Source organism: Paenibacillus polygoni (assembly GCF_030263935.1).
Classification (GTDB): Bacteria; Bacillota; Bacilli; order Paenibacillales; family Paenibacillaceae; genus Paenibacillus; species Paenibacillus polygoni.
Map to the genome: position 1 here is coordinate 3,818,506 of NZ_CP127162.1, position 115,343 is coordinate 3,933,848.

The window sequence follows — 115,343 nt, forward strand, 5'->3', positions numbered from 1 at the left end:
TCGTACTTCCGTTAAAGCTGCTGACCAAGCTCTGGCTACTAACGAAGTTGAAACAGCTAAAGCTGCGATTCAAGCTGCTTCCAGAAGCCTGGACAAAGCTGTAACTAAAGGTCTTGTTCATAAAAATGCTGCAGCTCGTAAGAAATCCCGCTTGGCCAAAAAATTGAACGCTCTTACTAACGCGTAAGCAGCGCTTTCCATAACGACTAGGCAAAAAACCTGAACAGCTCTGCTGATCAGGTTTTTTTAGTATGTCCTCCACCCGCGATAAATACTTATATGTTTTTCTCTCTCCTTACACTAATCCGAATCCGAATCAGGCATGATCATCAAAAAAACAGCGCCAAAGAGACGCTGTTTCGATCTTTCTACTTATTTCCAAGCTAAAAAGAATAGGTATTGAAATGAATACTACTCAGGTGAGTTACGAATGACTTCCAAGCCTTAGTAAAAATAACTCTAAGCCAAGCACTTTATCGATAGCCCCTGTTTTCATCTGATAATCAAGATCAGCAAGGGACTTCAAAATGAACCGAAGCCGGTCGGCTGGGAATTTTTTCGACTGTTCGCCTGCTATTTTGACCGCATAAGGATGCAGCCCGAGCTGACTTGCAATTTGCTGTTGTGAATAGCTTTGTGCCCCCAGCTCTTTCACTTGCAAAATAATCCGGAATTGCCTTGAGATCAGGGCAGCAATTTTGATGGGTTCTTCTTTTTGCTTCAGAAGTTCATAGAAGATATCCAGTGCTTTTCCTAATCTTAGATTTGCAATATCTTCGACCATAGCAAAAATATTCTGTTCCGTATTTCGAGCGACCAGATCCTCCACGTTTACCTTAGATAAAGTTCCACCCTCACCTGCATACAAACAAAGTTTATCTACTTCAGCCGACAAAGTCTGCAGGCTTGTACCTGCACGCGAAATCAGCGTCTCTGCTGCTTCTTGTCCCATCGTTACCTTACGGCTGGCTGCTTGCTTCACTAGCCAACTTGTCAGTTCTTCTCCATGTATCGGTCCAAAAGAGAGTACGGTCGCTTTACTCTTCGTTGTTTTCACGATTTTTTTACGTTCGTCAAGCTTCTCTCCCTGTACTAGGAAAACAAGAATACTATAATCCACAGGATTATCAAGATAGGTAATTAATGTCTCTATCTTATGCTCTATTTTTGTATCTTTCCCCGCTGTAAATAAATTCTGATCTCGAACAAAGATTAACTTGCGGGGAACAAGAAAGGGAACCGTCTCTGCTTCTTCAATGATCTGTTCAATCGGGGTCTCTGCCGTATCATAAGAGGCCATCGCAAAATCTCGATGCTCTTCTTCAATAAGCTGTTCCTTAAGTATATCGGTAAACTGTTTAATGCTATATTTTTCAGTTCCGTACAACAAGTATACGCTAGCCGGCTCTCCCTTTCGAATCGCTTTAACGGCCGTCTTTACGTCCATTCACGTACACACCTCCATCCCTTCTATCCTATCAGAAATCAAGAAAACAACAAAGGGACCTGTTCTGCTAATTTCAAGCAGAACCAGGTCCCCATGTCAACGCATCTATATAAACGAAGGTCCGAATAATGGCTCTAGAAACCATCCGGCCCGCGGTCATACGACGCTTTCCCTTAAAAACTCCATATAAGGAGTTACCCTATACATATTCATACCAGGTGCTTATGGTGCCTGAATGATGACTGTATTTTCATCATTCTTATCATTTGTGCTATTGTCTATTTCTATTTCGTTCATTCAGAAGCTACCTTTTGTTATCGGTGGATTGTGTTTCAGTTTGCGAAGAAGAATGGGTGGTGCTGTTGTCTTCTATCTTTTCAGCTGTTTTTGGGTCTTCCTTTGTAACGGTATAACTATATTTCGTTGTTTTTCCATCCTGCTCTACTTCATAATAATAGGTCAAGCTATCATCTGACCAGCTGCCTTTTACAAAGGTAGATTGGATCTCAATCTCTTGCAAAAGTACTCTTTGGTCCTTCTTAGTCCCGTCCAGACGATAAATACTCAGCTTCTTGTCTTTATAACCTGTTAAGTAAAGTCCATCCGGGGAAAGCCATTTTGGTGAGACCGAAGTTGCTAGACTTGAAATACTGTCATCCAAAGAAAACATACTTATGCTTGAGGTATCTTCACTGCCAAGCGGCTCTTCACTCTCCGTATTAGAAACACTTGTGTCTGGCACTAGAGACTTTTCTGATTCTGGCCCTGTTATTTGTAATTCAGGATCTTCTTTAGATCGGGTTCCTTTGCTGTCCGTTTTTGGATTTTCCATCTTCTTGTTAGGAGTACCTGAAGAAACCGAATTGTTTGGAGAAGTTACCGATTTATCATTATTTTTATCTAATGAAGAATTCGGTACGGTTTTCTGATCAGCAGATGGATTCTCTTTTGGCACAGCCGGATCAGAAGAAACAGACTTGGATTTATCAGGATCCGCAGTGATTGATCTGGATCCATCCCGATCTGCAGGCTCACTAGCGGGTGCCGGCTGCGCTGCGTCTACATTTGGCTTTGCTTGTGAATTATCCTCAGAAGACACCTCGGAATCAGGTTCCTCTATTCCCGGCTTCTCATCAATAGGTTGCGGAGAAATCTCATTATCTTCTTCCTGAACTCCCCCGCCACTTCCCGTTACTGAGCTCGGTCCAAGTTCATTTAAGCTATAGTTCTTATCGATTTCCGCCTGATTTAATTCTTGCGGCTGATGCTGATATACAGCAACACCAAGAACTACAGCTGCCGCTGCTGTACCCATAAGTATTCGTCCCAATCGGGTCTTCCTAAAGCTTCTTAACGTATTTCCTGTATGCACAGACAGAGGAATCATATTATCTTCTTTTTTCATTTCTTGAATAGTGCTGCCTTGCTCTTTACGACCTCGATCTATCTCATCAAGCTGTGGCATAATTCGATCTACCAAGCTGAACGGAGGAGATACATCCGGCAATTTCTCGAGATCGTGAGATAGTTTTTGAAGAATTTGAAACTTTTCAGAGCAGCTTTCACATGTTTTTATATGTGCTAGTAACTCTTCTTTCTCTTTATCATTCAGATCATGGTCAATATATCGGTGCATACGCTCTACCACCTCTTGGCATTTCATCTAGGTTACACCACCTTTCTGATACTCCTGTAATAGACTTTGCAATTGTTGTCTTGCCCTAAACAAATAAGATTTCACCGTATTCAGCGGCAGATCCAAACAGTCTGCAATTTCATTGTAAGAGAGTTCTTGCAAATACCTGAGCACAATGACCGTTCGATGATGCTCGGGGAGTTGACTAATCGCCTCTTGTACATCTTGTGAAACATAAGTAAGCATCACTTCATGTTCTACATCTTGACGTCCCTCAAATACCATCTCATGTTCATCAATCGATACCGTAGGCTTTGTTCTTCTGAATTTATCAATACAAATATTTGTTACTATACGCTGTACCCACGTTTTAAACTGTGCTTTTTCTTCGTACGAGTTGATCTTGGTATATATTCGAATAAGTGCTTCTTGTGCAGCGTCTAGTGCATCTTGTTCATTATTTAAAATATAATAAGCAGTTTTGTAGACGTGCTGTTCTATGTCTCTCAATAGGGTAATTAATGCGTCGCGATCGCCTGATTGAGCGGCTCTGATGAGTCCCTGCTCTACCACAAAGGATCCCCCTCTCCTTGTATCTTTACTGACGTGCCATAATATAAAATTGTTGCAACATTATGCCAAATTTAAACGTTTTATTATCACACGAAGGATCTTATGTAATTTTAACCAAAAATAAGGTAATTGAAGTAAAAGCTTCCTATAGAATATCAAATATATAGGACTTCGTCATTATTATTTCCAGTTAACCATTTGTATTACTGGTTGTAAATTTATTAATAACCAATTATTAGTTTGTTTATAAAAGACACAAAAAAAGCCGACTTCTTTTACAGAGAAGAGAAACCAATGTAAAAGTAGGTCCGCATGTTAGAGTATTTTCTTAAATCTATAAAATGAAAATCAGTATAAATCGATACTTCTTTATATCGGCAGATTACCGCTTAATTTGAAGAGAGAAGTCATTATTTTTTCGCAAAATAAAAAAGCCTCCTGAGAAACAGATCTTCTCCAAGGCTGAATCTATGAAAATTAGATAATATTCACTTGAACCAATAGTGTAAGTCGTTATTTTAATGTACGTTACTGTTCTCACGTAGGAGGCCATATACCTCCAAATCGCTATACTCCGCTATATAATGTATGTAAATATCAATAGGGATTTTGTCTCGATAAACGGTATACTCATAACACTCTTAGTCAAAATAAAAAAGATTATCCCCACATTATGGGAATAATCTTTTTGTATAAGTAAATTAGGATTCATCGTGGCCATGCTTTGACTCTTTAGAATGAACACCGTCATGATTATAAAAATCAATAATAGATCTTGCCACCTGAATTATTTGTTCTTTTAGCTGGAGAGGCTGTATAACTCGAATCTGATTACCAAATCCTAAAATAAATGACTTTGCTTCCTCTTCGGTATCGAAGTTTAGCTTAACCGAAATCCATGATCCCTCTTGTTTCTTCAGATCTTCTATTTTTACAAACCGCCCTGTAAACTTGAGTCTTGCTAGAATGTCAGGAGAAACTTCCACTTGAGCTTCATAACTCGGCAAACTACGAATAAATTGCTGTTTTGATTCTTGCCAGTAACTAGCTAACTCAAAATCATCTGGTCTTTCAAACGGCTCGTCCAGCTTTTCAGCAGTAATGACCCTGGATGCTTTATAGTTTCTTATTTCTCCTTCGACAGCGGCAACTACATACCAAGTATTTCCTTTGGCTACTAGACCCAAGGGTTCCACAATGCGTGTAACCACTGTTCCATCAGCCCGTTCATATTTGATCTTTAGTTTATGTTGATCCCAAACCGCTTGATGCAGTAACTCAAACATTTGAATCACTTCAGTAGATGGACGCCAAGCACTAGAATCAATATGCAGCCGATTCGTAACATCTTTCACCTCACTGTGCAGATTCTTTGGAATGCTGGCGATAAGTTTTTCCCTGGCTTCTGTCCATTCTTGTAAATAGCCGAGGTCCTTTAGAAGCTGCTGGGAAGGAGATAGAAATAAAGACATGATTTCTTCTTTTTTCAATCCCGTAAGACGAGTTCGATAATTCTCCATTAACTGCCAGCCCCCATACTTTCCCCGCCTAGCTACAACAGGAATCCCTGCCACACTTAAAGCTTCCATATCCCGATGTATTGTCCGTTCTGTCACTTCCAATTGTTGTGCCAATTCCTTGGTAGTCAATCTCTCTTGGTTCTGTAATAACAAAAGAATTCGAATCAATCGATCTGCCCGCACCGTATATCACCCTTACTTTTTATATAAAAGAAATGATTTCTTCACTTCTTAATATGACAATAGATGTCTACATTCATGAGTATACTATACTCAATACCGAATAGGAGCTGAAGCTATATGAAACCATTAGAGGGAAAAGTTGCACTCGTTGCAGGCGGAACCCGCGGAGCAGGTCGAGGAATTGCCATGGAATTAGGTGCGGCGGGCGCAACCGTATATGTAACGGGTCGAACAACCAGAAAGCAGATTTCAGAATATGGACGTCCGGAAACAATTGAAGAAACGGCGGAATTAGTAACTGAACTTGGGGGGATTGGTATTCCGGTTCAAGTGGATCATTTAGTCCCCGAACAAGTAGCATCTTTAATAGAGAAAATAGAAAAAGAACAAGGAAAACTTGATATCCTGGTAAACGATATATGGGGCGGAGAATACTTGACGGAGTGGGATACACCGGTGTGGCAGCACTCGCTGGATAAAGGCTTACGCATGCTTCGTCTAGGGGTGGAAACACACTTAATTACAAGCCACTATGCCTTGAAGCTGCTTATTCAAAATAAAGGCGGGCTTGTGGTAGAAATCACCGATGGGACGGCCGATTATAATGCGGATCGCTATCGTTTGTCCCTATTTTATGATCTGACAAAGCAATCTGTCATTCGACTGGCCAAATCGCTTGCTCACGAACTCGCACCTCATGAATGTACAGCTCTTGCTATTACACCAGGCTGGATGCGGTCTGAAATTATGCTTGAAGTCTTCGGTGTCACCGAAGAGAACTGGAGGGATGGCGCGAAAAAAGACCCGCACTTTATCATCTCTGAATCTCCGCGTTATATTGGACGTGCGGTGGCCGCGGTAGCGATGGATGAAAAGAAACATGAACTAAACGGCAGCTCCTGTTCCAGCGGAGAGCTAGCAAAGAGATATCATTTTACAGATATAGATGGTTCACAGCCAGACTGCTTCCGCTATCTAAAAGAAGTACAAGAAGCAGGAAAACCGGCAAACGCTGAAGGATATCGTTAATCATAAATACATTTCTATTCATACTTAGGACATGGAACCCCGGCCGAAAAAGGACCCCGTACCGGGGCTTCCGAATAATTGCCCTATTTCTCACTACCTAAAATACTTCTCGTCTGGATCTTCCCATCCCGAACTCGAATTTGGATTTCTCCCATCGTATCTGTCCTGAAGACTTCACTTTCGTGTTCCTCCAGTCTCTCGGTGACAATCGGATGAGGATGACCATATGTATTATTTACTCCTGCCGAAATAACAGAGAGACGAGGCTGAAAGTAGTTCAGCCACTCTTCCGTCGTAGAAGATTTGCTCCCATGATGAGCAACTTTTAGTACATCGATCGGAAACATTTTACTTTTACCATCGTTATTACTGCCGTTGACACTGTTAGTATGGCTAATCTCGCTAGTAGATTGTTTTTTATCAGCTGAGTTTTTTATCCTATCCAAAATATCCAGCTCTCCAGCACTGTCTACATCGCCCGAAAACAAAAAAGATACTTCCTCCATCTCCATCAGAAATACAACAGATGCATGATTCTGCTCTTCAAGAACAGGCAGTGGTGATATCGCCTCCGCATTATCAGCCGATGTATGAAGAAGATTCTCCTCAGGAGCAATAAAAGAAAGAATGGTCTCTGAATCAGGACGATACTCCATTCCGTCAGAAACTTCATACATGGTCACTTTTTGTTCCAATACCGTCTGTATGAGTTCTTGATAAAAAGGTTTCTCCGTTATCGTTCCATTACTTATGAACTTGGACACAGGTATATTTTCAAATACGGCTTTCAGTCCTCCGGCATGATCTTGATCGGCATGGCTTAGAATGACCGCATCGAGTTTATGAACCCCCCGCTTTTTCAGCAGTGGAACGAGTAGTGATTTCCCTACTTCATATGGATCTCTTCGCTGTTTCCAGCTCGCCTGTTGTCCAAACTGAATAGTGCCTCCACCATCCACGAGAATATGTTTACCTGTAGGCGTAGTGATCAGTATACTATCCCCTTGCCCCACATCAATAAATGCAACCGTTCCTTCCCCCTTGCGATAGGGTCCTTGATAACTAATCGATAGACCTGCTAACAAAACAATAGCCAAGATAATCAGGGTGATTCTCTTTTCAAAAGTAAAAGGTTTCCGTGCAAAATATCCTGCACCTTGGACTGAAAAAAGACTTTCCAGCTCAGGCCAAGCGGATGAAATCTGTACAGCTTGAAACACCTGTTGCAGGCGGGTGCCGCCGCTAAGTAAACCTTGTTTTTTCTCGTTAGTTCGAAATGGATCGAATCCACTCGCAAAAGAAAAAGTGTGACTTTTCCTCCTTACATCCGGCTGTACGGATTGCAACAGCGGCGTGAGCGGAACCGTATCTTCTGAACTCAAAGGAAGCGGCTGTTTGCTTATTTTCCATTCCTTAAGCAGTTGAAAGAGGTAATACAGCAATAAATAATATATAAGGACGATGATAAAGTGCGGTTTAGCCCAAATAAGCACGAACTGATCAAAGGTATTTAGCCAGTTCACAAAATCAAAAGTCCATTGATTCAGCCAAGAGACGAACCATACGATCGGTTTCACGGCAGGTTCCCATATGTAAACAAGCAGCAGCACAAGTGCGCCGAGCGGGAGAATAAGAAAACTAATAAAACTGACAAGCAGGAAATTAGCACCAAATGATAAAAGCGAAAACTGATTGAAATAAAACACGGTCATCGGAAAAGATAGTAACTGAGCCGCAATAGTAATGACCGCTGTTCCTGACAACCACTTGGGCCAAGCATCAAAGTGAGGCTGAAGCAGCGGAACAAAAATCATGAGACCTGCTGTCACCAAAAAGGAGAGCTGAAAACTCACATTTACCAGCATATACGGATCTACCCACAACATAATAAGCGCCGTGAGGCAAAGAATATTGAGCCCATCTTTCATCAGACCCTGCCTCGTCATATACAGTCCCATCATCGACATTATACCTGCTCTCACGACAGAGGGAGATGAGCCCGACAACAACACATAGAACGGGATCAGCAGAAAAGTCACAACAAGTGCCGTCTCCTTACTAAGCCGAAGAAGAGATAATAAGAAAAGTAGACCCGAAACATAAATTGCGACATGCATTCCAGATATTGCGAGAATATGGGTAAGCCCGAGTTTAGAAAAATCCCCGTAGGTATCTGCATCAATCTCATCACCAATACCGATTACAAGACCTTTCATGTATCCCGCATGAGGTTCCTCAAACACAGCTTCCATTTGGCTTCCTAGTTCTTTTCGCGCTGAGTCACTCAGCCTGAATACGATATATTTACTAAACCACGTTTCAAGAGGCTCATGGGCAATTCCTTCTGCCCCTTTTCCTTTGAGCAGCCAGTGAATATGGAGACGGTGTAAATACTGTCCATAATCAAAACTCCCAAAATTCCTCGCTCCCCCCGGGATCTCCAAGGTACCTGTAAACTGGATCTGATCTCCTCGTTTCCATCCCTCTGCTGTCTCTTGTTCTCCTTCTTCCAGCAGCTTAATCTGAACCTGTACCTTTTCCTTAATGTCAGAGAATTCACCTTTTCTTTCCTTTTCCTCATCATCTGAGCCGAGCGGGCGGACACCCTGAAGTGAAAGGACAAACTGTGCCCGGTCTCCGTCAACTTTGACCTTAGATGCAATCGTTCCTTCCACCTCAACGGCCATCCCGGATACTTCAGCAGGTATCACGTTAAGCGTAGTCGGAAGTTTACTCACATTACGTACATCTGTCCACTCCATATAACAAGAAGACACGAGAACAGCCATCAGCAAAACTAGCGAATATACTCTTTGTACTTGTTGCAAATAGAGGAATATACCCAGCAGCAATAAGACACCGAGGAGGATCCTGATCAGGGACCATCCATTATAGAGATAAGCTGCCGAACTCCCCATAATCCAGCATACACAAAATAAAGCAATCGGCCTCCCTTTCAAAGTCCTTTTCCTCCTCAAAAAGAAAAGAAGAACCCTATAAAGAGCCAGCTTTAACACTGTTCTTCATAAGGTTCTTCCTTATTATTTTCAATCCTTATATTCTATTGTTGATCTTATATCTCTAATTAAGCACCGTCATTATAGTCTCTTTTGGAGGTTCATAGGTGCTCAGTGAACGGAAGGTAATCCCTTTTTGCTCCATCATTTGACGCACTTTCGATGTATCTTTCGGATAGGGACGGTGGTATATAATCTCGACGATTCCACTGTTCGCAAGCATATTAGCACAAGTCCAGCAAGGTTCATCTGTTACATAAACACTTGAACCTTCCCGGTCCGCACGATCAGTAAACAACAGCAAATTTTGCTCTGCATGAATCGTACGCACACAGCGCTGTTTCTTGATCATTTCTTCTTTTCCGTCTTTAACGATTAATTCGTACTCTTCCGAAATCATACATCCTGCTTCCAAACAGTCCGGCACACCCATAGGCGCTCCATTATATGCGGTTCCAAGCAGCTTCTTCCCCTGAACGAGAACTGCACCTACATGTCTGCGCGAACACCGGGAACGAGTAGATACCATATAAGCAATATCCATGAAGTACGTATCCCAGTCTTTTCTTACCCCCGTATTCATCCTTTTCCACTTCTCCTTACCTCTAAGTTTAAATGTTTGCAATGTAAGCATTCAGAAAGTCTCGATAAAATAATACTTTAATTTATTACGACATAGGGTGACATTTTCTCAAGCATCTTCATCCCGATCCCCTTAACCTTGGTCAGGTCACTCGGTTTGGTAAAGGAGCCGTGTTCTGTACGATAATCAATAATTGCTTGTGCTTTCTTCTCACCAATACCAGGTAGATTCATCAATTCTTCACGTGATGCTGTATTTACGGCTATTCTGCCATCTGTATTGGCTGAAGATGGAGCGTTCTGACTCTGAGTACCTTGTTCTTCTATAGAAGTAGTCTCGGCAGGCTTTACTGTTTCCTCTTGCGTCGGTTTTGCAACAACTTCAGTAGGTCCTGTCTTATCAATTTCTACTTTTTCTATCTCTTTCTCTACAGTAGGAACTGACGGCTGTATTTCCGGTAAAGTAGTTTTATCCGAAACTGCTGGGCTCTCCTCCTGCTGTGTCTCTGCTGCCGTATCACTCACCGATATAGCTGCCCTGTCATTAATAGCAGTCCATTCCGCAGGCGCCGGGTCACTCTTTCCTCCAAACAAGATTAAACCACTCCCAAGAAAAGCCCCAATCGTTAACAGCACTGTCGCTTTCTTCACCGTATTCAAAACCTCCCAAACGATTATCATTCCTAGGTAAAACTTATCGTCATGTCGTCCAAGTCTTGATGCATACATTAAGAAGAACGTACCCGCGCCAGTACCGTAAAGCAAGAAAGGGGGAACCTCAAGATGTTGAAGGTCGGATTTATAGGAACCGGCAGCATGGGAAGTTTACTCATTAACACCTTCCTTGCTTCCGGAGCACTTGACGCGTATCAAATTACTGCAAGTAATCGAACCCGTGAAAAAGTCGTAAACCTAGCTTCGCTGCATCCAGGTCTTTATCCAGCAAAAACCAATCGTGAGACTGCCGAAAGAAGCAACATTGTATTTCTTTGTATCAAACCGCATGAATTTAAAGAAGTCATCGAATATATTAAACCCGTCGTAACTCCTGATCAGATCATTATTTCGATTACGAGTCCTGTTCAAATTAGACACTTGGAATCCGCCCTACCATGTAAAATCACAAAAATCATTCCGAGTATTACTCACTTAACCGGCAGCGGCGCTTCCTTATGTATTCATGGAAATCGAATGAACGATGAAGACAAACAACGGGTTGAGATGCTGTTCAGCTACATTAGCAGACCGATACGCGTAGAAGAAACCTATACCCGAATCAGCTCTGATTTTAGCAGCTGTGGACCTGCCTTTGTTGCCTTTTTTCTGGAACAATGGGTGGAAGCAGCTGTTCGCAAGACGGGAATCACTTCAGATGAAGCGACTCGTCTTGCGAGTGAAATGCTGCTTGGTACAGGTAAATTACTAGCAGAAGGAGCTGTGACTCCGTCACAGCTCCAAGAACGTGTTGCCGTACCCGGCGGTATAACCGCCAAGGCCTTGAACCTGCTTGATTCAAGCCTCGCGGGTGTATTTGATCAGCTCATTCAGGTCACGCACGCGAAGTACGAAAAAGACCTGGAAGCGCTAGATGCTGAATTTGGTGCAGGTGAGATTAACCGGCAACAATATTAACCAGTTTACCTAGTACTGCAATCACCTTACGGATGGTTTTGCCTTCTAATGCTTCCTTGATTGCAGGAATCTCTAAGCTGAACGCTTCTAGACCTTTTGCATCAAGATCAGCTGCAACGCTTGCGCGCTGTACGATTTTACCGTTAATTTGAATTACGATTTCTACTTCTGCATCAACAGTTAGTGCCTCATCATACTGCGGCCAGGATACATAGCTGATGCTCTCTTCATGACCAAGACGCGACCACAACTCTTCTGCGATATGCGGAGCAAGAGGAGCAAGCATTTGTACAAAGTTCTCCATTGCTTCGCGCGGCAGACGGTCTGCTTTGTACGCATCATTAGTGAAGATCATCAGCTGACTGATCGCTGTATTAAAGCGTAGATGCTCGAGATCATCGGTAACTTTCTTAATTGTTTTATGCCATGTGCGTTTGAAATCGTCATCTCCGCCATCGCCAATTTTCTCATTAAGTGTACCATCTTCATTAATAAACAAACGCCATACACGTGCTAGGAAACGATAAGCTCCTTCTACACCATTCTCGTTCCAAGGTTTGGTTGCCTCAAGCGGCCCCATGAACATTTCGTAAATCCGAAGCGTATCTGCACCGTATTTTTCCACAATTTCATCTGGATTGATTACGTTGCCGCGGGACTTACTCATCTTCTCATTGTTCGTTCCAAGAATCATTCCTTGGTTTACGAGTTTATGGAATGGCTCTTTTGTATCTACGATGCCTAGATCATACAGAACTTTATGCCAGAAACGTGCATAGAGCAAGTGAAGTACGGCATGTTCTGCTCCGCCAATGTACAAGTCAACTGGCAGCCATTCACGTTGTTTTTCTTTGGATACCAGTTCCTTATCATTATGCGGATCAATAAAGCGCAGGTAATACCAGCAGCTTCCAGCCCATTGCGGCATGGTATTGGTCTCACGGCGTGCCTTCATTCCTGTCTCTGGATCGATAGTGTTTACCCAGTCTGTTGCATTAGCAAGCGGAGATTCCCCTGTACCAGACGGCTTAATCTCATCCATCTCTGGAAGCACAAGCGGAAGTTCACTTTCAGGTACAGTTTTCATCGTACCGTCTTCCAGATGCAGAATTGGAATAGGTTCACCCCAATAACGCTGACGGCTGAAGAGCCAGTCACGAAGTCTGTACGTTACTTTTCCTTCGCCTTTTCCATTATCCTCAAGCCAAGCAATTGCTTTGGCAATAGCTTCTTCATTCTCAAGTCCATCCAGCATACCGGAGTTTACGTGAGGGCCATCACCTGTGTAGGCTTCTTTTTCCACATCTCCACCCGATACCACTTCAATGATTTCAAGACCGAATTGTTTTGCAAATTCCCAGTCACGTGAATCATGTGCAGGCACTGCCATAATCGCACCTGTTCCATAACCAGCAAGAACATAATCAGCAATCCATACCGGCAATTTTGCACCACTGATCGGATTAATTGCATATGCGCCAGTAAACACCCCTGTTTTTTCTTTTGCAAGATCTGTACGCTCAAGGTCACTCTTACGTGCCGCTTGATCTTGATATGCTTTTACCGCAGCCTGCTGCTCCGGTTTTGTGATCTTCTCCACCAATTCGTGTTCCGGAGCAAGAACGGCATAAGTTGCGCCAAACAAAGTATCTGGACGTGTCGTAAATACTTTCAGCTGTTCTTCATGTCCTTCCAGCTCAAATGTCACTTCCGCACCTTTGGAGCGTCCAATCCAGTTACGCTGCATATCTTTAATGCTTTCCGCCCAGTCCAGTTCATCCAGATCATCAAGAAGACGGTCTGCATATTCAGTAATCTTTAGTACCCATTGACGCATTGGTTTACGTACGACAGGGAAGCCTCCACGCTCACTTTTCCCATCAATTACTTCTTCGTTTGCAAGAACCGTTCCAAGCTCTTCACACCAGTTCACCGGAACTTCAGATACATAAGCAAGACCACGTTTGTATAGCTGGATAAAGATCCACTGTGTCCACTTATAGTAGTCAGGATCTGTCGTGCTGATCTCACGATCCCAGTCATATGAAAATCCAAGTGATTTAATCTGACGGCGGAAGTTATTAACATTCTTCACCGTTATATCACGCGGATGTTCTCCTGTATCGATTGCATGCTGTTCTGCCGGAAGACCAAAAGCATCCCAACCCATCGGATGCAGAACATTATATCCGCGCATTCTTTTGTAGCGAGATACGATATCAGTCGCTGTATATCCTTCTGGATGTCCTACATGGAGACCCGCTCCAGAAGGATAAGGGAACATATCAAGGGCATAAAACTTTGGTTTATCTGCCTCTTCCCCTGTTTTAAATGTTTTGTTAGCATCCCAATATTGTTGCCATTTCGGCTCAATGGATTGCGGTTGATAGCCGTGCTTCGGCAGTTCTTTCTGACTCAATGTCCATCCTCCTCGTCATATGAAAACGTTAGAACCGGATTACGCCTTGAACGTCATACCATGCCAAAACGTATCACGGACCAACAAAAAAACCTCCGCATCCCATAGCGTATCATCGCTAGGGACGAGAGGTTAGATTCCCGTGGTACCACCCTAGTTAGCGGACATACGTGCTTCGCTGTCCACTCCCTTAAGCACCCTGTAACGGCGGTGAACCGATGAGGCTTCCCCTATAAAATATAGCCTGACCTCATATCTCCAAGGCGAGTTCATACAACCATGGCAACCAGCTTGCACCACCCGCTGGCTCTCTGTTATGCATTGGTTCTATTACTACTCCTCTTCATCGAAAACATGTTAAGTTTAATCGCAATCATTATACAAGACTGTAACAGATAAAGTCAAATAACTCTGTAAACCCCTGGCCCCCGTTCTAATTAAACTAAGAATATATTTAGCTGAAGACTAAACAGGGCAGGGCCAATAGAAAGTGATTCTGCTGATCTCTTATTTTATAGAGCTTTGTCGTCTATAGAATTAAGATAATCTTCAATACTCGTAATTACAGAAGTTACACACCCGTCTTTGAAAGGTGAAATAAGACCTGCCTCTTCCACCAGTTTGGTAAAGGATAAACTTCCTCCTAATTTGCACAAGTGCAAATAATTCGTCCAAGCTGCTTGATAATCCTCTCTAGACTGCTTCCAGAACTGGAATGCACAGATTTGAGCCAGTGTGTAGTCGATATAATAGAATGGAGATTGGTAAATGTGAGCTTGTTTTTGCCAGAAACCGCCTTGATCGAAATAGAGGTTGCTCTCGTAATTCCGATGCGGCAGATATTTACGCTCGATTTCACGCCAAGCTTGTTTACGCTCTGCCGGAGTTGCATCTGGATTACTGTAGACATAATGCTGGAATTCATCCACGGAAACACCATAAGGAATAAATAGAAGAGCACTCGACAAATGATCAAATTTATACTTTTCCACTTCATTTTCAAAGAAGAGATTCATCCACGGCCAGGTTAAGAACTCCATACTCATGGAATGAATTTCAGCCGCTTCATATGTAGGAAATAAATATTCAGGCACTTCGTAATTTCGGCTTTGGTACACCTGAAGTGCATGGCCTGCTTCGTGCGTGAGGACATCAATATCATCTGAAGTCCCATTGAAATTGGAGAAAATAAAAGGAGACTTGTAATCATAAATAAAGGTACAGTAGCCTCCGCTTTGTTTCCCCTTTTTGCTAACCAGATCCATCAGTTCATGGTCCAGCATGTAATTGAAAAACTCGCTCATTTCTGGAGCTAGTTCGTCGTACATTTTTTTACCGTTTTGCAAAATCCATTCGGGATCCCCTTTGGGCGCTGCATTTCCTGATGGGAATACGATATTCTCGTCGTAATAATACAGCTCATCTACCCCGATGCGCTCGCGTTGACGCTCTTTCAGCTTCGTAGCTACCGGAACAATCTCCTCCAGCACTTGTTTACGGAAGCTCGACACCATATCAGCGTTATAGTCCGTTCGATTCATTCTGGCATAACCCATCTCCACAAAGCTCGGAAATCCAAGTTTCTTCGCCATCTTGGTTCTGACTTTCACCAGTTCATCGTAAATCCGGTCAAGCTCTTCTTCATGTTCACTCAAAAAAGCAGTCCGTGCTTCTTCCGCACGTTTACGCATGTTCCGATCGGTAGACCGCATGAAAGGAGCAAGCTGCGATAAGGTACGCTCTTCCCCTTCAAAGAAAATCTTAGCCGAAGCAATCAGTTTTGAATATTCTGTCGTCAGTTTATTCTCTTGTTGCAAGTCACCGATAATGTCCGGACTAAATGTTTTGATGGTAAGCTCTGCGATCTGAAATAACTGCTTACCCCATTTTTTCTCCAGCTCAGCTCTAAAAGGAGAACTCACAAGCGCCTCGTAAAATTCAGTCGTATATTTCTGGAACATCGGCGATGTTTCATCGAAAAAGTCTTGCTCCGCCTTATAGAATTCATCATTGGTATCTACGGAATGGCGAATCGAAACCAGCGTCTCCTGTGTGGATAAAGCCCCGCGCAGTTTGTTGATGGCCGACATAGCCGCTTCCTGTTCATCTGCATTTTTTGCTTCACGGAATGTGGCGAGCAGCCCGTTAAACTCTTGTTCAAAACGTGCCACATCCGGCCGTTCATATGCATATTCACTAAATTTCACTTCCTAAACACCTGCTCTCTATCTCATTTTCTATCCATTATATCCCAAATGGTTTCTTGGTTCTATGTGTAGTTCTCCTATAATTGAATTATGGTTAAAAAAAAGCATCCTTCTCAATAAATCATCGAAAGGATGCTATATAAGCTACTTTTTAACGGCTACAAAAAATAAACGTGATGAATTCTCATTCGCCGGTTCCCACTCAAAATCGGCATAAATATTCACATCATGAAAACCTGCTTTAAGCAGCTGGCCTTTCATCCATTCCGGATCATAAGCTCTCTGATTATGAACTTCTTCAAAACGGTGATATACATCGGGTCCGCTGCCCTCTGCCCGCGTAAAAATGCTTAAATGATGTTCAATCTCATAACTGGCACGGTCTAAATCACAAGTCCAAATATAGGAGATTGATTTTTCATCCAATACAAAAGGCTGCTCTTCCTCATAACGAATAAAAGTGCTCGGGTGATGTACATCAAATAGGAACGTACCGCCTGACTTGAGACCTTGATACGTTTTTTGGAACGTGCGGATAATATCTTCTTCTTTTAGCAAATAATTAATACTGTCACAAAAAGAAATAACGGTATCCACGGGTTCCGGCAGTTCCCAGTTTCTCATATCCTGGTGAATCCAGCGGATCGTTCCTTCACGAAAGAAACGGTTACCCTGCGGAGTTTCTTCTAGCTTTTGCCGTGCTACGGACAGCATATCAGCAGAAAGATCAATCCCCGTTACTTCAAATCCTGATTTAACCAAAGGAATGGTCAGAGAACCGGTACCACAGCCGAGTTCTACCACACTTTTAGGTATTCCATGCTTCTCCCAAGCAATTCTAGCAAATCGAATCCATTCAGGGTAAGGCATGTCTTCCATCAGTTCATCATATACGTAAGCAAATTTGCGATAGGACATAGAAAGCACCACCTTAATGTCAAAAATAAAGTTGAAAATGGAGTGGAAGCGTGGGCAGGATTCTGCTGTTCGCGCGATTCCTGCTTTATGGCTCCAGTGGATGGATGGTTCTTACGAGCGCTGTTGTTTTCGGATTTCTAGGGTTGTATAAAACCAGCCAAGGTAGAAATCCGATAACAAAGGCGCCCGCTTCGCTTCGATAGAACCATTCCATCCACTTCCGCTCTGCTTCCACTTTGTTTTCAAAAATATGGTTGCCCCTAAGTTTAGAGGGGCAACTGGGTGAGTTCCTGCAGTATTACTGGCAGGAACTGTTAGTCAAGGGAAAAACCAAGCATGATTTGAACGCTACGCCTCTCTTCTCTCAAATCATGAACTTTTTTAAAGACAAAACCCTTCATGATTTGGACACTACGCTCCGCTTCTCTCGAATCATGAACTTCTTTCAAAGACAAAACCCTTCATGATTTGGACATTACGCTTTCGCTTCTCTCTAATCATGAACTTCTTTAAAGACAAAACACGTCATGATTTGGACATTATGCTTCGCTTCTCTCGAATCATTAACTTCCTCAAAGACAAAACCTATCATGATTTAGACACTACGCTCGCTTCTCTCCAATCATGAACTTCTTCAAAGATAAAACATCCTTCATGAAAAGCAAAGAGCCCTTAAAGGGCTCGTTACTCTAATTACAACATAAGGTTACTTGCTTATTCTTCAGACGCTTCTTCTTTTTTTACAAGATACGTCCAGTTTTCATCCTGAGTCACGAGGCCGTCTTTCATAAGCTTGCCCATGGCACGCTTGAAAGCAGACTTACTGATTCCGAATTTATTTTTGATAATATCCGGCGGTGTCTGGTCAGAATAAGGCATTGCTCCGTTTGGCCGTTCCTTAATAAATTCAAGGATACGCTCAGCGTCTTCGTTACGTCCGATTTCCTTACGTTGAGTCATAGAAAGATTCACTCTTCCATCCTCACGAACAAGGGTTACACGAACGCTTACTTTCTCTCCAAGTCTCAGCATCCGAGTGCGCTCGGAAGAATGAATCATCCCAATCGCGCCAAAGCCTAGTACCCCGCCGTCTACAAGTACAAAAGTACCCATCTGCAGCGGTTTATACACCGTCGCCTCTACCCACTCATTCATCCAGGTCGTCGGTGCATGGAACGTCAAAGGAGTAAGTTCTCTTTCCCCTGCAAGTTTTGCGCGAAGGCGTCCTTGCCGGTCATGCTCCATAATAACAAAGACCTCATCTCCAACTTGCGGATGAAGTTCTCTCATTTCGGGAAGCTCGCGAATCGGCAGCAACAGCTGACGTCCCAGTCCCATTTCTAAAAAACAACCCAGTCTTGGGTGGACATCAGCTACTTCGAGCTTCGCCATTTCACCCAAGGTAAGATAAGGTTTTTTCATTGTTGCTGCTGGGCGATCATCGGTATCGAAGAAAAGAAAAACTTCCACTTCTTCTCCCACTTTAATGTCACGCGTCAGCTCCGAATAATGCAATAATACATCTTCACTGCCTGTTGATAAAAAATACCCATACGGGGACACTTCCCGGGATACCGGGAGTGTAACTACCGTTCCTGCTACAAAACTCATACTTTATTCACCACTTTAGCATCTGACCAAAGTCTTTCAATATTATAATATTCCCGCTCATCGCGGTGGAACACGTGCACTACCACATCGCCAAGATCCATCAGTACCCAGCGTGCAGAATTCATTCCTTCTAGTCCTTTTATCTGAACTCCGGATTCTTGCACCCGTTTACGGATTTCTGTAGCGATGGCTTGGACCTGTGTATCTGAATTCCCGTGACAAATAACAAAATAATCTGCGACAAGTGAAACCCCTTTAAGATCAAGGGCTACAATGTTCATCGCTTTTTTATCGTCTGCTGCCTCTACTGCAATCTGAAGTAATTCTTTGGATGAGATACTCATGAATCAACCTCCGATTTTATGTGTATTGGATTTATCCATTAGCTTAATTTGCTCAATTAAATCATTACGAGTAAAAATCGTTAAAGGATAGATAATCTTTCTCTGAGAAACCAGGTGAGTAATGGTACCATCAAATCCGGCTAAAAGAGCTTCTTCGAGGCTGTGCTCTGCGAGTTCACGGATCCGGTCCACTCCAGGAAAGTCTCGTCCCGGCTCCATATAATCGGCAAGACACACCACTTTATCCAGAAGACTCATACCTACACGTCCGGAAGTATGCCATTTAATTGCACTCAGAACTTCAGGATCTGTCACTTTATACTCCTGTTCCGCTACAAAAGCACCGACTTCTGAATGCCACAACTGTTTATCATGAAGAAGAAGATCTTGATTCAGATTATTCTCCCGAATGATCTTTTCCATCTCTTTGACAGGCCAGTACTTCGCTACATCATGCAAAATAGCAGCAAGATCCGCTTTGACCGGATCTGCTCCGAATCGTTCAGCAAGCACTACCGCTGTTTGCATGACACCTTCTGTATGTTTCCAGCGCTGAGGTGGCATTTGCTCGGAGACGGCTTTTATTAATTCATCTCGATTTAGACTCATATAATCCGCTCCTTGTTATATACGTAAGGACCGAGTCAGGTACCATGAACCGCACCGATTTGCCGTCTGCTAAACGTCTTCTGATCGCTGTTGATGAAATATCAACTTGCGGCATCTCTGCAAGTAGCACACGGCTTTGCAAAAATTCCGGAAGATCGTCCAAATGCAGTTCAAATCCGGGCCTGCCTACACCGATAAAGGTAATCTGCTGGACAAGCTCTTCAATCCGCTCCCACTTCGGCAAGTAATTCACCATATCTGCACCAATGATAAAATAAAAAGTGGTATTTGGATATTTTTTATGCAAGAGCTGGATCGTATCAATGGTATAGGATACTCCCCCGCGAACGACTTCAATATCAAGCGTTGAATAATCTTGATAATCCTCCGTCGCAAGTTTGGTCATATCCAGCCTTTGCTCGCCTGTTGCTCCTGCTGCTTGTTTATGCGGTGGAATATGAGAAGGCATGAACCATACCTCATCCAGCTTAAAAGCATCCTTCACCGTCTCTGCCGCAAGCAAATGCCCCATATGAATAGGGTCGAACGTACCGCCCATGATACCTACCTTCATACGGCCTACTCCTTTTACATCAAATAATCTATTCTTTGTTTAGTTTCGCGGCAATTCAATCTGCTTATGATCGCGAGACTCTTTATATAGAGTAATCGTGTTTCCTAGAATTTGAACAAGTTCGCTGCCTGTACGCTCTGCCAGTTCAGCTGCTACTTCTTTTTTATCGTCCAGGTTATTGCTTAAGATAGAAACTTTCATAAGTTCACGTTTTTCAATTGCTTCTTCAATATGACGGAATAGATGTTCATTCGTACCGCCTTTACCAATTTGGAACACAGGATCCAAGTGATGTGCTTGTGCACGTAAAAATCTTTTTTGTTTACCCGTTAACATTGTATTAACCCCTTATAATATGCATTTTCTGTCGGAATCTGCATTCCTCTTTATGTTTGTCCATTCGTATGACAGATTATGAGAAATACAGAATAATATAAAATTAAAAACTTTCTAGTACTGCTTTTCTCATGGCGTGAACAGGGGCAGGAATACCAAACCAATGTTCAAAAGCGATCGCTCCTTGGTATATAAACATACCAAGACCACCGTGAATGATACATTTCTTTTCTTTTGCTATAGAAAGCAGCTTTGTCTCCAGTGGATTATATATTAGATCGCTTACGACAACCCCTTCTGGCAAAGCGTCTTGTTCAATCGGAGTTTCATGCAGATTAGGATGCATCCCTACCGAAGTCGTATTAATGATAATATCCGCATGTAATAGTGCATGATGTGCCTCCGAAATAGGCAGTCCTTGAACTTGTCCCATCGCTTTGAAATCGGCAGCCATCTTCTCCGCACGTTCCATGGTTCGGTTAAGGATGGTGACCGATGCCGGGCTTTCCAGAAGCAGTGCATACACAATTCCCCGGGCGGCGCCGCCAGCACCAATCACGACAATAAGTTTTCCCTCTAGTGATGAGATGGCTTCTTCTTTTAACGACCTCACATAACCGGCTCCATCCGTATTATATCCGATCAGCCTGCCTTCTTCATGAACGACGGTATTGACTGCGCCTGTAAGCTTCGCACTGTCATCGAGCTCATCCATATAAGACATGATCTCGACTTTATGAGGAATTGTCACGTTTACACCTCGAAATCCCATTGACTTTATTCCTTTAACAGCTGCATCAAGGCCCTCCGGTTTCACATGCAAAGGGACGTAATCCCCATGGATCCCTGTTTTATAAAGAGCTGCTTGATGCATAGCGGGAGACTTACTGTGTGCAATGGGATCACCCATGACCCCAAGAAGCGTATATCCACTAGGCTTAAGTTCTTGTATTTTGTTTGACATCCTGTCTCCCCCTATGAACTCCCATGTTCAGATAGAGCAAAATCAGATTAAGGAAGGACGAATCATAACACGAACTCCGCGCGGTGCATGCACTGCAACGAGAGCTCCTTCCTGTCCGTTCACTTTGATCCAGCCAAGTCCGGAAATAAAGACATCGTTGCGACTTCCTTTTTTAATGCGGAAATCATGACGTGTCCACTCTGGAAGATCTTCCATATCCTCGCGAGATGGAGGGGACAATAATTCGCCTGCATGATCTTTATAAAGTTCATCTGCACGCTCCAGTTTGGTCCGGTGGATCTTAATTGCATTGTTGATGTAACAAGTGAACGACTGACGTTCTCCTTCGATAAAATCGAATCGTGCAAGTCCCCCAAAGAACAGAGTCTGTCCGCTGTTCAGCTGATAGACAGCTGGTTTCAGCGGCTTATCCGGCATAATGGCAGATAAGTCTTTGCGCGATACAATCTCGCTGTAACGCCATGGATATACGATTCCTGGTGTATCAATGATGGATGCTCCATCATCCAGTGGAATATGGACCATATCAAGCGTAGTACCTGGATATCTAGAAGTGGTAAGCTCTTGATCTAGGTCACTGTAATCACGGATCAATCGGTTAATAAGTGTTGATTTCCCAACATTCGTCGCACCAACAACGTATACATCCCGATCTCCGCGATGTTCATTAACGGATTCAAGAAGTCGATCAAAACCTTGATTCTGTTTCGCACTGCATAGCACGATATCTACCGTTTTCAGTCCTTGCGCTTTGGCTTGCATCTGAACCCAGTTGCGAACCTTGTTCCAATTCGTTACTTTAGGAAGCAAATCAGTTTTGTTTACTGCAAGTAGTACCGGATTGTTCCCGACAAAACGTTGCAGAGCTGAAATCATGCTGCCTTCGAAATCGAATAGATCGACGATATGAATAACGAGTGCATCCTTATCTCCGATTTTACTGAGCAGAGCCAAGAATTCATCCTGATCCACCGTAACGGAAGAAGCCTCGCTATAATTTTTAATACGAAAACAACGCTGGCAAATGACAGGATCGCGATCCAGCGCTTTAATGGGTGTATATCCCGGCAGCTCAGGTTGTTCTGTCTGCAGTAGAATACCGCATCCGCTGCATCTTCCTTTTGTGCCGTCATGCATATGATTCATTTTTTCTTTTCCTCCTCAAGCCATAGGCCTTTCCTGCGTAGACGAGATAACGCAATACGTTCGATCCGTCTGTTAAACTTCGTCATAATCCCTTCGTCTGCAATTGCAATGGGCAGCACCAGAACAGTAAAAAGTCCTAGTCTGTTTCCTCCAAACACATCCGTAAGCATCTGATCTCCGACTACAATCGTCTGCTCTTCTGTTAAGTCCATCATTTTCATTGCTTTGCGAAACGGGGTGTTCGAGGGCTTTCGTGCCTCATGTACATACTCAATCTGTAAGGGAGTAGCAAAAGTAGACACCCGAGTCAACTTGTTGTTGGAAACAATGACCAGTTTAAACCCAGCATCTCTCACCTTCTCGAACCAAGCGATGAGTTCCGGGGTTGCTTCAGGTGCCTTGGCTCCCACAAGTGTGTTATCAAGATCGGTAATAATCCCGCGATATCCACGTTCATATAATGCTTCCAAATCAATATCAAACACGGTTTCCACCTGGAGTTTTGGTATTAGCCTTTTAAACAACATGTTCACCTCAATTTCATACGACAAACTATAACATAATCTGTACAGTTAGTAAAAAGGCAAACGGACACGGGGAAAGCTTACACCCGTGCCGATTTCAGCCTTTTCTTCATTTGTGCAGCTATGTCTTGTACCTCTTGCCAAGCATTCTCCTGCACATGATCCGGGCTATATCTTGCCATTTCAAATTGTCTTAGCAGTTCAGAGAGCTCAGCTGCGACTACAGGAACTTCTTGCCCCCATCTTGTAACCGATTCTCGAAGCGTTTCGTGCTGCTCTCGGCGCAGCCCTTTACGCCGAACCGAACGAATCCACCGCTCTGTTTCTACGACGACTTTTTGATCCGGTGTAAGCGGCTTACCTATTCTTAATCTAAGCACATAGAAATGCAGATTATATCGATTGCGCCATATAATATATCCTGCCCATAGGATGAGTACTGATACAGCCGTCCATCCAATAATCGGACTTACGGTAAAAGCCTCATCCTTTTCATTTGTAATCGGTTCTTTTGTTTCTTCTGGCTGAACCTCATCTTCTTCCTTAGGTGTTTCCTCTGGATCTGCATCTTCTGTACTCGTAAGGAGCGGCATATTGAACCCCGGAGTCGCTTCCACCGGAATCCAGCCGTATTCCTCTCCAAAATACACTTCAGCCCAAGAGTGAGCATCGGCATTTGTTACCACGTATGACATAGAAGACATCTCATCATTATACTGTGAGAACGCAGCATCCTCAGCAAAATCAGCCTGACCAGGAGCATAGCCTTTTACCCATCTGGCCGGAATATCTAAAGAACGTGCCATCATGACAAGTGAAGTCGAGAAATAATCACAATATCCTTCTTTTATTTCAAACAGAAACCCATCTACAAAGTCATTGCTTTGTTTTAACGATAGATCGGGATTGTTTGTGTAACTGAAATTGGTTGTTAAATAGTTTTGCAGTAAACTGACCTTTTCATACGGATATTCTGAAGTTGCTGTAATTTCTTTTGCAAGTTCGGTAACTCGTTTAGGGAAACGATTAGGAATCTGTAAGTAATCCGAATTTATCTCATCTGTTCCGTACAGTTCTTCGTATGTTTTCGCTTTAATTGTGTCCACTGGAATTAGCGGCACTTCCGACTGAATCGTATAGGTTCTAGGAAAAGGCGTGTCACGGCTCCCATCCCAGTGAAGCTCAGCTTGTTCACTTTTCCACAGCAGCGTACTTGCTTCGCTCTCTCCATCAACGGAGACCACTTCATTAATCGCATACGCACCAAATAGAACAGGATACACCTTATCATTAAGCATGGTAACGGATTGGGTTACTTGCTTCGTATTTCCCCGAGCCGCAGCACCGTCGTTATGAAGTTCACTTCCGAGATCCGCATCATCAAAGGATCTCCGAGAATAAGAAGGATCCTGCCAACCTGTACCGGAATACTCATCCCGTGTTTCACCACGCCAGTAACTCCGCTCTGACGTATATATTGTCATAACAGGAGAATAGTCATAATTGAACCCACCGCCGAGCTGATTATCTTCTCTGCTATATCCAGATTCAGAGTTAGTGAAGCTTCCATTCTCCCCAGTAGCAGAAAAATTCGGTTGTGTACTATCCCCTCTATTCTTAACCCATGCCGTGTAAGGATCGGTTAAGATCGGAGGTATAATCGGCATATTAACTCCGACAACGATAATCAGAGAAAAGATAACAATCACGTTGGCAACAATTTTAAAAGGATTACGCCGTAATCTTTTCCAGCCTAGAGGATATTTGATCTGGAATGACCGAAGATGCAGACATACAAGCCAAGCCATTCCTGCAAAGGCAGTCCAAGCTACTTCTTTCCATAGGACAGAAGGTGTGAAAGAATCCAGAATACCTAGCGCAACAATGTTCAAACCAAGAAACATCAGCACTTTTCTTGCATCGGTTATCAGCCGGATGATACACTCCATCATCACCCACGTACAAATTGCAAACCAAACATATGGATTCAGGCTGGCAACAAAGGCAATAAGGTTCTCAGGCAAGGTGCCGTTTGGTATAAAAATACCGTAAAAAGATAATACATAATATAAAATAAATCCGATAAGGATGAATTTCAGAATCATTCGAATACTTGTACGAAAAGGTAGAATCATCTCACAGATCGCTACACTGATTAATGTGACGGCAACAAGTGTGGTCGTCTGCTGAAACCAAATAGGCTCTGTGTAAGAGACCCACTGCATCCCGATGATGACAATCCATAATAATGCGAATGCGTCATACCAAGAACGTTTTTGTCTGCTAGAAAAGATCCTCATGCATTCCCTCCTCCTAGAACTGAGGGCAGCTCTTGCAAATCAGACACCCTATACCCTTTTATTCCTCGAGTACGAAGCAATGAGATCCATTCGCTTTCTGACTTTGGTTCAGATTTGCTGATGATTTGAATATGACACGCTGTCATTCCCCTCGAACCTGCAAAACGGAGTGTTTCCATAATCTCTGAATTATGTTCGGCCGAAATGAGCACAAAAAATGCACCTTGCGGGAAGAAACGAATCGATTCCTGCACGCCCGAAAGTAAATTTCCAGTTCCACTGGAATCCAGATCGACTAGATGGTGCATCATTTTATAACGTTCATTTAAGCTGTCGGTCGGCTGAAAACAAGCAGGTTTCTCGCTAAGGGTACATAGCCCCATGCCCATCCGTTCTCGGCTGCCGTATTCGAGAAGTGAGGCTGCGGCTGAAATGGCAAGTTCATAATGTTCTGAATTTTTATAGCCGAGTGCTCGTGAATCTAAGACAATCATCGTTTTCGGCACAGATTCATGTTCAAATTCCTTCGATTTCCACTGCCCTGTTTTTGCTGTAGCATTCCAGTGAATCCGAGATAAACGGTCTCCATACACGTAATCACGAACCCCATTAATTTGTGTTGTCTCTCGGCGAGATTTCATCATTGCTGTCTGCGGACCCGATAACTTGGAGTTTCGATCATACAGCTGCCAGTACGGGATAAAAATGGTTCTCGGCAGTACTCTGAATGAACCTTGGGCTTGAAATTTCCCTTTATGCTCAATCAGTCCGAAAATATCTTCACTCACACATTCTGTATCTGTAAAATCATATTTTCCCCGTTCAAGCGGCGGAGTTTGAAAAATAAGGGTACCGTTTCCCCGCATATTCGGAATCAGACTTTCTTCAAATGACCAAGATTCTCCATTATGACGTTTTAATACTTCTCTAATCACAACATATGGCAATGGAAGTATGCCGGGAATCTGTAAATCCAGCCGTACTTGAACTTGATCGCCTGCATGAAGCAGATCTGCATGTTCGTTACCCGAAGTTAATTTGCGTACACCCTTCGTTCGGGCAGTTCCGTTAAACTTGCCGAGCACTAAATATATACTCAGTAAGCTGACCATACCAAAAAGCATGATCGATGTTTTGCCGCCTTGAAACAAAACGTAAAACAGACATGTAATCCATACTAGCAGCACCACCCATAGTCTGGATTTCATAGATTGCAACGGTCTAAACCGCGCCGGTCTCAGCATGTAATATCAGCGCTCCATCGAGACAGGAACTTTTTCGTTTCGAAGCACCTGTGCAAGAACGGTTTCCGGACTGACATGATCAAGCCTAGCTTCTGGTTTCAGTACGATCCGGTGCGAGATCACATAAGGAGCTAGAACCTTCACATCATCAGGAATGACGTAATCTCTTTCATGCAAAAAGGCGTAGCTTTTCACTGCGTTCATAAAAGAGATTGCAGCGCGCGGGCTCGCACCAAGCAGTGCTGCCGGATGTTCCCTTGTTCTGCGGACAATCCCAAGTAAATAATCAGTAACTGCTTCATCCATGTATACACTGCGAATTTCATCTTGAATGGATGCGATTTCTTCCATTGTAGTAACCGGAGCAAGATTGTCTGCCGGTTGTCCTAGCTGGTGTTGTTTTAATAGATACTTCTCCGTCTCTGCGTCCGGATAACCGAGGCTAAACTTCAGCATAAACCGGTCCAGCTGTGCTTCTGGAAGTGTATAAGTTCCTTCAAAATCAATTGGGTTCTGGGTGGCACAAAGCATAAATGGTTTAGGAAGGTCATACGTATCCCCGTCTACGGTTACACTGCGTTCTTCCATCACTTCAAGCAAAGCTGACTGAGATTTGGTGGTCGCCCGGTTGATTTCATCTGCAAGAAGGATATTTGTCATCACAGGACCAGGTCTAAAGTAAAAACGTTCATCGCGAGGATGAAATACGGAGACCCCTGTAATGTCACTTGGCAAGATATCAGGATTGCACTGAATTCGGCGGTACTCTCCCTTCATCGAACGAGCGAGCGCTTTAATCATCTGTGTTTTTCCCGTTCCAGGAACGTCCTCTATAAGCACATGCCCTCCGGCTAATAAAGCCGTCAGAAGCAACTTTATTTCAAATGTTTTGCCTAATATAGTAGATTCGAGATTCGATCTGACTCTGGATATAGTATGTACTGATTCCTTAGTCACAGGCATTTATTGTATTACCTCCTAATAGGCAGTAGTTTTTCCTTATATTGTACATGAAATTAGTGCGGAAAGCACAATTTTATAACTAGGATTAAATGATAAAAGAATGAATCCTTATTGACCATTTCATACAAAAATAGGGAAGTGTGGATAGTGTAACTTACATCGGGCAGTGCAAGCAAGCTAGAACTCTATTAACTGAAAGAAAGATAGAGTCTCCACACCATGTATACAAAAAAAGAAACCTCATGATTATTCTCACAAGATTTCTTATTATTCATTTTGTATGCAAATTACCCTTTCGGTCTGACAAACAAAGCGGCGAGGAATGAAAAGATAATCGCTGACGAAATACCGGCGCTTGTTACGTTGAATATCCCTGTGATTACACCTAGCCAGCCGTCTTTCTCAAGTTCAATCAGGGCGCCATGAACAAGGGAGTTCCCAAAACTCGTGATGGGCACAGATGCGCCTGCGCCCGCAAATTTTACAAGCGGATCATATATACCAAAAGCATCAGCGACTGCGCCAGCAACAACCAGTGTACTCATCGTATGTGCTGGAGTTAGTTTAAGTACGTCAAACATCAATTGACCGATGACACAGATCGCTCCGCCTACCAAAAAAGCCCATAGAAACTGCATTTTATTTAGCCTCCTCTTTCTCAATGGCCACTGCATGTGCAATACAAGGAATCGTCTCACCTTGTTGGTATGATAAAGGGGATAAGAGGGCACCCGTCGCTACGACCAATACTTTGTTTAGCTCCCCTTGCTCCATTCTCTTCAGGATATGTCCATACGTTACTACCGCCGAACATCCACATCCGCTGCCTCCGGCAAAGACATACGATTGTTTCTTCAGGTCGTAGATCATTAGTCCGCAATCATTAAAGACCGTTTGCTCCATTTTAATTCCTTCTTTTTTGAGCAAATCCTTAGCAATGGGATGTCCCACTGATGCGAGGTCACCGGTAACCACAAGATCATAGTAGCCGGGTTCAAGTCCTGTATCGCGAAAATGAGCAATGATCGTATCTGCAGCTGCAGGGGCCATAGCAGCACCCATATTAAATGGGTCCCTGATTCCAAGGTCCATAACTCGTCCGATTGTCGCCCGTGTGACAGTGGGTCCTTTGCCAGTACTACTGACTACGGCACATCCAGAGCCGGTCACCGTATTTTGCGCAGTTGGCGGTTTTTGAGAACCATACTCGGTAGGAAAACGAAACTGTTTTTCTACGGTGCAGTTATGACTCGATGTACCGGCTAGGACTTTGTCTCCCCCTCCAGAATCTACAATAAGCGCTGCAAGAGCTAAACTCTCCATCGATGTAGAACATGCCCCGAATAATCCTAAGTATGGAACCCCTAGCTGCCTTGCTGAAAAGGAGCTGCTGATAATCTGGTTCATTAAATCGCCGCCAACAAAAAACTGCAAATCACTTTTCGATATGCCGGCATTTGCAATCGCCATTTGTGCTGCTTGTTCAAAAAGCCTTCTTTCGGCTTTCTCCCATGTCTTCTCACCAAGTTCCAAATTATCGTAAACATAATCGAAATAGTCTTTTAAAGGACCTTCGCCTTCTTCTGGACCTACCACACTAGAGGCTCCAATAATTTTTGGTTTGTTCTCAAATTCCCAGCTCTGCTTTCCAACTCGCTTCATAGATGGTACCCCCCAAACCCGAGACAAGCGTAAATAACTCCGATAATAAAGGCAGCGACCACACCGAAAACGATAACCGATCCGGCCAGCTTAAACATGTTTGCACCTACGCCTAAAACAAGCCCCTCCGACCGATGTTCAAGTGCAGCAGAACACATGGAATTGGCAAAACCGGTAACTGGTACAGCAGAACCTGCACCCGCAAATTGCGCCAGTTTATCATATACTCCAAAACAAGTCAGAATGACAGAAGTCAAAATAAGAACTGCCACCGTAGGACTAGCAGCATCCTTCTGTGTCATGTCAAATCCAGTCATAAAAGCTTGCTGGATACATTGTCCAATCAGGCAAATGGTACCTCCAACAAGAAAAGCGCGAATACAGTTTTTCAAAACAGGCCTTGAAGGCTCGTGTTTTGATGCAATCTTTTTGTATTCCTTCGTATCAATTGATAGCGAAGAAGATTTCGCGCTTGTTTCCGGAGATTTCTTTTGATCCGAAATAGCTGACACCCCCCTCATAACCCTAAGTGATTTCTCTTACACTTTCGTCGTGCCTGAGATATGTTCATTATGGGTTACACTCACCAATCTTATGTTTGGTAAATCATCCTTTTGGATGGATAATAAAGGGGGATGTGTTCATCTATTGTTATAATGCCGCTCTTCCGTGAATTAATGTTTCATTTATAGAAAAGAACAAAAATAGTTAAAATAATTAAAACGCCGAGCATAATTAATCCTTTTCTTACGTGAGGATCCATATCTCGTCCGCTCCCTTCATCAATTTGGCAGTTTTTCAAGGAAATTTTGCATTCCTGATTAGTCTATGCACTAGGCAGTTGTCTTGTGAGCAACTCCTATTCTAAGTTATGTATTATCGTCCTAAGGACCCAGGAGAGGGAGAGATTACAACATAGACAATCAGGATTTCCAAGTTCATAATAGAGGAATTGAACATTGGTACATAAATAATAGATGACAGGAGAGATGACGATGGAACAGAAAACAAAAGAGCTGTTTAAAACGTTAACCGAGTTCCCTTCCGCACCTGGTTTTGAAAGAGAACTTCGTGCCTATGCAAAAAGTTTGATGTCCGAGTATACTAATGAGTTCGTTCAGGACCGTCTTGGCAGCTTATTTGGTGTATTACGCGGGAATGAAGAAGGACCGATAGTTATGGTCGCTGGACATTTTGATGAAGTAGGTTTTATGACTTCGGGTATTACGGAGACAGGTATGGTTACTTTCCGTCCAATCGGCGGATGGTGGAGCCAAGCTGTATTATCACAAAGGCTGCAGATCATTACACCGGATGGCCCGATTACAGGTGTTGTCGGTTCCACTCCGACTCATTTGTTGTCTGAGGCGCAGCGCAGCAAGCCTGTTGAGCTGAGTACCATGTATTTAGATATCGGCGCAGATAACCGTGCGGAAGCAGAATCCTGGGGAATTAAACCGGGTATGCAGATTGTGCCCATTTGTGAGTTCACTCCTCTTAAAAACGAGAAAAAAATCATGGCCAAAGCGTGGGATAATCGTTACGGAGTCGGCTTATCCATCGAACTGCTAGAAGCCTTGCATAAAGAAAAGCTTCCCAACATTTTGTATTCTGGTGCAACGGTTCAGGAAGAACTGGGTCTGCGCGGAGCACGCACGGCAGCTAATCTTATTCAGCCGGATATCTTCTTTGCGCTCGATTGCAGTGCAGCAAATGATATGACAGGAGATAAGAGTCAGTTTGGTCACATCGGCAAAGGTGCGCTTCTACGGATTCTCGATCCAGGTATGCTTACCCATCGCGGTATGGTTGAGTACGTGCAAGATACTGCCGAAACGAATAAAATTAAATACCAATATTTTATTTCTCCAGGCGGTACCGATGCAGGGCAAGTTCATTTGAGCGGCATTGGTGTTCCATCTACGGTCATTGGAATCTGTGCGAGATATATTCATACCTCCTCTTCGATTATTCACACCGATGATTATGATGCAGCCAAAGAGCTGATTATCAAGCTCGTTCGTGGTCTTGATCGTACGACGTTGAATACCATAATTGAGAATTCCTAATCTGTTTGTATAAAACAAAAAAAGGTGTCCTATTAAGCACAAAGCTTAAAAAGGCACCTTTTTTATGGATAAAATTCTTACGAGAGAAAGATACTTATAGAAATAAGGGGGAAAAGGACAGCCAGGCAATAATAAATGTAACCCCGATAAAAAAGATTTCTACCCAAGCCCCTTGCTTCGATCCCGTACTCATCAGTTTAAATTTAATCTTCCACTTGAACGGCGGAAGCGGGCGAATTCCCCGGTTTGTTAAACTATCAGCCAACAAATGAAGGGTGTACGACAATCCTCCGGCAATCCATACGGCATCTCCATAGGACTTGGTGGTCCCGTATAGTAAAAATGTCCAGACTGCAATTGCATACAAGGTATGGGTTAGTCCTCTATGAGGAACAAGGGTGGCCAAAATCAAAAGACTGCCAACAAGCAAATTCCACGGATGGAATGAGTGACCATACACAATGAGCCCAAGTCCAATAAAGAACATAATCCACTGCCTCAGCGACCTGGAAGGCATAAAAGAAACCGTGGCAATCAGCGCAGCAAGGATCCAGTTCCAGGGTGAACGAGCCATCCCATAAATACCAACAGCTAACGCCAAAATAATTAGCGCAATCTGAACAATTCTAAGCAGCCAATTGGGAATTACACGTGTCACAAGCAGCGAGTTCGGTTCATCTATATCCGGCAATATGGAGCTTACGAGAGCAACAGCCACTGCAGGAACCGTGATTGGTATACCGCCCAGCTCTAAGAGGGATAAAGATATCCCTGTTCCAACGATAATATGGGTTCTACCCATCATGGCAATAATACTTCCCTTCTGTAATATGTATAAGTCTGAGGTGTCCGGCGCTTAGAAAGCTAACATTCCATCTGAAATATCTTGACCATTATAGCACGTATGTTCGTATAGGTATACCCAAATTTAACCGACAAATACAAATGCAAACCAAAGTTGTAGGGAGTCACTCTTTTTCCCTCTCATTTCATTTACAACTCTCAAATACAACAAAGAAGAGAGCATGAATGCCCTCTTCTTTGAGATTAATCTTTATATTTATTTATGATAACTCACTAATAGTTATCTATTTACTATAAATTCTGAAAATAATCACAGCTGCTTCTGCTCTAGTGGTTTTTCCCATTGGGTTTATTAACTTACCATTTCCTTTAATAATCCCTTCCTTCACCAAAGCCGCTGCACTCTCAATCGCGTATTGTGCTACCTTGGAAGCATCTGAGTAACTGCTTAAATCTTTTATGCTTCCTGTAGAGGACAATTTATCAACTGCCTTTAATGCTCGGGCAGCAATTACCATCATATCTTGTCTTGTGATTTCCGCTTTTGGATTAAATTTGTTACCATCGTTACCTGTTATAATGCCCAGTTTTTTCGCAACCCCGAGAGCCTCATAATAATAGTCATCTTTACGCACATCTGCAAAATTAGAATCTGCAGTTGCTTCCAGACCTAATGCTTTTACCAGCAACAATACAAAATCAGCTCGGGTTACATTTTTCTCTGGACTAAACTTCGTCTCTGATGTTCCTTGAATAATTCCCTTGGCAAACAGCGTATGAATGGCTTCAGATGCCCAAACAAACTTTTCTCCTACATCCTTAAAGTTAGGTGTCGGCGTTGGTGTTGGTGTTGGTGTTGGTGTCGGTGTCGGTGTCGGTGTCGGTGTCGGTGTCGGTGCTGGTGTCGGTGTCGGTGTCGGTGTCGGTGTCGGCGTTGGTGTTGGTGTTGGTGTCGGCGTTGGTGTCGGTGTTGGTGTCGGCGTTGGTGTCGGTGTTACTTGGAGTGTTTTTACTGTAGTATTGGGACCGTTTGTACTCCAATTTCCTGCCTCATCGCCTGCTTGCACCGTAAACTCATACGTTGTATTTGGCTTTAGTCCAGTAACCTTATAACTATATACCGCGCCTGTTACCGTTTCTGTATAGACAGCATCCGTTACCGTTATTGGACTTGCATCTAGTCCGTTATGGATTTGATAAGCAGCTACACCTTGATCATCGGATGCAGTTGCGGACCATGTTAAATTAAGATCAGTACTGCTTACATTAGAAGCTTCTAGCGAACTTCCTGCTGCCCATGTCGGCGGTGTTGTATCTTTCTCTTCTGAACTGTCCGTATTCTCTGCCACAAACGTCGTTACGCTTTTCGCAGGCAGCTCAGCAGAAAAAGCATTATTTTCTATAGCGATTGACGCACCAGGCTCCAGATTTCTATCGACATCTGTTACCCATGATGACACGTTCTTCACGGACCCATTCTCTACAGCAAATCCTTGATTTACTGCTGAATCTCCCTTGTTAACAGCAACAATGACGGTTTTGTTGTCACCTTTATAAGCAGATACCAACACGTCAGGTACTGGGTTTTTCGTTGCTTCTACCCTTACATATCCAGGACGAACAAATTTCGAAAAATGTGCCATGCTGTATCCACGTTTACTGATGGTATCGTCATCTTTGATCGGGCCATAATGTCTTCGGATGTACCACCAAACATAAGTCTGGAAATTTGCATCGGCCATGGAATGGTGAATATGTTCCGCTACACCTAATGCTTCTGGCCAGCGATCCGCTGAGTTCGTCTCACTATTCGGATAATATACCTCAGTCATCCAGAGTTCTTTACCTGCTCCTTTTTCCTCGAATAGCGGGTAAGGAAAATCGTTATAATTAGTGCCATACGTGTGAGCACCGAGGATATCCATATTCGCAAGCGCTTCCGGATCATTTAAAATGGGATCCGACATATTTTTCACATAAGAAAACGACTCTGGTGCAATTACTTTCGTATTTATAGACCCAGCATTTTCCTTCATAAAACGGAGAATCTCTTCCGGAGTCCACCATGTCCATTCATGTGCATAATCAGGTTCATTTTGAATGGAAATCGCATATAAATCTACTCCATTACTTTTCATAAAAGAAACAAATTCGTTCAAATACTGAGCATACTCCTCATATTTGTCATGTTTCAATCTTTTCGCACCTTTTTGCTCCGTATAGGCAGTAAGATGAATGTTATCAATATTAGGTCCGCCTGTACCCGTGGTTACGAACTTGAGCTTGTTGTTGTTTCCCACGGTCATAGGAATTTGAAAGGACAACTCTTTCCATGTTGACCAGCTTCCCGTTGCCTCAAAAGTAACGTCACTCTTCACTATTTCCCCATTCAAATAGACATCCAGCATTCTTGTTCCGGTTTCCAGTGCATATCGAATTTTTACGTTTTTCGTTCCGTTACTGCCGATAATGACATTATTCCACTGAACAGACGCATCCGTTGATTCCTGAAATTCTATGTAACCACTCCCGATATAGCCTGAATTGGCACTCTCTGATTTGGCATGAATCAAATCTGTACTAACCTCAGCTTCATAAATAGTTCCACTTCCCGAGGTTATCCCCATCGTGAAAGTCTCGACCATTTCATTTGGTGGATTCCATGGGGAAGCGAAGACGATGGCTCCCTTTTCAATTGCTTTTTTGGCAGTTTCGACTTCCCTTTGCCAATTATTTTTATCTTCATGGATGGGAATCCGTAAGATCGATAACCCTAATTGATCTTCTTCATTGCCAAAAGCAATCTCCCTTTGATTTGGTGTTAAATCGCTAATCCACACAGAGTGGTTCATACCTCCAAACCCTCGGATGGTTTGTTTTTCTGAAGAAAGATTAACAATAACTTCATTTCCATTAGAAATGCCTGCGTCCTGCAGGGAAGCAGCTGAAACCTGTACCGGAGCCTGCACGGCTAGGATAAGCGGCATTGCAACTGCCCATGCCAAACTTGTACAAATAAACTTCTTAAGACCTGATTTCAATACTTTCATCTCCTTTTTATGTAGAAATAGAATGAGTCATTTTCCTCCTTTCTACGCCAATTGTATGCGCTATCATTTTGTGTCGGTTGTATTTTATCAGTTTTATTTGTGATTTTATAGGAGAGTAATGCACGATCTATTATAAAATAATACTAATATGATGAGCACCGTACATTTTACATCTTACATTCAGCGTTTCAATCTATAAAAAAGAGCAAACCTTCCATAGTAGAAGATTTGCTAGATAGAGGCGTATATAAAATCAATTTAACTACTTATTTGATTAGTTCAGTAGGGTTCATACCTGTCACTTTCTTAAATAGAGTACTAAAATAAGGGATATTTTTATATCCGACCTGCTCTGCCACTTCATAGACCAGCATATTCCGTTCCAACAGCAACTCGCGTGCCTTTTCAATTCTTACCCGTGTTACATAGTTATTAAAGGTTTCACCGGTCAGATTTTTAAAAATAATAGACAAGTGGTTCCGTGAAATATACACTTTTTCGGAAAGTTCCGCCAAAGTGAGATCTTCGGCATAATGTTCATGGATGTAACTGGTCATATAATCAACAACCTGACGATGTTTACTGCTTCCTTTCCACATTCTGCTAGAGCAAATCGTGGTTATTTTCCCCTTCAACCATCGTTCCAATTGCTCTGGCACGACTAGACTCCCGATCTCCTCAGCTACCTGTTCATCTGTAAATAGTTCATCCAGCAACATACCTGACTCATATAAGGAATAAGTTATAATGCCCCAAAGTTCCCCCGCAAGCATCTGAACATTTGCAGAGGTTGTTCCTTTTTGATTCTTCATTAGAGTCATATATTCATCTACTAAATGATGCGCTTCTGCCTCTTGTGATAACTTCATTGCAGTGGCCAGCTTATACGAAAGTTTGACCGGAAAAAGAGCGATTTTTTCTTGTTCCCATTGATAATCTTCCCGGTAAAAATAAACTTCACTAGCTGTAATGGACCTTCCCGCGCTTCGATCAATGGCCCGGAAAGCCTCTTCTGTTGATTCCGAAATCTCCGTCCATACGTCCCTCAGTCCCCCTATGCCTATTCGTACGATCAGTTTCAGGTAACTGCCGATACTATTCGCCAGCTTGATTCCAAGCTCTTTAAGTCTATTTTCCAGCATCTCTCTGCTATCTTCTTCTGGATGAAGAATTAGAATTGCTCTCGTACTATGAAGCTCAGTGTATTCCATATCAGGGAACAACTTACGTGTAACTTCACAAGCAATGTTACTGACTGCAAAACGGAATAAATTCCAATCCGCTACGGATAAATTGCCTGCCCGCTCATCACGGAGGAAATCGATACCCACGGTCACGTGCCTGCGCGAAAGCCAATAATGATAAGGTTGTGGAAGATAGGCAATGTTCCTGTATGCCTGGTTCAAAGTACCGATTGCTGCGGAACGAATCCATTCCTTCTCAATGAAAGGCTCGTACAGCGACAATTTAAACTCAAGCTCTCCCTGTCTTTTGCGTTCTCCTTCTTCTTCTTCCAGTTCCTTTATAACCTTGCCTAATATCTTGGTGAGCGTGGGTATACTGATCGGTTTGGAGACATAATCACTAACCTGTAATTTAAGTGCTTGTCTTGCATGCTCAAAGTTTGAATAGCCGCTTAAAAAGATAATCTTACCCTGGTATCCCTCTTTCCTTAGCTGCTCTACCATCTCCATTCCATTCATAATGGGCATATAAATATCAGTGATGACTATATCGGGATCCGCAGTGCGAATCATCTCCAGCCCATCTCTCCCATTTAACGCATCCCCCGCCCATTCTGACTCAAGGCGATCCCAAGGAATAGCACGTTTCATCCCCTGCAGCACTTGATTCTCATCGTCAACGATTGCAATTTTCCACATAATCCGTGTCAACTCCCTTACATTTTGAAAGAATGTAACAGCTGTGTTGAAAAAAAATTCTATGACCTGAGATTCAGTCCACTTCCAAAACTCTTGTATATAGTTAAAAGAAAAAGGATGAACTATTATCAAAGATAAGAAGCTTATTTAGTTTAGTGCCCCCTGTTTGAATACGGTTTCATTAGCAATGGCAACATAATCTCTACCTGTGTACCGCCTTCTTCACGATTATTCAACTTGATGCCGTAAGTGTCTCCGAAATAAGCATCTATTCTTTCTCTGACATTGCGTATCCCATATCCCCCTGTACTGCGTTTCGGCTGATCTTCCAGCGGCAGGTTTAGCCCCATTCCGTCATCCTCAATGATTACTCGAAGCGCATCCCCGGCTTTCTCCAGCAGGATGAAAATATGACCATAGCGTTGCTTATTAAATCCATGGATAATGGAGTTCTCTACAAAGGGTTGAAGTGTAAGTTTGGGGATAAATAATTCCTGCAATTCCTGATCTGCCATAATCCGATATTCCAGTCCATCACCCCAGCGCAGCTGCTGAATTTCCAGATAACACTCAATATGCATAAGCTCATCGGCTATCGTAATAAAACTGTTCCCGTTAGACAGACCAATTCGAAACATTCGGCCCATTAGTTCTAAAATACGGCTCAATTCCTCCTGTCCTGCTTCAATTGCCATCCAGTTCAGCTGATCCAGCATATTATACAGAAAATGAGGATTAATATTTGCCTGAAGGGCTTCAATTTCAGCTTTGCGCTGCTGCTCGTGCCTGCGTTCAAGCGATTGATAAAGTTCTTCAATACGTTTATTTTGTTTATGATAACCGGCGAACAAATAACCAAATTCATTCTCATAATCATCTGGCAGATCAACTTTGTTCCCTTCAACAGAGTACATACTCATCGCATGAACTAGCTGCTTGATTGGTTTTGTAAATTGTCTGCTGATAAAGTGAGTTAGGATCAAGATCAGCAGGATGGCAGCAACACCTATCACGCCGATCCATTCTGCCAACTTTAAGCTGCTTGACGTAATTTTGTCCCACGAAGTAAATTCAATCAATGTCCAAATCGAATGATTCAATCTAGAATATACAAGCAGTGTATCTCCATCGTTCGCTGTCCCTTTTAAATGAACATAACCTGACTTATCACTCTTCAGATCGATCCACTGAGACCAGTCAGACTGATCAATTGGATTTCCTGCTTTTATAACTTGCTGTCCTTCTATATTGGCAAGAATCCGGTTAGAGCCTTGCGAATTACCAGCGAGGAGTTCCCGAATTTCGTTTGCCTTGATATGAATAACAAGAACACCGAGATAGTCGTTATCACGTACGATTTTTCTCGCGAAGCTGAGTACTGGTATCTCTCCCTGGTTGCTTAAGAAAGCATACTCTCCAGTCCAGCAGAAATCACTATTTTCCAGACAATTTGAAAACTCCTGCTGATTCAGTGACCCAAAATCCCGAAATTGAATATAATTCTGCCTTTCACTCAGGATGGGGCTATGCATATAAAGGTCAATCCCTTGGATTAAAGGAATCGCAAACGTCAAATTTGCCAGTGAGCTTTCTATATTTACACGACTGCGGTAACGCTCAAAATCATCCTGCTTTTTCAGAAGGAATCTAGTTAATTCCGTATCCCTAGAGCTAGACAGAGAAATTTGTTCAATCATGATGAGCCGGGTTGTGATCTCATTATTCAGTTCATCAAGCAGTTGTTGCTGATAATAAGAAGTGTTTTGTACGAGTGCTTTGGACGAATTGGAGTAACTTGTCCATGCGGTAATTGCAATTACCAAGATCAGTACGACAGCAAAACTTTGGAAGAAAAGACGGTCAACCTTACATTTTTTAAAAGGATTGGGCAAAGTCGATTACCTTCCTTTCCAAAATCAAACAAAATAAACGGTAGAACGGCGAAGGGGGTTCGCCATTCTACCGATTTTTAATTGGAACTTTTCTTCATATTATCCTTTTATTCCCGTAGTCGCAATCCCTTCTACGAAGTACTTTTGCAGGAACATAAAGAGAATCGTTGCCGGAAAGATAGATACTAGTGACATTGCGAGTAATTGTCCCCACTCCTGCGCAGATTGCGAATCATTAATCATTCGAAGTGCAAGACCTACCGTATACTTATCAACCGTATTTAGGTAAAGAAGATGCCCCAGGAAATCATCCCAATTCCAGAGGAAGCAGAAGATCATTACCGTGATGATTGCAGGCAGGGTAAGCGGAACAACCACCCTCCAGTAAATACCGAACCATGAGCATCCATCTATTTTGGCGGATTCATCTAATTCTCTTGGAATACCGCGTATGAATTGAATTAATAAAAAGACGAAAAAGGTACCGCCCGCTCCGCCAGCAAGCATGTGAGGAACAATGAACGGCAAGTACGTATTCACCCAGCCGAGCTGATAAAACAGGGCATACTGCGGAATAATTAACACCTGACCCGGCATCATGAGCGTAAGCATCAGGATAGAGAACCAGAAACCTTTGAGCGGAAAGTCAAGTCTTGCAAATCCGAAGGCTACTAGCGTACAAGACACCAGGGTGGTGGCAATAACCGCAATTTCAAGTCCAAACGTATTCAGATAAAAATCGGTAAACGTATGTCCGGGAATAGAATTCCATCCCTCCACAAAATTGCTCCATTTCGGAACGGCCGGAAAAATCCCCGGAGAGGTCAGTTCTGTGCTGTCTTTGAGCGATGCTCCAATCCACCAGAGAACAGGATAGATCATGACGAAGCTAAAAAGTATCATAAACATATGACGAGCTAATGGCTTCCAACTTCTTGTCATTTCCGCTTCCCCCTTCCTGATTCTGTCTCATAGAAGACCCAATACTTCGATGAATAAGAAATGAGCAGTGTTGCGATTACAATCATAACAAGCATGATCCATGCTAGAGCGGAAGCATACCCCAGCTCATAACGACTGAATGCCCTCTCATATAAATATAAGGCGTACACGTAAGTGGAGTTCATGGGTCCTCCGTTCGTAATAACAAAGGCTGAAGTGAACATCTGGAAGGCACCAATGACACCCATAATTAAATTGAAATAAATGATCGGTGAAAGCATGGGCAACGTAATTTTGAAAAATTGAACTATTTTGTTCGCCCCATCAACTGAAGAAGCTTCGTACAAATCAGTAGGAATCTGTTTTAACCCTGCGAGAAAAATAACCATCGTAGAACCAAACTGCCAGACAGTCAGCAGAATCAAGGTACCTAGCGCTGTATCCGGACTTGTTATCCAGCCTTTTCCTTCAAAACCGAAGACCCCGATAATCTTGTTAAAAATGCCGTCAACACCAAAAATGTTACGCCAGAGCAGCGATACCCCGATACTGCCGCCGATAAGCGAAGGGAAATAAATAGCTGTGCGGTAAAAGCCAATTCCTTTGATCTCCTTGCTGAGAATCATGGCGACAAACAGGGCAGCAAGGAGTTTCAAAGGTACGGAAGCTAGAACATACATAAAGGTTACTTTTACGGAATTAATGAATTTCGGATCCGATGTAAAAATACGATCATAATTTTGAACCCCAATCCATTCGATTGGCTGCATCAAGGTATAGTTGGTAAACGAGTAATACAGCGATAAGAATAACGGATATGCTGTCAGCGCAAGAAATCCAATCAGCCAAGGAGAAATAAATAAATAACCTGTAAGCGAATCATTCCATTTGTTTTGAAAGAACGGTCTTTTTTTACTTTTAACGACAGTTTCAGCAGACGCAGCAGTCGTACGATTCATCCGTGTTCACCTCTTGGATCTCATAATGGTATGCATCAAGTATACATTTGGTATAAAGTGTGCTAAATGAGAGCAATCCTCGAATTCTTTCAAAATTTAACGATATAAAAAAGGACGGAACCTACCGCTTCCCATTCTGCCGTAATATGTAAGAAATTTCGCTCCAATACCTTCATCATTAAAAAAGCCTAGGACACCATTGTCCCAGGCTTCTTCCTTCCTTATTTTTCGTAAGATTGTGCAGCTTCCTTCAGCTGCTCAAAGGCTTGTTCCGGTGTGACTTTCTCAAACATAAGCTGGTCACGGACGAGTACCCAATCTTTGTCAATAAAGTTGGTCCAACCTCCTGCCCCGGCTGACCATTTCTGGCCATCCGGCTCTGTAGCGCGGAGAAGCCCTAAGCCAACCTTATCCAATTCGCTCATGTTCGCTTCGAGGGAAGTCGCAATATCTTTATTAGCCGGCAGTCCGCGGAACGTTTGCAATAGATCGGCCGCTTCCTGGCTGTTTACGAACCAGTCGATAAACTTCTTAGCTTCCACAGCGTACTTAGAATTCTCTGTAACAGCAAGGAACATGGACGGCTTCAGCCATCCGCCTGCTTCTTCAGCACGCGGCATGGTTACAAGGGCATAAGCACCTGGTTTGATGCTGTCCCACGTTCCCAGATTATTAGAAAAGCTATAACGCATCAATACTTTGCCTGAGGCCATTAAGTCCATTTGCGGATCATTTTCTTTATCTGATGCATTGACGTCGGCAGGCGGAACTAATCCTTCCTTACGCAGTTCATCAAATTTCTTCGTCCATTCCAGGAAGGTAGCTTGGTCCACATTAAAATGTCCATCATCTGTAATCACTTGGCCTTTTCCTTTAGCATATTGGTAGGCTGAGTATACAAAGTAGTTACCGCCATAGTCTAACGTAAAGTACTGACCCTTTGGCAGTTTTGTTTTCGATTCCTTAGCCAAAGAGAAGAATTGATCCCAAGTCCACCCATTCTCTGGATTTGCGACTCCAAGCTTATCCATAGCCGCCTTGTCATATACCATTCCAAATGCTACTGAACCCAGCGGTACAGCATATTGCTTGCCGTCAAGTTGACCGCCTGACAGAAGTTTTTCGTCAAATTTGCTAACATCCACTTCAGGTGATAAATCAATTAATTGATTACGAGACATCCAGTCCGGCATCCAGCCCGGATCTAGCTGAACAATATCTGGTGCGTTTTTCGCTGCAGCCTGTGTTGACAGTTTATCCAAATACCCGTCCATTCCGGAATACTCCGGTTCGAATGTAACATTTGGATTGTTTTTGGTGTACAAATCCAGCGCAGCCAAAGTAGCTTCATGACGCGGCTGAGAGCCCCACCACATGATGCGAAGCTTGACTGGATCAGTGCTTGACGCTGTTTGTTCCGATGACGTATTGTTGGCAGGTTTTACAGTGGAATCCGCATTGTTCTTTGTGTCTCCGTTTCCGCTGCATGCAGCTAAGATTCCTATAGAAGCTGTAATTGCTAAAATCGAAAGAGAACGCTTCCACTTAAACATCTTTAACCCTCCCGTTTTCTCTAAATTATCATTCTTACAGCGTATCGTAGCACTAAATAATCGCGGTTTATATGAGAGTAATGCACGATTTATTATAAAATGTCACCGAAATCATTTAAAATGAACGAGCATTATCAAAGCCTTCTCATTTCCCAGACTCTAATACAAGAACCGCTGCAGTAACTTCCTTTGCCTTTTCATAACACAAAAAATAACCTGTAGGATTAAGACGTTCCTATCGCCCCCTACAGGTTATTCCCTACATTTTTTAGTTACTGCTTCGACTTATAAAATTCATGATACAGTTTCATGAGTGCCCTTTTCTCAATACGAGAAACATAGGACCGCGAAATACCAAGCTCCTTCGCAATCTCTCGTTGTGTCCGTTCTTCTCCGCCGGTTACCAGACCAAACCTGCCCACTACCACTTCTTTCTCCCGATCATCGAGAATATCTAGGTTCTGATAGATTTTGCTCTTCTCTATTTTAAGCTGAACCTTATCCATTACCTCATCGGCTTCGGTACCGAGGATATCTATAAGGGTAATTTCATTACCTTCCTTGTCAGTTCCTATCGGATCATGTAGAGAAACATCTTTTCTTGTCTTCTTCAAGGAGCGGAGATGCATCAGTATCTCGTTCTCTATACAGCGTGCAGCAAAAGTCGCCAGTTTCGTCCCTTTTCCTTGCTGGAAACTCTCAATGGCCTTGATGAGTCCAATCGTTCCAATCGAGATCAGGTCTTCTTGATCTTCACCAGTGTTATCAAATTTCTTCACAATATGTGCAACCAGCCGTAAATTATGTTCAATAAGTAAATTACGTGAACGGGCATCGCCTTCGGCCATTTGCTTTAAATGCTTTGCTTCGTCTTTCTCAGACAAAGGCTGAGGAAATGCATTATTTTTTACATAAGACACCAGCAAGGAAAGCTCTTTAATAAATAGTGCAATCGCCGTAAATAATCCAGGCACGGGTGACACCTCCTACAATTTTCGGGACAGTTCTTGGTTTGTCGTCTAATCATTGTATGTAGGCATACACCTATTCGTGCCTGTACGGCGGAAATAGCTAATTACCGAAAATTTTAAAATATCATTTCAGCAATCCTTATTGTTCAAAACGGAACCAGCCAAAATCAAAATTGCTTCCTGGCAAGAAGATAAAGGTAACTTTCTTAAGCCCTGTAACTTTCTCCAGCTCAAACCCACGTTCCACGTATCCTTCGGACTCTAAAAATTCGATAAGTTGATTGTTTGAACCCTCCTCATCCTCGAAGCGAACATGGATGGTATTCTTATCAATTAGCGATCTTCCATGAATAACGAGCTTTGAAACTCCTTCTGCTCCAAAATCCATCTGTTCGAACGTAAGGGATACGTTATTTCCGATCCCTTCCACTCCCTGTTCAGCTAAGGTAAAGGTATCTCCGTAAATACGATCACAATCTGCCGCCTTATTTAGCTCAAAGGCCCGGTTCTTTTTCTCAAATGAGAATCCCTTGATATGCACTTTTTTCTGCAAAACAAAGCAAAGAGAAGTAACCCCAACAAGTCTTCTTGATAGTTGATACGTTTCCGCTTGATAGACATTCCACTGCGATTTTTTCTGATAGATTACATCAGCCAGCAGTTCACTGCCTTTTTCACCCGGCATCCCTTCCCATATCTGCATTTCATAAGGATCATCATCCAGCGCAAAGATTGGAATTGTGATCAGGTCAGATCCATAGGCGCCGAAATCAATATTACGATAGCAGACCTCCGTCTCTCCATCTCGGCTTGTCGCTACACCGCGTTCATTTCCATTGCCGACTTCCCCTTTCACTTCATCGTGAAGCCCTCCAAAAATAAAGCTGTACGGATCTTTAAAAGCAGTACCCAAACCTGTTGCAGTAAATTCCAACTGGGATATTATTCTGATCTTATCCGAGCCATTCTTACTCATACAGCGGACTCGAAAGCTTCCATCCCCGAGTGCCGTAATCTTCGCTTCTTGGCCAAAGGATTCAATTCGGGCTAGACTAGACTCAATCCCTGCATCATTCACCACACTCCAAATTACATCTTTATACGATGTGTCCGCAGGGAATAAATTAGCTTGCACCGTCATCTCTTTTGTCGATTCATCAAACTGTTGCCCAGAAGGACTCAGCAGTTCAATTTTGCGAAGAGGAATTTCATCTACCATTCCAAGATTAGGCTGCAGCTCTTTGTTTTGGGTACTTGCAGAAATGCCATCTAATATGCTCTCATCTGCCGGCAGAGATGTAATTTCGATCTTTTGGCTTTCTAACCCTTTTGATGAAACTTCCACCTTGATCGTACCTGGCTCTAGCGTTGTTCCAATAATCGCCATCAGTTTACCGCTGAACAATCTTCGGGTTGTACCCTTGTATGGATCGTAATCTGTACTGTCCCCATTGTCTAAGCCTAGTAAGCGCCCGGCTCCTGTAACCTGTACATGTACACGGCTATTCGCATTCTCTACCGGATACCCATGCTCATCTTCCATCAAAATCTCGATGTAAACGACATCGGTTCCATTTGCTGTAACCGTATTCTGATCCGGCTTCAAACCGATTTTACTCGCATCACCAAAGGATCTTCTCACATCGACCGCAATCACTTGATCTGACTCATCATAAGCAATCGCTTTCAGTTCTCCCGCTTCATAAGGGATTTTCCACCAGCCTACCAGCTGATCTCCGTGCTCATGGTCAATTTCATAGGTTCCTACCGTTTCCCCATTGAGCTGAAGTTCAATCTTTGGTGCATTCGAGCAGACACGAACATCAATGATTTGACCCGGGTTAAAATCCCAATAGGGGAAAATATGAATCATGGGCTTCTTCTTATAATCCGTCCATGCAGCTTGGTAGATATAATAAGCGTCTTTCTTAAAGTTAGCCGTATCGATTTGTCCGAAATACGAATTTTTTGTATGATACGGTGTCGGCTCACCAATATAATCAAACCCTGTCCAAATAAACTGTCCCAGCGAGAAAGGCGCATCTCTTTCAGCGATAATGCATGCTTCTGCCGACTTTGCTCCCCAGCTCGTCGTGCTGTTCCCGAGTGCTGAACACTGCTCATCGTCATCATCCAGAATGGATTGTTCGAATGGGAAATGATAGATCCCCCTGCTTTGGACAACCGATGCGGTCTCACTGCCGTAGATGATCCAGTCCGGATGCTCTTCGTGATGCTTATGATAATATTTTTCTGCATAATTATAGCCGGCTAACTTCACGATATCTGCACATTTCTGTGCGTTTTCCCATGGCATATAATTTGAGCCGATCGTCACTTTGGCATTGCCTTTGTAATCATGAAGTTGGACTTCTTCCATCAGCATCTTCGTTACTTCTTGTCCTCTCTTATCTGCATGCGTATCATAAATTTCATTGCCGATACTCCACATCAGCAGGCTTGGACGATTACGATCCCGCATGACCCAGCTTTTCACATCAATCGGTGCCCATTCCTTGAAAAAACGTGCATAGTCATAGGTCGTCTTGGGTCGTTCCCACATATCGAAACCTTCCGAGACAATCAGCATTCCCATCTCATCGGCTAAATCCATAAACTCTACTGCAGGCATATTGTGTGCTGTCCGAATGGCATTAACACCCATATCCTTCAAAATTTCAAATCGTCTTCGCAGTGCCGTTACATGAAACGCTGCCCCTAATGCGCCCAAATCATGGTGCTCGCATACCCCATTCAGCTTCATCTTCTCGCCATTTAACTTCAACCCTTGCTGAGGGTCCATGACTAGTGTTCGAAATCCGATGTTCTGAGTGATGCTTTCAATAACCTTCCATTCCTTCTCCGCTACATCACCTGGCAAGAGACATAATAATTCGGTTCTCAGCTGATACAAATGCGGTTCATCTGTGCTCCATAGCAAAGGATTTTCGGTATAGAGAACTTGACTTACTTTTGAAACCGCTTCACTCTTTTCAGGAATTACCTCTACACCATTCGTAATCATTTGGTCTTTGTACAGCAATGTATGTAATAGCTGAGTTTCCCCTGCGCTATGTAGATCAGTGTCAATTTCAATACTCCATTTATGCCCTTCTTGATTCGTGTGTATATACACTCCATTTGTCTCGATATAACTGCTTTCTCTTGTCTTAAGCCATACATTGCGATACATGCCCGCTCCCGAATACCAACGGCTGTTAGGACTTTGATGCACGACTTTCACGAGAATCTCATTCTCCCCTTCAATGAGCGCGTCGGTGATCTCAAATTCAAAGGAGGAGTAGCCATATTTCCATTCTCCCACATACGTATCATTCACATAAATAGTAGAGTCCATATAAACGCCATCAAAGCAGATTAGCGTATGTTTCTCTTTCTTCGATATCGTAAAGCGCTTACGATACCATCCAATACTATTTTCATATAAATCTAATGTGTTATAAATCAACCAGTCATGAGGGATATCTACCGGTTCAAAATCAAGCTCTGTTATAGCCGTTGTTTCTAAATCACTCTTACAAAACTCCCAGCTATCGTTAAACAATTTCTTATGATTCACTGTGCATATCTCCCTTTCTTCCACCCTATAATGTGTTCTCGATTAATGCCGAACTAATCAATAACAAGAATTCGTGGAGATGTGGCAGCGATTACTCTTGAGGAAGCCCACGAACCTATTCCTACCGCAATGAAGGTAACAGCCGCAAAAGAAAGAACTCCTCCCCAGTGCAAAATCAAAGGAAGCTCCGCAATCCCATAATCCGATAGAATCGTCCCAAGCAAGCTCGGAAGTAAATAAACACCCAGTAAAATACCAATGATGACTCCCGCAGCAGAAAGAACGATCAGCCCTATCGAAATCGATAATCGAAGATCCTGTGAAGATAATCCAATCGATTTATAAATACCGTAGGTTTTGCTTTCTTTTCGAATGGTCATTCGACTGATACTGTATATGATGATAATCGTTACTCCGGTGAACAACAACCCCATCATGCTCATCGGCAGAAGCAAAGAGGCTACCGCTTGTTTAAATGTGGCATCTAATAACGTCTGCATCGTTGCTGCTAACAACGAATTTCTATGCTTTTCATTTATTTCATTGTAGCCTAAACTCGACTTCTTCCGAATATATTGAGGTTCTGAAGAATTTGCTTCGCCATCATAACCTATATACCCATTCCATCTAGAAAAAGGATGAAAAAACAAAAAGCATACCCTTCACAGCCTTTACGCTGTTCAGAATATGCTTTATTAACCATGTCGTTACTTAAACGACAATTAGATGTGTTCTTTGCAGAACGTTTCAAGCACGGCCAATTCATCTTCTTCAAGATCAAAGTCAAGATATTTTTCGGTTACATTTTCATACAATTCGTACTTAATAATTCCATCTTTAGGCTCGTCCGCTCTATAAATAACGCGAATGTAAACCCCATTCTCAGAGTACAACTCATCATCTTCCTCTGGATCAATTACGATTTGGAACTCATATCTAGACCCTTCTACAATACCAAAGGGGTCGTTAATTTCTTGTACCTCAAATTCTGTAATTGTTAACATATAATTTTATGTCACCCTTTCTGCCTGTCTTAAAAGATTCATTATAACTGATCTTATGTACTCATACTATCCCTCGGAACCCTTCTTTAAAACGGAAAGCTTGGTATTTGCATAAAACTACAGTCTTTTTCGACATTTTCCGATATACTTTACATAGCAATCCATAGGAGCAGGAGGAGAAAGAACCAATGGCTATCTACCAGTATAGGATGATTTTAAGACAGAATTGCCTTGGGAGAAACAGGGGTGTCTACTTGTGACTGACATTGAACTCACAAAAAAAAGAAATAACCGCTTGGTTTTTGTCCTTGCAGCAGTTAGCACAGTAAACGAAATGCTTAGTTTTACAATTGGGATCTCACTCCAATTTATACTTCTAGTAATGGGTACCATATTTCTCATTATTGTGCCTATGACACTTCTATCGAATCATCCAAAATTCACTCGGACTGTTCCTTACATAAAATACTTTATTACCCTCATTAGTGGTGTTGCTTTATTTTTATTAATCAAGGTCGATCCTCATATGATCAATATTATGACGATGTATTTTTATGTGGCCATCATGGGCATCTACCAGGATCGAGTGATTAATGCACTCACCCTGCTCATTACCTTGTCGATCTTATGTTTCTATTTTTTTACTCAAGGAGAAAATATATTTCATTCCACAGATGTTCAGGACCTTCTTTTCTATATCATAACTTTTACTTTGGTATCTGTCGTAAATCTGATGTATGCGCAGTTTAATAACACGTTACAGCAGGAAAAAGAACAAGAAAAACAAAGAGCATTAGAAGCCAAAAGCGCAATGGAAACGATGCTGACTAAAATTACAGAATCCGTTCAGGCTGCGAATCAGTATCAGAATGACTTACAGGTTGCCACAAATGAAACCAATCAACGATCGATTGAGATTGTATCTTCCATCGAAAACATCATTGAATCGTTTGAAATGCAGAACAAACAATCTTTGCTGCTAGCTAATCAGTTCAATCAGGTTAATGAGCAGATTAACAATCTATTAATACCCACCCTTTTACCACATCAACAAAGCTCTTCTTCCTCAGCTACAACCATAGATTTAACAGTAACTGCACCTGTAGAAGTGGCTCTTTGTGAGATGAAATCCATGTTACAGGATCTTGGAGCGGCAACAGAAATAACAGTAGATATGACCGAATACAATAAAGGAAGTCTACATGATGTACTCCATCTGGTCTCAATTCAACAGCAGGAAATCCACTCTCTATCTGAAAGTTTTGCCAAACTTGAAAAACAGCTTAGCCGGATGAACCGGAGAAGCCAACTATAATTGAACACAGGCATTCCATTTTGGAATGTCTTTTTGCTACCATTTATAACGATCTATAATCATATTGGCCACATTTTCAGCATCGACCTGAGTGTTATTAATCCGCATATAATTTTACTCCGAAAACTCTCCTTCTAGCGAATTATGGCGGTACTGTTTCATCGTGTCCAGTAAATCCTGCTTTGAAAAGTGATGTCCCGCTTGGTTGGTTTATGTTCAAGTCGATTCGGTGTTTGGTTGCGTCTCAGCCGTTCCTCCGTATCTGCCTCTAGTTCAACATAATATATGGATGCCCCCTGCGAGGTGAAAATACTACTAAATCTTCTCCACGTAGTCTCGATCCTCAGGAAGGTCTAAAGCCCATACAAACGTAAAGATGAGACCCGCAAGATCACTTTTTGCTGCCTCTTCAAAAATCTCTTTTCGAAACAAGTTCACCAGCCGTTTCCCCGCGGGACTACTACAGCTAAAAAAATTAGAAACCAAATCAATCGTCATATGATTATGAAAAAGCTTCATTCCTGTCTTACGGGCTAATTCCTGCCCTACCGTCATTTTACCAACGGCCTGCGGACCAAAGATGATCACGAATTTCATTGGTTATCCCTTCTAAATTATATCCATATTATTCCTATTATTTATGGATTATGGTAAGGTTCAAGTAATGAAATTGCCACTTCATCTGTGAAAAATAATGTTTTAGTAGGAGGTAAACAGATATGTTCTCGAAAAAAGAACCAAAAGATAAAGAAGCCCAAAAACAAGAAAAGCATCAGCCAGAATCGCATCAAAGCCCAAGCGTATATTTGGTTAACGATGCCATTGAAGACTTCGCTAAACGTGGAGGTTTTGATGATCTGGCAGGAATGGGAAAACCTCTAAAGGTTCCAGAGGGGGATGCACTGTCCGGTGTTCTAAAGAACGCAAATTACCTCCCTCCCTGGGTTGAGCTTAGAAAAGAAATTGCAGAAGAAATGAAACTCCTCATTCATAAAATGAATCATATTAACCCAGGGGAAGTAGAGATCGAGATTGAACTACTTAATGAAAAGATTAAAAACTATAATAAAAAAGTACCAAATCCTGTTCTACAAAAAGGATTTGTATCCGAGCAAACACTTGAAATCAAATATGAAAATCACTGGCGATAATATAGTTCATCCCATTGCCATCATAAAAACGGCTGTGCTGAATTAAACTCAGCCATATAAAAACTGCACCTCCAATGTTAGTTGATATCTAACATTGGGGGTGCAGTTCAAACTCAGCAGTTTAACCTATTCCGCTTATTCCATTATCATAACGTTACTTTTTCTTAATCATCACCGTTCTAGAATTCGTAAAAGCAGCAAGTCCTGATTTACCGTGTTCTACGCCAATCCCAGACTCTTTATGGCCGCCAAAAGGGAAGTCAGGCTGCATGACTTGAGATTCATTAATCCAGACTGTTCCTGTTTCTAGGCGTGAAGCCACATCATACGCCAGCTCCAAATCTTTGCCCCAGACAGAACCGGCAAGACCATACTTCGTATGATTAGCACGCTGTACCGCTTCATCCATATCTTTATATTTTAAAAGCGGTACAATGGGGCCAAACGGCTCTTCCTGAACGAGCCGAGAATCTTCTGGTGGATTATCTACAATTGTAACAGGAATATAATATCCTTTACCTGCAGGAATTTCTCCTTCATAAGCAATCCGGGCTCCGCTGTCTTTTGTCTCTTTAATGAGTTCCTTCACCTTGTCATACTGCATTTTGTTCTGCAACGGACCTAGACCCGTCTTCGGATCAGAAGGATCTCCTACCTGAATCGTCTTCGCATAAGTGATCATTTCTTCCAGCACTTCATCATACATCTTTTCATGAATATAAAGTCGTTTTGCATCCACACATACTTGTCCTGTATTCGCAAAAGCTGCCCAGAATAACCCTTCAACCACTTGCTTCGGATCTGCATCAGGCAGTACAATCGCGGCATCATTCCCGCCTAGCTCAAGGGTTGTTCGTTTTAGATTGTCTGATGCACTCTTCATTACTTTTTTCCCTGTTGCCGTTGACCCTGTGAAAGAGATTTTATCCATTCCTTCATGCGCTGTCATCCAAGGACCTAGATCGTCACCACCCGAGATCACATTCAGTACTCCTTTAGGGAATAAATCCTTAGCGAGTTCTGCCATACGAAGGGTAGAAAGCGGTGTATTAGGAGATGGTTTAACAACGAGTGTATTCCCGGTAAGGAGTGCCGGTGCAATTTTCCAAGCCGCCAAATTCATAGGATAATTCCATGGAACAATAGCCCCTACTACACCAAGAGGAACATACTGCAGTACCACCTTATGTACTTCGGAATCCTCCAAGATCTCTTCCTCTAGACGCTGCGAAGCGATTGCCCGGTACCACCGAATCGAGTCTTCCATCTCAGCCTGGCTTGCCTGAAGCGGCTTCCCATTCTCATTCATAAGCAGTTCTGTTAGTTCTTCTTTGTTCTTCTCTATTACATCCGCTAGTTTCATCAGCAGTTCTGCACGTTCCTCCGTTGGTCTGCTCGACCAAGCAGGGAAGGCTTCCCTGGCTGCTGCAACCGCTTTATCTAAATCCTCACGTGAGGCATCAGGAACTTCAGCGATGACCTCTTCATTGGAAGGATTAATTACGGGAATCGTTTTTTTCGTCTGAACATACTCGCCGTCAATTAACATGCCCATAGGTTTGTTTAATGTAATCGTTTTCATTTTTGGTTCCTCCGTTTCGCATTTACAGTTCCCACACCGGAACTGTTTTAAAGATGAGATATAAGTATTGATTCTTCAATATAATTATTTCACTTGATTTATGTTATGCAGAATAAACTGCTTCACATCTGGCATACCAGCAAAGGTCTTGATGCTGTAAGTAATTTCTACAGACGTCTCAGCATCCCAAGCTTCCACTTTCTCCATGATGCCTTCCTTCAGTTGAAAACAGATAGCTTCCCCATTTACTTCAATTTCCGCAGTATGTGGATCCGCAAGACCGGTGTAAATTGCTTTAGCTTCTATTTTATTAGATTCACTTGTTTTGATCTCGGTTTTATTTTGAGTCGTCTCTGAAGTTGTTTCATATATAATCGGCTTTTCAGGGGAGTCTGCTGTACTGAGCTCTGCAGCCGCCGCCTGTTCTGCGTTAAAAGTAGCCACAGCTAACATCAAAATACTTCCCGTTAACAACGTCGAATGATGTTTTCGTCTTTTCATAAGTTTATCCTCCCAATCCTGAGTTAAGCTTACTTTTCATTACACGGAAAATGATGGGTTCAATCATATCACGTAAAGAGGGGGTGCATTTCAAGTTTGTTTTTTTGCTTTTCGGCTTTGTTTTTTATCGGTATAATATGAAAGGTTGCAGGTGATTTTTAATATACATCTAGAGACAATACATACATTGGATTGGGAGAAGAAGAAATGCAAAGTGAACGACGGTCATTTAGTAAGTATGAACTGCTTTATATTATTGGCATTGTTGCCATATCGTTTTCCTCTATTTTTGTAAAATGGTCTGAGGCGGAAGTATCTGTCGTTGCCATGTATCGGCTTTTTTTAACAAATCTATTGATGACTCCACTGCTCTATAAGTACCGCCATGACATCTTTCGATTAAGCAAAAAAGATTGGCTGACACTTGGTATCTCCGGCATCATGCTTGGACTCCACTTTTTATTATGGATGAGCTCCTTACGGCTGACTACTGTAGCCAGTTCTACGGTCATTCTGACACTTGAACCGATTCTTGTAATGCTGGGTTCCATGTGGATTTTCGCTGCCAAACCCAATCGTATGATGCTCATAGGCATGGGAATGGCTGTAGCCGGTTCCGTCATTATTGGAGCGGGTGATTTCCAGGTATCTGGGCATGCACTCAAAGGTGATTTTCTCTCTTTGCTTGGCACGATTGCGGTAGCCATACATATGATTATTGGGCAATATGCGCGAAAGAACATCAGTGCTTTTGTCTATAATTTCTGGGTGTTCCTATTCGCAGGTTCTTCCCTGGCCGTGTATAACGCGGGAAACCAGATTCCTTTTACAGGATACGATGCTCGCGAATGGGGAATCTTCCTTCTTCTTGCGATTGTACCTACTTTGCTCGGTCACTACCTGTTTAATTGGCTGCTAAAAGTAATGAATGCAACCACTGTATCCATGTCTGTACTTGGAGAACCGGTGATTGCATCTCTTCTCGCTTGGGTACTGCTTGGAGAAGCGCTGACCATCCTGCAGCTTATCGCGGGAGTAATTATACTTGCCGGGGTATGGTTTTTTCTTCGGTATGGTAGTGAACCTCTTGATGCAGAGACTATACCCCTGGTAGAAGCAGTAGATCCCTTGAATACGATAAGTCCCATTCCTCAAACCAAAGGATAACGCGTAAGCGCGTAAGAATATGAAGTAGAAGTCATCAAAAAGGAGGAAGCTCAAATGAACTCAATCGTAAGTATGAGATGGGTCCTGGCAAGAATGTATGAGCCAGATCTCTTTATCGCAGACTGCCGTTTTTCTCTGGCAGAGCCTGAAGCAGGAAGAACGGCTTTTCAGCAAGACCATATCCCTGGAGCGGTTTATTTTGATCTTGAGCACAGTCTGTCCTCTCCGCTGCAAGATCAGGGACACGGGGGACGTCATCCTTTTCCGGATATCGAAAGCCTTGCGCAGCTATTGCGAAAATCAGGCGTAAGTAACGAGACACGTATTGTTGTGTACGATGATCAGGGCGGTGCGATGGCTTCCCGTCTATGGTGGCTGCTGCGCTATATGGGCCACGAAGAAGTATACCTGATGGATGAAGGATACAGTGCCTGGAAAGCAGCGGGATTTCCGGTTACGGCAGAGGTGCCGGTTCGTATACCTGCTTCTTTTACACCTCGTCTTCAGCAGCATCTACTCGCAAGCTTGGAAGAAGTTCGAGAAGCTTCTAAGCAAGGATCTTCCTTACTCATTGATTCTCGTGAACATGCACGTTATTTAGGACTTGAAGAACCGATTGATCATACAGCAGGACATATTCCAGGTGCGATCAACTTATTTTGGAAAGACAATCTCAACTCGGACGGTACATGGAAATCCCACGATGCACTTGCAGATCGCTTCCACCACCTGCCGAAAGATCAGGAGATCATTGTATACTGCGGTTCAGGTGTCACGGCTTGTCCTAATGTGTTAGCTCTTCGCGCAGCGGGATTTGATAAAGTGAAACTATATGCAGGAAGCTGGAGCGACTGGATCTCCTATCCGGAGAATCCGGTGGCGACTGGAGACGAGTAAAACGAAAAGAATCCGTACTCATCGCGGATTCTTTTTGTTTTTTTATTTATATAAATCCACCCATCATTACAGTGAGCGAATACAGTAAGCGGATATTTACTTAGGGATTGTTTTACTTTTTCTTCTTCGGTTAATTACAACTTACAACCATGTATATATCGAAGGAGGTTACATAATGTGGGCTGCACTCTTGTGGGGCGGATTTTCAGCTTCCGCTGTTTTGTTGGGCGCGCTGGCCGCCTTATTTATGTCTATTCCTAAAAAAATTACCGGATTTATTATGGCTTTTGGTACCGGTACTCTCATCGGTGCAGCAGCATTTGAACTTTTAGATGAATCACTAAATAGCGGCGGAATTAAAGCAACAGCTTTAGGCTTTGCTGCGGGCTCTATCGTTTACACTGCCTTTGACCTTTATATATCTAACAAAGGCGGAGCCAACCGTAAACGATCGAGCAACAATAAAAAAGATTCAAAAGAAGAGAATCAGAGCGGCCTCGGCATTTTTGCACAGGAACTGTAATGGATGCTATACCGGAATCGATCATGCTGGGAGCTAGTCTTCTGGCAGGTAAAGGAGTCAGTATTGTGCTTGTTGTTTCCATCTTTGTAAGTAACATTCCCGAAGGACTCTCCAGTACCATTGGACTCAAAAAAAACGGTTATTCCAAAGCGAAAATCGCTCTTATGTGGGCTTGTGTATTACTCATTTCTGCCCTGGCTGCAATGGGCGGATATCTTTTTCTCGAACAACTGTCAGGTGAAATGAAGGCAGCAATCGGAGCTTTTGCCGGAGGAGGCATTATTTCGATGATCTGTTCAACCATGATGCCTGAAGCGTTTGAGGAAGGCGGACCTTTGGTCGGATTCATCGCTTCGATGGGACTTCTTGCTTCGCTGCTTCTAGATATTTGGTCTTGAGGAATCTGCAGGGTCAAACTGGATTATCGGTCGGCTATCAAATCTCCATAAAAACGAAAGAACCCACACTTTGTAAGGGTTCTTTTTCACTTTTAGTGCTATGAATTCATATGGACCGTGTAACAAGGATGTCTCCAACTCGTTATTCTGTACTTTTTTGTTCTTCTATAACATTAGCTACCGTAAGTGGCCCATGATGAGCATCGAAGAAATCGATCACCACATCCTCTAGATCACCCCGGGTTGTCTCTGTAGAAAGCGTAAACTCCAACTGACGAAACTGATACCCCTCGTCTACTGCATCCTTTTCGTAGGAAGCTATGCCCGTAGTGTAATAACCTTCACTCGCGCTTGTCGTATAGGTGGCTGTTCCCTCATCTTCCGCTGCTGCGGCTGACTGATTCCATTCGGTGAATGACAATGGCTCATATACGGTAAACCCTTTCTCATCAGCCCACTTCGCTTGATCTGGAAAATACGTACCTATTTTAGTAATCGCACAGCCCTGACAAGACCCAGCCGTGTCGCTATAACGAAGCGTTTGTTCTTTATTACTTGGATCGGTCAACGTTACCCCATAAGAACCATTCGCTCCAACGATCGCGGAAGCTTCCCAACCGATGGGCGCAAGCAGCAGATATCCAGAAGCCATGTCAGAACGATAGACAAGTACTGCTTGCAGTTCATCCTTCATCTCAGGTGGAATCTTATAACTTACAGCAGTTGGCGTAAGAATCTGAAAAGGTTCTGACTGAGTACCATCATCTATACTGAGATCCGCTTTTGTTATTTGTAACGGGAGCTCTACTTCTTCACCATGGGTACCCCGGAACATAATGCCTTTTTCTGTAGAAGCGTTCAGATCAACTTCATAGTTCTCTGTTACCTGATGTGGAGGGGTTATTTGTGTTAGAGGCTGCTGACGATCTGTATTCCCCCAGGTACTGTAGATTATATAAATAGTACCAGCTAGTATAAGAAGCATAACAGCGGATATTATCCATTTTTTAAAACCTAACTTTTTCATCGTTCTTTTACCTCCTCTATGCCAGTATCTTTACTGAATAGACTAGTTTATAACGGTAAAAGTTTCATACTCAGCTTGAAATTCCATTATTTTTTGGAATCTTTGATAGATCGACATTACATCATTCAAAACAATGGTGTCATACATCGTTTGTGTATGTCTCTCATGGTTTGTAAGCCTGATCCTCGCAATCAGATGGTCTAACTCTACCTCACTAGAATCCTTAATTTTATCGACTTCTTCTAAAATAATCTTCACCGTATCCTGATTTATTTTTTTCCTTTGTACGCGTAAGAAAAGCTCGTAAATCGAATGATTAACCAATCTCATGTTCTCTAAAAAACGGTTCGCATCTTTTAACTCTCTCGTTTCATTGTTCAGAAGAATCCGATCTTCCATCAATGTCGAGATCGCAAATAGATGATGAATACTGTGAATATTGGTTGGATTGGGATTTTTAATAAAGTCATAAAACTCCTCTATAAGAAACCTAGACGTATCTTTGTACATTTGAACTAGGTCCTTTGTGCCTTTTTCAATGCTATGAGGAAGAATCAACCGATTCGCAAGCATCCCTATGCCAATACCCAGTATGACGTATAAAATTCGTTCGTATGTCACGACACCCATGCCACTCACTAGTGCAGCAGTTCCCAGTGCCGGAACTGTTGCTGTGAGAATAATCGTACGATATGCGACTGCAAAACTATTCAAATATCCAAACAGCAGGATGATCAGTGCATGGCTGGATGGACTATCAAATATACTGAACAACACAAAGAAGATAATAGCTCCCATTATCGTTCCTTTGAGCCGTTCAGTAAATCTAAACTTCGCAATTTCAGCATAAGGCTGCGTTACAGAGAAGATCGTAAACATCATCCATCTTCCCTGCTCAAGTGCAAAGTAATCTGTAATAAAAGCCGCGATCGTAACCGAAATGCTCAAACGAACAGCATAAGTAAATCGCACCGAATTTTTATTGAAATTGGCCATATGAAGATACGATTTTTTAAATAATCTTGGGATACCTTCCAATTTTTCGACTTTTCGTAGTTCCTGTTTCTCCGTATCTTGTAATTCCTCAAGCAGCTCATAAATCATTTCAAAAGTAAGAAATAATTCCGCAGCGGATTCGCGGTTAGCTGTTTCTTCCTCCTGTGTTAAGAATTGAAGCTTCTCTCCATCAAGTGGCTCTTTTCGAATAAAATGAACTACATTTCTTAATTCTGCCGTCAGCGCCTGAATAAACTCATCATTATGATAAGGTCCATCATATTGATCTAGCAACAGGTGCAATTTTTCGAGACAGGCCGAAATTTTGAGATAGATTCTACCTTCGTTTGATACATAATAGCCATCGACTGTGCGATGGTAAATCATCTTCCGTATCTCTTTAATGGTTTTTTCAATCGAATGATTGAAATGTAGAGTATCTTTTTGTAATTCAATCGCTTCTAACTTCTGAATCCATTGTTCCAAGATCAAAGCCAGGAGTTCACTGCCTATTTTTCCCATTTTATTTTTATTAACTATGAATTGAACTGCCATGATCATGACAGCACCGAATATCAGAGCCATAATACGAAGCGGCAATGTTTCAAAGGGTACAGGTGTCGTCAAGATAAAAAGATATTGTAAACCGAACGCAATCGTCAAAGGCTTCATTAGATTGAATGAAAAGAAATAGCCGACGATAAACATCGATACAAAGTTTAGAGGGATTGCGATCCACATGTGAATAGCCGATAAGTACCCAAATATCCCTTGCAGTAAATTAACAGCGAGTAAAAGAAAAAAGTTTTTCCAAGGGTTAGCGGTTAAATCTCTTTCCAAATACATAAGAGTGGCGATAACAATGGTTACACCTATAAGCGTATTATCCGTACTAAAGATAGAATTAAACGTAAAAATAAACAAAAGAATACAAATAAAAAGGGTTGTCTTTGTAAGTATTAGTTTTTTCATAAATAATATAGTTCACTAATAATTGAAGGTTTATTCCATCTATATTTGAACTAGATTAGACTGAACACTAGTCAAAAACACGGACCGACTTCATCCCTCTCTCATATGTTAGGGAGAAAGGGGTGAGCAGATCATTATGAACTATCAAAGTACGACCATTAAAAGTAAATGGACCAAAACAAAGTGGCTCGTAGACAGCACAAGAATAAAAAAGTATATCCCCCAAACTCTGCCCTTTACCTATACCAATTTAAAATTTATGATTTCTGAGTATTCCACCGTTTATGTTAAACCTGTAAGCGGTGCCGGCGGGCATCATATTGTCCGAATCACAAAAATAGGCGGGAGTTATCAAACTCAGCACAAATCCATAAAGAAACGTTACGCTACCATGGATGGGCTTTATGAATATTTAAAAAAACATACAAAAGGGCGAGATTATCTATTACAAAAAGGAATCAAACTTGCCACGGTTAAAGGCAGACCTTTTGACATTCGTGTCATGGTTCAAAAAACCAATCGAGGCGTGTGGAAAAGTACAGCCCTCTTTGTTAAAATCGGCAGACCGAATACCGTAGCAACAAACTACAACCAAGGCGGAACTATCGGATATTTTTCACGAACTTTGGCTCAAGCAGGATTCAGAAAGACACAAATAAATAGGATCACTGAAGAACTGATTACTCTAGGCGAATCGGTAGGAACTATATTTAACCAGCATGATCCTGGATTTCAAGAACTCGGGCTTGATGTTGCCTTGGACAAAGGCGGTGACCTGTGGATCCTTGAAGTAAATACAAGGCCGCAGATCTATCCACTTAAACAAATGAAGGACAAAAGCATGTATTACCGAATTTTAACCTATGCCAAGCAGTATGGAAGAAGGAAATAATGAAGCTAAAAGAACAACTACAGATTCTTAAGTCTCTTCATTTTCCTTTGCTCACGTATTTACAGTCTGAATCTAATTCATTATAATGAGTCTATTAAAAGAGCTGCGCAAGTTTTGGTTTGCACAAAGCGATTAAAGGATATCCTTTCCTTTAGTCGCTTTTTTTGTGAGTAATAAAGACAACGGAGGGATACACACATGAAGAAAAGAATGTATGACATGGTTATGCTCATAGTCGGAGCTTTTATTTTCGCACTTGCTGTCAATTTATTTATTATTCCTAATGATTTTGGAGAAGGCGGAGTTACAGGGATTTCCATTATCCTATTTTATTTATTTCAGTGGTCCCCTGCTGTCGTCAGTTTGGTTGCAAACAGCATCTTGCTGATTATTGGCTATCGACTTCTAGATAAAACGACTACGGTCTATACGATTATTGTCGTCGCTTTTAACGCCCTGTTCCTGCATCTTACTGAGAATTGGTATATTGCATCGAATGAACCGGTAATTAATGCGATTTTTGCTGGTTTATTTGCAGGGGTCGGTATTGGACTTATTATCAGAGTCGGGGGGACCACGGCCGGAACAACCATTCTAGCACGGCTTGCAAATAAGTTCTGGGACTGGAATATCAGCTATGCTTTGCTGTTCTTTGACCTTATTGTAGCCGGATTATCTATTTTTGTTATTGGTGTAGAAAAAACAATGTTCACCGTTCTCATTCTCTACATCGGTACGAAAGCGATGGAATTTATCATTGAGGGCTTAAATCCAAGAAAAGCAGTAACTATTATTTCTCCTCATCACGATCAAATTGCAAAACAAGTAACCGATATTATGGATCGCGGCGTTACCGTCCTGCGAGGTTATGGATATTACACGGGTGCAACGAAAGATGTATTATATATCGTAATCAATAAACAAGAAGTTTCAATGCTCAAAAAAATTGTAAAGGCCGCAGATGTGAATGCGTTCGTTACTATTCACGATGTACGGGATGTATTTGGTGAAGGATTTATCGATATTTCGAAATAGAGTTCCCTTATTTTAATCATAAAATGATAATAGGTTTTTCTCCCTCGTGAAAAATTGTTACAATAGAGTTTGAATGTGTGAATATAACTGAAGATTAGAATTGAAAGTGAGGCCTACCCATTACATGATTATAAAACCGAGAACCCGCGGATTCATCTGTACAACTTCCCATCCGGCGGGTTGTGCACGTCACGTAGAACAACAAATCGAATATGTAAAATCACAGCCGGCCGTTGAGGGGCCAAAAAATGTCCTCGTTATTGGAGCTTCTACCGGATATGGTTTATCGTCCCGTATTGTGGCTGCTTTTGGCGCAGGCGCAAATACCATTGGCGTGTATCGCCCAAGCGCGGGAAGTGAGAAACGTACCGCATCTGCAGGCTGGTATAACTCTGCCGCTTTTGAAGCAGCTGCGGAAGAAGCAGGGCTTGTTTCTTACAGTGTGACTGGCGATGCTTTTACAGAAGAAACGAAACAAAAAACGATAGAAGTCATTCGTGAAAAACTGGGACAGGTAGATCTTGTCGTATATAGTGTAGCAGCTCCTAGACGTCAAGATCCGGTTACGGGTGAGATGGTTAACTCGGTACTTAAGCCGATCGGTGAGCCATATACCAATAAAACGGTCAATTTCCATACCGGCGAAGTAACGCCGATTACGATTGAACCGGCAACAGAAGAAGAAGTTCAGCATACGGTTACCGTTATGGGCGGAGACGACTGGCAGCTATGGATTCATGCCCTTAAAGAAGGCGGCGTACTTGCCGAGAATGCAGTGACCATTGCTTACTCCTATATTGGTTCTGATATTACACAAGCGATCTATCGCGAAGGTTCGATCGGACAGGCGAAAGATCATCTCGAAGCGACAGCCCATACGTTAAATGATACACTTTCTGAAAACGGGGGCCGCGCTTATGTAGCAGTAAGTAAAGCACTTGTAACCCAGTCGAGTTCTGCAATTCCTGTCGTTCCGCTATATGTATCCGCACTTTATAAAGTGATGAAGGAAAAGGGACTGCATGAGGGTACCATTGAACAAATGTATCGTTTATTCGCAGATCGTTTATATCATGCGGAAGGCACGACAGTGGATGAAAAAGGCCGTATTCGAATTGATGACTGGGAGCTTCAAGCAGATGTTCAAGAAGAAGTTCGCCGCATCTGGAATGAAATTTCTACGGAAAATATCAATGAACTATCGGATCTTGAAGGTTATCGTAAAGAATTCTTCCAATTATTTGGATTTGAAATGGACGGGGTTAATTACGAAGCGGATGTAAATCCGGATGTAAAGATCCCGCAAGCCATTGCGGTTTCTGAATAAAATAATGAATAGCGATTCGGTCGGCAGTTCTTTTTCTGTCGGTACGGATCGCTTTTTTATATTAGGCTGTCTTCCTTACGAGGCGGTGCATATAGTATGAAAACCAGGATAGATAAGGAGGATGAATACAGGGTGCATATCCTCATCGTCAGCCCGGAGCAGTTTCCTTTGCCAGGAAGCGGATCTGTTGAAATTTGTATTCTTGCCATTGCTGAACAGTTATCTCAGCACCATCTAGTTACCGTAATCAGCCCTCTATTCTCTCATCAAACCGAAGAAACGTGGCGCAACCCTAAGCTGCGGATTAAACGAATAAACGGCGCAAAACATCCCTCTGAATACAGTAAAGCAGTGATTAAGACCATCACTCAGCTGGAACAGCCTGTCGATATCATCCAAGTCGATAATCGTCCCAGATCCATGTCGAGAATAAAGGAGGTATTCCCTTCCATACCGGTCGTTCTTTTCCTCCACTCGCTTACCTTTATCCCGCCGCAGAATCGTCTTATTACCTCTTCCCTTCAAAAGGCTGATCTTATCGTTACCAATAGTAAGTCGCTAAAACGAGCTGTCCTCCGTCGCTTTCCTATACAGGCAAAAAAAATCACTCATATCGCTCTCGGCGTTGACCATTTTCGCTTCAAACCGTTACATGAGACAGAGAAGCAAGTTTACTATGAACTCTATGGTCTTCCCGCAGATCGATTTCATATTCTTTACGTAGGCAGACTTATTCCCCAGAAAGGGATTTCTACCCTTATTCGTGCGATTCATCATCTTAAACCGAGCATCAAATCTAAAACTCATCTAATCATTGCGGGAAGAACAAAAAGTAAAGCTTACAGAAACACCTTACAAGAACTCGCTCAAAAACTGCACGTTTCCGTGACTTTTCTTGGTGAGATACCGCATGAGCAGATTCATACTTTATACCCGCTCGCTTCTTGTATGGTATGTCCCTCTCAAAAACACGAGGCCTTTGGTCTCGTCAATATAGAAGCCCTGTCGTGCGGGATTCCCGTGATCGCCTCCAGTAATGGAGGGATGAAAGAGATAATTACTCATGGGTATAATGGTTTCTTAGTAACCAATTATAAACAAGCAAAAAACTTCACTCCTCATCTCTCCCATCTGGCTCAATCAGCAGAACTATTAAGCTTAATGGGCGATAATGGAAGAACAACTGTACTCGAAAGATATGCTTGGCAAGTAACCGCTCAAAAGCTGGAATCTGTTTATATGAATTTGCTATAACGAGTTTGAGTTCGCTATGATTCGTTTGCTATGAAACCTATGTATCCGCCTGTTATTAGATTTGTTCTGATGGAGTGCGGTACATAATGAACGCTTCCTTCTCTCCCGTTCCTGGTTTCGTTGCTACTTCCTTCAGTTCAATAATGGCGATATCATGAAAAATAAACTGTACTACCCCTAAGGTCTGTTGCCGAAAGGAGTCATAAATCCGGCCTGCACTGCGACATCCTCGGGGAACGGAAGCTGAATTATTTGCTATATAACCCACTTGTCCATGAGAAGGCAGAACGACCCGGATCGCCTCAGGATCAGACAGATTATCAGGATCCTTCACAAGGAATACGGGATCACCCACTTTTACTTTTAAAGAACTCGGATAATATTTCATACCTATAATGGCTGCGTAAACCTTTTTATGCACTGTTCTTCCTCCTTTATCTTCAACACGATCAACATGTAATACTTACTATATCGGTAACCTATATTCGTTCTTTTACACTATTAACTAAAACTTTTGAACTATACCAGATTTTTTATTTCAATAAATTGGTTCTAAAGTCACTAAACTACCCTAAAACAAACCCATGTTGTTTTTCACTCAATTAGGAAAAATGAGATTTTAGTTCGATTCATTCTGCATATTTATGCAAAATAGATCTTTCCTTTCTTCTTACGCTGACATACCAAAAGAGCTCGACCCTAAGGGCCGAGCTCTTTTTTACTCTCGATTTGATTTCTATTACTAATTTAATTTATATATTATTCTTAAGTCAAGTTATTCTTCAGTCGATCCCTCTGCTGGTTCTTCAGAAACAGCGGTATCTTCACCTGTATCCGTATCTGCGGCTCTAAGCACGGTTACCGAAGCAATGAGCATATCTTCCGAAGAAACTAAGGTGACTCCTTCCGGCAATTTCAGATCCGACGCAGATAATTTATCTCCGACATCCATTCCTGAAATATCCACTTCAATGGAAGCAGGAAGAGTATCCGGTAACCCTTCTACAATCAGCTCTGTTTCCTGTGTCTGAAGAACACCCGCTTTTTTCGTCCCTTTTGGTGTTCCTTGAAACTCAATCGGGATGGTTACCTGAATGGATTTATTTTTAGAAATTTGAATAAAGTCAACATGAATCAATTGATCATTTTTCTTTTGCATATCTTTAATAAGAACCGGTACTTTTTTGCCGTCTTTCAATTGGAGTTCAAATAACTCAGAACGTCCCGTACGTGCTAAACGATTGACATCTTTCTCATCTACATGAATGGAAACACTATCAAACGATGGACCATATACGACGCCAGGAACTCGTCCACTTTTTCTGAGAGTTGCAAGTGCTGCGCCCTTGTTCTCTGTTCTTTGCTCAGCTGTGAGTTGGGCTGTTTTTCCGTTGGATTTCATTGTAAAACATCCTCCTTCAAAGATCGGTGGTTTTCCTAATTTGGCCACTTGGTCATAATCTACATTACCCACTAGAGGAGGAAACTTAACTTATTAATGAATAATTTTTAAAAATATCCGCTGAGAATCCTCTCGTTGAAAAAGAAAAGGACTGCCAAATAAGCAGCCTCTTCTCCACAATTATGCACTGCTTAAACCATTTAGCTTCATTAATCGTCCTCCTACGGCTACCATGATTTCCCTTGTACCGCTCTTCACTTTGACCTTAATGCGCTCATTTCCCGAGGTCGAAGGAATTTCAATGAACAAATCGCGGTCACCTTCACGTCTTTCCCATTCATTCAGCCGTATGATATATCCGATTCGCTTCATACCTGGAGCGACCTTAACCTTGGCAACCACGCTTCCATCGGAAGTCGGATGGAATGGAATCTTCCCATCATGGATTCCAGTACCCCATACCCAAACGTTCCAGCCATCATAATGATGGTCAGGACGTTCATATTCAATCTCAACCGTCCGGATAGAAAAGGGATGAATCTGAACATTCCACTCCGCTGTAAGAGAACCACAATGCACCAAGATCACTCCTTTCCCAGGACGAATGGCTAGAAGCTTTCCTGAATGATCTATGGACACAATTCGGGGAGTTGTCGTAGCAAGCTGGACCGTTTGGCCCGGAAGGACTTGATTATACTGATCCCGCACAGTCGTTTGTATAGGATAGTGCCGGGTTGCATACATCATGGGTTCTCCCGTAACTTCAATGCGGGCAGGTACTAGATGATCTACGATGATACGGATGGAAGCCTCAACTTCTCCGCACACAGCAGTAATGATGCCTTCACCTAGAGCCGTTCCTATTATTTTCCCTGTTTGACGAACGATAATCTTCTCAGGATCCGAAGATCTCCACTGCGGCTGCAGTCCTTCTATCCTTTTGTCATGCTGATCTTTAAACACGACCTCAAGCTTTACTTCTTCTGCACATTGTATTGCTTTTTTAGGAGACCGGATGTCCATAGATGTAAGAATCTGAGGTTCCACTCCGCTTTCCTTGTCGTAGAGAACCATCATAGACAGCCGCGGAATGGTCACATTCCCTTGGACATGGTCCAGCACTTCAACTCCCGCAGCACGATCATTAACAACAACATTCCATACACAGTCTTGAGGCAGATCCACTCTACTCTCCTGTTCTTTCCCATTATAAATAATCAAAATTTGGTTCCAGGAGTCCTTTACCTCTGTTCCTTCTAAGAGATAAGCCACTACTCCATGCCCGCAGCTAAGCACCTTTAAATGACGTTCCACTTGTTCCCGGTGCGCCATCTTAAATGCCACATGTTCTTTACGCAAACGAAGAAGTCCGCAGTAATAGTCAAATACAGGGCGAAATCTTGCCTTATTACTCCAGCGCAGTGCATTTACAGCATCCCCGCTGCGGTAACTGTTATGGTCACCGTATTTAGATCGAAGGATCTCATCTCCCGCGTGAAGAAACGGAATGCCTTGGGATGTAATCATGATTCCATTCGCTAGAAGTGAGCGCCGTACTGTATCATTACTGAGCATATTGTCTGGTTCAACAAATCGATACGGGTCAGCGGAGGTAACGGCCTCTTGAGCAGTATATCCTCCAGAAGGCGATCCATTATGCCACTCCGGAAAAGAAAGCGCATGCCGCATGCCTAGGGAAGTAACTATTTTGTCCCATAAGTTAAGATTATCGTGGGCCGTTACGTAATTAATGGTTTCCGAAGGATGATAGGTGAAATCATGAATCGCACCTTGAACTCCCTTAAGAACAGCACCTTCAACCCCCCACCAACCCGTAGCAAAGCCGCTTGCATATCCATCATTGTCTCCTTTTACAGCAGACCGGTAATTATCATTAAAGACAGCAAACCCCTTGCCTTTCTGTGCACCTTTTAATGTTTTATCCCACAGCGGTGAGTCTCCGCCCGTCCACGGTTCTCCATAGACAAGGATCGTACGATCTATCTCTTGCTGCAGCATATTCGTAATTTCCGTCATCGTTCGTGTATCGATCAGTCCCATAAGATCAAACCGAAAACCATCAATATGATACTCTTCCGCCCAATAACGGACAGAATCTTTAATGTATTTCCGCACCATAGGCCGTTCTGTGGCAAGTTCATTTCCTACACCTGAACCATTCGTAAGATACCCCTCACTGTTCGTACGATAGAAATATCCCGGTACAATCCCTTCAAATGGACCATCATCCACACCAAATGTATGATTATATACGACATCCATAATGACGCGAATTCCTTTTCGGTGGAGCGCTTGAACCATTTGCTTAAACTCGATAATCCGGGCAGCTGGGTTTGTTGGATCACTCGAATACGACCCTTCGGGAACATTAAAGTTTTGCGGATCATATCCCCAGTTATATTTCCCATCCGCTACAGACGGGTCATGAACCGTCAGCTCATTTACCGTTTTAAAATCAAATACAGGCATCAAATGCACATGCGTAATCCCTAGTTCAACCAAATGATCAATACCAACCAGATTACCGTCTTGATCGGTGAGACCTTCTTCCGTAAAGGCCCGGTACAGCCCTTTTTGCTGAAACAAGTTATCACCGTTAATCGAAAAATCTCTGACATGCAGTTCATAAATAATTGCATCTGTCGGTCTGATCTGCGGAGGTCGTACATCATCTTCCCAATCTTCGGGATTGGTTTTCTTCATATCTATAATTGCGGTACGTGCTCCCCCTGCGGCTACCGCTTTTGCATAAGGGTCCACGGCATAATTTACGGTTCCATCAGAAAAAGAAACCCGGTACATGTAATACTTCCCGGTATGATCTCCTTCCAATTCAAGAGACCAAGTCCCTTTTTTCCCTGGGTTCATGAGAAAAGCGAGTCCGCCCTCATGGTTATGCACCATACCATACTGATCGTATTCCCCGGCATCCTCGTAGAGAACAACCTCTACTTGACTTGCCGTAGGAGCCCACACCTTAAACCTGCAAGCATTGCCCCCATACGTGAGACCCAGATCATTGCTTTCATAGTGTAAATCCTGCATATAACTCACCGCCCGTTATTGTAAAATCAATCTTTACGGACCCTGCTCTCGTATTAGTAGGTTTGTGGGTTATGCCACAAATACGTTTTCGAACTATATTGTGTATACCGACAGCAAGGTAATTAGCCTACGCTATAAAGCTCGTTCATTCCGTTACTATCAGTAATGCCATTTCATAGAGAAACTATAACTAAATGAACAGAGAAGATTACGATACATCGGACAAGAACAAGCGCAGAAAACGCTTACACCATGTAGTATATGTCGATATCTGCAAAGGTTGTCGGCTATTTTCCCCTGGTCACAAAAAAGGCTCCTACCTATGTTTTAAATGGAATATGGGAGGGAGTTTATGTAGAACCTATTCATTGTTGTCCATAGATCAAAAACTGCCCAAGAGCGCCTTGTTAGCAGCGGATTTGGGCAGTTTTTGTCATCTATCATATAGAGGAAAATGTCTATCACCCCGTAATAGATTTATGGTTGAATGCAGTCTCTACTGCTGGGGTAGGGGCAACGACTTCTCCCTTATTGTATAAAATCCTAGTTCTCTGACTTCATTTCTGATTCATGCCAAGAGCTGAGTGCCCATTTTGAGAATGCACTGACTAGCAAGAAAAAGGTAATTCCAAGGACAGAAGCAGAGAGCCCGCAAGCAAATAGATAAGGCGTTTGAAGTCTCGATGAGGCTACCGTAATCGCATAACCAAGTCCACCTTGACCGCCGCCAATACCCGCGATGTATTCACCGACAATGGCTCCGACAACGGAAAGCGTACAAGAGATTTTTAGTCCAGCAATAATGTAAGGCAGCGCAGCTGGCAGGCGGAGTCTCCACATCACTTGCCAGCGTGATGCATTGTAAAGTTTAAACAGATTTTGCATGTTGCCTTCCGTAGAATTCAGACCAATCAGCGTGTTCGAAATCATGGGGAAGAATCCGATCAGAAAAGCGATAATGACGATGGAGTTCACTCCTGCACCAAACCAGATGACAATAATCGGCGCAATCGCAACGACCGGTATGGTCTGCAGGACGATTGCATAAGGGTATACTGCTTTTTCAATGATTTTGGAACTGGCGAGCAGTACCGCTCCCGTTACCCCGATTACGATACTAAGTAAAAAACCAAGTACCGATTCATACACTTTAGTAAGTACAGAGGTCATCAGATTACTCCAGTTCTCTGCAGCAGCAAGTACAATATCAGAAGGCTTTGGCAGCAGGTAAGGAGCATATCCCAGCATTCGGGTCACTATTTCCCACAGCGCCACTACCACAACAAAAGCAATGGCTGGGGGAATGAACTTTTCTAAAAACTCATTATTCTTCTGAGCTGGAGGAATGTCCATCATCTCGGTAGTAGAGAAAGGTGTTCCATTTCCGTCCTGACTGCTTTTCTCATATGCAAGCTTTGGTTGATTCATTGCCATGTCGCGCACGTCCTTTCTTTCTTAGAGCCTTTATTCAAATTTCCTAGGGTAACCTCTTGCTTAGTGGTGCAGTACATCCGAAACTTGACCCACAATCTGACTAAATTCAGAAGCAGTACGGAAATTCTCATTTCGCGGGAATGGAACAGGAACGGAAATGGTTTCTGCAATCTTACCGGGCCTAGCCGACATCACCACGATAGAGGTGGACAAATAGACGGCTTCAAATACGTTATGAGTAACAAACAATACCGTCATTTTCTTATCTTTTTGCCATATACCAAGCAGCTCATCTTGCAGGGTTTGCCTTGTCATTTCATCCAGCGCTCCAAAAGGCTCATCCATCAAAAGCAGCTTCGGCTCAGATGCCAGCGCTCTTGCAATAGACACCCGCATCTTCATCCCGCCGGACAGCTGCCTTGGCAGGGCATGAGCATAATCTTGAAGTCCCACCATTTCCAGTACATGCATGGCCTTATCGATTCTCTCTTGCTTAGGTATTTTGCGCAGTTCCATCGGCAGGGTGACATTATCAATCACTTTGCACCAAGGGAGCAGTGTAGCATCCTGAAAGACAAAGGAAATATCACTTTGCTTTCTCGCGTCCGCTGGATCCATTCCCATAAGCCGCATCGTTCCTGACGTTGGATCCCCAAGGCCGGCAATCAGCCTAAAAATCGTTGATTTACCGCAGCCAGACGGGCCTACAAAACTGACAAACTCCCCTTCGGGAATACGTAGATTTACATCTTGGAGCGCAATGGTGCCTGTTTGATAAATCTTACTGATTCCCTCCATTTCTACGAGCGGAGTGGATCGTTTTTTTACAGTTGACGTTACCCCTGATGTGCTAATAATACTGCTCATATGTCATCTCTCCCTTGGTAAGAATTTAATTGGACCATTCTCCAGATTAAAACTGAATGTAGCCATGATTTTTAATAGTTCTGCTGCATTTCTTGCTAAATCAAAGTTTCTCAACTGGTGTAATGGGAGGAAATCACTCACAAGTAACATGCTTAAATACTTCCGTTAACATCTCTTTTCTCACTACTATTAAGAACAATGTAATGGGGGAAAGCCTTTGATGTAAACAAAATTCACGCCATTTTGGATATTTACATAAATCGACTCCTCCAATTTGTGCTTAAGGCACTTTTTAGTGTTATTTCAATGTCAGGTTTTAAGGAATGATTGCGAAAATCAGCGCCAGAATTTCGATTTTTGTTCAAAAAAAGAATACCCAACTAATGTCAGGTATCCTTCTCATTTCATTTTCCATTTTAATATCGCAGCCTCTTAACACTCTCTGCAATATCTTCTGCCAGACTGATCGCTGAAATTACCGCTACTCCGTCTGCTCCTGCCTCCAGCACCCTGGCTGCATTCACCGAAGTAATGCCTCCAATCCCTACGATCGGAATATCCATCTCTTGCGCCCTCATCGACTCAATTACCTCCGGTCCCTGCACCGCATGTGCATCCTCCTTGGAATTCGTAGGATAAATCGGTCCGACCCCGATGTAATCAGCCCCTTGGTCTTGTGCTAATCTTGCTTCTTCCAACGTATGAGCAGAAACACCAAGAATGATATCGCCGATTCGTTCTCTTACCCTTGCGGCCTCTTCATCATCTTGCCCAATATGCACACCGTCCGCTCCGATCGCAAGCGCCAAATCTACATCATCATTAACGATGAAGGGAACCCCTTTTTCCTGGCACAATCGCCGCAAATGAAGAGCAAGTTCCATCCGCTCTACTCCACTCATAGATCCAGGCCCTTTCTCCCGAAACTGGAATAGGGTAATTCCGCCTTGCAACGCTTCAGTTAACGTGCTTTCCGGCGATTTCTTACAGTTTTGGCTTCCCATCACAAAATACACCTGAAGCAACTCCTTCATACGGCTGCTTGAAATTCGGCTCACACAATCACTCCTTTGTGCTTCGCATATGCCCAGTGATTCGTAGGTCCATGGCCGCTTCCAATACCCAGCGTATCCGTAAGGGCCGCTTGCACGAATTCTCTCGCGATCGATGCCGCTTCTCTCATCTCTGTACCCTTGGCTAGCTGCGCCGTAAGTGCTGCTGCAAACGTACAGCCTGTCCCATGAGAATGAACGGTATCCACTCGTCTTTCCGAAAGCTCGGTGAAAGATGTACCGTCATATACTATATCCGTTATCATATCGTTTACCGCATCATGCCCCCCTTTGATGATCACATTAGCCGCACCCAGATCGTGTAATCGTCTAGCGGCTTCCCTCCGATCCGCAATCGTTCGAATCTCCATTCTCGTCATGACCTCTGCTTCCGGAATGTTTGGCGTAACGACCAGTGCAAGCGGAAGTAAATGCAAGATTAGAGCTTCCACCGCTTCCGACTTCAGCAGAGAGGTTCCTCCTTTGGCAATCATAACGGGATCTATGACCAGCTTATCCACACGGTATCTGCTAATCCTTTCTGCTACCGCTGCAATGATTTCACTGCTATACAGCATCCCTGTCTTCACAGCGTCCGGTCTCAAATCAGAAAATACGGAATCGATCTGTTCTACTACAAAACGGGCAGGCAAGGGATGAACTCCCTGTACCCCAAGCGTATTTTGCGCTGTGACTGCTGTAATCGCCGACATGCCATAGACATAAAGCTCCTGAAAGGTCTTGAGATCAGCCTGAATGCCAGCTCCGCCTCCGCTGTCTGATCCTGCAATCGTTAATGCTTTTATAACGGTCATCCTAGATCTCCCCCTTACTGAACAAAGAATGGATATCTAAGACCGTTACATATTCTTCAAATGAAGAAGGAGTAAGTTTTGATAATTCATCGAGAAAAGCAATCTGAAAACTACCAGGTCCCGCCTGTCCTTTGTCCTCTGCTGCCTGAAGTGCTGCGGCTCCGTAAAAGCCAAGCCCCGCGGTGCCTGCTTCCATTATGGAAGGTTCAACAGCCAAAAAAGCTCCAATGACGGAAGTAAGCAAACACCCTGTTCCCGTCACACGTGTTAATAGAGGATGACCGGACTTCACAACATATCCCGTATCCCCATCCGTAATCACATCTTCTGGTCCGGATACAATGACGGCGGTTCCAAGCGTACGTGCAGCCCGTATGGCTAACTGCGCTCTTTCTAATGTCTCGATTTGGCCTGCGTCCACCCCTTTAACGGTCATGAATTCACCAATCAGGCGGCTAATCTCCCCTGCATTGCCTCGAATCAACGTTACATTCACCTCGCGGATAATGCGAAGGGCCGCATCTGTACGATAAGATGTTGCTCCCGCTCCTACTGGATCAAGTAATACAGGGACTCCATAAACATTCGCAGCTTTGCCTGCTACGATCATGGCGTTTAAAAGTTCCGTCGTTAAGGTACCGATATTGAGTACCAGCGCACGAGCATTTTGGACCATTTCGGCCACTTCTTCTTCTGCATAGGCCATTACCGGAGATGCGCCAAGTGAAAACAGTCCGTTAGCCGTAAAGTTCGTGACTACCGTATTTGTCATGTTATGAATTAAAGGCTGTTCTTCATGAATGCGAGTAATGAGGGAGGGAAGTTTCTTAATATTCAGCATGTTTCATCAGACCTTTCTTTCTCGAGATAAGGGAGTCTGATCTAATGTCTTTGACGGTGAAAAGATAGATAACTGAGGAATGGGATAGGACCCACATGATAAGAAGAATCATGATTTTTTATGCAAAATGCACAAAAAAACGCATGCGAAAGCATGCGTAAATATACATGTTCGCTCCCTACGCTGGCATTATCCATGGCAGGTTCCACCGGTCAACAACAGATTAGTTGTACTCTCAGCTTGCTTCCGCAGGCTCCCGTTCTACGATTTAGTTTTTAGTATCCCTTCCAGTTTACACCAGGTTATTGTTATGGGCAACCAAGGTTTGACATTTCATCTGTTGCCGCATATTATAGTTTATAACTTCTATTCAAAGGAGAGAATTTCATGTCGGGGTATGTTCTTAACTAATCAAATTTCATAATGAGGATTTTCTTTTTTCGTCCCTATAGCGACGTTTATTTTTTGATGCCCTGCTATGGCGACTCGATTATCCTCGTGAAATCAGTTAAGAACAGCGGACAACATAACTCTCCAGCGGGTAGTCACCCCCCGGATATTTTTGTGAACGTAAGACCGTGCTGTTTTTCAGCACGGTTTTTTTGTACCTCCATTACATCTTGAGGGTACCGTTCACAAGAAAGGCCGCGTAGATAAATGGAAATGATAGGCTTAGGATTTATGCATGCTCTGTAAGCCACAAGCTTATACGGGCTGCAGAATATACCTTCTGCAATCATTTCTACTTATGGTACGCCACAATATCCGAGATCTCCCCCATAAAAGGCAGAGCAATGAGCGCAATCGTTCATAGCTCTGCCTTTTTTCTATTTTTCACAACACTTTAGGAAACGAAAAGGAGCTTATCACATGAATAAGAGCAGTACACAGCGACTTGAATTTGGCACGGTAAAGGAACAACTGAAAGGTTATGCAGTATCCTATCTCGGCGAGGCTCATATAGAACAGCTCGAACCGATCATGAATGTGAAGATCATTCGTCAGAAACTGGCGGAAACAGAAGAAGCTCTAGGGCTGATTCGTTATAGTTCCAGCATTCCACTCCCTTCCCTGACGGGGATGGAAAATATCATAAATCTGCTGGGCACCGGATATCTGTTTACAGAACAAGATTTTATGAACCTGCTGCAGTTTGTAAGAAGCTGTCATCAACTTCAGAAATACATGATCAGCAAACAAGATATCGCCCCAAGCGTGGCATCCTATGCAAGTTCTATGTATACCTTAGATTCCCTTAGGGAGGAAATAGAAAGATGTATTCATCTGGGACGAATTACGGATCAGGCTAGTAAGGAACTGGCGAAAATCCGCAAACAAGCAGCAATCTCTGAAGAACGGCTGAAAAAGAAACTAGACACTTTATTAAACAAGCACCGTTCCATTTTACAAGATCAGTTAGTAGCAAAAAGGGGCGATCGTTATTGCCTTCCTGTTCAAAAAGAGTTTCGCAAACAGCTAAAAGGTACCATCATCGATGAGTCAGCAAGCGGCCAGACTGTATTTATAGAACCCACAGATATTTCGATGCTCCAAATGGAACTGAATATGTACAGAGTGCAGGAACAGCGTGAAGAAAGTAAAATTCTTAGTGAACTTACCGAGCTTGCTGACTCATATAGGTATGAACTGCAAGTGAATACCGATACGGTGGGTCTGTATGATTTTCTATTAGCAAAAGCGCGTTATGCTCTATCTATACAGGCACGATCTGTGGAAATAACAAGTGATGGCAGCATCCATTTACGTGAAGCAAGACATCCTCTTGTTAAAAACATGGTCCCGCTCGATTTCCATATTGGTGATTCTTATCGGTCTCTCATTATTACAGGACCCAATACAGGTGGAAAAACGCTATGTTTAAAAACAATCGGTCTGCTTACGCTAATGGCACAGTCGGGTCTGCTTATTCCTGCTGGCGAAGGAAGTAAACTTAGCATGTTTGAACAGATCGCAGTCGATATCGGCGATGGACAGAGCATTGAACATGCACTGAGTACCTTTTCTGCGCACATTAAGAACATGATTGATATTCTGAGTACAGCGAGTGCATCAACTCTCGTTCTAATTGACGAAATGGCTTCTGGGACAGATCCCGGTGAAGGCACTGGACTATCGATTGCCCTGCTTGAAGAACTGCATAAAAGAAAAGCTGTCGTTGTTGCTACGACTCATTTTACCGAGATCAAAAACTTTGCAAGCAGTACACCGGGTTTTGAAAATGCACGGATGGAATTCGATACAGAAACGCTTAAACCCCTGTATCGACTAACGATTGGGCAAGCGGGACAAAGCTACGCTTTTGCAATTGCACTGAAGCTCGGGATACCGCCTCACATCATTGAACGATCAAAAGAAATTGCCGCTAAACCGGTTGCATCAGCCTTTCCATTCTCAGCAGCATCTGCTGTGACTGTACCAACCATACTGGAAAAAGATCACGCCCCCTCTAATGATGAGCATGATCAGGACGAGGAAGGACAACAGCAAGATGTACAGCCGAAGACCCAGGAGGAGCAGCCTGTTCTCTCAAGTCATCAAGAGGCCAATGAGGAGAAACGGAAGGAAAAGCCGCTAAAAACGGGAGATCGTGTATTGATTCCTTTTATGAAGGAGTCTGGAATTATTGTAGATACGGATACGAGAGGTCAATGCACGGTGCTCGTAAGAGGCAAACGAATTCAGATCGCTCGTAAAAGATTACAGCTTCAAATCTCTGCCGAAGAGCTGTATCCAGAAGAGTATGATCTTGATATTGTGTTTGAGTCAAAAGACGTCCGTAAGAAACGGAAATTAATGTCCAAAAGACATGTGCCTGGGCTGACGATCGAAAGAAGACCCGAGGATCTGTAAGGTGAAAACTTTATTTCATTTGCGCTATTCTGTTCGTTCACACAGAGCCTCTGCGGCATCCTGCAGAAATATGATAAACTAAATAAAATCAGTCTTCAGTAAGAGAGGTTCTATATGAACACATGCTCCATGAATAATCCGCTGATCTGCCCTTTATGCCGTAAACCTAATCACTGTGCTTATGCTGCGGGAAGACCTGCCGAGGAGTGCTGGTGTATGAATCTACCTGTCCCCAAACGACTGCTTTCGCAAATTCCAGACGAAGAAAGAGGCAAATCTTGTGTATGTGAAGCCTGTGTAAGAGCGTTTAAGGCAGACTCCTGAAATTAAAAAGCACCCTATAGATTGGTCACTCGATGCGAATGTCTACTCTTGCAGGGTGCTTTTTTTAAATCAGCTATGTAAACTGGCTTATGCCTGAAATACTTTCTCCGTAACATGATCAGAGCTTGGGAGTTTGCGGGTGGTCTTATCAAACAACCAGTACAGACCAATGAATAACACAGACAGTCCGCTTACCCCAATAATCACTTCACTTCCAAACACTTCTCCTAGGATACCCCCGCATAACGATCCAATAGGCGCTGCAATACCGCTGAGGCTGTAGGATGCGGAGAATACTCTGCCTAATAGATGCTGAGGGATTGCTTTTTGGATATAAGAATTGATCAGAATATTGGTCACTCCGCCGGGAACCCAAGACAAACCATATATGATCATCATCATCCAGATATTTGGGCTGTGCACACTAAGGGTCCACAATATACCGCTCACCGAAAAAGCGGTTGCATAGATAAGACCCATACCGATCCTCTCCAACTTCAAAAAAGGAGCGATCAAGGCTCCAAACATGCTTCCCATCGCTTGCGCCATCAGTAAAAGCCCATATAGTTCTGGTCCCCCATGTAATTTACTAAACGCAGGCAATACCACAAACGTGGCTCCCCCGACCAAGTTAATGAGGAGCATCCCCCAAAGAAGTCTTGAGAAAGATTTGCCTAATAGAATGTGGATCCCTTCTAAGAGTTCTGTTTTATAGTGCTGTAATATCACCGATATATTTTCCTTTTCAACGGGCTGACTCTGTTCAATTTGCTGCTTATGCTTCGGAATTCGGAGGAAGGAGAATAAAATAGCGCTGATGATAAATAGGACAGAATCCAGTAAGTAAATGGAGACAGCTCCTACAATTACAATGAGTACACCAGATACTGCATTACAGAAGGTATCGATCCCTTGACCTGCAAAGGTGAAATAGGAGTTCGCTTTGGTGAGATCTTTTTTAGGGACAAAAGAGGGTAATGACGACATTTGTGCGGGGTATATGAGTGTGTTGAAGATCGATATAATGGGTGAAATGATAAGTACAAGAACAACATTCAGCTGACCCAAATAACTTGCTGCCGGAATAATCAATAATAGAAAAGCTTGGATGAGCTGAGTATGGATGAGCAGATGCCGTATCGATATCCGGTCTATGATCGGTCCGCTGAAAAATTGAATAAACCTGGGTATTAGCGAGAGGAAGCCAGCGAGCCCTGTATAAAAAGTAGAGCCGCCAAGCTCCGATACCAGCCACATTGCCGCTACGGCATAGATGGAATCTCCTACATTTGTGACAAGTCTTCCAAAGAACATAAATAGAAAATTCCGATTCAAGAACAGATTCATAGATGAATCACTCACCCTTTCCCCTCTTGCTTAGGCTCTACCGATATGATCTTGATTCCAATACTAAATTCTTGTGTATCTTCGTTCCTCACAGCTGTAGACTTGTTAACCCAACGTTCCAAAAAGGATCTGAATTCACTCGTCATTTCTTTTTTCTGCACTTCCGTTAACTCCATTCGGATGCTTAATTTGGTCGCATCTGCGGACTCATATTGATCACTGAGTACGGGATCAATGATCTCCGCTCCCTCCGTGTTAAACCATTTCGACTTGGATTGGTAATACTTTTCGATAACCCCCCCGTTCTTTTTCTCCTCGACCATTTCTAGTAGACCGCCATCATACAATTTTTTGATGTGGTAATGAACATTTCCGCCGGATTCACCAAGAAGATCAGCGACTTGTTTTGAGGTTTTCGGAGAATCGAGCAAATGCTTCATAATTTTTACTCGCAGCGCACTGCTTAATAATTTGGATTGTTGAACGGAAATATTCAGCATTTCCTCATTCATAAATGAGTTCCCCTTTATCAATCTGTTTTTACAGATCATCGATCTATAAATTTAGATTATCACTCCAAGATGGAATTGTAAACCAATTTTTACAAAGTGAAAATACGAATCTTTTAACCTTCCCTCTCTTATCTTCCGCTTTGATTTCTAATGGCAAATAAACAATCTACTAGTAAATCATAGATAAATAACTAGATTCAGAGTCAAATGTATGTTTGGCTAGTCCCTTTTTGCTACAAGTCACATATTAATAAACTACAGATAGACTTGAAGGACCAATGGAGGGGAACATTCGAAATTGATTCTTCTAATCTATCAAATCTTAAGTAAGAGGAAGGGGAAATAAATAATGACGAAAAAGGGACAAAGCATGAGAGGTTTACTAGGAAAAGTGGTAAAGATCAACCGAGGCGGACCAGAATCATTTGAAGGAACATTAGTAAAGGTAAGTTCTGACTATATGGTTATTCGCAGCAAAGAAGGCTTCATTTATGTGAATGAAGCCCATGTTAAAAGTGTAACTGAAGCAGGACATTCCCACCGTGAAAAAGGACCAAAGCAGAAACTCATTCATTCTAATGATTTTCAAGGAGTATTAAAATCCTTACGTCTTAAGCGCGTACAGATCAATCAAGGCGGACCAGAGAAATTAGAAGGGGTACTTGTAAGTGTGTCTCATAATCGATTGATCATCATCTTGAAAAACAACGAAATTGTTCGCGTTTTTATCCATCATGTGAAAACAATCTCTGTTCATGTTCACGGCCATAACAACGAAAACCAAGAAAATAAAGATAATCAATCCAAGGACAACAAGTCCAACGACAATAAAGCAAAAGATAACAAATCGAATGACAATCAAGCGAGAGGCAACCAGTCCGCAGCAAGAAACAGCAGCTCCAGAGGTAAACAATCCGGTGGCAATCAGTCCCGGGGTGCTCAAGCCCAAGGAAATCGGAGTGCAAAGAGAACAGGAAAATAAGATAAAGAAATAAAAGTCCATTTTCTATCAAACTAAAGGGGGGAATCATCATGTTGATCTTTATCGCAATCATTTTAACTGGCATACCTCTATACGTCATTGTCGTTCCTAAGAGATATCCGCCGTCCGAAGAAACAGCCATACAGCTGACACAAGGAATTCTTCCCTTAGGAGGTGAATCCCAATAGAATGCTTGATTATCAGCTTTGGCTGACCTTTGGTGTATTCATCACTACTGTGACCTTCTTAATGTGGCGTCCACGCGGAATGAATGAATCGATTCCAACCTCTTTGGGCGCCCTTCTTCTTATCCTTACGGGGGTAACCAGTTATACCAACATTATAGATATTTTCGGTATCGTCTCAGGGGCTGCCGTAACCATCCTATCGACCATTGTCATGTCCATTATTCTAGATAGTATCGGTTTCTTTCGCTGGATTGCGATCAACATGATTGATAAGGCAAAGGGGTCCGGTATCGCATTATTTTGGCTTATCATCTTGCTCTGTTTTCTGATGACCATATTTTTTAACAATGACGGCAGTATACTGATCACCACCCCCATTATCATTCGCATCTGTTCTATGCTTCGTTTGAAATTGCATCAAAAACTTCCTTATCTACTCTCTGGGGCGTTAATTGCAACAGCTTCAAGTGCTCCCATCGGGTTAAGTAATTTAGCAAATCTAATTGCACTAAAAATGGTGGGACTCAACTTAAACACGTACACACTCATGATGTTTGTCCCTTCTATGCTCGGTATTCTAAGTATGATGTTATTACTCTATTATTACTTCCGTAAAAATATCCCTAGAAAGATTTATTATTTCCCCAATTCATTCTCTTCAAAAAACTATCATCCATTACAAACCGCACCTAATGAAGAGGAAAAGGTGGATTGGTGGCTATTCCGAGTCTGCATCAGCATTGTCGTTTTCATTCGCGGAGGTTTTTTTCTAGCCGAAATCGTAGGTATTCCCATGGAGATCGTTGCAGTTACTGGCGTTGTTCTCTTGTTATGCGTTAGATATTACCGTACTCGCCAAGGACTGCGAGATGTGTTTACACAGACACCTTGGCATATCTTATTGTTTGCATTCAGTATCTATGTAATTGTGGATAGTCTGCACCGGGCCGGTATCACAGAATCATTAATCGATCTATTAAAACCGGTTGCTGAAATGGGAGATGCTGCTTTGATTCTATCATCCGGCATTTTGCTTACTTTCCTATCGAATCTAGTAAACAATCTACCTTCTGTGATGATTGGAACTTTTGTAGTTACAGATCTCGGCCTAACCGATCATCAACTCCACCTAGCTTATCTCGCTAATATTTTAGGAAGTGATATTGGAGCATTGCTGACACCAATCGGCACCCTCGCAACACTGATCTGGATGTACATTTTAAAAACTCACCATATTCGGATCTCTTGGAAACAGTATATGAAAGTCACGTTTATTGTGATACCCATTAGTTTAATCATCAGCCTAATCTCTCTGTATATTTGGACATTCATTTTATTTTGAGAGGAGGTAAACCATGCAGCTGATTACATCTTGGTTAGGCAAACAAGCAGAATTCGTACTTTCCGGTTGTAAGAACTCGATCCAAGGAGAAATAATCGATATTGGAAATGATATTGTGGTCGTCTATGAAAATGATCGTTATATTTATATACCAATTCATCATCTGCAGCAGATGAGACTTACTCCCAATCGAAGTAATATGACCGACAGCACGCCTCCTGACCCTGCCATTGATCATAGCAAAATTTCGTATCGTAAAATACTCATGAATTCAAGAGGGATCTTTAGTGAAGTATCTCTAGGCGATCAATCAATACATGGATATGTCACTGCGATTATGAACGATTACTTTGTATTTTTCTCCCCCCTCCACCACTCCGTGTATATATCTGTAAAGCACCTAAAATATATCGTACCCTACCCGGTAAATACGACCCCATTCTCCCTGAGACACGACCATTTTCCTGTACAACCTGCTGCTATATCGCTATCTAGGACGCTGGATCAACAGATTCATAAACTAGAAGGACAACTTGTTACTCTGAACCTTGGAGCAAAACCGTACCGAGCCGGATTATTAAAAAGCGTGGAAGGTAATCTGCTCGAATTGGTAGAGGCAGAAGGCATATCTCTCATGATGCACACGGATCATATCCAAGCGATTCATGTACCCTAATAAGTATAAAAACACAAAAAGACCTTACTGAGGCTCTAATCCTCGCAAGGTCTTTTTCCCTATTATTATTTCCATAATGGATTGAATCCATTTCATAATTCCTTTAGCTGCTTAAATCAGGACAATAGGTACCTTGAAAAATGGAGCTACTTCTTCTCCCATACTAACTCAAGCTTTGTTTTGTCTGATCCCTGAATATATATTTTATGTAGATCTTTATATTCGTTTTTAATGTTGAGATGGAATTCACCACTGGATTTTTGGAGGCTGAGTAGATTTCCCTGAATTTGTACATAAAGGGCTTGATCACGGTAATCTACTTTGTATCCTTTGTACAAGCTGGCACTATCTATAAATCCACCTGTCAAAGATATAGATCGATTGGATACCTTGCTTTCCGATATATAGATGGATTCTGGATTGATTACATTAAAATTCGATAACAAGATGATTCCAATAATGACGATAAAAAAGCCAATGATCATTCCGATCCTCATCATAGCGCCCTTCAAGAAATATTCACCTCGTCCTTTTTGATTAAAGTCTACCCTGTCAATCAGGAAGAAGCAATGCTCTTTACAATCTGCTTCATCCAGTTCAGTTCACGGTTCATAAAAAAAACGGTATCCGCATAAAAGCGAATACCGTAGTTACTGCAAAAGCAGTTATAAAATTACATTGGAAAATGATAAAGGTCTTGAAAACTATTGTCCGATACTGCGAACAAGCTCAACGACTTGTTCTGCGGTTTGCATATCCAGCGCTTTTGCCGCAAGTTCCTTCATTTCTGCTTGAGACAGCTTCGTCAGCTGACTGCGTGCAGGAAGAATGGAAGTTGCGCTCATGCTGAATTCATCAAGACCGAGGCCAAGAAGAAGCGGAATAGCTGTTGTATCTCCTGCCATCTCACCGCACATTCCTGTCCATTTACCTTCACGATGCGATGCATCAATAACCATTTTGATTAAGCGAAGGATGGATGGGTTATATGGTTGATACAAGTAAGATACACGCTCATTCATGCGGTCTGCTGCCATTGTGTACTGAATCAGATCGTTTGTTCCGATACTGAAGAAGTCCACTTCTTTCGCAAATTGATCCGCTAATACCGCAGTGGAAGGAATCTCAACCATGATACCAAGCTGAATGTTATCTGCAACTTCGATACCTTCCTTCACAAGCTTCTCCTTCTCTTCAAGAAGAACAGCTTTTGCTTCACGGAATTCACCCAGTGTTGCGATCATCGGGAACATAATTTTTAGGTTCCCATGGACACTCGCACGCAGCAATGCGCGTAGCTGTGTACGGAAGATATCCTGACGATCAAGGCACAGACGAACTGCACGGAAGCCAAGGAAAGGATTCATTTCTTTTGGAAGATCAAGGTATGGAAGTTCTTTATCGCCACCAATATCTAGTGTACGAACAACAACCGGTTTCCCTTCCATTTTTTCAAGAACCGTTTTGTATGCATTATATTGTACATCTTCGGAAGGAAGCTTATCGCGTCCCATATATAGGAATTCTGTACGATACAGACCAACGCCTTCTCCGCCGTTATCAAGCACGCCTGCTACATCATTAGGAGTACCGATGTTCGCAGCAAGCTCTACATGAACGCCATCAACAGTTACAGTCGGCTCGTCGCGAAGTTTTCTCCACTCTTCAACCTGAGCAGCGTATGCAGCTTGTTTGGACTTATATTCTTCAACCACGGAATCTTCCGGGTTAACAAGAACTTGTCCATCTAGTCCGTCTACGATGATCAGATCGCCGCTTTTAGCTTGTGAAAGAATGTCTTTTGTTCCTACTACAGCAGGAATTTCAAGAGATCTCGCCATAATTGCAGAGTGAGAAGTACGTCCGCCAATGTTCGTTGCAAAACCAAGAACATATTTACGGTTGAGCTGCGCTGTATCCGAAGGAGTTAGATCTTCTGCAAGAACAACCACTTCTTCATCAATCTCTGCTGGATTTGCAACTTTAAGACCAAGCAAGTGACCAAGCACACGCTTTGTAACGTCACGCATATCCGCAGCACGTTCTTGAAGATAAGCACTCTTCATATTTTCAAACATTTGAATAAAGGTAGTTGCTGTTTCATCCAAAGCAAACTCAGCGTTCACTTTTTCATCAGCAATTTTGGATCTTACCGGATCAATCAGTTCAGGATCATCCAGGATCAAAAGATGAGATGCAAAGATCTCTGCTTTTTTCTCCCCAAGTTCCCGTAACGTTTTTTCTTTGATTGCCTCGAGTTCGGCTCTGGATTTATCCAAAGCCGACTCCAGTTTAGCAATCTCTGCGTCTACGTCGTTAATCGAGCGTTTTTCTACAGAGTAATCAGGGTGCTCCAAGATAAACGCTCGGGCAATGGCAATACCAGCCGAAGCAGCAATCCCGGAAACATTAGGCATTAATTTCGCCCAACCCTTCGTTAACCATAACATCAGTCAAAGCTTGAAGTGCTTCTGCTTCGCCTTCGCCGTTAACGATGATGCTGATTTCATCACCTTTTTCAAGACCAAGAGAAAGTACGCCCAAGATGGATTTCAAAGTTACTTTTTTACCTTTTGCTTCTGCGAAAGATTCTGCACCTTTGAATTTGTTAGCTGTGTTTACCAGCGCTGTAGCTGGACGTGCATGGATACCGTCTTCGTCTGTAATTCTGAATGTTTGTTGCATATGGATTCATCCCACTTTCTGTTATTTTAGTTTGGATTTCATTTCAACCATAAAATCACGTAATACATATTACCTTTTTTTCAATGGTTGTGAACCTCAAAATTTTTAATGAATTGTGATAATTTTGTCTTCTCCGGCCTTTTGCACACCTGATTTTTCCAACTTAACCACTGCGCCTTCAGGCAGATTAGAGAAAATTACTGGGGAAATAATGGATGGCGCATGTGCTTTTACATACTCCACATCTACTTCCATGATTGGTTGACCAGCGGATACAAGATCGCCTTCTTCAACCAAGACTTTGAACCCTTGTCCTTTGAGTTTAACGGTGTTAACCCCAATGTGAACAAGTACTTCTTTTCCACCATCGGACAAAATGCCGATTGCGTGCTTACTAGGGAATACGTTAAATACTTTTCCGTTTACCGGAGAATGAATCGTATTCTCATGTGGCAGGAAGGCAAAACCATCACCTGTCATTTTCTCAGAGAAAACGGGGTCAGGTACTTGCGTGATATCCAGAAGTTCACCATTAGCAGGCATTACAATTTGCTCAGGAATAATCGCTTCACCAGACTCCCCTTGAGCTTGTTCTACCTCTGGTTCTGGATCAACTTCCGGTGCCGCAGGAGTACGGCCATCCATAATATCTTTCATTTGCGACTTGATTGTGTCTGAACGTGTACCGAAAATAGCTTGTACATTATTACCCACTTCAAGAACACCCGAAGCGCCTAAATCTTTTAGACGATTCTTATCAACTGTCGATTTATCTTTAACTTCAATACGAAGTCTGGTGATACAAGCATCGAGGTGTTTAATATTATCCGGACCGCCAAAAGCTTTCAAGATTTGATGAGGCAGTTCGTCTTTTGAACCTGAACCCGCCGAACCAGTCTCAATGACTTTTTCTTCACGTCCCGGTGTTTTGAGATTAAATTTCGTAATAACAAAACGGAAACCGAAGTAGTAAATTACCGCAAATGCAAGACCTACGACGATAACCAGATACCAAGGCGTACGGTTAGGAATTACCCCGAACAAGATGTAGTCAATTAAACCGCCCGAGAATGTCATCCCGATTTTAACGCCCAGAATTTGCATGATCATAAAAGATAGACCTGCGAATACCGCATGAACTGCAAACAAAAGCGGTGCAACAAACAAGAAAGAAAATTCAAGTGGCTCTGTAATCCCTGTAAGGAACGCAGTAAGAGCACCGGATACCATCAGGGAACCAACTACTTTTTTATTTTCTGGTTTCGCTGTATGATAGATCGCCAGCGCTGCTGCAGGAAGTCCGAACATCATGAACGGATATTTACCGGTAGTAAACGTACCTGCTGTGAATTCAACACCATCACGAAGCTGCGCCATGAAGATACGCTGGTCACCGCGAATAACTTCACCTGCTTTGTTGACATATTCTCCAAATTCAAACCAGAACGGAGAATAGAAAATATGGTGAAGACCAAAAGGAATCAGCGAGCGTTCGATGGTTCCGAAGATAAACGCGGACAGTGTCTCGTTTGAACTAATCATGCTCTGAGACACAAAGTTTAGTCCATGTTGAATCGGCGGCCATACAAGTGTAAGAACCAATCCGATTATTAAGGAAAACGCGGCTGTTGCAATAGGTACAAAACGTTTACCTGCAAAGAATCCCAAATACGACGGAAGTTCAATTTTGAAGAATCTATTGTACATCGCCGCAGCCAAGATCCCGATGATAATACCGCCAAATACCCCAGTCTGTAAGGTAGGAATACCTAGGACATTCGCATATGCAGCGCCTTGTTGTGATAATACATACTCGTTTACACCGAGTATTGTTCCCATCGTTACATTCATGATGAGATAACCAATAATCGCTGCGAGTCCGGCTACCCCGTCTCCACCAGCAAGTCCTACCGCAACCCCAACTGCAAACAGTAAGGACAAGTTATCGAATACGATTTGCCCTGAGTTCATAAGAACATTGGCAATCACCTGTACCCAGTGTGCTTCTAGGACAGGTACGTATTGCAGAAAGTCTGGATTAGCTAACAAGTTACCAATCCCTAGAAGCAAACCGGCTGCCGGCAAGATCGCTACCGGAAGCATGACCGCTTTACCGACACGCTGCAACACGCCGAAAAGCTTTTTGAACATTTTCGTCACTCCTTCTGTAAAATCAACCTAGTGTTAATTGAAAACGCAAAAAAAAGCATGAGTTAATAGAGTATTCTTGTTCGACCTATGGGTTATCTTGCCCCAATATGGTCTTCATCAATCATACTTTTCTCAACTCATGCCTGATCGTATCAGTAACACGTTGTAAGTATTAAGTTGTTAAGCTTGTCAAGGACTACATAATAGCACCATCTAAAAAAGAGTGCAAGCCTTTTCAACAAAAAAATTCATTTTTTTGTTTCCTGCTCTTTTTTTTGTGACAATCTTTGTAAATGTAACGCGAGATAGCTCACTTCGGCTGCATACACCGCATGCTTCATTCGTTTTTCCATAACTTTGGTTAACGTCCAGGAAAGAGAGTACATCTCCGGATATTCTTTACTTAGCAGAGAATCCAGTTTTTGTACCTCAGCTACTTCTTCACCGCGCTTAATCCGTTCTATTGCAAACCTTAAATGAGTAACAAGCCTAGAATAATCTAAGGATTGCCGAGGAATTTGATAATCAAGTTTATCTTCTACAATCGCTACAAGATCAGCTATTAATTTAGAGTGTTGCTGCACTTCGCTTAAATTCTGATTCGTCATTGCGCTGTAGATATGGAGAGCGACAAATCCTACTTCTTCTTCTCCTAAGTCTACACCAAGCCGTTCCTTGATGAGATTTATGGCATAAGATGCTAAACGATACTCCATTGGATAAATTTCCTTCGTCTCATACAAAAAAGGATTGTGAAGTACAATTCCTTGTTCCATCCGTTTCATTGCAAATGCAATATGATCCGTTAGAGCAATATGAATATGTTCATTTAACTTCACATTACTCTCACTTGTTATATATAAAATAATATCGTTTATTGTCTCTATTAGTTGTTCACTCACTCGCGGAACGAGTTGTTTGTACTGCTCTTGTTCTTCCTGATTGGTTAAAATAAACATCTTCTCTACTGTTTGAAGCGGGATGATATCTCCAGACTTGCGATGAAAACCAATCCCCTTACCGATAACAACAACTTCCTCGTGTTCTGGATGGGTTCCAATAATAACGTTATTGTTCAGTACTTTTGCCACTTTCAGGTTCACTTTTGCACCTCTTTTGCCTCATAATTCTTGTAACATCCGCATAGTAAATTCAGATAAGGCATACTGCTAAAAGTAACAAATTATGAGGCAGAGGTCAAATGTAGATCATAGTAAATAAATGAATGATGCGGGTAATTCCTTAGATTGAATCTTTGGTTACTGCAACTTCAGCAGGAATATTGATTTTTTCTATTGCTGCTGGCTCTACACTTCCTTTTTTGGTTAAGCCTTTGATCAGCTGTTCTACGTCAATGCCAGATACACTCTTCAGCATTTCCGGCGCGGTCGCCATAAGTTCTGTCACATAATTACTTACGCGTGCAGCACCCTCGCCTTTCCCCGTATCCACAACGGTTAACTTATCAATAGAGGAGATTGGTTCTGCAATCTTACCTGCAAGTTCAGGCAGCATTTTCACGATAATATCGAGTACGGCTGCTTCTCCAAACTTTTGGAAGGCTTCGGCTAATTTTTCTTTTGCTTCCGCTTCAGCTAAACCGCGCAGACGAATAACTTCGGCATCTGCTGTACCTTTTGCGAGTTCTGCATCCGCCATCGCTTGGCCTTCGAGCCTTTTTTGTTCGGAAGTCGCTTTTGCCTGGGTTTCAATTGAATACTGAAGTGCTTCTGCTTCTCGCATTCTTTTTGTTCTATCCGCTTCTGCTGCCTGTTCAACGGCATAACGGTCGGCTTCCGCCTTCTTCTTCACTTCTGCATCATATTGTTTCTCACGAACCATAATTTCTTTGGCTTGCAAATCAATTTCACGCTCTTTACGAACGAGTTCTACTTTCATTTGTTCCTCAACCATCGTCTGTTTTGCACGTGCTTCTTGGATATGATAAGCCTGATCCGCTTCTGCTTTTGCTGTATCTTGATCTTTCTTAAAGGAAGCGACTTTCAATTCTTTTTCTTTAGCAGCTTCTGCAATGTTCGTATCTCTTAAAAGTTCTGCTTTTTGTCCTTGCTCTTCTGCATTTGCCTTTTGAATTCTAGCATCCCGCACTGCTTCTGCTTCAGCAATTTCGGCATCCCTTTTCACCATAGCAATACGCGGTTTACCAAGCGCATCCAAATAGCCGTGTTTATCACGTACATCTTTAATCGTAAATGATACAATGCTAAGCCCCATTTTTTTGAGGTCTCTTGCAGCCACCCCTTGTACTTCTTGAGCAAAACGATCCCGGTTACGGTATACTTCTTCAACCGTCATCGTACCGAGAATGGCACGCAGATGTCCTTCAAGCACCTCCTGTGCTTCACCTCGCAGCGATTCCACAGGTTTTCCGATAAACTGCTCTGCTGCAGTGGATACGTCTTCAATTGAACTCCCTACTTTAATAATAGCGACTCCATCTGCAATAACAGGAACGCCTTGTTCTGTATATACCTCTGGGGTCGTTACATCAAGCTTGTGAGACAGTAATGAAATGAATTCGGATTGCTGAAATACCGGCCATATAAACGTACCGCCGCCGCGAACAATTTTTATTTTGCGTCCGCTGTCATCATCTGAAATGTGTTTATTTCCTAAGAAAGAACCTGTTACAATCATGGCCTCATCCGGCCCAACTGTTTTGTACCTCGCCCAAAAAGCAATACCTAACACGAGAATCACACCTACAACGATGGCAGGAACTACGAACACTTCTGGCATACTCATCTCTCCTTATTATTACATATTGTTAATAATCCAGTTCAGCCACCTGAAGGACTCCATCAGCGACTTCGACAACAACGACTTGAGCTCCGGCAAGAATAGGTTTAGATTCAAAACTGGTTGCGGTATGTACTGTATTTCCGCTCACCAACTTAATCATGACCTCTCCATACCCTTTCTCTGGAACAGGAATTGTAATTTCACCCATCTTGCCTGTCAGCTCATTAAGGGAAAACCCGGTGGACATCTCACTATTTCGCGCTGGCTTTATATAGGCGAAAAACACAAGTACGCCGCCTAACAGTCCAATAAGCAATGAAAGGAAAAGATGGCCTGCCGTATCGAGCTCTGTGTACTTGGAGAGCATAATTCCCGCTCCACCAAAGATTGTAATCACACTTGCGATGACCGTTGTATTCAAAAAATCGAACCCTGGGAAATCAGCAACACCTTCAAGCAAGCCATCCAGCAAATCTCCAAATAATACACCGATTACTGCGAAAAGCGCTCCTCCTATAAGACAAGACCAGTATAAAGTTTCCATGTTCCACCCCCTCTTCTGTTGTATGTACATGTAAATTAATACGTATGGATTAGGAAAATGTTTCAATATTTTGAAACTGTAGAAAAACGAATGAAAAAGCCCTTCGCAGAGTAAACACCTGCAAAGGGCTTTTGGTTAGAATTAATATATATACGATTGCAAATTACAATGATGCTTTGTAGATGGCCACAACATCTTCACGTTGCAGTTTATTAAAGTTACCGAATGGCCCAAATACCATTGCTTTATCTGCCATTGTATCAATTTGACTATCGTCAATATCATAATCAGCTAGACGACTTGGCGCTCCAATGGAAGTCCAGAACGTACGAAGTGCTTCAATTCCTTCAAGGGCAATTTCCTCATCCGTTTTCCCTTCTGGATTCACTTCAAATACGTTGATTGCTAAGCGTTTGAACCGAGCTACATCCACATGAAGATTATGTTTCATCCAGTTCGGGAACAAAATCGCAAGTCCGCCGCCATGAGGGATATCATATACCGCAGATACCGCATGCTCGATGTTGTGGGTCGCCCAGTCTCCTGCTAGACCCATGCTTACCATGCTGTTTAGAGCCATCGTACCACAGTACAGAATCGTTTCACGCAGTTCATAGTTTTCGAGATCATGGATCAGTTTTGGCGCAGCTTCCATTACAGTACGAAGCAGCGTCTCACAGAATCCAAGCTGAACCGGGGTGTTTGGATCCAAATGGAAGTAATGCTCCAGTACGTGAGACATCATATCGACCATTCCATATACCGTCTGATCTAGAGGTACAGAATACGTATGTTCCGGATCAAGAATAGAGAATGCAGGGAAAACGTACGGACTTCCCCAGCCCAGTTTTTCCTGAGTATCCTGGTTTGTAATAACAGATCCGCTGTTCATTTCTGAACCTGTGGCAGCCATTGTCAGTACGGTTGCGAGTGGCAAAGCATCTTGCGGCATTGCTGTACGTTTGCAGAAATCCCACATATCTCCATCGTATTTTGCGCCTGCTGCAATAGCTTTCGCACAGTCAATTACACTGCCGCCGCCGACAGCAAGAATTAAGTCTATTCCTTTGCTTTTACAAATCTCTACTCCCTCATGAACGGTGGACAAGCGCGGGTTTGGTTCCACACCAGACAACTCATGTACTTCTGCCCCAATGTCGCTAAGAATGGATAGGGTGCGATCATAGAGACCGTTACGTTTTATACTTCCTCCGCCATATACAAGCAGAACTTTTTTGCCGTATTTCGGTACTTCTGTTTTTAAAGCTTCCAACTGTCCTTTTCCGAAAATTAGACGTGTTGGATTATAAAATTGAAATGATCTCATCATGAGGATCGCCTCCAGATTGTTTAGAAGAATAGCGTCTATTTATTTGCGCCGTTCTATCATTATAAATGCCAAAGAATAGTAAAACAAATTTCATAGACTAGAAATGTACTTCATCCTATCTTTCGTTGCTTTAATCACTATGAAATTACTCACGAGCTGAATGAAAGAATAGTAACTTGAATCAATTTCATAACTCATTAAAATGATGAATTTGTAACTATATAGACAAACAAAACCATTTTGATCTATATATAACCCTGATTAAAGCAACTAAAGGTATTATGAAATTGATTCACTTACATGCACAATTAGAATAAAAGCACACCCCCGGTTGGAAGGTGTGCCTTATCGTTATTTTTGTTCTGTGAAACCAACATGTTGTACAAAACGACGGAATGCAGCTTTACCTGCTTCATCTCGTTTAAATACACCGGCATGTTCGAGAATTTTCGCAAATTTGATACCTGCTTCTTCTTGAACTTTACTCACTGCTTCTTCCTTAGGTAGGGAAGTTCCATATTTATCTGTAAGCTCTTCAATCCATGCTTTGTGCTTATAGAGAGCAGATTGTTCATTCGTTATGGTTTGTTCTCTAAGTTCTTGATCTCCTGCAAGCATATCTGCGATGAGATCAAGTTCTTCTTTTAGACGACCTGGCAAAATAGCTAGTCCCATAACTTCAATTAAGCCGATATTTTCTTTTTTGAGGTGATGCATTTCTGGATGCGGATGGAAGATTCCATCTGGATACTCGCTGCTCGTACGGTTATTACGCAGTACTAAATCCATCTCATACTGTCCATCTTCTGTACGGCGAACAATTGGAGTCACGGTGTTATGCGGTACCCGTTCTCCGCTCGTCTCTGTATGGGACAAGATATCAACTGCTGCATCACTGTATTCCTTCCACGCCTCGTAAATCTCATTTCCAGTTTCAAGAAGTGCATCTGAACTTTGGGACGTCAGACGAAGCACGGACATTGGCCATTTCACAAGACTAAGCTTCACTTCTGGAGCTTTTTCACTCGTAAATACAGCTTCCTCAGCAGCCTTCTGAATTGGGAAGGTATGACGTCCTCCCTGGAAGTGATCGTGCGTAAGAATACTTCCGCCAACGATCGGAAGATCAGCATTGGATCCAATAAAATAATGCGGATACTGATCAACAAATCCAAGCAAGCGGCGAAGAGTATCCTTCGTCAGTTTCATCGGCACATGATCATGATGGAACACGATACAGTGTTCGTTGTAATACACATACGGGGAGTACTGGAACAACCATTTTTCTTGATTCATCGTCAGCGGAATTGTTCTTAGATTCTGACGAGCTGGATGGTTAATCCGGCCCCGATATCCTACATTCTCCCGGCATAACTGACATTTTGGATATACAGGAGGCGGCAAAAGTTTCGCCATTGCAATCTCTTTCGGACTTTTCTCCGGCTTAGATAGATTGATGGTAATTTCCATGTCGCCATACTCTGTAGACTGTTTCCAGTACACATTCTTCTTAACTCGATCCATTCGAATATAGTTGGAGTCTATGGACAACTGGTAGAAACGATCGGTAGCTGCCTGAATACCAGATTTGGTCTCATTTTCACGGAACTCCCGAATCACCTCAGATGGACGGGCCATAAGAAGACCCATAATCTGAGCATCGAGCAAATCACGGTACGTATCTGTATTCTCAGGGATCAGTCCAATCTCGGCACCATAATCTATTAAAATATCGAGAACAGGCTGCGGTCCGGAAAGTTCGGACTCATCTACCAACCCTGCAAAAGGCTCATCGAATTGAAACAAGCTCAGCAGCTGATTACGACTGTAGTCGACATCTGCATCTTCAATGAGTGTATGTCTGTGAGCAAACAATACCAGCCTTTCAATGGCATGAAGCGCTTCTTCTGCAGCTGATAAGGACTGTGAATTTTCTGAAGTTGTTCCTGCACCGGCGTTCATATTCATTTCAGACATTCGCTTACTCTCCTTTGTTGTTCGTATTATAACCTTCTGGATGAGACTGATGCCAGCCCCATGCACTCGCGATTACATCTTCAAGATTTGTATATTTCGGCTCCCAACCAAGAACAGAGCGTGCTTTCGCGGAGGAAGCGACAAGAACTGCCGGATCTCCTGCTCTGCGCGGTTCCATCACAACCGGAATTTCAAGACCGGTCACTTTCTTCGCCGTTTCGATTACTTGTTTTACACTGAAGCCTGTACCGTTTCCTAAGTTAAATACATTGCTCTCTTCACCCTTGCGAAGATAATCTACAGCCCGTAAATGCGCATCTGCCAGATCACTCACATGGATGTAGTCACGGATGCAAGTACCGTCTTCTGTCGCATAATCATCACCAAAAATCGCGATTTGTTTGCGCTGTCCAAGTGCAGTTTGCAGTACCAATGGGATCAGATGGCTTTCCGGCTGATGATCTTCCCCGATTTTCCCGTCCTTATGAGCACCTGCTGCATTAAAGTAACGAAGAGATACATACTTAATACCAAGAACTTTATCAAACCAAGACATCATGCGTTCCATCATGAGCTTCGTTTCACCATATACATTCGTAGGTTCCGTACGATCTGTTTCTTCAATTGGTACTTTTTCCGGCTCGCCGTAAGTAGCAGCGGTAGATGAGAATACGATTTTGCTAACCCCTGCATTATTCATTGCTTCCAGAAGAGTTAACGTACCAAAAACGTTATTATCGTAATATTTCGCCGGATTCTGCATGCTTTCACCAACGAGTGAATTCGCTGCAAAATGGATAACCGCTTCAATCTTATTCTCGGCAAACACCTGATCCAAGAATGCTTTATCTCGCAAGTCACCCTCGCAAAAAGTTCCGCCAAGTACCGCTTCACGGTGCCCTGTCTGCAAGTTATCCACTACCACTACTTCTTCTCCGCGTTCAAGGAGTGCCGCTACTGTATGAGATCCAATATATCCTGCTCCGCCTGTAACTAAAATCGCCATTTTTTTATTCCTCCCCGTCCCATTCTTTTACTCCATCGCCAACACCGCATACATAGAATTCGCCTTCAAGGCCTGTGCGCTCTTTATAAGCCGCTCCGACTTCCTTAACAAAACGTTCTACATCATCTTCATGTACAAGAGATACCGTACATCCGCCAAATCCTGCACCTGTCATTCTAGCACCGAGAGTGCCCGGAATTTTCCGTGCTTCTTCTACCATGACATCGAGTTCTGAACAGCTTACTTCATACAAGTCGCGAAGGGAGTCATGAGAAGCATTCATCAGCTGACCGAATGTCGTAAGGTCGTTTGCGCTTAGCGCTTCAACAGAAGCTAGTACACGCGCATTCTCTTCTACAACGTGTCTAGTCCGGTTCTTCAGGACTTGTTCTCCGAGATGTACTTCGAGCTCTTCATATTGTTCTGGCTTCAGCTCAGCAAGATACTCGAGTGACGGTACATGTTCTTTCAGAATGGAAAGAGAACGATCACATTGCTCGCGGCGTTCGTTATATGCGGAATCAACCAATCCCCGGCGTTTATTCGTGTTACCGATAATGAGTTTGTAAGATCCAGTTTGGAAAGGAACATGTTTGTATTCCAGCGTATCGCACATGAGCAGAATCGCATGATCTTTCGCTCCGTTTGCAACCGCGAATTGGTCCATAATTCCGCTGTTTACGCCAACATACTGATTCTCTGCACGCTGAGAAAGAAGGGAAAGTTCTACCGTATCGATCTTGCCGCCTTCCATCGTTAGCAGTGCAAATCCAGTAAGAACTTCCAGCGAAGCAGAAGAAGACAAGCCCGCTCCATTTGGAATTTCGCCGTGGAATAACAAGTCATATCCTCTAGTTACAGGAGTTCCTGCTTTTTTCAGTTCAACCATGACACCGACTGGATAATCGATCCACTCATCTGTCTTAGATGCACCAATCTCTCCTACCTTAACAGTCGCTGTATAAGGAATGTTGGTAGAGAAGAAATGAATCTCATCATCATTACGCTCGCGAATGAGTAGAGTTGTACCAAATTCAAGTGCTGCTGGCAGTACATAACCGCCGTTATAATCAATATGTTCACCGATCAGATTTACACGTCCCGGAGCATAAAATACACGAATGTCAGAAGAGCTGTTACCGTACTGGTTAATAAAAGAAGCTGTAAGATCTTGCACGTTCACGGGTATATCACCTCTTGTATAAGTTGTTTTGATTTATAGGTTTAGTATACTTGAAAGCGTTACACATGGTAATGTAGTGATGTGTTTTATATATGGACAAATGTGACCTTCAAATAAAATCAAACATGGTAAACATTGGAATTTTGGACGTATTCACCCTGCTTTTTATGGTATAATTCTGATATCAATAAACAAGTAAATGAATAAGGGAGAGACGCCCATTCCCATGACACAAAATGAAATTCCATATACGTATTCTATAGCTTCCAACCCTGTTTCTTATGAAAACAGTTCTCTGCACGTTCTTTTTGCAGGCGAAAGCCAAACCAAGCCAAGTCATGCACTTGGGCCGAAAATTTATGATTACTACCTGCTTCATTACATCGAGTCGGGAAAAGGCATCTACAAAACAGAACATCACACCTACCATTTAAAACAAGGGGATTTGTTTCTTATTCACCCTTCACAGCTCGTGAGTTATGTATCAGATGAGAAAGAGCCTTGGCGATATCGGTGGATTGCTTTTACAGGAACAGAAGCCGATGAACAAGTACGGTATACCGGATTCACATTAGACTTACCTGTATCCTCTGCAGGAGAACAAGAGCAATTTTCGAAGCTCCTCGGTATGATGCAGCAGGCCTTTTACGAGAAAAAGGAGAGTGCACACCTCACCTCCTTAGGATGTTTGTATCTTGTTTTCGCTTTAGCTAAAGAACGGCTTCTTTTAGAATCAGCATTACCTCTTGTAGATGCAAGAGTCGGAGGAACGGTTAAGCAAATGATTCAGTACATGTCGACGCAGTATGCTCACCCCATCTCTATAGAGCAAATGTGTTCGAGCCTTGGATATAACCGGGCCTACCTCTCTCGTATTTTCAAAAAAGAGACGGGATTTTCTCCGGTAACCTATCTGCTCAAACTAAGAATTGATAAATCAAGACAACTGCTTCGGGAGAGACCCGAGTTATCCGTGGAACAGGTTTCTGCATCGGTCGGGTTACCGGATGCCCTATACTTTTCAAGACAATTCAAACGATTTTATAAACAATCACCAACCGCCTATCGAAAACAAGTACAAAAGCAGCCTAGTGATAAAAAGTCATTCCCTTGAACAAGCAAAAAATCCTGCCCCGAGATCAAACCAGGCAGGATTTTTTATTAAATTATCATATTCGTTCATCTATATAAGTGATCTACTAGGATTCATTGTCTCGCAGAATATTCTCGATTCGTTCCAGCTCTTCTGGAGAAAAATCGAGATTTTTCAGCGCGTCAACATTCTCCTTAATCTGACCAGGACGGCTTGCTCCGATCAGAGCAGAGGTAACTTTTCCGCCGCGAAGTACCCACGCAAGAGCAAACTGTGCCAGACTTTGTCCTCTTGAAGCTGCAATCTGATTGAGTGCGCGTACTTTACGCAGTGTTTGAGGAGTGATCTGACTTTCGTTCAGGAATACAGACGAACTTTTTGCTCTTGAATTGTCAGGAATTCCATTCAAATATTTACTCGTGAGAACCCCTTGTTCTAATGGACAAAAAGCAATGCTTCCAACTCCATTTTCCTCGAGTACATCCTGAAGTCCATTTTCAATCCAGCGATCAAGCATTGAATATCTCGGCTGGTGGATTAATAGCGGTGTTCCGAGTCTATTTAGAATACGAACCGCTTCTTTGGTCTGATCCGCAGAATAGTTAGAAATCCCAACATATAAGGCTTTTCCCGAACGAACAATATGGTCTAGTGCCTGCATCGTTTCCTCAAGCGGAGTCTCTGGGTCAAAACGATGAGAGTAAAAAATGTCTACATAATCTAATCCCATTCGTTTCAGGCTTTGATCAAGGCTTGATATTAAGTATTTACGTGAACCCCATTCTCCATAAGGCCCTGCCCACATGTGATATCCTGCTTTCGTAGAAATCACCAGCTCATCTCGATAGGGTAACAGGTCACTCGCAAGGATTTGACCAAACATTTCCTCTGCTGATCCAGGAGGAGGTCCATAATTGTTAGCTAAATCGAAATGAGTAATCCCTAAATCAAAAGCGGTACGAATCATTTCACGACCGTTCTCTAGACTGTTAATTCCACCAAAGTTGTGCCAGAGTCCAAGTGAGATGGCAGGCAGTTTCAAGCCTGAGCGTCCCAGCCGGTTATATGTCATTGTCTCATATCTTGCTTCATTCGCTATATAAACCATTATTGTTCATCCTCTCTCTATTCCTCATACCACACCATTCATTTCTAGTATTTATGATAGACCTTACCACTGTTCTACGCAAGAAAACGTTTACAAGTAAATAAAAAAATAAGCCTATCTTAATAATCTAAGACAGGCTGTAGTGTAACCTTCTCTACAATAAAGCATTTACTTGATCCATCACTTTACCAATCGGTTCCGAAATGAGAAGATCTGCTTTGTTATCGTACGGTGTAGGGGTAGCGTTTAGGAGTGCGATGTGCTTCCCTTGAAAATACGTCACAAGCTGCGCAGCAGGCTGCACGGTTAGCGAGGTGCCGCCAATAATTAGCAAGTCTGCCTCCGACAAGGCATCAACGGCATGATAAAGCGTACCTTGATCGAGTGATTCTCCGTAGAGCACAACATCCGGTTTTACGATGCCGCCGCATTTTTCACAGTACGGCACCCCGCTCCCCGATTGCAGAATATAATTCAAATGATAAAACTTAGAGCAGTCCATACAGTAGTTACGATGAACGGAACCATGTAATTCATGTACCACTTTACTGCCTGCTGCTTGATGAAGTCCATCAATATTCTGGGTTATGACAGCCGTCATCTTCCCTTCGTTTTCAAGACGAGCCAGCAGACGGTGTGCTCCGCTTGGTATGGCATCCGGGTGCAGCATCTTATTACGGTAAAAATCATAGAAGATATCAGGGTGCAGTTTAAAAAAATCGATACTTAATAGTTCTTCGGGTGAGTACGGAGAATGCTGTTCCGTTTGATAAATACCAGCCGCAGAGCGAAAATCAGGAATACCACTTTCCGTGGAAGTACCTGCGCCGCCAAAAAAAACGATTTTGGAACTTTGCTTTATCCAGGTTGTTAATTGTTCAACGGGTTCCATCATGAAAGTGCACTCCATTTCATAAAAGGTCTATTCAAGCGATATTTGGGTATAACTCGTAATCACGGTATCTGCATCGTGTAAATAAAACGAATCATTCGATTGTATGAAACCAACAGCAAGTGCTGATTCTGCACTTTTCGCCATCTGCATATCACCATTACTGTCACCAATGACGGCACAATCTTGTGGAGATAAACCGAGCTTGGCACAGCAGGCATAAGCACTTTCCGGATGAGGTTTACTGTTCTTTACCTGATCATATCCGATTATAACATCAAAATAATCTAATATCCCAAGCCATCTCAAATGAATCTCCGCAGTATCTGTTGAGTCAGCGGTCACCACGCCGAGCCTCAGCCCTTTTTCACGGCATTTGATGAGAAAAGGGATCAAACCTGAAGTGGGATGGGCATGCTCTTGTTTCACTTTACTCATCGCCTGCCTGCTGACCATTCGTACATAGGTGATTGCATCGTTCCACGGCATTCCAGCAGCATACAGCTGCCAGGCAAGTATTCCCGTAGATTCACTTACGGTTGCAATGGCAAACGGCCCTTGTGCATCGTAACCAATGACGCTGCCGCTGCTATTATACTGCGTACCGAATACCTGGTCTCTATGTCCCGTAAAAGAACGTCCCAATGAGGCCAGTTTCTTCTCCAGTTGATCAAGTACAAAGGTAGCCCATGGCGTCCACAGCTTATTCAAATCAAGCAATGTTCCATCTTTGTCAAACAAAATTCCTGAGACGTGTGCCTCTGCTTTTTCTGTTTTTAATAAAACCATTGCTAGGTCCCCCTTCCCCTATTCCATAATTAAACAATCGTCATCCTATCATACAACAGCTTATGTAAAAAAAATTCTGACCGGGTCCCCGATCAGAATGAAAGTTAATATGTCTATAGATTACTGACTTACTTTTCGGATTGTATCTGATCCATCCAAGAAAGAAGAGAATCGGCAGTTAATGTAATCTGTTCTTCCATCGTAATGTCAGCGGTGCCGTCCCCTTTTTGCAGGCCATAGTCACCATACTGCGCATGATTACCTCCAGGCAGGTTGTAATAGATGGTATCTTGCGGAAGATAGTCTCTGCCTACCTTTACATTCTCACGATTAACTACCTTATCTTTCTCCCCAATAATGCTGATGACAGAAAGCGAGGTATCACTCACATCTCCTTTTTCATCTGCATACGCACCTAATAAAAACATACCTGCAAGATCCTCCGCATGACCAGCTGCAAACCTTGCAGCCATAGCTCCGCCAAGTGAATGTCCACCAATCACAAACGTTTCATCAGGATAAGCTTCTATTACTTTACTAGCTGAATTTCCTCCAGCCACCGACAGATTAGCCGGCATTTTCATTACATATACGGGATGTCCGCCTTCTGCAAGCAGCTGAGCTAATGGAGCATAACTTGCTTCTTCAACAAAGGCTCCTTGATAAAAAATCACACTCACACCCTGTGGTTGTTTAGGTTGAAATTCAATCCAATTCTTCTGATCTATCACTTCAACTTGCTCGGTAGACTGCATTGCAGCTTGGGCTTTTTCCAGCGGTTCGAGGGCGTTCATGGAAAGATAAGCCCACATACCTCCAATAGCAAGCACTACTACTATGATAATGCTCCAAATTGTTATTTTTAATTTTCGATGTTGTTTTGTCTTGCTGTTATTCAACTCAGTCACCTTTTCTTCTCTTATTTCTCGAGAATTGCTTTACGGTAAGCACCGATATACTCTTCAGCCTTTCGCTTCACGTAAGTCATATCCCCTGTTTTTACTGCTTGCTGTGTCAGATCTGAGCCAATACCTACTGCAACAGCTCCGCCCTTAATCCATTGACCTAGATTATCCAAGGACACACCACCCGTAGGCATAAAATTAGCCTGTGGAAGCGGACCTTTCATCGTTTTGATGACGGATGGATCGTACACACTGCCTGGAAACAGTTTTACTACATCCACACCAAGCTCAAGCGCAGCTTGAACTTCAGCAATCGTCATCACACCTGGCATCACAGGCACTCGGTATAAATTACACAATCTTACCGTGTCCGGATTTAACGAAGGTCCTACTATAAAAGCGGAACCTGCCATAATCGCAGCTCTTGCGGTCTGAGGTTCAAGCACCGTCCCCGCTCCGATGATTGCAAAACGCTCTTCGTCTGCTGTGTCCCAGCTGTACGTTTTACTCAGTTCTTCAATCGCCTGCAAAGCACCCGGTACGGTCAAGGTAATCTCAATGACTTTGATTCCGCCCGCAATCGCTTGCTCTGCCATTTCAACAACCTGCTTTGCAGAATCTGCACGTAAGACAGCTACGACACCCTGCTCCACGATTTTTTGGATTAACTGCAGTTTTTTCATCGTCCTTACAACTCCTTATATTATGTATGATTTGTTCTATGATTTCAAAAGGTAAATTCCTTAGATCAGAGAGCCAATGCCCCATACTATCGTTCAATATGCTGAATATTGTTCAGAGCAGCTTCTACCTCAGCATGTGTCGGGAGCGCTTCCCAATCTCCTACCGCCTGAATAACCATGCTTCCAATTAAACTTCCGAGTTTCGTTGCCTCTAAAGGCGTCTTGCCTTGTAATATACCAGCAAGGAAACCAGCGCAAAATCCATCTCCGGCCCCTACGGTATCAAGTACTTGCTCTGCTTTGACATAAGGAACCTTGTCTATTCTTCCGTCATCCAGCACATAGGTAAGATCAGGTCCGCCTTTTACGATGGACACGGCCTTCAAAGTCGATAACTTCTCAAAAATCCGTTCCGTATTGTCCTCATCATATAGAAGCTTCAATTCATCAAGACCCGGCAGAAAATAGTCTGCCTGCTCGGCCAAAGACAGAAGCACAGGTCTAGCCTCATCAATTGTCCATAACTTCAACCTTACATTAGGATCAAAACTCACTTTCACACCAGAATCCTTAGCAATGCGGATGGCTTCCTGCACCGTCTCTAGACTGGATGGGCTAATAGCAGCGGTAATCCCGGTAACATGAAGTATTTTGGCACCAGCAATATAATCCCTGTCGAGTTCAGATGGTGTCATACAGCTTGCTGCAGACAGCTTCCTATAATAATGCACCGAAGACTTGCCCGGTAGATTTTCGCGGATCATAAGCCCTGTCGCCATTCCTTCCTTCAACTTTGCTCGGGATACATCGACTCCTTCTCCGCGAATCGACTTCATGATCATTTGACCTAGAGGATCATTACCAAGCCATCCGCACCATCCACTTCGTTGTCCCAGACGAGCAAGACCAATGGCTACATTGCTCTCTGCTCCGCCAAAAGATTTATGCAAGGTTGCAGCGTACTCGAGTCCCCTGGTATCCTGTGCGGTGAACAACCCCATGCTTTCCCCAAAAGTAACCACTTCAGGTTGAACAGATGTATTTTGCATTTTCCAGAAATCCCACCCTTTTTATCACAAAAACGCAGGCGTTTTTGCTTTAGATAATTTCCGTTTCGGTTCACAATCTTCCATTAAGGTGCATTAACTCCATTGTCATCTGCATTGTAACCGTTGTCAATTATAAAATTGTTAAAATAATGTACTTACCAACATTTTTTTACAATGATTTATTTTCTTCGTTTCACAGCAAATCAGCTGTGGTAATTAGATGTTAATAATGACAAAGGAGAGAGTCTACATGCCAAATTCAAAAACCAACCGACCCAAAATGACTCGTGCTGAAGCAGGGCGGCTTGGCGGGGAAGCCACTTCAAAAAAATTCGATCGCTCATTTTATGAAAATATAGGAAGAAAAGGGGGAATCTCCACATCAGAGAACCATGATGCAGATTTCTACCAAGAGATTGGAAGCAAAGGTGGACAGGCTACGGCTCGCTCCCATGACCGTACATTTTATCGTGAGATTGGACGCAAAGGGGGCCTTCGTTAAGATATCTTGTGGTCTTTCTTACATTCTGAAACGCAAAAAAATGAATAAATAAAAGAGACTTTATTTCACATGACAATCATCTGCTCACATAAAACGAATCTAGCGAATCTTTTAGAAAAATATACAGGTTCGTAAAGTTGCGGAGTCTTGATTACTGGGAAATTTAGGTCTCTTTTTTTGTTTTTCTATACCTATGATCCCTTAATTTTGTAGAAATATGCCGGAAACTGTGATAGACTCATACAAATTATATATTCTTTTTACGGTAAAGCCTATTTGCGGTAAAGCATTACAGAACGAACGAAGCACAAATGAAATTATTTTGATTCTGGGGGGAAACAGTCACCATGGCACCGAAAAAAATGCGTTCAGACATGATTAAAAAAGGTTTTGATCGAGCACCGCATCGGAGTTTGCTTCGTGCAGCTGGAGTAAAAGAGGAAGATTTCGGTAAACCGTTTATTGCCGTATGTAATTCATATATCGATATCGTACCAGGACATGTGCATCTTCAGGAATTTGGGAAAATTGTAAAAGATGCGATTCGTGAAGCAGGCGGTGTTCCTTTTGAATTCAATACCATTGGTGTAGATGATGGGATTGCAATGGGTCATATCGGGATGCGCTATTCGCTTCCAAGCCGAGATATTATTGCAGATTCGGTAGAAACCGTAGTTTCTGCTCACTGGTTTGACGGTATGGTATGTATTCCTAACTGTGATAAAATTACGCCGGGCATGATGATGGGTGCACTTCGCGTGAACATCCCAACGATTTTCGTCAGCGGCGGACCTATGAAGGCAGGACGTGACAGTAATGGTCGTGCATTATCTCTTACTTCTGTATTTGAAGGAGTAGGTGCTTACCAAGCAGGTAAAATAGATGATCAAAGCCTGCTCGAATTAGAGCAATTCGGTTGTCCTACATGCGGATCTTGTTCTGGTATGTTTACTGCAAACTCGATGAACTGTCTTGCCGAGGCAATGGGACTAGCCCTGCCGGGTAACGGAACTATTCTCGCGGTTTCACCAGAACGCCGTGATTTTGTACGTAAGTCTGCAACTCAATTGATGGAACTCATTAAACTTGATTTAAAACCTCGTGATATCGTAACTCATGAAGCTATTGATAATGCATTTGCACTCGATATGGCGATGGGCGGTTCTACGAATACGGTACTTCATACGCTTGCGCTTGCTCATGAAGCAGGAATTGACTACCCAATTGACCGTATTAATGAAGTAGCGAACCGAGTACCTCATCTGTCCAAACTGGCACCTGCTTCCGATTATCATATTGAGGATGTTCAGAATGCAGGCGGTGTAAGTGCTGTTCTGAATGAACTTCTCAAAAAACCAGGTGCAATCCATGGGGATTGTATTACCGTAACAGGAAAAACCATTCGTGAGAATGTTGAAGGTGTAGAAATTCAAGATCATAACGTAATTCATGCCTTGGATAATCCTCACTCCGAACGTGGCGGACTGGCTGTACTCTTTGGTAATCTAGCACCTGAAGGTTCCATCATTAAAGTCGGAGCAGTCGATCCTTCTGTTGGCGGATATCATAAAGGTCCTGCGATCTGCTTTAACTCGCAAGAAGAAGCACTCGAAGGCATTGCCAATGGAAAAGTAACTGAAGGAAACGTAGTAGTTATCCGTTACGAAGGTCCAAAAGGCGGTCCAGGTATGCCGGAAATGCTCGCTCCTACCTCCCAGATTGTAGGGATGGGGCTCGGTGCCAAAGTAGGTCTGATCACTGACGGACGTTTCTCGGGTGCATCCAGAGGAATCAGTATCGGACATATTTCCCCAGAAGCTGCGGAAGGCGGACCCATCGCTTTCGTACATGATGGAGATTTGATTGAACTTGACCTCAATAATCGTAAGATTGAACTGCTTATTAGTGAAGAAGAAATGGAACGTCGTCGTGCGGAAGAATGGACAGAATTTGAGCCTAAAGTTAAAACCGGATATTTGGCGCGTTATTCTAAACTAGTAACGAACGCAAGTAACGGCGGCGTTCTAAAAATCTAATATTTCATAAAAAAGGATCCTCCGTTCATAAGAACAGAGGATCCTTTTTAATATATTTCTATTTATGCTACCGGCGGTGTTCTGCTTAAATCAGAATTTCCGGCAAGAATTCCTGATTCCTCTTCTTCATACCGTTCCTCTGTTACTTCTCTTGGGGCAGTTCGCTCTGGCTTATGTATGCTCCCGAATCGTTCATAGAGTACATCCATAGGCATGATGATCATTTTGGGTATCATTTGCTGGCTGCCTTCTTTTAGACGCTTCTGCCCTTGCGGATGAATTACACTCATCAAGATTCGGAGATAAACAGCACTGGAAGCAGCAAACCACCCTTTTGGTAAATCTTTGACAAGAAACCCGAATTGCTCTGGTCCTCGGTTAATCATCGTAACACCATACAGGGCTTTTACCTCGGCTGCATCGGGATCCTTTGCAATAAGATGAGCAAGGTCAGGAAGCTGTTTTTCCATTGCCCGGATCATACGAATCGCTAAATGAACTGATGTTCGTGATGTCGTTCCCAACTGATATAATTTTTTATTATCAAAATGAAGTTCAACGATCGAATCGCCTTTTTCAAGAAATTTGCCATCTGTCATGGCTACCCGTTTTCCTTGATAGGGACGAATTCGGTAATGCAAGAAAGGATTCTCTGGGGTAATCGTCTTTAGATGAGTAACAAGATGAAATACTTTCTCCCAGCCTAACCATAGTTTAACGACTACTTTTTTTATCCCCGTTCTCACCGCCGCAAGCCCCTCCTTTCTATATTGTAGTTTCCTAACCGAATTTGCATGTTTTGATGCATTGTGAAGTTCAATCATCTCATCAATGCGGATGCTTTTCAGTCCTTCTTGCTTCGCCATTTCTAGCACATTTTCCAGCGCAAGAAGCATAATTTTCGGAGCATGTTTGTCTGCACCTGGTGTCGTTCCGCAATCATGAAGAACCATGACTTCTCCGCCGCGAAGTCTTTTCTTCATCCGTTCTGTTAAGCGATCCACCCCGATCCGTTCTTTCCAATCACCGAACATGCCAGACCAAAGAATGATACGATGGTGATGTTTTTTTGAAAAATCAAATAGATTGGTAATTCCCCACGGCGGGCGATAATACTCCGTATGCGACCCTGTTATCTGAAACACAATGGTATCTGTGCGTTCAATTTGCTGGCGGACAAGCTTAGGTGACATCAACCAGTTCGTATAGTGTTTATAATTGTGGATACCAATCAAATGACCTTCATTATGCATACGTTTTAGCAGGTCGGGATTACGTTCTGCATGTTCTCCCACTACAAAAAATGTAGCCTTTGCATCGTACTTTTTCAACAAATCCAACAGAAGCGGTGTATAATATGGATCTGGTCCATCGTCAAAGGTAAGTGCATAATCCTTTACGTTTTTCCCTTTTCGAAATACACGAAAACCGAATAACCGGCTGATTAGACTAGGAATAAATGCATAAAAGGATGTAATATAAAAAAGCAAAAGCAACAAATTTTGCATCATGTAATTCCTCACTTCTCTCGCTTTACTTGCCTGCCAATCCAAACCACACTATTTCCTATTTTATCATATTGTGAATAAAATGAACCTTTGATTTCAAATTTTACGTATACTCTTAAGTAATGCCCACCAAAAATAAAAAAGGAGTCGTTGTTAACGTATGCTTCCTCTCTACAAAAAGTATTGGCGCACTGCTTTTGATATCGGCCTGATTGCACTCACCGTGTTCTTAATTATGTTTGTCTCAAGCAAGCTGTATCACATTGCAGCACCTGTATTTCTTTCCTTTCTTGTATTTATTATTATTGAGCCGCTGGCCAAGTTTCTGCACCGAAAAGGAATTAAGAAAGCAATTGCCTCCGCTATTTCTGTTCTCATGTTTCTTGGTATACTAATCGGTATATTTTTCGGACTTGGAGTCATCCTTGTCTCGTCTATCGTTCAATTTCAGGAAAATATCCCTTACTATACTGAAATGATTCAAACACAGTTTAATCAGTCGATGACCTTTTTACATACCCAAATCAACGCGCTGCCAGAAAGCGTTATAAATCAGATCAATGAATATTTTGAAATCGTCACTGCAACCTTGTCGAACTGGGGCAAAACATTTCTCGGTTATCTTATTACTATGCTCAGCTCCTTCTCTACATTTATAGGAAATTTTGCGGTAGCTATCATTCTTGCCTTTTTCCTTAGTGTAGAGATTGATATGTGGCGGGCTCTTACCAAGAGGAAAGCACCAAAAACAATCAAGAAAGCTTATATGTTTTTAAAAGATCATGTCCTAAGTTCCATCGGTTCTTATTTGAAAGCACAGTTGATTCTCATTTCCATTACCTTTGTACTTGTATATGTAGGACTATTAATTGTGGGAACCGGCAATGCTCTGACGATCGCGCTCGTATCTGCATTTTTTGATCTGCTGCCGCTGCTGGGTATTCCCGTTATCTTTATACCCTGGATTATTTATTTGTTTATTGTAGGTAATACAGGGACAGCTGTAGGACTCATCATTGTATTAGTAGTAACCATGCTGACAAGACAACTAGCCGAACCTAAAATTTCAGGAAATTCAATCGGAGTCACATCTGCCTATTTAATGCTTTCTTTTATGCTTATTTCCTTATCTATTTTTGGGATTGCTGGTGTAATTCTATCGCCAATCTTGCTGATTTTAATTAAGGAATTGCTTCAACAAGGATATTTACAGAAGTGGATCCATCTGCCTGAAGATGAGTTCCAATCTTCACCTTTCGTAATAGATAAACCGGCTCCTCCTGCCGAGTAATCACCAAGCTAAAGAAACTCTACCGCTCAGCCTAATGGCGACAGTAGAGTTTTTTTATTTGCTATAGCTTAGAGTGAGTCTTAGCGAGCAGATCCATTACCTGTTTAAATATGGAGGTCGCTTTGTGCTCTGATGAGGGGGATACATTCTTGATCAGTACAGCGACCGCATATTCGGGAGATTCCCCTGGACCATACCCGATGAACCACTGATGGTTTCGCTTCCCCTTATTTTGGATCACCTGGGCTGTACCCGACTTTCCTGCAAGATGCCACGAGGCTTCTTTAAGAGTCTGTCCCGTTCCCTCCTCCACTACCTTATCCATAAATTCTAACAGCTTTCTCGCTGTCGACTGCTGAATACTAGGTACATTTTTATCTATTAACCTTTTTTGCGGGATTTCTGTGAGCAGAGATCCATCTGCATAATGAATATGAGAGACAATTCGCGGAGACTGCACTTTTCCCCCGTGAAGCAGTGTCACCATAAGATTAGCTGCTTGCAGAGGAGTAACCTGCACATCGCGCTGACCGATTGCCGTCTGTATCCGTGTCCCTTCATCATTAAGCTGAATACTTTCTTTGTTATTAAAAATTCGGCCTTTCTCTTCATGATCGAACAAGACAAAATGATCCTGTCCTAAATAATGATCTTTTTCAAATCCAACTGTTCTGCCAAGGCCAAGTGACTCTGCTGCATCTGCTATCTGTTTAGAGCTTAGACGTGATGCCACTTCTGCAAAAGTAATATTACATGACTTTGCGAAACCCTCAGCAAATGTCAAAGTTCCATGACCCTCTGTTTTCCAGCAGCTTAGTCCATACTTTCCATAATGACCGGTACAGTGGAATTTTTCCTGCGGATGCACCACTCCCTGTTCAAGGGCAGCAGCAGCAGTGATAATTTTAAAAATAGATCCGGGTACAGCCGCCTTTAGCGCCTGATTTGCCCATTCATTCTTCTCCAGACTAATCTGCTGCGGCTGATAAAAAGGTCTTGATACCATAGCCACTACATCTGCATTTTTGGCATCCAGTACCACAACGGCTCCTTCCGCCACCCCTGCCTCTTTCGTTATCTTCTCTATTTGCTCTTGCAGAACTAAATCAATTGTAGTCTCTACATTTAGCGGGTATTTCGGATTGTGAGGTGCAATCACTCTTGCCCCCAGGGTTCCGTTTAGCGGCTGTTTATGTCCGTCTACCATACTTGATACAATCGTTGGTCCAAGACCTTTTAATAAGGGTTCTAGGGTTCGTTCAAGTCCGCCTGCTCCTGACTTTACATTAAAAGGATCTCTTACTTCCTGATGCAGTCTACTCTTCGCTGTCTTTTCAGGAAGTTCTGCAAGATACCCGAGCCACTGCCTCCCGTTCTCCGAGTCTATATATCGTTTCATATAGGGCAATGCTTTAATTACCCCCACACTCTTTGCTTGAATTGCTTCGACTTCGCGGGAGGTGAGAATCCGTGGTTCTCCACTCGCAAGCGTCCACCATTCAGGCGAAGTTAAGGCATTCCATTTCGTCCATAATGTATCTGGATTAATATTTAGAATGTCTGCCATCTCTAAGATCTCACTCTTCTGTTCTTCTGTAATTCGGTCGGGCAGCGGAAAGAGGACGGGTACATAAACCATTTGCCCGGTTAAAGACTTATGGTGACGGTCAAGAAATTGTCCGCGTCCAGGGTCCAGAATAATGCCTTGTTCACGCTGCAATACCGACATTTCTCTCATCGTTCTTCCGGTTTCCAAAACTTCTTGGTTCACCCTGACAAACTGGATATATCCCAGACGAAACATCAGTATAACTAGCAAACCACCTAATAGAAGTAACGTAAAAAAGACACGTTTTTTCCTTAACAGGTCCATACCCGGGTGCCTACTTTCGACTTTTTTTGGTTATTATCCCCTTTTACAGCATAATAAAAACCCTGCCTCCTTCATTCAGGAAACAGGGCTAGAACTTATTGTACTTTAGGATTACAGTTTTAATACTTAAAAGCAGATAACGTTGCCTTTAACTCACCCGAAACCTTCTCCAATTTTGTTGACAATTCAACAAGCTGATTACCGATACTTTGCTGCTCACTGCTCAGTGATGCCACCTCTTGAGATGTCGCAGAAGATTGCTCAGCAACCGAACTTACATTCATCATCGTCTCGGAAAGGGTAATCTGGGACTGATTCAGTTCTTCTATAGACATCGATGTTTCCTCTAATCTTTTCACGAAGATGCCCATCTGGTCTTCAACCGTTTGAAAAATCTCCCCTGTATCTTTTACAGCGATAATCTGTTCCTGGAACAGTGGATATGCCTCAGACAAGGTCATTACGGTCTCATTCATTTCCTTCATAATCCGGTCCGTTATACCGGCGACCATATCTATGGATTCCTTCGACTGATCTGCAAGCTGCCGAACTTCACCAGCTACAACCATAAATCCACGACCAGCTGCTCCTGCTCTAGCTGCCTCAATCGTCGCATTCAAAGATAAAATATTGGTCTGTCTTGCGATGTTTTGCAGTACATCTAGGATGTTTAGAATAGAGCTTGTGCTCTCTTTAAGCTGATCTACTTTATGAACCAGCGCACGAATCATTTCTTCACTTTGTTCTGTTTTGCTCGTCAATCCTGTCAAATAAGCGCTTCCTTGCTGACTTGCTCCTTCTACTTCCCGTGCTGAACTTCCGAGCTCCTCATTCGTGACAACAACTTGCCGCATCTGTGCAGAGATGAGTTCCGTCATTTCCGAACCTCGTTCTGCTTCACTCGCCAGATTGGTTGCCCCTCCCGCGATTTGCTCCGTTGCTACAGCTACTTCCGTTGCGGATGCTGCCGTTTTCTGTGAAGCACTGCTTAATTCGGACGCAGTCTGTAATACATCCTGTGCTGTTTGGTTGGTTTGCTGAACTAAACGTGTAATCTGCTCCATCATTTGGTTGAAGTTGGCAGAGAGCTGTCCGATTTCATCTTTGGATTGATGTGCTGTTCGTACGGTTAAGTCCCCTTTTGCACCTTGCTGCATCAGATCTTTCAGCATAGATAGAGGTTTCGCAATCATGCGGACCATCCACATTCCAATTAACAAAGCCATAATGGTTGCGGCAACTGCAAAGATAATCGTCACAAGCAAAATCTGATTAGCTCCCTTAACCAGTTCGCTGACAGGAATGAGTCCAAAAATTCTCCATCCCGTAAGTTCAAGTGTAGTATACACAGCGAGCACTTCCTGATGTTTACCATTAATCGTGTTCATGGTATCTCTAAAACCGCTTTTCTCTGTGAGATCCTGTAGGAATGTGAGCTGAGTTTGCTTCCCTTCCCGTTCTGCTACCGTTGATCCTATCACTGTACCATCTTCCGAAATAGCTTGAACGATTCCATTCTCTCCAAAGTTAACTTTCTTGAGTTCTTCTTCTAAGGCACTGGATTTAATCTCAAAAACAATCATAATCGTTCCAATCGTAGCATTCACATTTTTAAAAACACGAGCCATACGATATGTACTTTCTGATCCATTATCTTTTTCTACGGTAGGAAGCCATAACATTCCCCCATTTTCCATAAGGGATGCAAACCATTCTTCTTCTCGGAGTTTAACTAAATCACCTGTTCCTGTACTTATTGCAGGTGTATCTTGATTTTCATGAATTAGTGAAATCGATGTAATTGAATCATTGGTGAATTGTAAATTCGTCAATTGTTCACCCAGCGAGGAGCTTGACTCATAAATATCGAAAGCGGTCGCGTTGCTTTTATGTAAAGCTTCTAAATTTTTCTCAATGTTTTTATCAAAGAAGATTTGTGTCGACATATCTACATATTTCTCTAAAATAATCGTTAGTCTCTGTGCCGTCTGTTCCATGGTTTCTTGGTTAGCTTCTGCAGCTTTTTCTTTAATTGTTGCTTTAGCTGTCTGATAGGACAAAGTTCCGAGGCCAAATACAACCAGCAGAACGGCAATCATAAAAACAAGAAATAATCGTACTCCTACTGACGCCGCTGGATTCAGCGTACTCATCTGCCTCCTTAAAAATGTGGTATGTACTCCCTCCTTATCTACTTGTGTTGAGTCTTTTAAATCAGGCTTCTTTTTAAACTTAAAAAAAGGTTTCATTCTATTCACCACCGCCGTTAATGTTATCGTTTTCAAGATGCATTTATAATTATTACTTCGGCAGGTTAGAAGTAAAACCTTTGCTTTTTATGAAAATAATTGAAGCTTATTTCCTATTACAACCATAAAAAGACCCTCATCTTGCTCGTAAGATGAGGGCTTTCGTCCTGATTATATTATTTTTTCTTGCGCATCATATCGAAATACGCCACGGGTTGATCGACTTTTATTTTCACTGTTTGCAGTGGATGACGGGCTGCATCAAGTAAATTTCCAGCTTCATCATAGATCTCTCCCACTTTTTGCTTGAAGAAGGTACCATTCGGTCCAAAGAACTCAATATCATTCCCTGTCTTAAAATAGTTACGCTGCTGAATAGTAGCCATTTGTGAATCCGGATCATAATCCATCACAAGACCAGCAAAGTCATAAGGAACTGCTTTTTCTTCCGGTTCGTAAATATGATCTTCATGATCTGGTGTATCGTAGAAAAATCCCGTATTCAGCGGGCGATTAGCTGCTTTTTGAATTTCTTCAAGCCATTCTGGTTTCAGCACATAATTTTCCGGATCAGCCATGTAAGAGTCAATCGCTTGACGATATACATTTACCACCGTTGCCACATAGTGAATGGATTTCATTCGTCCTTCGATTTTGAAAGAATCAATCCCCACATCAATGAGATCCGGTATATTTTCAAGCATGCACAGATCCTTAGAACCCATCGTAAACGCTTGATCTCCTTCTTCATACAGTGGAAGCTGATTTACACCTAGCTCAAAATTCTTCAGTATCTGGGAATCCCTTGTATCTTCTTCCGATACCCATACTTCATTCTCTCTCGCATCTTCAAACAGGTCATATTTCCAGCGACAAGACTGACAGCATCCACCACGGTTAGAGTCACGGTCTGTAAAATGGTTAGATAATACACAGCGTCCCGAAAAAGAGGAACACATGGCGCCATGAATAAATGCCTCAATTTCAATATCTATGTGCTCTTTGATCTCCGCAATCTCCTTAAGACTTGCTTCCCGTCCAAGAACAACACGCGGCAGACCTTCTTCTTTCCAAAACTGCACTGCTTGCCAGTTAATCGTTGATTGCTGTGTGCTTAGATGTACCTCAAGGCCGGGAACGGCACGCTGTGCCACCTCAATAATAGCCGGGTCCGCTACGATAATAGCCGAAATCCCTGCTTCATATAACTCTTTGAGATAAGCTTCAATGCCTTCTATATCTTCATTATGTGCATAAATGTTTGTCGCTACAAACACTTTTGCCCCATATTTATTAGCGAATTCAACACCCTCGCGCATTTCTTCAAAACTAAAATTATCCGCATTCGAACGAAGGCCGTACTTTTGCCCTCCGATATATACAGCATCGGCACCATAGTGGATCGCAAACTTCAGCTTCTCTAAATTTCCTGCCGGAGCGAGCAGCTCAGGCTTGTCGAGCCGATAACGTTTGCCCGTATACTTAGGTTTCGTAGTCGTGTCCATTCCTTTTACCACCTCATATTAATAAACTTGTTCTTTATAGAAAAATCCAAATGACAGTTCGCGCTCAGGATCCTGCATTTTCCGTACTTCGTCAAGCCAGGACTCATCAAATGCATAGTTTAACGGGTCAACCGTATAAGCATCAATGGCTTTACGATAAGCCTTCACTACCGCTTCATTGTATGCTGTGCTTTTTAGAATCCCTTCAATTTTAAAAGAGTGCACGCCTGCGTTCATTAAAAGGTGGAGATCTTCCATGATACAAATATCTTCGGAGCTCATAATGTGCGTACCGTTCACATCTTCATAGATTGGAAATTTCTCATCCTGCCGCTCCGCCTCGATAAGGAAAAGTCCTCTGTGCAGTCCGAGATCTCCCTCTACAGGACGTCCTTGTTGCTGCATGTAGCTGGCAACCAATTGACGTTTGGAATGATAAATGTTCGTCATGCCATGAATCTGCACTTGTGCCTCTATTTCGAGCATAGGTACCATTTCTGTAATTTCATCCATGTTCAGTTCTCTTGCAAGCACTACTCGGGAAGCACCTTTGCGTCCCCAGTAATTCGAAGTACTGTAGTTGGTAGAAGTCATTTCCGCATTCCAGTGAAGCTTGATCTCAGGAGCAATTTCACGCACTGCCCGCAGAACCGATGGATCGTTGAACTCAATGCCGTCAACTCCCGCTTCTTTAAGCCCGCGAACATAGTCTGGTATTTCTGGCAGAAGCTCATTTGTCATAATGTTATTCATCGAAACGTATACCTTGGCATGATGATTCTTAGCAAGCTTCACTGCTTCCTTCGTTTCTTCCAAAGTAAAACTGCCGGGTAATCGCATCCCAAAGCGATCATTTCCAATAAGTATCGCATCCGCTCCCGCTGTAAGCAGTACTTCTGCTTCCTGTAAATCACTTGCCGTTACTAGCAATTCATAAGGCCGAGTCAAAAGTCATCCCTCCGTTATTCCGCACTTTCTTTACTTTTTTCTATATTTTTCAAATGTTCTTCATACGTCTTGGCAAAAAGGTGTTCCGAGCTTCCGTCTTTCTTCGTAACATAAAATAAATAATCCGAAGTTTCCGGTGATAATGCAGCCTCAATAGAACTTAGACTTGGAGCTGCAATCGGCCCTGGAGGCAGTCCGGCGTTTCGATACGTGTTATATGGACTATCCACTTCTAGATCTTTATAAAGCAGACGTTCTTTCTGCTTACCCAGCAAATATTGAACGGTCGCATCAATTTGGAGCCTCATATTGCTCTCTAACCGGTTATAGATCACACTTGCTACCAATGGTCTTTCCTCTGGGACGACAACTTCTCTCTCGATCAGTGAGGCCACCGTAAGGAGTTCATGAACCGTGAGGCCTCTTGCTTTTAGTTTTGCCTCAAAATCCGGGATAGAATCCAGCTTTTCCTGCATTTCGGTCAGCATACGTACAACAATATCTTCTGCTGTACTACCTTTTGCAAGCTCATACGTCTCGGGAAATAAGTAGCCTTCCAGCTTATATAGATAATCTGCGTTGTCTTTAATCTCAGCTACGATCGGAATATCACTAAATAACTCTGGCTGGTTTACAATATCCATGAAAAGTTCTTTCGTTGTCGCACCTTCCGTGTCCAGCTTCTCCGCCATCTGTTTCAGTGTATACCCCTCAGGAATCGTAAACTTCAAAGTTTCTTCTTGCTGTACATCTCCATTATTTAGAGCCGTAACAATTTCTTTGTAACTTTGTCCAGGAACAAATGCATACGTACCCGCTTTAAAACCCGAGCCTTCATTGTTCAGTTTCAAATATACTTTAAAGAATAAACTGTTTCGAATGATTCCATTTTCCTCTAGATTATCAGCGATCTGAGAGGTGCCCGTCCCTTTATCAATCGTGAAAATAACGGGTTCTGTGGATGCTGTAACAGGTTTTGTAGATTGCCATACATATAATGCACCGCCGGCAAGAACTACCAAAGTGACTATAAGGATAATGAATCGCCTGAAGTATTTTGCTTTCAAAAAAATCACAACCCCTTCACAGCCAAAAAGAGCGGACTGCTCCGCCCTCTCATCAACCGTATTTTAAGTAAGTATACCAAGAATTCTATAATAACATACAAAGCAGGCACCTCGGTAGAGGTGCCTCCTCATATTAACCTTGATCGTCAGGTAAAGACCATTCATCATAGAGTTCCGCAATATTTTCCCATTCTTCATCATCTTCAATGGTATGAAGTTCGGGAAGTCCTTCTGCTGTAAATTCCACACGCAAAAGTTCATATTCCTCGTTCTTACTTGTTAAGGATTGTAATACAGCATAACCCTGACCTTGCACTTCAAACTCAGCGAGCAATTCATAAGGAACAGATTTACCATTCGCTTCTTCAAGCTCAACCTCTGTTCCAAATGCTTCTTGCAAGCGAGTCGTAATGGTTAGATCCGCTCTTGTAAAAGGAAAATCGGTCATCTATACATTCTCCTCATCGTCTTCTGAATCGACGAGAGTATTAAAAGTTTCTTCCACAATCGCCCATTCTGCTTCATCTTGAATCATAAATAGTTTGATGTCGTCCCCTTCTTCTTCATAACGGAAGGCATAAACCTCAGACTCTTCTTCGTCATCGTTCACATCGACTGGAACAACCATCATATATTTAGCGTCTGATCCATCTACATCAAAGGTCATGAGCACCTCAAACTCTTCGTCATTACCTTCTTCGTCCGTAATATATATGATCTCGCGATCCTCTTCCATACCCATTTGAATATCAGTCATAGTAAACTCCCCCTCACCTTGTACTTTTGGCATCTAAATAATTTTGTAATATCAGGCTTGCGGCCATTTTGTCCACAACCTTTTTACGCTTCTTTCGGCTTACGTCGGCATCAACCAGCGTACGTTCCGCCGAAACGGTGCTGAGCCTTTCATCCCATAGGTGTACGGGCAAGTCCAATGTTTCCCGTAGCGTTTCTGCAAATTCAATGCAGATCTCACCACGGGGACCCACGGTGCCGTTCATGTTCTTGGGTAACCCGACGACGATTTCACTTACCTCGTTCATTTTGACAAGTTCAGTGATTCGTGCAATCTCGTCCCCATCGCGGCGCCGTTCAATAACTTCTAAACCCTGAGCAGTCCAGCCAAAGGCGTCACTAAGCGCAACGCCAATTCTGCGGTCGCCATAATCTAAGCCTAAGATCTTCATTCATTTCTCCTTATTCTTATCGGTGATTGGCCAGATAAGAACGTACTAATTCTTCAATCAGTTCGTCGCGTTCTTTTTTGCGGACCAGACTTCTT

General features: G+C 42.7%; 98 protein-coding genes, 4 pseudogenes and 1 other annotated feature (2 of these 103 only partly in view). Of the genes and pseudogenes, 23 read left to right on the forward strand and 79 right to left on the reverse strand.

What is annotated here, in order from left to right; genetic code table 11:
- A protein-coding gene (gene rpsT, locus QPK24_RS18280; protein WP_160034046.1) for a 30S ribosomal protein S20 crosses the window boundary here: on the forward strand, positions 1-187 show its 3' portion. 83 nt of this gene lie to the left of the window's left edge; 187 of the gene's 270 nt are visible here — the last part of the coding sequence; its start codon lies off the left edge, out of view; the stop codon is at positions 185-187.
- 237 nt (positions 188-424) lie between these two features.
- Here rpsT and holA read toward each other — a convergent pair whose 3' ends face one another.
- The 4 genes from holA to QPK24_RS18300 form a co-directional block, all read right to left on the reverse strand.
- Positions 425-1,447, reverse strand: coding sequence for a DNA polymerase III subunit delta (gene holA, locus QPK24_RS18285; protein ID WP_285743608.1), 1,023 nt, complete (start codon positions 1,445-1,447; stop codon positions 425-427).
- A 304-nt stretch (positions 1,448-1,751) separates the two neighbouring features.
- Positions 1,752-3,110: a zf-HC2 domain-containing protein gene (locus QPK24_RS18290; protein ID WP_285743610.1), complete on the reverse strand. Its 1,359-nt coding sequence runs from the start codon at positions 3,108-3,110 to the stop codon at positions 1,752-1,754.
- On the reverse strand, positions 3,111-3,656 hold the full coding sequence (locus QPK24_RS18295) for an RNA polymerase sigma factor (RefSeq protein ID WP_160034040.1): 546 nt from the start codon (positions 3,654-3,656) through the stop codon (positions 3,111-3,113). It abuts the gene before it with no gap.
- Between the two features lie 701 nt (positions 3,657-4,357).
- Positions 4,358-5,359 (reverse strand): helix-turn-helix transcriptional regulator, encoded by a 1,002-nt coding sequence (locus tag QPK24_RS18300; protein WP_285743613.1) that lies wholly within the window; start codon positions 5,357-5,359, stop codon positions 4,358-4,360.
- A 117-nt stretch (positions 5,360-5,476) separates the two neighbouring features.
- On the opposite strand from QPK24_RS18300, the gene QPK24_RS18305 reads away from it, so the two are divergent.
- Positions 5,477-6,388 carry an SDR family oxidoreductase gene (locus QPK24_RS18305; RefSeq protein WP_285743615.1) on the forward strand — a complete coding sequence of 304 codons (912 nt, stop codon included), beginning with the start codon at positions 5,477-5,479 and terminating at the stop codon, positions 6,386-6,388.
- Positions 6,389-6,471: 83 nt separating this feature from the next.
- Here QPK24_RS18305 and QPK24_RS18310 read toward each other — a convergent pair whose 3' ends face one another.
- The 3 genes from QPK24_RS18310 to QPK24_RS18320 all read right to left on the reverse strand — a co-directional run bounded on the left by QPK24_RS18310 (position 6,472) and on the right by QPK24_RS18320 (position 10,638).
- Entirely contained in the window at positions 6,472-9,348 is a 2,877-nt protein-coding gene (locus QPK24_RS18310) for a ComEC/Rec2 family competence protein (RefSeq protein ID WP_285743617.1), read from the reverse strand.
- Between the two features lie 121 nt (positions 9,349-9,469).
- Positions 9,470-9,988, reverse strand: coding sequence for a deoxycytidylate deaminase (locus tag QPK24_RS18315; RefSeq protein WP_285743619.1), 519 nt, complete (start codon positions 9,986-9,988; stop codon positions 9,470-9,472).
- Between the two features lie 77 nt (positions 9,989-10,065).
- Complete coding sequence (locus QPK24_RS18320) at positions 10,066-10,638, reverse strand: ComEA family DNA-binding protein (RefSeq protein WP_285743620.1); 573 nt, start codon at positions 10,636-10,638, stop codon at positions 10,066-10,068.
- A 117-nt stretch (positions 10,639-10,755) separates the two neighbouring features.
- Here QPK24_RS18320 and comER point away from each other — a divergent pair.
- Positions 10,756-11,619: pseudogene (gene comER, locus QPK24_RS18325) on the forward strand (late competence protein ComER); the annotation flags it as partial.
- Here comER and leuS read toward each other — a convergent pair.
- The 18 genes from leuS to spoVAC all read right to left on the reverse strand — a co-directional run bounded on the left by leuS (position 11,600) and on the right by spoVAC (position 29,973).
- Positions 11,600-14,038: a leucine--tRNA ligase gene (leuS, locus tag QPK24_RS18330; RefSeq protein ID WP_285743621.1), complete on the reverse strand. Its 2,439-nt coding sequence runs from the start codon at positions 14,036-14,038 to the stop codon at positions 11,600-11,602. The pseudogene comER and the gene leuS overlap by 20 nt on opposite strands.
- Positions 14,039-14,155: 117 nt before the next feature.
- Positions 14,156-14,394: a binding site (T-box leader), on the reverse strand.
- A 156-nt stretch (positions 14,395-14,550) separates the two neighbouring features.
- Positions 14,551-16,245: a M3 family oligoendopeptidase gene (locus tag QPK24_RS18335; protein WP_285743622.1), complete on the reverse strand. Its 1,695-nt coding sequence runs from the start codon at positions 16,243-16,245 to the stop codon at positions 14,551-14,553.
- Positions 16,246-16,389: 144 nt separating this feature from the next.
- A complete protein-coding gene (locus tag QPK24_RS18340; RefSeq protein ID WP_285743623.1) occupies positions 16,390-17,163 on the reverse strand; it encodes a class I SAM-dependent DNA methyltransferase in 774 nt (257 codons plus the stop codon).
- A 111-nt stretch (positions 17,164-17,274) separates the two neighbouring features.
- Positions 17,275-17,409 (reverse strand): hypothetical protein, encoded by a 135-nt coding sequence (locus QPK24_RS18345; RefSeq protein WP_285743624.1) that lies wholly within the window; start codon positions 17,407-17,409, stop codon positions 17,275-17,277.
- Between the two features lie 468 nt (positions 17,410-17,877).
- Positions 17,878-18,774 carry a CvfB family protein gene (locus tag QPK24_RS18350; RefSeq protein ID WP_285743625.1) on the reverse strand — a complete coding sequence of 299 codons (897 nt, stop codon included), beginning with the start codon at positions 18,772-18,774 and terminating at the stop codon, positions 17,878-17,880.
- A complete protein-coding gene (rsfS, locus tag QPK24_RS18355; protein ID WP_160034611.1) occupies positions 18,771-19,118 on the reverse strand; it encodes a ribosome silencing factor in 348 nt (115 codons plus the stop codon). The genes QPK24_RS18350 and rsfS overlap by 4 nt, the downstream gene beginning before the upstream one ends.
- A 3-nt stretch (positions 19,119-19,121) precedes the next feature.
- A complete protein-coding gene (yqeK, locus tag QPK24_RS18360; protein WP_285743626.1) occupies positions 19,122-19,727 on the reverse strand; it encodes a bis(5'-nucleosyl)-tetraphosphatase (symmetrical) YqeK in 606 nt (201 codons plus the stop codon).
- Entirely contained in the window at positions 19,708-20,301 is a 594-nt protein-coding gene (locus QPK24_RS18365) for a nicotinate-nucleotide adenylyltransferase (RefSeq protein WP_285743628.1), read from the reverse strand. Before QPK24_RS18365 ends, yqeK begins: the two co-directional genes overlap by 20 nt.
- Positions 20,302-20,340: 39 nt before the next feature.
- Positions 20,341-20,637 carry a ribosome assembly RNA-binding protein YhbY gene (gene yhbY / locus QPK24_RS18370; RefSeq protein ID WP_285743630.1) on the reverse strand — a complete coding sequence of 99 codons (297 nt, stop codon included), beginning with the start codon at positions 20,635-20,637 and terminating at the stop codon, positions 20,341-20,343.
- 103 nt (positions 20,638-20,740) lie between these two features.
- Positions 20,741-21,601, reverse strand: a complete 861-nt coding sequence (gene aroE, locus QPK24_RS18375) for a shikimate dehydrogenase (RefSeq protein WP_285743632.1) — start codon at positions 21,599-21,601, stop codon at positions 20,741-20,743.
- A 42-nt stretch (positions 21,602-21,643) separates the two neighbouring features.
- Positions 21,644-22,768, reverse strand: coding sequence for a ribosome biogenesis GTPase YqeH (yqeH, locus tag QPK24_RS18380; RefSeq protein ID WP_160034603.1), 1,125 nt, complete (start codon positions 22,766-22,768; stop codon positions 21,644-21,646).
- Positions 22,765-23,292, reverse strand: a complete 528-nt coding sequence (locus QPK24_RS18385) for a YqeG family HAD IIIA-type phosphatase (protein WP_160034647.1) — start codon at positions 23,290-23,292, stop codon at positions 22,765-22,767. The genes yqeH and QPK24_RS18385 overlap by 4 nt, the downstream gene beginning before the upstream one ends.
- Before the next feature lie 80 nt (positions 23,293-23,372).
- Entirely contained in the window at positions 23,373-25,592 is a 2,220-nt protein-coding gene (locus QPK24_RS18390) for a transglutaminase TgpA family protein (protein ID WP_285743635.1), read from the reverse strand.
- A complete protein-coding gene (locus QPK24_RS18395; protein ID WP_285743637.1) occupies positions 25,589-26,836 on the reverse strand; it encodes a DUF58 domain-containing protein in 1,248 nt (415 codons plus the stop codon). The genes QPK24_RS18390 and QPK24_RS18395 overlap by 4 nt, the downstream gene beginning before the upstream one ends.
- 6 nt (positions 26,837-26,842) lie before the next feature.
- Positions 26,843-27,799, reverse strand: a complete 957-nt coding sequence (locus QPK24_RS18400) for an AAA family ATPase (protein ID WP_285743639.1) — start codon at positions 27,797-27,799, stop codon at positions 26,843-26,845.
- Positions 27,800-28,086: 287 nt separating this feature from the next.
- Positions 28,087-28,437 carry a stage V sporulation protein AE gene (gene spoVAE / locus QPK24_RS18405; RefSeq protein WP_160034600.1) on the reverse strand — a complete coding sequence of 117 codons (351 nt, stop codon included), beginning with the start codon at positions 28,435-28,437 and terminating at the stop codon, positions 28,087-28,089.
- 1 nt (position 28,438) lies between these two features.
- Complete coding sequence (gene spoVAD, locus QPK24_RS18410) at positions 28,439-29,461, reverse strand: stage V sporulation protein AD (protein ID WP_285743643.1); 1,023 nt, start codon at positions 29,459-29,461, stop codon at positions 28,439-28,441.
- Positions 29,458-29,973: a stage V sporulation protein AC gene (gene spoVAC / locus QPK24_RS18415; protein ID WP_374705830.1), complete on the reverse strand. Its 516-nt coding sequence runs from the start codon at positions 29,971-29,973 to the stop codon at positions 29,458-29,460. The genes spoVAD and spoVAC overlap by 4 nt, the downstream gene beginning before the upstream one ends.
- A gap of 483 nt (positions 29,974-30,456) precedes the next feature.
- Between spoVAC and QPK24_RS18420 the strand changes: the two genes are divergently transcribed.
- On the forward strand, positions 30,457-31,530 hold the full coding sequence (locus tag QPK24_RS18420) for a M42 family metallopeptidase (protein ID WP_285743645.1): 1,074 nt from the start codon (positions 30,457-30,459) through the stop codon (positions 31,528-31,530).
- Between the two features lie 94 nt (positions 31,531-31,624).
- On the opposite strand, the gene QPK24_RS18425 is transcribed toward QPK24_RS18420, so the two are convergent.
- The 12 genes and pseudogenes from QPK24_RS18425 to QPK24_RS18490 all read right to left on the reverse strand — a co-directional run bounded on the left by QPK24_RS18425 (position 31,625) and on the right by QPK24_RS18490 (position 48,168).
- Positions 31,625-32,335 (reverse strand): metal-dependent hydrolase, encoded by a 711-nt coding sequence (locus QPK24_RS18425; protein ID WP_285743646.1) that lies wholly within the window; start codon positions 32,333-32,335, stop codon positions 31,625-31,627.
- Positions 32,336-32,618: 283 nt separating this feature from the next.
- The gene (locus QPK24_RS18430; RefSeq protein WP_285749426.1) at positions 32,619-33,683 is read right to left on the reverse strand and encodes an S-layer homology domain-containing protein; all 1,065 of its coding nucleotides are present in this window, start codon (positions 33,681-33,683) and stop codon (positions 32,619-32,621) included.
- Positions 33,675-35,384: pseudogene (locus tag QPK24_RS23610) on the reverse strand (carbohydrate-binding protein); the annotation flags it as partial. The gene QPK24_RS18430 and the pseudogene QPK24_RS23610, both read right to left, overlap by 9 nt.
- Positions 35,385-35,650: 266 nt before the next feature.
- Positions 35,651-37,267, reverse strand: coding sequence for a response regulator (locus tag QPK24_RS18450; protein ID WP_285743648.1), 1,617 nt, complete (start codon positions 37,265-37,267; stop codon positions 35,651-35,653).
- 152 nt (positions 37,268-37,419) lie between these two features.
- Positions 37,420-39,159 carry a cache domain-containing sensor histidine kinase gene (locus QPK24_RS18455; protein WP_285743651.1) on the reverse strand — a complete coding sequence of 580 codons (1,740 nt, stop codon included), beginning with the start codon at positions 39,157-39,159 and terminating at the stop codon, positions 37,420-37,422.
- A gap of 99 nt (positions 39,160-39,258) precedes the next feature.
- Positions 39,259-40,101, reverse strand: a complete 843-nt coding sequence (locus QPK24_RS18460; RefSeq protein ID WP_285743653.1) for a carbohydrate ABC transporter permease — start codon at positions 40,099-40,101, stop codon at positions 39,259-39,261.
- Complete coding sequence (locus QPK24_RS18465) at positions 40,098-41,060, reverse strand: carbohydrate ABC transporter permease (protein WP_285743655.1); 963 nt, start codon at positions 41,058-41,060, stop codon at positions 40,098-40,100. The genes QPK24_RS18460 and QPK24_RS18465 overlap by 4 nt, the downstream gene beginning before the upstream one ends.
- A 221-nt stretch (positions 41,061-41,281) precedes the next feature.
- Positions 41,282-42,613, reverse strand: coding sequence for an ABC transporter substrate-binding protein (locus QPK24_RS18470; protein ID WP_285743657.1), 1,332 nt, complete (start codon positions 42,611-42,613; stop codon positions 41,282-41,284).
- Between the two features lie 272 nt (positions 42,614-42,885).
- On the reverse strand, positions 42,886-43,587 hold the full coding sequence (gene sigK, locus QPK24_RS18475; protein WP_285743659.1) for an RNA polymerase sporulation sigma factor SigK: 702 nt from the start codon (positions 43,585-43,587) through the stop codon (positions 42,886-42,888).
- Between the two features lie 136 nt (positions 43,588-43,723).
- Complete coding sequence (locus tag QPK24_RS18480) at positions 43,724-47,164, reverse strand: glycoside hydrolase family 2 TIM barrel-domain containing protein (RefSeq protein ID WP_285743660.1); 3,441 nt, start codon at positions 47,162-47,164, stop codon at positions 43,724-43,726.
- 53 nt (positions 47,165-47,217) lie between these two features.
- On the reverse strand, positions 47,218-47,814 hold the full coding sequence (locus QPK24_RS18485) for an FtsX-like permease family protein (protein ID WP_285743662.1): 597 nt from the start codon (positions 47,812-47,814) through the stop codon (positions 47,218-47,220).
- A gap of 72 nt (positions 47,815-47,886) precedes the next feature.
- Entirely contained in the window at positions 47,887-48,168 is a 282-nt protein-coding gene (locus QPK24_RS18490; protein WP_285743664.1) for a DUF6509 family protein, read from the reverse strand.
- 256 nt (positions 48,169-48,424) lie between these two features.
- Between QPK24_RS18490 and QPK24_RS18495 the strand changes: the two genes are divergently transcribed.
- Positions 48,425-49,483 carry a hypothetical protein gene (locus QPK24_RS18495; RefSeq protein WP_285743666.1) on the forward strand — a complete coding sequence of 353 codons (1,059 nt, stop codon included), beginning with the start codon at positions 48,425-48,427 and terminating at the stop codon, positions 49,481-49,483.
- Positions 49,484-49,519: 36 nt separating this feature from the next.
- Here QPK24_RS18495 and QPK24_RS18500 read toward each other — a convergent pair.
- Positions 49,520-50,080, reverse strand: a pseudogene (locus QPK24_RS18500) (AAA family ATPase).
- 122 nt (positions 50,081-50,202) lie between these two features.
- Here QPK24_RS18500 and QPK24_RS18505 point away from each other — a divergent pair.
- Positions 50,203-50,634 (forward strand): DnaJ family domain-containing protein, encoded by a 432-nt coding sequence (locus QPK24_RS18505; RefSeq protein ID WP_285743668.1) that lies wholly within the window; start codon positions 50,203-50,205, stop codon positions 50,632-50,634.
- 154 nt (positions 50,635-50,788) lie between these two features.
- On the opposite strand, the gene QPK24_RS18510 is transcribed toward QPK24_RS18505, so the two are convergent.
- Positions 50,789-52,216, reverse strand: a complete 1,428-nt coding sequence (locus QPK24_RS18510) for an aldehyde dehydrogenase family protein (protein ID WP_285743670.1) — start codon at positions 52,214-52,216, stop codon at positions 50,789-50,791.
- Between the two features lie 84 nt (positions 52,217-52,300).
- Positions 52,301-52,717 carry a hypothetical protein gene (locus tag QPK24_RS18515; protein WP_285743672.1) on the reverse strand — a complete coding sequence of 139 codons (417 nt, stop codon included), beginning with the start codon at positions 52,715-52,717 and terminating at the stop codon, positions 52,301-52,303.
- Between the two features lie 207 nt (positions 52,718-52,924).
- Between QPK24_RS18515 and QPK24_RS18520 the strand changes: the two genes are divergently transcribed.
- From QPK24_RS18520 to QPK24_RS18530, 3 genes and pseudogenes are all read left to right on the forward strand, one after another.
- Entirely contained in the window at positions 52,925-53,884 is a 960-nt protein-coding gene (locus QPK24_RS18520; protein ID WP_285743674.1) for a DMT family transporter, read from the forward strand.
- Positions 53,885-53,938: 54 nt separating this feature from the next.
- Entirely contained in the window at positions 53,939-54,781 is an 843-nt protein-coding gene (locus QPK24_RS18525; RefSeq protein WP_285743676.1) for a sulfurtransferase, read from the forward strand.
- A 175-nt stretch (positions 54,782-54,956) separates the two neighbouring features.
- Positions 54,957-55,702 (forward strand): annotated as a pseudogene (locus QPK24_RS18530) (ZIP family metal transporter).
- Between the two features lie 142 nt (positions 55,703-55,844).
- On the opposite strand, the gene QPK24_RS18535 reads toward QPK24_RS18530, so the two are convergent.
- Positions 55,845-56,729 (reverse strand): DUF4850 domain-containing protein, encoded by an 885-nt coding sequence (locus QPK24_RS18535; RefSeq protein WP_285743679.1) that lies wholly within the window; start codon positions 56,727-56,729, stop codon positions 55,845-55,847.
- A 42-nt stretch (positions 56,730-56,771) separates the two neighbouring features.
- On the reverse strand, positions 56,772-58,697 hold the full coding sequence (locus QPK24_RS18540; protein ID WP_285743681.1) for an FUSC family protein: 1,926 nt from the start codon (positions 58,695-58,697) through the stop codon (positions 56,772-56,774).
- A gap of 136 nt (positions 58,698-58,833) precedes the next feature.
- On the opposite strand from QPK24_RS18540, the gene QPK24_RS18545 reads away from it, so the two are divergent.
- From QPK24_RS18545 to QPK24_RS18560, 4 genes are all read left to right on the forward strand, one after another.
- Entirely contained in the window at positions 58,834-59,589 is a 756-nt protein-coding gene (locus QPK24_RS18545) for a YheC/YheD family protein (protein ID WP_285743683.1), read from the forward strand.
- Between the two features lie 198 nt (positions 59,590-59,787).
- The gene (locus QPK24_RS18550) at positions 59,788-60,624 is read left to right on the forward strand and encodes a YitT family protein (RefSeq protein ID WP_285743685.1); all 837 of its coding nucleotides are present in this window, start codon (positions 59,788-59,790) and stop codon (positions 60,622-60,624) included.
- Positions 60,625-60,748: 124 nt separating this feature from the next.
- Positions 60,749-61,951: an enoyl-ACP reductase FabV gene (gene fabV / locus QPK24_RS18555; RefSeq protein WP_285743687.1), complete on the forward strand. Its 1,203-nt coding sequence runs from the start codon at positions 60,749-60,751 to the stop codon at positions 61,949-61,951.
- A gap of 96 nt (positions 61,952-62,047) precedes the next feature.
- Positions 62,048-63,205, forward strand: a complete 1,158-nt coding sequence (locus QPK24_RS18560; protein ID WP_285743689.1) for a glycosyltransferase family 4 protein — start codon at positions 62,048-62,050, stop codon at positions 63,203-63,205.
- A 55-nt stretch (positions 63,206-63,260) separates the two neighbouring features.
- On the opposite strand, the gene QPK24_RS18565 is transcribed toward QPK24_RS18560, so the two are convergent.
- The 8 genes from QPK24_RS18565 to thiM form a co-directional block, all read right to left on the reverse strand.
- The gene (locus tag QPK24_RS18565) at positions 63,261-63,626 is read right to left on the reverse strand and encodes an HIRAN domain-containing protein (protein WP_160034536.1); all 366 of its coding nucleotides are present in this window, start codon (positions 63,624-63,626) and stop codon (positions 63,261-63,263) included.
- Between the two features lie 354 nt (positions 63,627-63,980).
- A complete protein-coding gene (locus QPK24_RS18570; RefSeq protein ID WP_285743692.1) occupies positions 63,981-64,607 on the reverse strand; it encodes a 50S ribosomal protein L25 in 627 nt (208 codons plus the stop codon).
- Positions 64,608-64,787: 180 nt separating this feature from the next.
- The gene (pulA, locus tag QPK24_RS18575) at positions 64,788-67,673 is read right to left on the reverse strand and encodes a type I pullulanase (protein WP_285743695.1); all 2,886 of its coding nucleotides are present in this window, start codon (positions 67,671-67,673) and stop codon (positions 64,788-64,790) included.
- Between the two features lie 543 nt (positions 67,674-68,216).
- Positions 68,217-69,029, reverse strand: a complete 813-nt coding sequence (locus QPK24_RS18580; protein ID WP_285749428.1) for an ABC transporter permease — start codon at positions 69,027-69,029, stop codon at positions 68,217-68,219.
- Between the two features lie 138 nt (positions 69,030-69,167).
- On the reverse strand, positions 69,168-69,974 hold the full coding sequence (locus QPK24_RS18585; protein ID WP_285743697.1) for an ABC transporter ATP-binding protein: 807 nt from the start codon (positions 69,972-69,974) through the stop codon (positions 69,168-69,170).
- Positions 69,975-70,390: 416 nt separating this feature from the next.
- A complete protein-coding gene (thiE, locus tag QPK24_RS18590; RefSeq protein ID WP_285743699.1) occupies positions 70,391-71,032 on the reverse strand; it encodes a thiamine phosphate synthase in 642 nt (213 codons plus the stop codon).
- Positions 71,029-71,841, reverse strand: a complete 813-nt coding sequence (gene thiD / locus QPK24_RS18595) for a bifunctional hydroxymethylpyrimidine kinase/phosphomethylpyrimidine kinase (protein ID WP_285743701.1) — start codon at positions 71,839-71,841, stop codon at positions 71,029-71,031. The genes thiE and thiD overlap by 4 nt, the downstream gene beginning before the upstream one ends.
- Position 71,842: 1 nt before the next feature.
- Positions 71,843-72,682 (reverse strand): hydroxyethylthiazole kinase, encoded by an 840-nt coding sequence (gene thiM, locus QPK24_RS18600; protein WP_285743703.1) that lies wholly within the window; start codon positions 72,680-72,682, stop codon positions 71,843-71,845.
- An 870-nt stretch (positions 72,683-73,552) separates the two neighbouring features.
- Here thiM and QPK24_RS18605 point away from each other — a divergent pair.
- Both QPK24_RS18605 and QPK24_RS18610 read left to right on the forward strand, forming a co-directional pair.
- Positions 73,553-75,553, forward strand: a complete 2,001-nt coding sequence (locus QPK24_RS18605) for an endonuclease MutS2 (protein WP_285743705.1) — start codon at positions 73,553-73,555, stop codon at positions 75,551-75,553.
- A 114-nt stretch (positions 75,554-75,667) separates the two neighbouring features.
- On the forward strand, positions 75,668-75,877 hold the full coding sequence (locus tag QPK24_RS18610) for a cysteine-rich CWC family protein (RefSeq protein ID WP_285743707.1): 210 nt from the start codon (positions 75,668-75,670) through the stop codon (positions 75,875-75,877).
- Between the two features lie 87 nt (positions 75,878-75,964).
- Here QPK24_RS18610 and QPK24_RS18615 read toward each other — a convergent pair whose 3' ends face one another.
- Both QPK24_RS18615 and QPK24_RS18620 read right to left on the reverse strand, forming a co-directional pair.
- Positions 75,965-77,239, reverse strand: a complete 1,275-nt coding sequence (locus QPK24_RS18615) for an MFS transporter (protein WP_285743709.1) — start codon at positions 77,237-77,239, stop codon at positions 75,965-75,967.
- Positions 77,236-77,736 (reverse strand): ArsR/SmtB family transcription factor, encoded by a 501-nt coding sequence (locus QPK24_RS18620; protein ID WP_285743711.1) that lies wholly within the window; start codon positions 77,734-77,736, stop codon positions 77,236-77,238. The genes QPK24_RS18615 and QPK24_RS18620 overlap by 4 nt, the downstream gene beginning before the upstream one ends.
- 349 nt (positions 77,737-78,085) lie before the next feature.
- Between QPK24_RS18620 and QPK24_RS18625 the strand changes: the two genes are divergently transcribed.
- Genes QPK24_RS18625 through QPK24_RS18640 form a run of 4 tightly spaced genes read left to right on the forward strand, consistent with a single transcriptional unit; the run spans position 78,086 to position 80,924 of the window.
- A complete protein-coding gene (locus tag QPK24_RS18625) occupies positions 78,086-78,718 on the forward strand; it encodes a hypothetical protein (protein ID WP_285743713.1) in 633 nt (210 codons plus the stop codon).
- 50 nt (positions 78,719-78,768) lie between these two features.
- Positions 78,769-78,906 (forward strand): hypothetical protein, encoded by a 138-nt coding sequence (locus QPK24_RS18630; protein ID WP_285743715.1) that lies wholly within the window; start codon positions 78,769-78,771, stop codon positions 78,904-78,906.
- 1 nt (position 78,907) lies between these two features.
- Complete coding sequence (locus QPK24_RS18635; protein WP_285743717.1) at positions 78,908-80,248, forward strand: arsenic transporter; 1,341 nt, start codon at positions 78,908-78,910, stop codon at positions 80,246-80,248.
- A gap of 13 nt (positions 80,249-80,261) precedes the next feature.
- Entirely contained in the window at positions 80,262-80,924 is a 663-nt protein-coding gene (locus tag QPK24_RS18640) for a DUF2642 domain-containing protein (RefSeq protein ID WP_285743719.1), read from the forward strand.
- 146 nt (positions 80,925-81,070) lie between these two features.
- On the opposite strand, the gene QPK24_RS18645 is transcribed toward QPK24_RS18640, so the two are convergent.
- From QPK24_RS18645 to QPK24_RS18695, 11 genes are all read right to left on the reverse strand, one after another.
- Positions 81,071-81,409 (reverse strand): hypothetical protein, encoded by a 339-nt coding sequence (locus tag QPK24_RS18645; protein WP_285743721.1) that lies wholly within the window; start codon positions 81,407-81,409, stop codon positions 81,071-81,073.
- A gap of 219 nt (positions 81,410-81,628) precedes the next feature.
- Positions 81,629-83,341, reverse strand: coding sequence for a phosphoenolpyruvate--protein phosphotransferase (ptsP, locus tag QPK24_RS18650; protein WP_285743723.1), 1,713 nt, complete (start codon positions 83,339-83,341; stop codon positions 81,629-81,631).
- The gene (locus tag QPK24_RS18655) at positions 83,334-83,609 is read right to left on the reverse strand and encodes an HPr family phosphocarrier protein (RefSeq protein ID WP_285743725.1); all 276 of its coding nucleotides are present in this window, start codon (positions 83,607-83,609) and stop codon (positions 83,334-83,336) included. Before QPK24_RS18655 ends, ptsP begins: the two co-directional genes overlap by 8 nt.
- 105 nt (positions 83,610-83,714) lie before the next feature.
- Positions 83,715-85,760, reverse strand: a complete 2,046-nt coding sequence (ptsG, locus tag QPK24_RS18660) for a glucose-specific PTS transporter subunit IIBC (RefSeq protein ID WP_285743727.1) — start codon at positions 85,758-85,760, stop codon at positions 83,715-83,717.
- Positions 85,761-86,008: 248 nt separating this feature from the next.
- Positions 86,009-86,863: a glucose PTS transporter transcription antiterminator GlcT gene (glcT, locus tag QPK24_RS18665; protein ID WP_285743729.1), complete on the reverse strand. Its 855-nt coding sequence runs from the start codon at positions 86,861-86,863 to the stop codon at positions 86,009-86,011.
- Between the two features lie 139 nt (positions 86,864-87,002).
- Positions 87,003-88,520 carry a flotillin lipid rafts scaffold protein FloT gene (locus QPK24_RS18670; RefSeq protein ID WP_285743731.1) on the reverse strand — a complete coding sequence of 506 codons (1,518 nt, stop codon included), beginning with the start codon at positions 88,518-88,520 and terminating at the stop codon, positions 87,003-87,005.
- A gap of 28 nt (positions 88,521-88,548) precedes the next feature.
- A complete protein-coding gene (locus QPK24_RS18675; RefSeq protein ID WP_285743733.1) occupies positions 88,549-89,067 on the reverse strand; it encodes an NfeD family membrane protein in 519 nt (172 codons plus the stop codon).
- A gap of 163 nt (positions 89,068-89,230) precedes the next feature.
- Positions 89,231-90,394: an iron-containing alcohol dehydrogenase gene (locus QPK24_RS18680; RefSeq protein ID WP_285749430.1), complete on the reverse strand. Its 1,164-nt coding sequence runs from the start codon at positions 90,392-90,394 to the stop codon at positions 89,231-89,233.
- A 354-nt stretch (positions 90,395-90,748) separates the two neighbouring features.
- Positions 90,749-92,374: a UDP-glucose--hexose-1-phosphate uridylyltransferase gene (locus QPK24_RS18685; RefSeq protein ID WP_407082926.1), complete on the reverse strand. Its 1,626-nt coding sequence runs from the start codon at positions 92,372-92,374 to the stop codon at positions 90,749-90,751.
- Between the two features lie 4 nt (positions 92,375-92,378).
- Entirely contained in the window at positions 92,379-93,380 is a 1,002-nt protein-coding gene (galE, locus tag QPK24_RS18690; RefSeq protein ID WP_285743735.1) for a UDP-glucose 4-epimerase GalE, read from the reverse strand.
- A gap of 4 nt (positions 93,381-93,384) precedes the next feature.
- A complete protein-coding gene (locus QPK24_RS18695) occupies positions 93,385-94,563 on the reverse strand; it encodes a galactokinase (protein ID WP_285743737.1) in 1,179 nt (392 codons plus the stop codon).
- 226 nt (positions 94,564-94,789) lie between these two features.
- On the opposite strand from QPK24_RS18695, the gene QPK24_RS18700 reads away from it, so the two are divergent.
- Entirely contained in the window at positions 94,790-95,677 is an 888-nt protein-coding gene (locus tag QPK24_RS18700; protein WP_285743739.1) for an AraC family transcriptional regulator, read from the forward strand.
- Between the two features lie 85 nt (positions 95,678-95,762).
- Here the strand turns inward: QPK24_RS18700 and mgrA are convergent, their stop codons facing one another.
- From mgrA to QPK24_RS18730, 6 genes are all read right to left on the reverse strand, one after another.
- Positions 95,763-96,764 carry an L-glyceraldehyde 3-phosphate reductase gene (mgrA, locus tag QPK24_RS18705; protein WP_285743742.1) on the reverse strand — a complete coding sequence of 334 codons (1,002 nt, stop codon included), beginning with the start codon at positions 96,762-96,764 and terminating at the stop codon, positions 95,763-95,765.
- A gap of 154 nt (positions 96,765-96,918) precedes the next feature.
- A complete protein-coding gene (locus QPK24_RS18710) occupies positions 96,919-97,656 on the reverse strand; it encodes an NAD-dependent protein deacylase (RefSeq protein ID WP_285749434.1) in 738 nt (245 codons plus the stop codon).
- 30 nt (positions 97,657-97,686) lie between these two features.
- Complete coding sequence (locus tag QPK24_RS18715; protein ID WP_285743745.1) at positions 97,687-98,445, reverse strand: HAD family hydrolase; 759 nt, start codon at positions 98,443-98,445, stop codon at positions 97,687-97,689.
- 128 nt (positions 98,446-98,573) lie between these two features.
- Complete coding sequence (locus QPK24_RS18720) at positions 98,574-99,353, reverse strand: alpha/beta hydrolase (protein ID WP_285743747.1); 780 nt, start codon at positions 99,351-99,353, stop codon at positions 98,574-98,576.
- Between the two features lie 11 nt (positions 99,354-99,364).
- Positions 99,365-100,033, reverse strand: a complete 669-nt coding sequence (locus QPK24_RS18725; protein ID WP_285743749.1) for a bifunctional 2-keto-4-hydroxyglutarate aldolase/2-keto-3-deoxy-6-phosphogluconate aldolase — start codon at positions 100,031-100,033, stop codon at positions 99,365-99,367.
- An 86-nt stretch (positions 100,034-100,119) separates the two neighbouring features.
- Positions 100,120-101,082 (reverse strand): sugar kinase, encoded by a 963-nt coding sequence (locus QPK24_RS18730; RefSeq protein WP_285743751.1) that lies wholly within the window; start codon positions 101,080-101,082, stop codon positions 100,120-100,122.
- A 250-nt stretch (positions 101,083-101,332) separates the two neighbouring features.
- On the opposite strand from QPK24_RS18730, the gene QPK24_RS18735 reads away from it, so the two are divergent.
- Both QPK24_RS18735 and ilvD read left to right on the forward strand, forming a co-directional pair.
- A complete protein-coding gene (locus QPK24_RS18735) occupies positions 101,333-101,584 on the forward strand; it encodes a KGG domain-containing protein (RefSeq protein WP_285743753.1) in 252 nt (83 codons plus the stop codon).
- Positions 101,585-101,931: 347 nt separating this feature from the next.
- Positions 101,932-103,620 carry a dihydroxy-acid dehydratase gene (gene ilvD, locus QPK24_RS18740; RefSeq protein WP_285743755.1) on the forward strand — a complete coding sequence of 563 codons (1,689 nt, stop codon included), beginning with the start codon at positions 101,932-101,934 and terminating at the stop codon, positions 103,618-103,620.
- Positions 103,621-103,682: 62 nt separating this feature from the next.
- Here ilvD and QPK24_RS18745 read toward each other — a convergent pair whose 3' ends face one another.
- Entirely contained in the window at positions 103,683-105,131 is a 1,449-nt protein-coding gene (locus tag QPK24_RS18745; protein ID WP_320416898.1) for a polysaccharide deacetylase family protein, read from the reverse strand.
- Positions 105,132-105,288: 157 nt separating this feature from the next.
- On the opposite strand from QPK24_RS18745, the gene QPK24_RS18750 reads away from it, so the two are divergent.
- On the forward strand, positions 105,289-106,419 hold the full coding sequence (locus tag QPK24_RS18750; RefSeq protein ID WP_285743757.1) for an AI-2E family transporter: 1,131 nt from the start codon (positions 105,289-105,291) through the stop codon (positions 106,417-106,419).
- Positions 106,420-106,480: 61 nt separating this feature from the next.
- Here QPK24_RS18750 and QPK24_RS18755 read toward each other — a convergent pair whose 3' ends face one another.
- The 9 genes from QPK24_RS18755 to QPK24_RS18795 form a co-directional block, all read right to left on the reverse strand.
- Positions 106,481-108,175, reverse strand: a complete 1,695-nt coding sequence (locus tag QPK24_RS18755; protein ID WP_320416899.1) for a peptidoglycan D,D-transpeptidase FtsI family protein — start codon at positions 108,173-108,175, stop codon at positions 106,481-106,483.
- Between the two features lie 236 nt (positions 108,176-108,411).
- Complete coding sequence (locus tag QPK24_RS18760) at positions 108,412-110,541, reverse strand: methyl-accepting chemotaxis protein (protein ID WP_285743761.1); 2,130 nt, start codon at positions 110,539-110,541, stop codon at positions 108,412-108,414.
- 176 nt (positions 110,542-110,717) lie between these two features.
- Entirely contained in the window at positions 110,718-112,046 is a 1,329-nt protein-coding gene (locus QPK24_RS18765) for a peptidase U32 family protein (RefSeq protein WP_285743762.1), read from the reverse strand.
- An 18-nt stretch (positions 112,047-112,064) separates the two neighbouring features.
- Complete coding sequence (locus tag QPK24_RS18770) at positions 112,065-112,994, reverse strand: peptidase U32 family protein (RefSeq protein ID WP_285743764.1); 930 nt, start codon at positions 112,992-112,994, stop codon at positions 112,065-112,067.
- A gap of 14 nt (positions 112,995-113,008) precedes the next feature.
- Entirely contained in the window at positions 113,009-114,061 is a 1,053-nt protein-coding gene (mltG, locus tag QPK24_RS18775; protein WP_285743767.1) for an endolytic transglycosylase MltG, read from the reverse strand.
- Positions 114,062-114,194: 133 nt separating this feature from the next.
- Positions 114,195-114,509, reverse strand: coding sequence for a DUF1292 domain-containing protein (locus QPK24_RS18780; RefSeq protein ID WP_160034454.1), 315 nt, complete (start codon positions 114,507-114,509; stop codon positions 114,195-114,197).
- Positions 114,510-114,818, reverse strand: coding sequence for a DUF1292 domain-containing protein (locus QPK24_RS18785; RefSeq protein WP_285743769.1), 309 nt, complete (start codon positions 114,816-114,818; stop codon positions 114,510-114,512). It abuts the gene before it with no gap.
- A gap of 13 nt (positions 114,819-114,831) precedes the next feature.
- Positions 114,832-115,248, reverse strand: coding sequence for a Holliday junction resolvase RuvX (gene ruvX, locus QPK24_RS18790; protein WP_285743771.1), 417 nt, complete (start codon positions 115,246-115,248; stop codon positions 114,832-114,834).
- Positions 115,249-115,264: 16 nt separating this feature from the next.
- Positions 115,265-115,343 carry the final stretch of an IreB family regulatory phosphoprotein gene (locus QPK24_RS18795; RefSeq protein ID WP_160034448.1) on the reverse strand. The gene runs 182 nt beyond the window's last position, so the window shows 79 of its 261 coding nt (coding positions 183-261); the start codon falls outside the window, past its right edge; its stop codon occupies positions 115,265-115,267.

Bases quoted from the DNA above. Each gene is read 5' to 3' on its own strand.
- fabV (WP_285743687.1), top strand. From the start codon at position 60,749: ATGATTATAAAACCGAGAACCCGCGGATTCATCTGTACAACTTCCCAT.
- yqeH (WP_160034603.1), bottom strand. From the start codon at position 22,768: ATGAATCATATGCATGACGGCACAAAAGGAAGATGCAGCGGATGCGGT.
- QPK24_RS18730 (WP_285743751.1), bottom strand. From the start codon at position 101,082: ATGCAAAATACATCTGTTCAACCTGAAGTGGTTACTTTTGGGGAAAGC.
- QPK24_RS18635 (WP_285743717.1), top strand. From the start codon at position 78,908: ATGCTTGATTATCAGCTTTGGCTGACCTTTGGTGTATTCATCACTACT.
- QPK24_RS18390 (WP_285743635.1), bottom strand. From the start codon at position 25,592: ATGAGGATCTTTTCTAGCAGACAAAAACGTTCTTGGTATGACGCATTC.
- QPK24_RS18765 (WP_285743762.1), bottom strand. From the start codon at position 112,046: ATGGACACGACTACGAAACCTAAGTATACGGGCAAACGTTATCGGCTC.
- QPK24_RS18545 (WP_285743683.1), top strand. From the start codon at position 58,834: ATGAACTATCAAAGTACGACCATTAAAAGTAAATGGACCAAAACAAAG.
- QPK24_RS18540 (WP_285743681.1), bottom strand. From the start codon at position 58,697: ATGAAAAAACTAATACTTACAAAGACAACCCTTTTTATTTGTATTCTT.
- QPK24_RS18465 (WP_285743655.1), bottom strand. From the start codon at position 41,060: ATGAATCGTACGACTGCTGCGTCTGCTGAAACTGTCGTTAAAAGTAAA.
- spoVAE (WP_160034600.1), bottom strand. From the start codon at position 28,437: ATGCAGTTTCTATGGGCTTTTTTGGTAGGCGGAGCGATCTGTGTCATC.
- QPK24_RS18670 (WP_285743731.1), bottom strand. From the start codon at position 88,520: ATGCCAGAAGTGTTCGTAGTTCCTGCCATCGTTGTAGGTGTGATTCTC.
- QPK24_RS18735 (WP_285743753.1), top strand. From the start codon at position 101,333: ATGCCAAATTCAAAAACCAACCGACCCAAAATGACTCGTGCTGAAGCA.
- QPK24_RS18785 (WP_285743769.1), bottom strand. From the start codon at position 114,818: ATGACTGATATTCAAATGGGTATGGAAGAGGATCGCGAGATCATATAT.
- thiD (WP_285743701.1), bottom strand. From the start codon at position 71,841: ATGACCGTTATAAAAGCATTAACGATTGCAGGATCAGACAGCGGAGGC.
- QPK24_RS18610 (WP_285743707.1), top strand. From the start codon at position 75,668: ATGAACACATGCTCCATGAATAATCCGCTGATCTGCCCTTTATGCCGT.
- aroE (WP_285743632.1), bottom strand. From the start codon at position 21,601: ATGTCAAACAAAATACAAGAACTTAAGCCTAGTGGATATACGCTTCTT.
- QPK24_RS18570 (WP_285743692.1), bottom strand. From the start codon at position 64,607: ATGAAATCCAACGGAAAAACAGCCCAACTCACAGCTGAGCAAAGAACA.
- QPK24_RS18780 (WP_160034454.1), bottom strand. From the start codon at position 114,509: ATGACCGATTTTCCTTTTACAAGAGCGGATCTAACCATTACGACTCGC.
- ptsG (WP_285743727.1), bottom strand. From the start codon at position 85,760: ATGTTCAAAAAGCTTTTCGGCGTGTTGCAGCGTGTCGGTAAAGCGGTC.
- QPK24_RS18550 (WP_285743685.1), top strand. From the start codon at position 59,788: ATGAAGAAAAGAATGTATGACATGGTTATGCTCATAGTCGGAGCTTTT.
- QPK24_RS18425 (WP_285743646.1), bottom strand. From the start codon at position 32,335: ATGATGGGTAGAACCCATATTATCGTTGGAACAGGGATATCTTTATCC.
- QPK24_RS18630 (WP_285743715.1), top strand. From the start codon at position 78,769: ATGTTGATCTTTATCGCAATCATTTTAACTGGCATACCTCTATACGTC.
- QPK24_RS18725 (WP_285743749.1), bottom strand. From the start codon at position 100,033: ATGAAAAAACTGCAGTTAATCCAAAAAATCGTGGAGCAGGGTGTCGTA.
- QPK24_RS18745 (WP_320416898.1), bottom strand. From the start codon at position 105,131: ATGATGCAAAATTTGTTGCTTTTGCTTTTTTATATTACATCCTTTTAT.
- QPK24_RS18640 (WP_285743719.1), top strand. From the start codon at position 80,262: ATGCAGCTGATTACATCTTGGTTAGGCAAACAAGCAGAATTCGTACTT.
- yqeK (WP_285743626.1), bottom strand. From the start codon at position 19,727: ATGAGTCTAAATCGAGATGAATTAATAAAAGCCGTCTCCGAGCAAATG.
- QPK24_RS18315 (WP_285743619.1), bottom strand. From the start codon at position 9,988: ATGAATACGGGGGTAAGAAAAGACTGGGATACGTACTTCATGGATATT.
- QPK24_RS18510 (WP_285743670.1), bottom strand. From the start codon at position 52,216: ATGAAAACGATTACATTAAACAAACCTATGGGCATGTTAATTGACGGC.
- QPK24_RS18420 (WP_285743645.1), top strand. From the start codon at position 30,457: ATGGAACAGAAAACAAAAGAGCTGTTTAAAACGTTAACCGAGTTCCCT.
- thiM (WP_285743703.1), bottom strand. From the start codon at position 72,682: ATGCTGAATATTAAGAAACTTCCCTCCCTCATTACTCGCATTCATGAA.
- QPK24_RS18760 (WP_285743761.1), bottom strand. From the start codon at position 110,541: ATGAAACCTTTTTTTAAGTTTAAAAAGAAGCCTGATTTAAAAGACTCA.
- QPK24_RS18625 (WP_285743713.1), top strand. From the start codon at position 78,086: ATGACGAAAAAGGGACAAAGCATGAGAGGTTTACTAGGAAAAGTGGTA.
- QPK24_RS18365 (WP_285743628.1), bottom strand. From the start codon at position 20,301: ATGAAGGTAGGTATCATGGGCGGTACGTTCGACCCTATTCATATGGGG.
- mgrA (WP_285743742.1), bottom strand. From the start codon at position 96,764: ATGGTTTATATAGCGAATGAAGCAAGATATGAGACAATGACATATAAC.
- QPK24_RS18515 (WP_285743672.1), bottom strand. From the start codon at position 52,717: ATGAAAAGACGAAAACATCATTCGACGTTGTTAACGGGAAGTATTTTG.
- rsfS (WP_160034611.1), bottom strand. From the start codon at position 19,118: ATGAGTATCTCATCCAAAGAATTACTTCAGATTGCAGTAGAGGCAGCA.
- QPK24_RS18655 (WP_285743725.1), bottom strand. From the start codon at position 83,609: ATGCAACAAACATTCAGAATTACAGACGAAGACGGTATCCATGCACGT.
- QPK24_RS18560 (WP_285743689.1), top strand. From the start codon at position 62,048: ATGAAAACCAGGATAGATAAGGAGGATGAATACAGGGTGCATATCCTC.
- ptsP (WP_285743723.1), bottom strand. From the start codon at position 83,341: ATGCCTAATGTTTCCGGGATTGCTGCTTCGGCTGGTATTGCCATTGCC.
- QPK24_RS18305 (WP_285743615.1), top strand. From the start codon at position 5,477: ATGAAACCATTAGAGGGAAAAGTTGCACTCGTTGCAGGCGGAACCCGC.
- QPK24_RS18585 (WP_285743697.1), bottom strand. From the start codon at position 69,974: ATGAGCAGTATTATTAGCACATCAGGGGTAACGTCAACTGTAAAAAAA.
- ruvX (WP_285743771.1), bottom strand. From the start codon at position 115,248: ATGAAGATCTTAGGCTTAGATTATGGCGACCGCAGAATTGGCGTTGCG.
- QPK24_RS18350 (WP_285743625.1), bottom strand. From the start codon at position 18,774: ATGAGTTTTGTAGCAGGAACGGTAGTTACACTCCCGGTATCCCGGGAA.
- QPK24_RS18700 (WP_285743739.1), top strand. From the start codon at position 94,790: ATGACACAAAATGAAATTCCATATACGTATTCTATAGCTTCCAACCCT.
- holA (WP_285743608.1), bottom strand. From the start codon at position 1,447: ATGGACGTAAAGACGGCCGTTAAAGCGATTCGAAAGGGAGAGCCGGCT.
- QPK24_RS18710 (WP_285749434.1), bottom strand. From the start codon at position 97,656: ATGGAACCCGTTGAACAATTAACAACCTGGATAAAGCAAAGTTCCAAA.
- QPK24_RS18525 (WP_285743676.1), top strand. From the start codon at position 53,939: ATGAACTCAATCGTAAGTATGAGATGGGTCCTGGCAAGAATGTATGAG.
- spoVAD (WP_285743643.1), bottom strand. From the start codon at position 29,461: ATGAAGCGAGTTGGAAAGCAGAGCTGGGAATTTGAGAACAAACCAAAA.
- QPK24_RS18460 (WP_285743653.1), bottom strand. From the start codon at position 40,101: ATGACAAGAAGTTGGAAGCCATTAGCTCGTCATATGTTTATGATACTT.
- yhbY (WP_285743630.1), bottom strand. From the start codon at position 20,637: ATGTTAACGGGTAAACAAAAAAGATTTTTACGTGCACAAGCACATCAC.
- QPK24_RS18685 (WP_407082926.1), bottom strand. From the start codon at position 92,374: ATGTCTGAAATGAATATGAACGCCGGTGCAGGAACAACTTCAGAAAAT.
- QPK24_RS18290 (WP_285743610.1), bottom strand. From the start codon at position 3,110: ATGAAATGCCAAGAGGTGGTAGAGCGTATGCACCGATATATTGACCAT.
- QPK24_RS18400 (WP_285743639.1), bottom strand. From the start codon at position 27,799: ATGCCTGTGACTAAGGAATCAGTACATACTATATCCAGAGTCAGATCG.
- QPK24_RS18675 (WP_285743733.1), bottom strand. From the start codon at position 89,067: ATGGAAACTTTATACTGGTCTTGTCTTATAGGAGGAGCGCTTTTCGCA.
- QPK24_RS18620 (WP_285743711.1), bottom strand. From the start codon at position 77,736: ATGAATGAGGAAATGCTGAATATTTCCGTTCAACAATCCAAATTATTA.
- QPK24_RS18470 (WP_285743657.1), bottom strand. From the start codon at position 42,613: ATGTTTAAGTGGAAGCGTTCTCTTTCGATTTTAGCAATTACAGCTTCT.
- QPK24_RS18340 (WP_285743623.1), bottom strand. From the start codon at position 17,163: ATGTCCTATCGCAAATTTGCTTACGTATATGATGAACTGATGGAAGAC.
- QPK24_RS18520 (WP_285743674.1), top strand. From the start codon at position 52,925: ATGCAAAGTGAACGACGGTCATTTAGTAAGTATGAACTGCTTTATATT.
- QPK24_RS18490 (WP_285743664.1), bottom strand. From the start codon at position 48,168: ATGTTAACAATTACAGAATTTGAGGTACAAGAAATTAACGACCCCTTT.
- QPK24_RS18535 (WP_285743679.1), bottom strand. From the start codon at position 56,729: ATGAAAAAGTTAGGTTTTAAAAAATGGATAATATCCGCTGTTATGCTT.
- QPK24_RS18580 (WP_285749428.1), bottom strand. From the start codon at position 69,029: ATGATGGACATTCCTCCAGCTCAGAAGAATAATGAGTTTTTAGAAAAG.
- QPK24_RS18450 (WP_285743648.1), bottom strand. From the start codon at position 37,267: ATGTGGAAAATTGCAATCGTTGACGATGAGAATCAAGTGCTGCAGGGG.
- QPK24_RS18715 (WP_285743745.1), bottom strand. From the start codon at position 98,445: ATGGTTTTATTAAAAACAGAAAAAGCAGAGGCACACGTCTCAGGAATT.
- QPK24_RS18605 (WP_285743705.1), top strand. From the start codon at position 73,553: ATGAATAAGAGCAGTACACAGCGACTTGAATTTGGCACGGTAAAGGAA.
- QPK24_RS18750 (WP_285743757.1), top strand. From the start codon at position 105,289: ATGCTTCCTCTCTACAAAAAGTATTGGCGCACTGCTTTTGATATCGGC.
- QPK24_RS18505 (WP_285743668.1), top strand. From the start codon at position 50,203: ATGTTCTCGAAAAAAGAACCAAAAGATAAAGAAGCCCAAAAACAAGAA.
- ilvD (WP_285743755.1), top strand. From the start codon at position 101,932: ATGGCACCGAAAAAAATGCGTTCAGACATGATTAAAAAAGGTTTTGAT.
- QPK24_RS18395 (WP_285743637.1), bottom strand. From the start codon at position 26,836: ATGCTGAGACCGGCGCGGTTTAGACCGTTGCAATCTATGAAATCCAGA.
- pulA (WP_285743695.1), bottom strand. From the start codon at position 67,673: ATGCAGGATTTACACTATGAAAGCAATGATCTGGGTCTCACGTATGGG.
- QPK24_RS18645 (WP_285743721.1), bottom strand. From the start codon at position 81,409: ATGATCATTGGCTTTTTTATCGTCATTATTGGAATCATCTTGTTATCG.
- galE (WP_285743735.1), bottom strand. From the start codon at position 93,380: ATGGCGATTTTAGTTACAGGCGGAGCAGGATATATTGGATCTCATACA.
- QPK24_RS18680 (WP_285749430.1), bottom strand. From the start codon at position 90,394: ATGAGATCATTTCAATTTTATAATCCAACACGTCTAATTTTCGGAAAA.